This is a genomic window from Chryseobacterium sp. GP-SGM7 (assembly GCF_049166575.1).
In the GTDB taxonomy this organism is placed as follows: Bacteria; Bacteroidota; Bacteroidia; order Flavobacteriales; family Weeksellaceae; genus Chryseobacterium.
This window is the reverse complement of sequence record NZ_JBMHFF010000001.1, coordinates 1,614,799-1,730,141: the sequence shown is the minus strand read 5'-3', so window position 1 is coordinate 1,730,141 and position 115,343 is coordinate 1,614,799. Positions and strand designations below refer to the sequence as shown.

The window sequence follows — 115,343 nt, the reverse complement described above, 5'->3', positions numbered from 1 at the left end:
CCTGCTGTTTCTAAAAATGATAAACTTATCGGTGGAACTTTTTTAGATTTATTATTAGGATCAAAAACAAAATCCAATCGTGTAACCTGATCTCTTGTTGTTCTGTTGGGAAGAATTCCTTTTTTGATGTTTTCAAAAAAATCTGCAAGTAAAACGTGGGCTTCACGAGAATTCGGACTTCCTAATTTTGGTCTTAAAACACCTGCAAAAGAGTTTAAATAATATAAAATTGCGGATAAAATAACAGATTTCCCGGATGCTGAAGTTCCGTAGAAAAAAACAAAGTTGCTGTCTTTATTTTGAACTGTAGTTGTACTTCCGTTTGAAGTAGGAACAAAACCTTCGTCATCATCCATTTCCGGTGTAGAATATATCGCAGGATTTTCTACATATTGATGACTTAGATCCTGAAAATCATCATGTTTTTTAAAAATATTCTCATTATCATAATCGTCAAATGAGAAAGGTTTATCTTTATTTATCATTTTTTATTTATTTGGAATTAATGTTCTGCCTTTTTTTCTGCTTCCGCCTAAAACACTACCATTGCTGTTATTATCTGCACTTGTTACCAAGAGAATAATAATCACGATCACAAAATCAAGTAGAATACAACCTGCCAAAACAACAAACTGATACATCCCGAAGTTTTTAATGGCGTGCTCAAAAGCATAACCAATTTTTCCTACATCGTGAGTTTTAGAACTAAGAATTTCAAATTTGAATTTATCTTCGCCTAAAACATTTGCTGCTCTGCTTCCAATCTTATTGTAATCTGTTACTGCATTGTCAATAAGGGTTTGTGCTAAATCATCTTTGTCTTTTTTACTTAAAGCCAGAAATTCCTGAGTTTTTTTGTTCCATTTCAAGACAGAACTGTTGATGTCGGATTTTAGATTTCTTTCGTCCGGAGACAAATCCATCACCATATTATCGATCTGAGTTCCCATTCTTTGTGCTAAATCGTCGTAATCATTTCCTACAGGTGTCAGTAAATCAACCTTTTGACCCGTCATTTTTTCAATATCTCTGATTAAAGACTGAGCTCTGGAGCCAATTCCCTGATTTGCAGGATCAATAATTTGAGCCATCAACTGCTTTTTCTTTATTTCAATATTTCGGGCAGTTTCTTTTGGATATTTATAACTCAGTTTAGATTCTATGCTGGTTTCCAGATTATTGAAATCTTCATTCAATGTTCTCAATTCGTTGCTGTAAATATCTGTTCGCATAAATCTGGTGTACAAAGCATTAAAGTTGGCAATGAAACAAAACGACGCAATAAAAATGTAAATACCTACTAAACTTCCCGTTGACTTGCCTTCCAGTTTTGCAGCACGCAACATCCAGCAAAGAAAAAGCAAGAGGAGTGAAAGTACCAATGCAATTACAAAAGATGCATTTCCGAAAATTTGTTCCAGACCCAGCCAGGTTTGGTAAAAACTTACGCTGATTAATAAAATTGCGAGCACACCCAGAAAAAGGTCAGATGCTCCTAAAGAAGAATTTTTACTCATGATTGATATTTAAATGTTATTATTTTTCCCGTTAAAACAAACCCAGAAGCTTTGTTTTTGTATTGCAAACCTACACTGGTAAAACTTTTTTTCATTACGGTTTCCCGTAAAGCAATCTATATTTCAAAAAAAATTATATTTACATCAAAGAAAAAAACTCAATGGAAAATTATTTAGAGATCAATAAAAAATCCTGGAATGCGAAAGTAGAACCACATTTAAAATCAGATTTTTATTTTGTTGATGAATTTTTGGAAGGAAGAACTTCATTAAATTCGATCGAACTCGAACTTTTGGGAGATGTAAAAGGCAAATCAATTCTTCATTTGCAATGTCATTTTGGTCAGGATTCTATTTCACTTTCGAGAATGGGCGCAAAAGTTACAGGAATAGATTTGTCGGATAAAGCAATTGAAGCTGCAAAAGATTTGGCTGAAAAATGCAATACCGACACAGAATTTATTTGCTCTGATGTATATGATTTGCCCAGTAATTTAGACCAAAAATTTGATGTTATTTTTACAAGTTATGGAACGATCGGTTGGCTTCCGGATCTGGAAAAATGGGCGAATGTGATTGATCATTTCCTAAAACCCGACGGAAAATTTATTATGGCAGAATTTCATCCTGTTGTTTGGATGTTTGATGATGATTTTAAAGATATAGCTTACAATTATTTTAATGAAAAGCCAATTGCTGAAACGTATGAAGGTACTTACACTGATTTTTCGGCAGAAATCGTTCAGGAATATATAATGTGGAATCACTCTCTGTCGGAAGTCATGCAAAATTTAATTAATAAAAATTTGGTGATAGAACAATTTAAAGAATTTGACTGGTCTCCATATCCTTGTTTTAAACATATCGAAGAGTTTGAAAAAGGAAAATGGAGAACGGAAAGATTCGGAAATAAAATCCCAATGGTTTACTCCATTGCAGCACAAAAAAAGTCATCATTATGATGACTTTTCTGTATATAAATGTTAAAATGAATTTCTAGATGTTAGAAGCAGTATCTTCTACTTTAGCTTTAGCTTCGTCGAATTTACTTTGAGCTTGTGAAGCAACATCATTTGCTTTATCTTTCAAATCATTTCCCCATTTGTTCAAATTATTTTTTGCAGAATTGAATTTATCCTTTACTGCTTGTTGCTCTTCGGGGGTAGATTTTTTGTACTTCCAATAAGCTAAAGCACCAATTCCTAATAAAGCTAAAATTCCGTTTGTCTTATTTCCCATGATTTCTGATTTTAAATGTTTATAATATTAAATTTGTTATAAACAATTATGTAAAATCTATGCCAAAAAATATTTGAGAACACTAAAAATTTGTTAAAGTTAATTAAAGATTTCAAAATTATTTCCGTCAAAACTGGCAAAAACCATTGTAGGATAAGAATCCTGATGATAAATATTTCCGCTTTTATCAATAGCAATCGCCCCTGCAAAACCGTCGATTATTTTTAATTCTGCAAAAGTTTTTTCGAACGCTTCCTTCAAGTTCATTCCGTCTGTTACTCTGGTCACAATTTTGGCAGAAGTAGCATTGCTGACAATATCTTCACCGACTCCGGTGCAACTTACAGCACAAAATTCATTCGCATAATTTCCGGCAACGGTTGCAGAATCAGAAATTCTTCCCGGAATTTCGAAACCTTTTCCGCCGGTAGAAGTGGCAACGGCTAATTTTCCGTTTTTGTCCAGAGCAACGCAGCCAACGGTTCCTTTTCCACCATTTTCAAGCTTAGCTTCATATTCTTTTCTTCTTTGAGGAATTTCTGTTGAGAAATTTTCAAAACCATTTTTATCCGCATACATTTTAGCTCCGTTTCCACCTAAAACTCTGTCATCTTCTTTCATTAATTCTTTAGCCACAAAAATCGGGTTTTTTACATCCTGAATATTGATAACGCCACTCATTTTCTGAGTTTCGCCATCCATCAAAGCAGCACTCATTCTGATGATTCCGTCACTTTGAATTTGCGAACCGATTCCTGCATTAAACAATTCATCATCTTCCAGAAGAGAAACAGCATAAGCTACGGTGTCAACTGCGGAGTGTATTTCTAAATATTGATATGCTTTTTCAGCAATGTTTTTTAAGGAGTTTTGTTTGGCAACTTTCACTTCGTGACTTTGGTCGCTTTCAGAAAAAAAACCGCCGTGGATTATAATTTTCATAAAGATTATTTGATTTTAAATATATAAAAAAAGTGAAGAAATCTTCACTTTAATTTATTTTTATATTTGAGGAATCGGATTAAACTGAGAATTTTCTATCGTCAGTTTTCTTGTCGTTAAATCATAATGATCATTCATTGACATTACATGAACGGTAAGATTATCAATGGAAATAGGCTCTCCTAAATTGATATTCGTCAAATTGGTATCTTTAATAAATCTTCCGTCAACAATAATGACTAATCCAGATCCTACAGCAGTCATCACATCATTGTGAATGAAAAGTCCGGTATCTTCACCCAAACCAATTCCTAAAGTTCTCGGATTATTGACAACAGCCTGAAAAAGTCTTCCGATTCTACCTCTTTGTACGAAATGAGTATCTACAATTACGTTATCTATCAAACCTAAACCCTGAGTGGTTTTTATTTCACCTTTCAGCAAAGCTTCAGAACTGCTTCCCTGATAGATCATATTTTCAGAGGCAGCAGCAGCTCCTGCGGAAGTTCCGGAATAGATAAAATCCTGTTCCTGATATTTCAGTAAAATAGCATCGTGAAATCTTGTTCCACCCAAAATAGATGTTAGTCTCAATTGATCTCCTCCCGTAAACATTACGACATCTGCAGCATTTGCTCTCGCAACGATAGCATCAGAATTTGCTTCTTCACGATTATGAATATCTAAAATATTTACGTTTTTAGCTCCTAAAAATTCAAAAGCTTTTTTATATTCGGCACCTACAATCTGCGGGATTTGTGATGCAGTTGTGATAACTTCAATGATTGAATTTTCTTTGTTTTTAGATTCAGTAATGATTTTTCTTAAAATTCCTCTTTCGAAAAAATTAAGATTTTTTTCAACATTCTGATCGTAATCGGTCTCAGAAAAGCTGCCTTTATTTACAGCTCCGCCAATAATAATTAATTTTCCAACAGGTTTCATAGCCTGCAAATTTAAAAAATAATATATTGTTAAGGAAATTTAAACTCAGTTTTAACGTATTTAGTTTGATTTCTAATTGTTTACGAAAATTCCTTTTTTTTAATAAATCTTTAAAAGCACTATGGTTTTTTTTAAGGTTTTGCATTATCTTTGAATAAGAAAGATGTTTTTATTAAAATATCTAAACTACAAAATCTTAAAATTTCACAGTACAAAATTACAGGTGTTAAATTTATGATTTCACTCAACAAAAATGAAAAAAAATAAGTAGCTGCATATGAAAATTGAGAAGATACAGGCTTTACGCGGTCCGAATATTTGGAGCATAAGAAGAAAGAAGTTAATACAAATGCGTTTGGATCTCGAAGAATTAGAGAATTTTCCTACCAATAAAATTGAAGGTTTTCGGGAACGGATAGAGCTCTTGATTCCTTCGCTCATTTCGCACCGTTGCTCTGAAGGTACAAGAGGCGGTTTTTTTCATAGGATAGAAACAGGAACCTGGATGGGGCATGTGATTGAACATATTGCCCTTGAAATTCAAACTTTAGCAGGAATGGAAACAGGGTTTGGAAGAACTCGTGAGACCAAATCTCCGGGAGTTTATAATGTTGTATTTGATTATATCGAAGAAAATGCGGGAATTTATGCTGCTGAACAAGCTGTGGAAATTGCTATAGCACTAATTGATAACAAAGAATATGATATTGATGCCTGTATTCAGAAGTTGAAAGAAATCAGAGAGCGTGTAAGATTAGGGCCTTCTACAGGAAGTATTGTTGAAGAAGCGGTTTCAAGAAAAATTCCCTGGATCAGATTAGGAAGTAATTCTTTGGTACAGTTAGGCTATGGAGTAAATCAACAAAGATTTCAGGCTACAATTACCGGAAATACGAGTTCTATTGCTGTAGATATTGCCTGCAATAAAGAATTAACCAAAAGAATGCTTCATGATGCCGCAATTCCTGTCCCGCTGGGAGACTTAATTGTGGATGAGGAAGATCTGCAGCGAGTTATCAAGAAAATTGGTTATCCGATTGTAATTAAACCTTTAGATGGAAATCACGGTAAGGGTTCATCTATTAATGTTAATGATTGGGTATCTTCGGTAACAGGTTTAGAACATGCGCAAAAATATTCTAAAAAAGTAATTGTTGAAAAATATATTACAGGTTACGATTTCAGAGTTTTGGTCATCAATAATAAAATGGTTGCAGCAGCAAGAAGAGTTCCTGCTCATGTTGTAGGTGACGGAGAATTTAATCTTCAACAGTTAATTGAAAAAGAAAATCAGGATCCAAGAAGAGGTTATGGTCACGAAAATGTTTTGACAGAAATTAATGTTGATAAAGATACTTTGGAGCTTTTAGATAAACTTCAGTACACATTAGAAACTGTTCCTCAAAAAGGAGAAGTTGTTTATCTGAAATCAACTGCAAACCTTTCAACAGGAGGAACTTCGATAGATGTTACCGACATGGTGCATCCTGAAAACATTACAATGGCCGAAAGGATTTCCAAAATTATTGGTCTGGATGTCTGCGGAATCGATATTATGGCAGAAAACCTTACTCAGCCATTAAAAGAAAGCGGTGGAGCAATTATTGAAGTAAATGCAGCTCCTGGTTTCAGAATGCATCTGGCTCCAAGTGAAGGTCTTCCAAGAAATGTGGCAGCTCCCGTTGTAGATATGCTCTATCCTCAAGGAAAGCCTTTTACAATTCCGATTATTGCGGTTACAGGAACCAACGGTAAAACAACCACAACAAGATTAATTTCACATATTGTTAAAAGCAACGGCTACAGAGTAGGATTTACCACATCAGACGGAATTTACATTCAGAATACGATGTTGACGAAAGGAGATACAACCGGACCAATTTCTGCTGAATTTATATTGAAAGATCCAACCGTAGAATTTGCCGTTCTTGAAACCGCCCGAGGTGGAATTCTTCGTTCAGGTCTAGGTTTCGGGCAATGTGATATTGGGGTTTTAACCAATATTAAGGAAGATCATTTAGGTTTAAATGATATTCACAATCTGAAAGATTTGACCAAAGTGAAAAGGGTAGTTCTTGACAGTGTAAAGAAAAACGGATGGAGCGTTTTGAATGCTGAAGACGAATATTCAATGAGAATCATCAACGACTTACCAAGTAATGTTGCAATTTTCAGTTTAGACGAAAACAACGAATATATTAAGAAATTTGCTAAAGAAGGTCGTACAACCTGTGTTTATGAAGAAGGTTATGTGACGATAAAAAAAGGCGACTGGAAGATAAGAATCGGAAAAGCAAAAGATTTCCCGATAACCATGGATGGAAAGGCGAAATTTATGATCGATAACGTTTTAGCCGCAAGTTTGGCTTGTTATCTTTATGGTTTTGGGATTGAAGATATTTCCAATTCGCTGCGTACATTTATTCCAAGTGCACAGTTAACGCCGGGAAGACTGAATGTATTTAAATTTAAAAACTTTAAAGTTCTCATTGATTTTGCACACAATCCTGCAGGATATGAAGCGATTGAAGATTACCTTAAAAACGTAGAATCTACTAAAAAAATCGGTATTATTTCAGGAGTTGGAGACCGTCGTGATGAAGACATCAGATTATGCGGAAAGATTGCCGGAAGAATGTTTGATCACATCATCATTCGTAATGAAAAACATCTTCGCGGAAGAACTGAAGAAGAAATAAACGGTTTGATTATCGAAGGAATGCAGTCTTCGGGACGAGATGTAAGTTATGAGACAATTCCTAAAGAAATTGAAGCTCTGAAACACGCAATGGGAATGGCAGAAGAAGGTACTTTTATTACTGCTTTAAGTGATGTGATTTCTAATGCAATTGATCTGGTTCAGGAATATCAGGCGAGAGAATTACTAGAGGAAGACAGGATTTAGAAAATATTTTATAAAACAATAAACCTCAGAATTTCTGAGGTTTATTGTTTATTAGTTTGATTTTATTCTCCAAAAAAAGCATGCGAACTTCCGATCCAGATGGCATCTTTTTTATTAAAGTCTACATTTACCATTGCGGCTTTAGTCATTCTTGAAAGGTTGTGAAGTAAGACAGGTCTTGCTTCATTTTCTTTCCAGATGTAAAGTAAACGGATTTCTGCCCGTGAAAAATCTCCATTAATATCTTCAAAAATAGGCTCATAATTTACTTTTCTCTGTAAAATATAATTTTCTTTATCGGAAATTGCACCCGTAATTTCTTTAGTTGGATTTAAATTAACACCACTTCCTGCGAAAGAAAATAAAGGTTTTAAAACAAAATCTTCTAAATTTTCATTTTCAGGGAATTCATGAAGGAAATAACTTTTCGGAACAAATTCATGTTTCAGTAAAGGTAAAAGATATTTCGAAATTTTGAAAAACCAATTCGGATGGGTAACCCATTCTACATCGATTTCTTCACGGAAATTAAACTCAGTTTTTAAGTCCGGAATTTTATCCAGCTCATCAAAAATTACACGATTATAGATTCTTTTGATTTCGGTTAGATTACCATTATTTTCATAGAATAATTTCTTTCCTTCTTTCTTAACTTTTGTAAGACAAACCGTTTTTATTCCTAAAAGTTTCTCCGTTAAAGCAAAATCAATCGCTGTTTTTTGTTTTTCAGGATAAATTTCAAGCAGGATTACATTTTCAGGATTTTCACTTCCAACGATTAGTTCATGCAAATGTTTCTGATAATCCTCTTTAGAAATATTATTTTTAAGCTCTTCTAAAAATGGATAAACCTCACAGAAAGCTTCTTCATAAATATTCTGAAAAGCATACAGTGAAGGAAATGCCTGTAATTCGATAAGTTGCGGTTCTATTTTACCATTTTCACTTTTACAGATTCCAAAATCTATCGTGAAAAAATGGGGTTGTTTCGTATCATTGGGAACTTTACAGTTTTCAGGAATTGATTTTTCCAGAGTTCCTTCAGGTAAATTTTTAATCTGATCAATAATACTGTCACTTGCAGAAAGTAATTTCTTCTTGAATTCCTGAGTTAAAAAAATAGGACTTTCAGAAAGTCTGAATCCCGGTTCTAAACCACTTTTTTGAATCAACAAAGATTTCATCTGGTTATATTTTTCCGGAGAAAATTCTTCATTAAACTGTTTTCTGTATTTTTTAATCATATTTTTTTCTATTGTGATTTAAAAAATCGAACAATAATGTTCGATTTTAATTGTTGAAGTTTTTTCTAACTTAATTTTCTTTATGAATATCCGTTTTTAAATTTTAAAGCTAAAATTAGCATTCATTTTGTCATTTTGTAGAAATCTAAACTGCTTTATTTTCAGTGTGTTGAGGTTTCTGCAGAATGACAAACAAACCGTTAAAACTAAGTTATATTTTAAGAAATTCATATATTCATTTTGATTAAGAATTTTTCTTAAAATCTTAATTCGCTTAATTTTTAATTAAAAGAGTTACGCAGTAGCTTTATTTGCTTTCAAAATATTTTTCTTAGCATCACTTAAAAAGCGAGGTAAAATCTGAGATTGTGTAAGAATGATTTTATCTTCATCGTTAATTCTGTCGACGGTTTCCAGATATTTTTCCATTCCGTAATTTTCAATCATGGCTTCTTTATTTTTTTCTTCTTTCAGATTTTCAATCATTCCGTCAGGATTTGCTTCCGGATGGAATTGTGTTCCAAAAATTTCGTCAGAAAAACGAATGGCCATAATAGCTCTTTCCAAATTGATATTCGGACGGAATTTTTCAATCGCCACCATTTTCATTCCTAATTCTTCGAAACGCTCCAAATTTGGCTCAATAAACTGATACGCTCTGGAATCTACTGCATAAAAAGGATCGGGTAAGTTTTCAAATAAAAATTCAGATTCTCCTTCTTCTGTTTTGTGAATAGGCTGCACTCCAAAAGAATAGGATTTTCTTTTACAGATATTTCCCAAATCCCAATGAATACTCGCCAACTGAAAAGAATGACAAATTAAGAAAAGATATTTTTTAGCTTCATTTTGTTTGTTGTGGAGATAAACTGCATCCAAAAAATCGGCAAATTTCTGTTCCCATTCAAAACCTTCACGGTGAGGATTTCCCGGTCCTCCCGAAGAAATAAAGATGTCAAAATCTTCAATATTAGGAATTTCGTTTCTAAATCTTATATCAAAATCTGTAATCGTAATATTTTCTTCCGACTGCTTTTTGAACGTCTCAGAGATTTCTTTAATATTTTTAAAACCCTGATTCGCCTGATTATTATTCATATCCAATAAAGCAATTCTTACCTCTTTCATAACCTCATAATTTCTGCAAAGTTATGAAAATATTATATAGCAGCTTGGTTATGAGTGATACCAAATTCTGTCTCGGAGATCATGTAATCAACAACTTTCTTCAAATCGCCGGTTTCTTTATAGACTGCTAACTGTCGGTCTGCGCCGGTTCCGTTTTCTAAAATTTTCCAGGCATATTCTACTTCTTTTCTGCATCCCAATTCATCTACAACATCGTCGATAAACTCTAAAAGTTCTTTCAAGAGATCAGGATAAGGTACAGATTCTTCTTTACCAAAATCAATCAGTTTAGAATGAATTCCGTCTTTGGAAGCACGCCATTTATTTTCATTGAGTAATAGTCTTCGATAACTTCTGAAACTTAAATTCTGCTGATGAAGCTTATAAATTTTAGCTACCAAACTCTGCATAATTGCGGCCAGACAAACCGTTTCTTCGATTCTTAAAGGCATATCGCAAATTCTGAATTCAATGGTCGGATAAAAAGGGTGGACTCTTAAATCCCACCAGATTTTCTTGGCATTGTCAATTGTTCCGGTTTTCACCAAAAGATCAACATAGCTGTCAAATTCTGCAAGAGAATTAAAATAACTCGGAATACCGGTTCTTGGGAATTTTACGAAAATTTCCTGTCTGTAAGATTTAAAACCAGTGCTTCTGCCGATCCAAAAGGGTGAATTTACAGAAAGCGCATACACGTGAGGAAGAAAATATCGCATTACATTCTGAATTCTTACTCCTTCTTCACGATTGGGGATGCCAATATGAACGTGCAGACCGAAAATCAAATTTCCACGGGCAACATCACCCATATCATCTACGATTTTGTTATAACGTTCTCCGTTGGTAATGGTATTGTGTTCCCAATTTGAAAAAGGATGAGTTCCGCCGCCGGAAACCCGAAGCCCTTGTTCATGAGCGGTATTGATTAAATGTCTTCTCAGGTTGGTTAGTTCAGCCTGAGCTTCCTGGATATTCTGGCAAATTCCGGTTTCCATTTCGATCATAGATTCGTGCATTTCGTGCTTTAAATTTTCGCTTAAAACAGCTTTTCCACCTTCAATGATTTTTGAAACATGAGAAATCAAATCACGGCTTTCAACATCGATAATCTGATACTCTTCTTCGATTCCTATAGTAAATTGATGCATTTTTATCTGTGTTTTTGTATTTTTTTTATTTCACTGAATCTTTTACGAAAGTTCCCCAGGCAATATTTGGTTTCCCGGGAACATATTCTTTTGCTTTTTCGATCGCTAATTTTGCTGAATGTTCTACAATCCATGCGAAATTTTCTTCTCCTACAGAATTTCTGTCTGCATCTGGAGCAGGATTACAGAAGTCAATCGCATAAGGAATGCCGTCTCTTACAGCAAATTCTACCGTGTTGAAATCGTATCCTAAAGCCTGATTCATTTTAATCGTATAATCATGAATCGTTTTTAATAATTTTTTCAATTCTTTACCCTGCGTCTGATGAGTGGTTGCATATCTTAAATGATGTGCATTTCTCGGTTCGTAAGGCATAATGTGAACATATTTCTGACCCAAACAATATACTCTGTAATAATCCTGGAAAACAATTTCTTCCTGAACCATCATGACCAATTGTTCTGTTTCGCTCAATTTATCCCAAAGATCCTGTGGATTTTCAACTCTGTAGACGCTTTTCCAGCCACCGCCATCGTGAGGTTTCATGTAAGCAGGAAATCCTACATAATCAAAAATATATTCCCAGTCGTGAGGGAATTTTAAATTTCTGAATGACGTTTCAGATGTATCTGTAGGTCTTTCGTGTGAAGGAAGCAAAACCGTTTTAGGTAACGGAATACCCAATTTTGTCATTAAAGCATTGTTGAAGAATTTTTCATCTGCGCTCCACCAGAAAGGATTATTGATCACATAAGTTCCGTTTAGTGCTGCATTTTTCAGATAAGCTCTGTAAAAAGGAACATCTTGCGAAATTCTGTCGATAATTACTGCATAACCATAATCTGCACCTTGCTCTAATTTGTCTATATTTACCGGTTCAGCGATGATTTCTCCGCCACCGAGTTCGTTAACTTTATCAATAAATGCCCACGGAAAGGTATCTTCCATTCCGAATAAAATTCCTACTTTTTTTGCCATAATTTTGTTTTTAATGTTTAAATATTAAGGTTTGATTTGTCTTTAATTCTAAAAAAATGTTCCGATATAAGTTGGGAATGTCATTCTCCAAAGCGGCCAGTCGTGATTGATCCATTTTTTCTCATCATACCAGAAATCAATTCCTTTTGACGCTAAAATTTCTGCCATTTCTATATTTTTGTCTCTGCAAATGTCTTCATCGGAAGTACTTAAAACAATGTGCATATGTTTGTATTTCCACGCTTCATCATTTTTTACAAATTCTCTCGGGCAGTTAAAATAAACTAGTTCTCCGTCATAACCATCCATGAAATTTCTAATGCTGAAAGCTCCTGAAAGGCAGAATAAGTGAGAAATCACATCTGGAAATCTGAAGGCAAAATTTGCTGCGTGATAACCGCCGAAACTTGCTCCTGCAATCGCAATACGATGCGTCTGATGAATTTTTTGAATGTATGGAACAAATTCCTGAATCAGAAACTGTACGTATTTTTCATAATTTCTGATTCGTTGTTGTGGAGAAATTTTTTCATCATAAAAACTCCACGCATCAATCGTTTGAATGTTGTATAATTTCACTTTTCCCTGCTCAACAAAATAGTTGATGCTGCTGTTCAGATGAAAATCATGATTTTGAGTGTATAAACCCTGTGAAGTCGGAAACATGATGATTGGGTAACCAAAATGTCCTGTAACTTCTACTTTCAGGCTTGTTCCTAAGATATGTGAGTAATAATCTGTGTGTTCTATTTTTGGCATATTTTCTTATTTGGGTTTTTATTTGTGTTAATGTTTTATAAATTTAATGAATTCAATTTCACCTAATAACTGTTTTGTATTTTGGATGTTCTAAAATAATATTTTCTTTAAAATGCCATTCTGATCCTGGTTTATTGACATCTGTAGAGTCAATAAATTTGTAATATGCTTTACTTTCCCATTTTCCAAATGTGATGGTGCTTAAATTGGTTTTTAAATTAGATTCTTTTGGTAAATTAAATGTTATGAAATCTATAATTTACTGAATGTCAATATTTCTATTCAATACAATTAAGAACTAGGCTTATCTTTTGGAGGAATTACATTGAGCATTTCGGCATGAATTTTTTCTGCAGCAGAATCTAATCTTTCCTGAACTACAACAGAATCGCTTGATTTGTATACAATTCCTACGTGATAATCGATCGGGAGAAATTTTACAACTTCCTCACATTCAAAATCTTTGTAATCCGGAGCTAAATCTTTAATCAGCGCAACAATTAATCCTGAATAATATCCGGTAGGTTTTGAAATTTCATAATGATTGCCCCTTAAAAGAGCATCCTCGATTTTTGCCCATTCCCGCCAAATATTAATATTGCTGGAAGCTTCTACCAAATCAGGGATATGTGCACCACCAACTCTTGACGAAGTTTCCAGAAAATACCATTTCCCATCTTCTTTACCCCGTATAAATTCTGTATGAGTGGCTCCGTTCATCAACCCGAAATTCTGTAAAACTTTTGCATTGACTTCTTCCAAAGCTTTAAATTCTTCAGAATATCTGCCTAAAGTTTTGGTTCGGAAAACACCGCCTTCATGGGAAACCTGCATCGGCGGAGCAAGATATTTTGAAGCTGAAGTAAAAACAATTTCTTTATTAAAAGTTAAGCTGTCAACATGATAAACATCTCCTGGTTTAAAACTTTCCAAGAGAAATAAATGTCTTTCTTCTCCTAAATTTTCAAGTGATGCCCAAAGCTCTTCCTGAGTTTTTAATTTTTTAATTCCAGATGCGGAAGCTTCCGAACGTGGTTTTAAAACCCATGGCGGAGAAACCTTTTCGGTAAAATCTTTTACTTCCTGATCATTAAATACGGCTGTAAACTCAGGAACTTTAATTCCTGAATCTTTTGCCTTTTGGCGCATTGCGAGTTTGTCTCTGAAATAACGGTGCGTTGTTTGTCCCATTCCCTGAATACGGAATGTCTCGCGAATCAGCGCAGCTTTTTCGACATCATAATCATCCAAAGCGATCACAGCATCTACTTTTCGGGTTTTCATTAAGTGAGAAAATCCCTGAATAAGATGATCAAGATTCCATACCGAAGGTTTAATTTCCGGCATATAGAAAACTTCGTCGACAGCGTGCCATGGCCAGTTTTTTTCTTTTAAATTTTCCGATGTTATGAGGATGATTTTATTGCCGAGTTTTTTCATCTCGTCCATAAAATCGTAACCTTTATAGTAGCACGAAATACATACGATGATTTTCTCCTTCATATAATGATTTTTAATTTTTATTAAATTATTAAAAATAAAAGCTTATGATTATTGATTATTTAATATTAAAAATACATAATCCGTGTGCTTTTGAAAATTACTATTCAAGTATAGGAAGAAAATCTCTAAAAAACTAATTTTTAATGATAATTTTCGATTAAATCGGCTAATAATTGTACGCCAAATCCGGTTGCAGCTTTTTCTTTTGCATATCCCACATTTCCAAACGCAACTCCCGCAATATCAAGGTGTGCCCAGTTGGTATGGTTTTCAATAAATTGTTCTAAAAATTTTGCGGCAATAATGCAATCTCCCAAAGGTTTCATTGAGATATTTTTAAAATCGGCAACATCAGATGTAAAATCATCCAGCCAGACATCCCACAATGGCAGATTCCATAGTCTCTGATTGGTTTTATCGCCTGTTTTGATTAATAAATTTTTCAGCTCTTCATTGTTAGAAAACATTGCTCCGCAAGTATCTCCGAACATTCTTACAGAACTTCCTGTAAGTGTTGCAAGATCGATTAAAATATCAGTTTTATAGTTTTTTGAAAGATAAGAAAGTCCGTCTGCAAGAGTCATTCTGCCTTCTGCATCAGTATTGAGAACTTCAATTGTTTTTCCGTTGTAAGCAGTAATTACGTCGCTTGGTAAATAGGCATTTTCAGAAACTGCATTGTCGGTAATCGGTAAAATCGCTGTAATGTTAACGGGAAGTTTCATTTGCGATGCGTAGATTATTGCTCCAAGAACCGCAGTTGCACCTCCCATATCAGATTTCATGTAATGCATATTGTCTGCAGCTTTGATGGAAATTCCGCCTGTATCAAACAAAACACATTTCCCGACAAGACCAAATGTCTTTGCATTTTTTTCAGTTGTCTTATATTCTAAAATGGTGAAAGCGGCATCATAAGCGCTTCCCTGATTAACAGCCAGAAAAGCTCCCAAACCAAGCTCCTCACATCTTTTTCTGTTAAATGCAGTATATTTTAACTGATTTTTTTTGGCTAAATTTTTCAGGTAAGTATTAAGCGCTTCCGGTCTTTTTAAATTAGCCGGTTTATTGAGCCAATCCATGCAGGCGGTTTGCCCTTCACATATTGCATTAATTCTGTCTGAAATGGTATCTAATTTTTTCTGACTTAAATTTCCAAAGTGAAGTTCGAAAATTTCATTCCAGAAAGCATGTGTTTTGCTGAACGGATAACTGTACGTTCCTAAGAAAAGTCCTTTTACGAATTCTTCAAATTGTTTTTCATTAATAAAATCAGCAATACATAAAGTAGGAACCGTCTGAATGTTTTTTTTCTGTGCCTGAGAAAATTTCATCCCGATTTGCTGAAATTCAAAATTCTGCAGCGTTTCTTTTCCTAAACCTACATAATAAGTGATAGTTTCTTCTGCAGCTTCTATAAAAACTTCATGTTTTTTTCCTGCAAATAAATGGGTAATATTTTTATTGAAATTTTTAGCATGTAAAATCCAGGATTCTTCTGTGAAAAGTCTGAAAATCTGAGCGTATTTTTTATTTTTTTTGTTGAATAATTTCATTTTTAAGGTATTAATTTTTAATATTTTCCTGATGTGGCTTTACTTCAACGGGATTTTCTGTGTTATTATAAAAAAGCCATTCAATGGCTCTCGGGAATTCCTGAGACCAATAAAATTCGCTGTGTGCTCCGTCGGGATTGATGCTTGTTTTAAATTCAAAATCAAAAAGGTTTTTCTTTTCCCATCGTTTCAGATAATTTTCAAAAACCTGAATTCTTTTCACCATTTTAGAGCCTTCCTGCTCACCTCCATAAAGATAAATTTTAGTTTTATATGGAATTCTGAAATTCATCAACGGAAAATTATTATTCGGCTCAACCCAAAGTGACGGCGAGAAAATCAATAATTTGGAATAAACTTCAGGATAAAGAAACCCGCTGTAAATGCTAATTAACGCACCAAGAGAACTCCCGCCAATTCCTGTATTTTCTCTGTCTTTTTTCGTTCGATATTGTTCATCAACGAATGGTTTTAAGGTATCGGTAATAAATCGTATGTATTTTTTGCCTTCCGATCCGTTGGCAACATTATCATTATCGAAAATATATTCTTTAATTCGGTCTTCGCTTCCGTGTTCCACAGCAATTACAATCATGTCGCCACGACCATATTCTGCAAGAACAGACAGCTTTTTATCGATTTCCCAATTTCCGTACGGACTACCTTCATTAAATAAATTTTGAGCATCCTGAAGATAAAGAACAGGATATTTTTCTTCCGAAACGTAATAATCATGAGGCAAAAGTGCCCATATTTTTCTGTAACGGTCAAGCTGGGGAATATAAAATTCTTCTGAAATCACTTCCACAATCGGGAAAAATTCTTTTTTGAAGGGTCCCCAGTTAAATCTCCATTTTTCAACAAAATCAGAAGTTATAGCAGATAATTTTTTTACTTTTCTGTTGGGAGTGATGCTTCCGAATTTATCTAATTCTACGTTTTCCCAGCCTCCTTTTGTAAATTTATATTTTACAATATCTGGAAGTATATCATCATCTATATCAATAGTGTAAATATCCTCATCGTATTGCTGAAGCTGAAAATTATAATCTTTCGGATTCCATTTATTAAAATTTCCGGTGATAAAAATTGGTCTTGAGTCTTTTTCTGCCGTGTTGAGCGTAAATTTCATTGTGTTTCGAACAGTTTTAAAACTTTTAAATTTATAAAAAATATATTTAAAAAATGATATTAAAATTCATTAAAAAAAGCTGTTGCGAGAGGAAAAATGTATATATTTGGTAGTTATCGTTATTTTATGAATGCTATTACGATTGATTTAGAATAAAAACCTATATGATGAATTTTGTGAAGACCTACACTCTTTTTACAGAACATGATGTTTATCTCTTCAAAGAAGGTAAACATTACAGGCTCTACGAAAAGTTTGGCGCTCATTCGGTTGAGAAAGATGGGGTAAAAGGGGTTTATTTTTCGGTTTGGGCTCCGAATGCCAAAAAAGTTTCGGTCATCGGGAACTTTAATAACTGGAATCATCGAGAACATATTTTGTTCCCCAGATGGGATCAATCGGGGATTTGGGAGGGCTTTATTCCTGCGCTTTCCTGGGGAACACTTTATAAGTACGCAATTGAAACTGTTCAGGGAAAAATTTTAGAAAAAAGTGATCCTTATGCTTTGAGTTGGGAACAAAATCTGCAGGCGGCATCAATGGTTTCTACCAATTGGTATGAATGGGAAGATCATGAATGGCTTGAAAAACGCTGGCAAAAAAACAGTCTGGAATCTCCGATTTCCGTCTACGAAATACATTTAGGCTCGTGGATGCGGAACGAAGATCAGCCGGAAAAATTTCTTAATTACAGAGAGATTGCCTCAAGATTAGTTCCGTATGTAAAAAATATGGGTTTTACGCATGTAGAATTTATGCCCATTATGGAATTTCCGTATGACCCGAGTTGGGGTTATCAGATTACCGGATTTTTTGCGGCAACTTCACGTTTTGGTTCGCCGCAGGATTTAATGTTTTTAATAAATGAGCTTCATAAAAACGATATTGGCGTAATTTTAGACTGGGTTCCTTCACATTTTCCGGGTGATGCAAATGGGTTGCACTGTTTCGACGGGTCTTATTTATATGAACATGAGGATCCAAGGAAAGGTTTTCATCCTGACTGGAAATCCTATATTTTTAATTATGGAAGAAATGAAGTGAAATCTTTTTTGATTTCAAATGCTGTTTTCTGGCTCGACCGTTATCATGCAGACGGACTTCGTGTGGATGCGGTAACTTCCATGCTTCATTTGGATTATTCGAGAAATGAGGGAGAATGGGAACCGAATATTTACGGTGAAAACGTGAATCTTGAAGCCAAAACTTTCCTTCAGGAATTTAATACTGCCGTTTACAAAGAATTTGGTGATCATGTCATGACGATTGCTGAGGAAAGTTCAGATTTTCCGATGCTGACAAAACCTGTTCATGATGGCGGAGTTGGTTTCGGAATGAAATGGATGATGGGCTGGATGCACGATACTTTATTTTATTTTAAAGAAGATCCAATTGAGAGAAAGCATCATCACCATAAACTGACTTTTGCATCGATGTACATGTATAATGAAAATTATATGATGCCGCTCTCACATGATGAAGTGGTACACGGAAAGGCAAGTCTTATTTATAAAATGAAAGGCGATGAATGGCAGAAATTTGCTAATCTCAGAGCTTTATATGTGTATATGTTTACGCATCCCGGAGCAAAATTGTTGTTTATGGGAGACGAATTCGGACAAACCAATGAATGGAATTTTAAGAAAAGCTTAGATTGGCATTTGTTGGAATATCCGGTTCATCAGGGTTTGCAGAATTTAGTGAAAGATTTGAACCATCTTTATAAAAATGAAACTTCTTTTTACGAAAATCAGTTTAATTCAAAAGGTTTTGAATGGGTTGAAGCTAATGATACCGATAATTCTGTCTATATTTATTTAAGAAAAGGAAAAAAACGGGATGATGTTTTTATGGTTATTTTAAATCTTACTCCAAGGGTTTTAGATTATAAAGTAGGGGTAAATTCAGGAACTCATTGGGAAGTTGTTCTCAACTCTGATGACGAAAAATATAGCGGAAGTGGAGTAGAAGCCAATATTTTCAGAGAAGATCATGATGAATGGATGAACAGGCCAAGATCAATCAGCTTAAATCTTCCTGCACTTTCAGGAATTGTTTTAAAACAGAGAAAAGACAAAAAGTATAAATTATATAGAATCAAACAACACAAAAAATGACAATATTTCACCTCAGTACAGAATGTTATCCCGTAGCAAAAGTAGGCGGATTGGCAGATGTGGTCGGTGCGCTGCCGAAATATCAGAACAAAATAAAAGACGTTAACGCAAAAGTGGTGATGCCTTGGTACAACAAACATTTTGTGTATGATTACAATTTTGAAGTGGTTTTCGATGGCTTTATTCATCAAGGTTCGAATATGCTTCAGGTGCAGGTTTTGAAGGAGACAACTGACGTTTTGGGATTTGAATTATTTATGGTGAAAATTCCAGGATTGCTCGATCGTGAAAATCCTTACGGATATCAGGATGAAAGTTTTCAGTTTCTGGCTTTCCAGCATGGTGTTTTGCATTGGCTATCGGGGATGAAAATTCGTCCTGATGTTTTGCATTGTCATGATTATCACACAGGTTTGGTTCCTTTTATGGTGGAAAACTGTTATGAATTTGAATTTCTGAAAGGGGTAAAAACCATCGGAACCATTCATAACGGAGAATATCAGGGAATGATGAGTTGGGATATGGTGAGTTATATGCCTGCTTTTGATCATTACAAATGGGGGTTGCTCGATTGGAACGGATTTATCAATCCTTTAGCTTGTATGATTAAATGTGCAGATGCATTTACAACAGTTTCCGAAGGTTATCTGGAGGAATTATTTGTGAGTTTCAGAGGACTTGAAAGTCTGGTACGACAAGAGTTTTCAAAAGCATACGGAATTATCAACGGTATTGATACCGATGTTTGGAATCCTCAAACCGACCCGATGATTGATTTTAATTTTAATATTAAAAATGCGTTAAAAACTAAAAAGAAAAATAAAGTTAAGCTCTGCAAAGAATATGGCTTAAATCCCGAACTACCATTATTTGCATTCATCGGAAGATTTGCGACAGAAAAAGGGGCAGATTTGCTTCCGGATTTGATTTGGAGAAGCATTAAGCAAAGTTTTGGAGGTTTAAACATCATCGTTCTCGGTTCCGGAAACGCTTATATAGAGCAGCAATTGAAGGAAATGGATTCTGTTTATTCAAATTTTGCGACAGATATTGGATATAAAGAACATTTATCTCATAAAATCTACGCTTCGGCAGACTTCTTGTTAATGCCTTCTAGGGTTGAACCTTGCGGACTTAATCAAATGTATGCAATGCGATACGGAACTGTTCCGATTGTAAGTTATACAGGTGGATTGAGAGATACTGTAAAAGATATTACAACGGGAGGTTCAGGTTTAAATTTTACTTATCCGGGAGTTGATGATATTATTCATGCAATCAGCCGAGGTTTAAATGTTTATAAAGATAAAGCTCAAATGGATGAATTGGTCTTATCTAATATGAAATTTGATTTTGCATGGGAGAAATCCGCAGAAAAATACTTAGCTTTATATAATCAGTGATTTTCAAATCTGTCAGAAATAAATAAACTATAAATAATAAAAAAACGCAGATATTTATGAAACATAACGTCATTTCCATTGTTTTGGGAGGCGGAAGAGGAACCAGACTTTTCCCGTTAACGTATTCAAGATCAAAACCGGCGGTTCCTATCGCAGGGAAATACAGATTGGTAGATATTCCTATTTCTAATTGCTTAAATTCAGGTTTGAATAAAATCTTGGTTTTAACGCAGTTCAATTCAGCTTCCTTGAACTCACATATCAAAAATTCTTACCATTTTGATATCTTCAGTAAAGGTTTTGTAGATATCTTGGCTGCTGAGCAAAATGTTGACAGCGACAGTTGGTTTCAGGGAACTGCAGATGCTGTTCGTCAGTCGATGAAGCATTTAGAAAAATATGATTACGAATATATTTTGATTCTTTCCGGAGATCAATTGTATCAGATGGATTTTAATGAAATGCTGGATTTCCACATTGAGAAAGGTGGAGATGTAACCATCGCAACAATACCTGTAAATTCTAAAGATGCAACAGGTTTTGGAATTTTAAAATCTGATGATGAAGGTAACATTACTTCTTTCGTAGAAAAACCAGGTTTTAATGAACTTAACGGTTTGGAATCTGAAGTTTCTGAAGAAAATAAAATGAAAGGGAAGGAATATTTAGCTTCAATGGGAATTTATATTTTCTCTAAAAGTATCCTGAAAAAAATGTTTGACGATGGAGCAGGAGACGATTTCGGAAAAGATATTATCCCAAATTCTATCGGAAAATACACGACTTTAAGTTATCAGTATGAAGGATACTGGACAGACATTGGAACAATAGAATCTTTCTACGAAGCGAATTTGGATCTTTGTCATGATTTTCCACAGTTTAATTTATTTTCATCAGCACCGATTTTTACCCGTGCAAGAATGCTTCCGCCTTCAAAAGTGAACGGTTCTTACGTAAGTAAAGCTGTTTTTGGTGATGGATGCATCATTATGGCGGATAAAATCGAAAATTCAGTGATTGGAAACCGTACAAGAATTGACAAAGGAAGTACAATTGTAAATTCTTACATTATGGGAGCTGATTTCTATCAAAATACAGGAGAAATCGTGAATAACGACCGAAAAGGTTTGCCAAACATGGGAATCGGAAAATATTGCTACATCGAAAGAGCCATTCTGGATAAAAACTGTTACATCGGTGATAATGTAAGGATTATCGGTGGAAAACACCTTCAGGATGGCGATTACGGAACTCATTCTGTACAGGACGGAATTGTTGTTGTGAAAAAAGGTGCTGTTTTAAAACCCGGAACTCATATCGGGTAAAAGGCTGGAAGTTTGATGCTGAAAACTGGAAGTTTTGAGATTTAATAATTTTTAAGTTAAGTTTTTAATTCAAAATTTTTCAGTCGAATATCAGACATCTGACATCAGACATCCATCATTCAGCAAAATAAAAAAACAAGAGTGGTCAAGATATTGGTCACTTTTTTTATTTGTCTTACTTTTGTGCGATGCGTTTTTTTAAAATCATAACGGTTATTATAATACTTTTAGTGGGAGCTTATGCAGCTTCTATGTACTATTTTGTGGATGAAAGTAAAGAATTTACAATTGAAAAAGAAGTAGATTATCCTATCGAAAAAGTTTTTAATCAGTTTAATAATCTGCAGAATTTCACTCGCTGGAATAATTTTTTCTCAAGCTCAAAAACCATTACGATTGATTATTATTCGCCTTATAAAGGGCAGGGAAGCGCAATCAGCTATAATGATCCTAAAAGTGAAGATGGCGGAGAAATGTTTATCCGGTATGAAAATCCAAACAAAACTTTAAGATATCAGCTTTTCGAAGACGAAGATGAAAACCCGACTTTAATTGATGTGAAATTTACTGTTGTTTCTGCTGAAAAAACAAAAATAAAATGGTTTGTACATACTCCGAAATTATCGTTATTATCAAGGGCACAAAACTTTTGGACGGAAGATAAATTTGCTGAAAATATCGACAAAAGTATGTTGAATCTTAAAAATGTCCTGGGTAATAAAGTAGAAAAAGACAATCAATTGGCTGCGATAAAATACGACAGTTTAATGGTTGAAAAAGAAGAAGAAAAGATGATTCTGGGAGTAAATGTAAGTACTTCCAACAAAAAAGATGCTTTATACAAAAACATCGTGATGAATTACAACAAAGTAAATAATTTCGTGTCGATGGATTTAGGCAAAAAAAGTGATGAGGTAGGTTATCCTGTTTTGATTACAGATGCCGATAATTTTAAAGATAAGGAAGTTTCTTATTTCTTCGGAATTCCATTGTCTAAAAAAATCGGAATTACAGATAATAATTTCAGTTTTAGGTCGGTAAGTCCCACAGAAAATTACGTGATTTATTACAAAGGTTCTTATGAAGGAAGGGTAAAGGCAATTCAGCAGCTGATGCAAAAAGCAAAGAAAGATGAAATGCGCTATGGTGATGTTTATCAGACTTTTATAGAGCCGGCTGTAGAAGGTAAGGATGTGAATATGAAGCTTTCGCTTTCGGTATATAGATGATTTATTCCCAATTATTGATTTTATACTTTTTTTAAAGGTTTGAGATTATCCTACCCCATTTTTTTTTATTAAATTTGAAGAATAATTCGTTAAACTAAATTTAATAATAGATAAACTGTAATAATGGACAGATTTTCATTCCTAAACGCAGCTCATTCTCAGTTAATTGAGGATTTATACCAACAATACCTAAAATTCCCGGACTCTCTAGAACCATCATGGAAGGCCTTTTTTCAAGGCTTTGATTTTGCATTAGAAAACTATTCTGATGAAGAAGATATTCAGTATGTGAAGAATTTGGGGAATTCTGCACCTGCAGTTCAGCAAATTTCTCAGGCAGCTTCAAATGGTGAAGTTCCGGAGCACATCAAGAAGGAATTTAAGGTGGTAAATCTTATTGAGGCGTACAGAACGAGAGGTCATCTTTTCACAAAAACAAATCCTGTACGTGAGAGAAGACATTATACTCCAACTTTGGATATCGAAAATTTCGGTCTTGAAAAGTCAGATTTAAATACAAAATTCAACTGTGCCGTTGAAACAGGAATGAAAGGTCCTGCAACGCTGCAGGAAATTATTACTCACCTTGATAACATTTACTGTGATTCTATCGGAATTGAGTATATGCACATCAACAATGTTCAGGAAAAAGATTTCATTAAGCAGTGGATTCAGGTTAACGAAAACCATCCAAGTCTTAATGCAAATGAAAAAACTGAGATTTTACTTAAATTAAATCAGGCGGTTGCGTTTGAAAATTATCTTCACACAAAATTTGTTGGTCAGAAAAGATTCTCTCTGGAAGGTGGTGAAACTTTGATTCCTGCTTTGGATCAGTTGATTTCAAGATCTTCTCAATTAGGGGTTGATGAGGTTGTTTTAGGAATGGCTCACAGAGGAAGATTGAATGTGTTAACAAATATTTTTGGCAAATCTTACAAGCAGATTTTCTCAGAATTTGAAGGAAAAGAATTTGAGGAAGATGTATTTTCTGGTGACGTTAAATATCACTTAGGTTCATCAAAAATTGTAAAAACTGCTTCAGGAGAAGAAGTTGCCATCAATTTAACTCCAAACCCTTCTCACCTAGAGACGGTTGCCGCTTTAGTTGAAGGAATTTGTCGTGCTAAAGTTGACGATAAATACAAAGATTATTCTAAAGTTTTACCGATCATCATTCATGGTGATGGAGCTTTAGCCGGACAAGGTATTGCTTACGAAGTTGCTCAGATGATGACTTTGGAAGGTTATAAAACGGGTGGAACCGTTCATATTGTTGTTAACAATCAGGTTTCGTTTACAACAAATTATATGGATGCAAGATCTTCTACTTATTGTACAGATGTTGCTAAAGTGACAGAATCTCCTGTAATGCACGTGAATGCGGATGATGCAGAAGCTGTAGTTCATGCTATTCATTTTGCGGCTGATTTCAGAGCTAAATTTGGTAAAGATGTTTATATTGATTTATTAGGATACAGAAAATATGGTCATAACGAAGGTGATGAACCGAGATTTACTCAGCCTAATTTATATAAAACAATTTCTAAGCACCCGAATCCAAGAGAAATTTATAAAGATAAATTACTTAAAGATCACGTTACATCAAACGACGTTATCGCAAAAATGGAAACGGAATTCAAAGAACTTTTAGATAAAGACTTTGACGCTTCTAAAGAAATTGAGAAAAACGTGATGGACGTTTTTATGGCAGAAGACTGGACGAATTATCCGATTGGAAAAAGAGGGGCTGTTCAGGATGAAGTTGACACAAAATATGACTTAGAAAAGCTGAAAGAATTGGCCATTAAAATGTCTACACTTCCGGCTGATAAAAAGTTCTTAAATAAAATTACAAGACTTTTTGAAAACAGAATCAAAGCGATTGAAGGGAATAGTTTAGATTGGGCTCTTGGAGAATGGCTGGCTTATGCAACACTTTTAGTGGAAGGTCACAACGTAAGAATTTCCGGTGAAGATGTAGAAAGAGGTACATTCTCTCACAGACACGCTGTTGTAAAAACTGAAGATACGGAAGAAGAATATGTACCTTTAAAAGAAGTTTCAGAAAGCAGATTTGATGTTTTCAACTCTCACCTTTCTGAGTACGGAGTTCTTGGTTTTGATTATGGTTATGCAATGGCTTCTCCCAATACTTTAACGATTTGGGAAGCTCAGTTTGGAGATTTTGTGAACGGTGCTCAGATTATTGTAGACCAATATTTAGCAGCAGCTGAAGAAAAATGGAAAATTCAGGATGGTTTGGTGATGTTATTGCCACACGGTTCGGAAGGACAAGGTGCAGAACACTCTTCTGCAAGACTGGAAAGATTCTTAACGCTTTGTGCAAACGAAAATATGGTTGTTGCGAATATCACTTCTCCGGCAAACTATTTCCATTTATTAAGAAGACAGTTAAAATGGTCATTCAGAAAACCGTTAATCGTGATGAGTCCGAAATCATTGTTAAGACATCCAAAAGTGGTTTCTCCGCTTGAAGATTTCTCAAACAAAGGATTTCAGCCGATCTTAGATGATCCAACTGCAGATCCAGCAAAAATTGAAAAATTAGTACTTTGTTCAGGTAAATTATACTTCGAATTATTAGCTAAAAAAGAAGAACTGAATTGTGAAAATGTTGCATTGGTAAGATTTGAACAATTATATCCGCTTCAGAATGATGCTATCGAAGCAATCTTTGCTAAATATTCAAACAGAACATCAATTATTTGGGCTCAGGAAGAACCGGAAAATATGGGAGCTTGGTCTTATATCTTAAGAAACTTCAGAGATACAGGAATTCAGGTTGTTTCACCAGTTCAAAGTGGTGCTCCTGCTCCTGGAAGTCACAAAATGTTTGAGAAAAACCAAAATGCTGTAATCAACAGAGTTTTCGACAGAGACGATGCTCCTGTTAAAAGACCTGTAACGGCTTAATTAAATTAATATCAATTAAAAAAATAAAAAATACGATATGTCAATTTTAGAAATGAAAGTTCCTTCACCGGGAGAATCAATTACAGAAGTTGAAATTGCAACTTGGCTTGTAAAAGATGGTGATTATGTAGAAAAAGATCAACCTATCGCTGAAGTAGATTCAGATAAAGCAACTCTTGAATTGCCTGCAGAACAAAGTGGTGTTATTACTTTGAAAGCAGAAGAAGGTGAAGTTGTACAAGTAGGTCAGGTTGTCTGTTTAATTGATATGGATGCTGCAAAACCTGCAGGTGGCTCTGCTCCTGCTGCTGAAGCTCCAAAACATGAAGAAGCGCCAAAAGCTGCTGAGCCTGCAAAAGCGGAAGCTCCAAAACCAGCTCCGGTTGCTGCACAATCTTATGCTACTGGAACTCCATCTCCTGCTGCAAAGAAAATTCTTGATGAAAAAGGAATTGAAGCTTCACAGGTTTCAGGTTCTGGAAGAGACGGTAGAATCTCTAAAACTGACGCTGAGTTGGCTGCTAAACCTGCAATGGGTGGAAGCTCTCTTTCTGCTACAGGTGCAAGATCTACAACTACAACTAAACTTTCAGTGCTTAGAAGAAAAATCGCTCAGAGATTGGTTTCTGTAAAGAATGAAACGGCGATGTTGACGACTTTCAACGAAGTTGATATGTCTGAAATTTTCAGATTAAGAAAGCAATATAAAGACGAATTTGCTCAAAAACATGGGGTAGGACTTGGTTTCATGTCTTTCTTCACAAAAGCAGTGACAAGAGCATTACAAATGTATCCTGACGTAAATGCTTCAATCGACGGAGATTTTAAAATTAATTACGATTTCTGCGATATTTCAATTGCGGTTTCAGGTCCTAAAGGATTGATGGTTCCGGTTTTGAGAAATGCAGAAAATATGTCTTTCAGCAGTGTTGAAGCTAATATTAAAGATTTGGCAATCAAAGTGAGAGACGGAAAAATTACCGTTGACGAAATGACTGGAGGTACTTTCACCATTACAAACGGTGGTACTTTCGGATCAATGTTATCAACTCCGATTATTAACCCACCTCAATCTGCAATCTTAGGAATGCATAACATTATCCAAAGACCGGTTGCGGTTGACGGACAGGTTGTAATTCGTCCGATGATGTACGTTGCCATGTCTTATGATCACAGAATTATCGATGGTAAAGAGTCTGTAGGATTCTTGGTTGCGGTAAAAGAAGGTATCGACAATCCGGTAGAAATTCTATTGGGTGGAGATGAAAGAAAAGGTCTTGGATTATAATTAATTACTTTTATAATATCATATAGAATCTCGCCTCCTAAAAAAGGCGAGATTTTTGTATCTGTTAATTTAAATTGAATGAAAATGTTCTCTAAAATTACTTCAAATATCAAAGTTTCGGTAGTTCCTGAATATGATAGCAAGAACAGTTATCCTTCAGAAAACCGATACGTTTTTAAATATAATATCGTCATAGAAAACGATGGTGATTTCTCAATAAAAATTCTTAAAAGAAAATGGCTTATTTTTGATGTAGGATTCGGGTTTACAGAAGTTGTTGGTGATGGTGTTATAGGATTGACTCCGGATGTGGAATCTGGGGATAATTTTGCCTATTTTTCGAACGTAATGCTTCGTTCAGGAGTTGGAAATATGAGCGGAAAATATTTGGTTGAAAACTCAGATACGAAAGAACAATTCGAGATTGATATTCCAAAATTTAATTTATTGTCAGAAGTTTTAAGTAATTAAACTTATTCGTTAAAAGTTTCGCACAAAGAATATATTTCCAAAATCTGTGAAAATATGATTTATCTTTGATAAATTACAAGACTTTAATTTTCTTTTTCATGCAATCAGAAACTTCATCATTGTTTGTAATAAATAATTTTTCAAAAGCTAGAAGTGATATTTTTGCACAAACTTCTGCATCATCTCCCGCTCTGTGATGCTTAAATTTAATATCGTGATATTCTGCCAAATGTTTTAAGCCATATTTAGGAAGATAATTCCATGATTTTTTGGCTAACTGAATACTGCATAAATAATTCATTTTAGGGGTAAACATTCCATAATATTCCAGACATCCTCTCAAAACTCCGGCATCAAAACTTGCGTTGTGAGCAATCATCAAAGTTCCGTACATCATATCTTGTACTTCATACCAAATGTCTGCAAAAGTAGGAGCGTCTTTCACATCACTTGGTAAAATCCCATGTACATCAATGTTTCTAGGATGAAAATAAGGGAAGCTAGGCGGTTTTATCAACCAGGTTTTTGTCTCTACAATTTTAGAATCCTGAACAATACAAATTCCCAGTTCACACGCAGAATTTCTTTCGTGAGTAGCAGTTTCGAAATCTAATGCACAGAAATCCATTTTTTCAGTTATAAGTTTTGAATTATTAATTATTTTCCTCCTAAAAAATGCTTGAAGATAAGCCATTTTGTTTGGTAGTAGTCTGATTTCTGATATTGTTGACGGCGCTTTAAAGTTTCCGGAATTTGAGCATAAAATCCGAAATGCCCTCTTAAAACTGCCCAAAAATGAGATAAACCATTCTTATAGGCAAAATAAAATGAAGCAGCTCCGTCTAAACACAATCTGAGAAATATGATCCCAATTAATTTTGGGAAAGGTAAATTTTTCAATAACATAGAAAAATTATTTCTGATGTTTAGAAATGTTTTCTGAGCGCTTTGCTTATTCAAAGTTCCGCCGCCAACATGGTACACTCTAGATTTTCCGGTATAGAATACTTTCTTTCCCGAATTAATTAATCTCCAGCAAAGGTCGATTTCTTCCTGATGTGCAAAAAATCTTTCGTCGAAACCCTTCTGCTCCCAAAAATCTTTAGAGCGAATAAAAAAACAACAACCTGAAGCCCAGAAAATCTTCGTTTCATCGTTATATTGTCCTTTATCTTTTTCTAGATCATCAAAAACTCTTCCCCGGCAATAAGGATAACCTAAATTATCAATAAAACCACCTGCAGCACCTGCAAATTCAAAATAATCTCTATTATTAAAAGATAAAATTTTAGGCTGAATGGCTGCAATTGAAGAATCTTTTACAAATAAATTTAAAACAGGTTTAATCCAGTTTTCTGTAACTTCGACATCAGAATTTAAAAGGCAATAATATTCAGCATTTATCTTTTTTAAACCTTCATTATAACCTCCTGCAAAACCATAATTTTTATCATTGATAATGATTTTTACAGAAGGAAATTTTCTTTTCAGAACTTCAATAGAATCATCTGTTGAGCTATTGTCAATGACGTAAATTTCAGCTTCTTCAGAAAACTGTATAACGCCCGGTAGAAATTTTTGTAGCCAGCTTTTGCCGTTCCAGTTTAAGATAACAACCGCAAGGTTTTTAGAATTTTCTGTCATTTATTCGCCGTCATAAGTTTTTATAGAATCCTGATATTTCCATTTTCTGTGTGACCAAAGATAATTATCAGGATTTTTTCTAATGGTATTTTCAAGCATTTGATGGAATTTTCTTACCACCTCATTTTTCACAAACTTTTCACCTTCGGGATAAATTCTGTGATAATTCACCTGATAAAAACCTCTTTTTACTTTTTTCATTTCACAGTAAATGAAAATCAAATCCATCCTGGTTGCCAGTTTATCGTAACCGATAAAAGCAGGAGTTCTCTGATTTAAAAATTTCAAACCATAATTGACATGAGCAATATGCGGAGTTTGATCTGCGACAAACATATAAATAGATTCTCCATCATTCTGATTTCTGAAAATATTCAAAATTACTTCATTTGCCTCCAATGCCTCATTGCCAAATTTATTTCGGACTTTTTTCATCTGATCTTCCCAGAAATTACTGTTTACCTTGCGATAAACCGGATGAGAATTTTTTTGTGGAGTTAATGTTGCTAAAGCGTTCATCCATTCCCAATTGAAAACGTGACCCGCCATCAGAATAATGTTTTTTCCTTCAGCTTTTGCTTCATGAAACAAATGCTGATTAATGTGTTGCATTCTCACACGAGTTTCATTCTCTGAAATACTGAAAGATTTTACCGTTTCAGCCAAATAATCTGAAAAATTCAGATAGAATTTCTTTCTGATTTCTGCGATTTCTTCATCCGACTTTTCAGGAAAAGAATTCGTTAAATTCTGAGTAATGATTTTCTTTCTGTAGCCTACAAAATAGTAGTTCAGAAAAAAGATGATGTCCGAAAAAATATATAATATTTTTAGCGGAAGTTTAGAAACCAGGAAAAGTATTTTGATTAAAAAATTCATAAAGTATGCAAATTTAGTGATAAAAAAAATATGGTTTCATTTTTGCTGATCATAAAGATTATTTTTATTTTTAAAGTATGAAAAAAATGTCGTTAGTAGTTCTTTTTGCGTTTGGTACTTTTGCCTGGGCGCAGACTACAAATAAACCAATAAAGGTGAAAAATTCTGATGATAAAGCACTGTTGGTAAAAAGTGATGCTGCAGAACTGGAAGCAAAGAAAAAAGCTGCGGCAGAAGAAAAGGCAAAATTGCCAAAACCTTACGATCCGAAAGCCGATGCAGAGAAAGATATTCAAAACCTGGTTGCAAAAGCAAAAAAAGAAGGTAAAAATGTAATGATTCAGGCGGGTGGAAACTGGTGTATCTGGTGTTTAAGATTTAATCAATATGTGCAGACTACTCCGGAACTGAAGAAAATGGTTGATAAAAACTATATTTATTACCATCTAAATTATTCTCCCGACAATAAGAATGAAAAAGTTTTTTCTCAGTACGGAAATCCGGGTGATCGATTTGGTTACCCTGTTTTCATTGTTTTGGATGGTAATGGAAAAATGATTCATATACAGCAAAGTGATGTTTTGGAAGAAGGAAAAGGATATAGCTTAGACAAAACAAGAGCGTTTTTTAACAAATGGGCTCCATCAAAATCTTAAAAATGTAAACCGGGAAAATCTTCCCGGTTTTTTTATTTTACATAAAACTTTTAATCCAGCTAAATTTTTTCTCAGAGTACGGCGGATATTTTAGATTAGGTTCACCCCAGGTTGCTCTTTCTAAAACAGCTTTTTGGTGAGAAAAAGTCTCAAAACCAAATTTTCCATGGTAATTTCCTATTCCTGAATTTCCAACTCCTCCGAATGGAAGATTCTCATTTCCTAAATGCATCATTACATCATTGATACAACCTCCGCCAAATGATAATTTTTGAATGAAATTTTCTTTTTCTTCAGAATTATTAGTGAATAAATAAGCAGCTAACGGTTTTTCGTGTTCTAAAATTTCGTTTAAAGTAATATTAAAATTAGTAAAAGAAATAACAGGCAAAATCGGTCCGAAAATCTCTTCCTGCATTACTTCATCATTCCAATTGATATTTGTTAAAATAGTAGGCTCTATGAATAGATTTGCTGCTTTAAAATTTCCTCCGAAATAAATTTTATCTTTATTAATCAATTTTATGAGACGTTCAAAATTCTTTTGATTGATAATTCTCGTATAATGATCGGAATCTTGCTCATATTTAAACTCCTGAATGTATTTTCTGAGCATTTCCAGAAACTGTTCCTGAATTGATTCTTCTACCAATAAATAATCAGGTGCAACGCAGGTTTGTCCGGCATTGATGAATTTCCCCCAAACGATTCTTTTGGCGGCAACTTCAAGATTGGCATCTTTTGTAATGATGGAAGGGGATTTTCCACCTAATTCTAATGTAACGGGTGTTAGATTTTCAGCAGCAGCTTTGTAAACTATTTTTCCAATTGCCGTACTTCCGGTGAAAAATATCTTATCGAATTTCAGTTTTAAAAGTTCGGTGGTTTCATCAATTCCGCCCTCGTAAGCATACAAATATTCAGGAGGGAAATTTTCGTTGATAATTTTAGCCATTATTTTCATTGTGTTTCCGGCGATTTCGCTTGGTTTTAAAATGCAGCAGTTTCCGGCTGCTAAAGCTGCAATGATAGGAGAGAGTGATAATTGATAAGGATAATTCCATGCTCCGATGACCAAAATATTTCCTAAAGGTTCAGAATAGATTCTGCTTTTCCCAAATTGATTAACCAGGTTGGTGCTTACTTTTTTAGGTTTTACAAATGAATTTAAATTTTTAAGGTAATATTTAATATCATTTAAAATAAAGGAAATTTCTGTGGTAAAAGTGTCAAATTTAGACTTTCCAAAATCTTTATCAATTGCTTCATACAAAAGGTTTTCGTTTTTTAAAATCAAATCCCGAAGCTTTTCAAGATACATTTTTCTGAATCTGAGATTCTTAGTTTGCTGAGTCTTAAAAAACTCTTTTTGCTTTGCTACAATTTCCTGAATTTCCATATATAAAATTTGAAGAGTTATAGCAATTCTTTTGCCTAAATAAGGTTTAAAACAAAAAACCACCTCTTACGAAGTGGTTTATATTTTTGAGAAAAATCTCAGTAAGTCTTAAGCTTCTTCAGAAGGAGTTTCTTCTACAACTTTAGCTTTAGGAGCAGCTGGTTTTGGAGCTTCTACCGGTGCGTCAGATACGATGTCGAATTCAAAATTGTATTCTACATTTCTGTGTAATCTTACGTTTGCAGTTACTTTACCAGTTCTCTTAATCGTGTTTCCTGGGATTTTGATATATTTCTTGTCAACAGAAACTCCAGCTTTAGCAAGAGCAGCAGAAAGATCTGCATTGTTGATAGATCCGAATAATTTGTCACCAGAGCCTACTTTTGCAGGGATTGTAATAGAAGTTTTTTTCAATTGATCTACTACACCGTTTGCTGTAGCGATTAATTTAGCTTCTTCTTCTTTTCTGGCTTCCAAAGTAGCTTCAAGAGCTGCAACGTTTTTAGGAGTAGCTAAAAGAGCGTAACCTTGAGGTAACAAGAAGTTTCTTGCATAACCTGGTTTTACATTTACTGTGTCGAATTCAAGACCTAAGTTTTCTACGTCTTTTTTAAGAATAATGTTCATTGTTGTTGTCCTTTTTTAGGATCTAGATATTAGATATTAGATGCTAGACATTAGACATTAAGTCTGAAATCTAAAATCTGAAATCTATTAATCTAAATTAAGTTAGAATTAATATTTATTCAGCAACAAAAAGCCAAAAGCTATAAGCTAATGGCTAATTGCAAATTTTTACTTTAATAAGTCAGCTACGTAAGGCATCAAAGCTAAGTGTCTAGCTCTTTTGATCGCAGAAGAAACTTTTCTTTGGTATTTCAAAGAAGTTCCGGTATATCTTCTAGGTAAAATTTTACCTTGCTCGTTTACGAATTGTAATAAGAAGTCAGCATCTTTGTAATCAACGTGCTTAATTCCGAATTTTTTGAATCTACAGTACTTTTTATCAGTTTTTGTATTGATATCAAGTGGTGTAAGGAATTTTACTTCAGATTCTCCTCCAGCAGAGGCTTGTTTAGCCATATCATCTATTGCCATGTCTTTGTCTTTTTTTAATTTGGGTTAATAAATAATTAAGCTCTTGAAGCCTTGATTTTAGTTCTTCTAGTTACAGCGTATTCTACAGCGTGCTTGTCTAGTTTTGTAGTAAGGTAACGAATTACTCTTTCGTCACGTTTGAATGCTAATTCTAAATCAGCAACTACAGTACCTTCACCTTTAAATTCGATTAAAGTGTAAAATCCGTTCTTTTTAAGTTGAATAGGATAAGCTAATTTTTTTAATCCCCAATTTTCTCTAGTGACAATTTCACAGTTCTTTTCTTTCAAAAGATCTACATACTTGGTCACTGCTTCCTCCACCTGAGCCTCAGATAGAACGGGAGTTAAAATGAAAACAGTTTCGTAATTGTTCATAATGTTAAATGAATTTGTTAATTATTTCGAGGTGCAAAATTATGAATTATATTTATAATATGCAATATAGTTAAGGATTATTTTAAATGAATAAAGACCTGCCGAGACAGGTCTTTAAATAAATTCGATTTAAGAAAAATTATTTCTTAATTATTTTTGCAGACTGCAGACCATTTTCTGTCTGTGCAGTTACAATATATGTTCCTGATGATAATCCTGAAACATTAACGTTGGATTTTTCAGTTTCTAAAACATTTTTACCACTTAAATCATAGATTTTTACTGATTTAATTTTTGAATCCGAATTAATATTTAAAATATCAGAGACAGGATTTGGGTAAATTTTTAAAGATGAATTTTTCTTTATCGCTTCATTTACGGCTAATTGTGCATCTAAAACATTTACCGTGTAATCTTCAGCCTGTCCGTAATCATCACCTAAGCAAGGATTAAGTAAATTGGTGTCATCAAAAACTTTTTTCACTCTCATTCGGGTATTTCCGGGAAGTGCTGTTGCAGGCACTGCAATTGAATGTATAGCCTGTATCGCATCTAACCCTGTGGAATTTGTAATTGTTTGAGTTACTTCATAAACTTCTCCAGGATCATTAAGTACCCCGTTTTGATTCCAATCAATAAAAACAGAGAAATAGTTTGTGTAATTTCCGGCAGTATTCCCTTTTAATGTAATGTTATAAGATTGTCCCTGAGTGACTGTTGCTGTCTGATTCAAAAAGAATTCATGAGAATTACCTACATATTCTTCGTCATCAGTAGCATTATTAATCCCTGCAAAATTCACTAAAGTGATAGGTTCGTCACCATCATCTCCAAAAAAGCTGTCTCCAAAGAATAGCGGACCGCAGTAACTTGGTGGTGGTGCAGTATAGGTATAATCTACTTTAATATTATCTACCAACAGCAAAAATTTATCATTGCTGTTGTTTACGAAAGCAAATCGTACATTTTGTCCAATGTATGGAGTAAGACTTACAGCTCTGCTTGTCCATGTAGAATTTTCTCCTGTATTATTATACAGTTCTACAGTAAAATCTGCAATCGTATTGCCTCCGTTCGGTGAAAGCATTACTTTATAACCATCAAGATAAGTAGCATCCTGTGATTTTGCATCCCAATATAAAGTAGGCGAAGTTCCGGAGACAGCTACTGTTGGCGAAATTAACCAATCATTTGAAGTTCCGGCAGGACTGTACCATGAGGTGCTCATAGCTGCATAGTTTCCGGCAGGGCCGCCAAAGTTACCTTCAGTTCCTTGCCTGTTAATCCGATTCCAGCCATTGGTTATAAAATCTACGCTTGCTGCCGGAGTTAATCCGTCTGCATCAATAACAGTCCATGCTGAAATTCCCGGGCCGACACCATCAAAATTCTCCTGAAATATCTGACTGTAACCAAATACAGGAATTGCTAACAGTAATACGTTGAGTAATTGTCTTTTCATAATAGATTTTTTTTGTAATTCCCTACAAGATAACAAAAAATAACCGAAAATTCCAATTTAAGTGAATATTATAAGGTCTTTTTTAAGTAAATTTTAATCTTTTCTAATCTCTGTTAAGAAATTCATTTTCAAAACATCATATAAAGAATGTCTGCTTACTAATATTGAAAATAAGGAAGAAACCATTCCTGCCAACATTAAATGAAAAATTAAAGAATGTCTGTCGGTCATTTCTAAAACAATGATTGCAGAGGTAAACGGGGCTCTTGTAATTCCTGTAAGAAAAGCGACCATTCCTCCTAAAATAACTACATTAGTTTCATTTGGAGTGAGATGTATAATTCCTGAAATAACTGAACCTATACTTGCTCCGGCTGTTAAAGCAGGTGCAAAAATTCCTCCTGAACCACCCGAAGTAAAAGATAGGGCAGGACCCAACATTCTTAAGATCGGAATATACCAATCTTCATGTTTATCTCGGGTGAAAAGTACACGTTCGATGATTTCTTTTCCCGAACCTAAAATTTCACGGCTTATAAAAAATGAAATACAAGCGATAATTAATGCACAAACAATTAAAAATAAAACATTGGCTCTGTCTGTTTTTAAGTTTCTTTTCTTCCAGCTATTCATTTTAAGCATAATTACTGAAAGCTGACTGGCTAAAATTCCAGAAATTCCCGCTACTAAAACGATTGGAAACATCACCATTAAAGAAACATCATTGGTTTTGGGATAAGCTAAATATAAATAAGAACCAGCTAAAGTCTGCGCCGTTAAACCCGCAATAATTACCGCTGTGAAAAGAGCTGTTTTAAAATAATTAATATGCGTTTTAGAAAGTTCTTCAACTGCAAATACAATTCCTCCTAAAGGCGTATTAAAAGCAGCTGCCAAACCTGCTGCAGCTCCTGTCATAATCATATTTTTCTTGGAAATTTTTGGCCACCACTCGGGAAGATACTCATTTACTTTTCTGAAAATAGAGCCTGCAATCTGAATAGTCGGACCTTCCCGCCCAACCGCTCCACCGCCAATCACTAACACAACCGAAGACAAAATTTTAAAAACAATAATTTTTAAGCTTAAAAGACTTCTGATTTTTTTATGTTCTTTCGGATTTGCCAATTCTACAGCTGCCATTACCTGAGGAATTCCACTTCCTTTTGCGTTTGGGGCAAATTCTTTGACCAACCACCACGATAAAATGAAACCAATTGGAGCAATAATGAAAATCATCCAATCGTGCCACTCCAGAATGTAATGAAGCAGACTTTCACCCCACGAGAATATTTTTGCATACATCACCGCAAAAAAACCTGTAATCACGGAGCCAATCCAAAAAGGAACTGCCTGAAGCAAATTGTGTTTCAGCTGTTCGTTTCGGATGTTATCAAAGGATTTTTTTAAGCCTTTTCGAAGTGACGACAAAATTCTGCGCATGACTCAAAAATAGATTATTTTTTATTAAAATGAAAATTTCAGGGGTTAATGATGTTTGATAATTTCGATCTATATAATTATAGATGTTATTATTTAATTATAAAACATAATTTCAGGAGTAATTAGATCAGAAATTAAAACAAAGTTTATTTAGATTCCTCTGGAATGACAAATTTTACGTCAGAACAATAAAAAAAACCTCCGAAAAAAATTCGAAGGTTTCTATTTTAGAATCGGCAATATTACTCATTACCAATTATTCATTACTTATATTTCAGTGTTCATATCCCAATTCTGAAGGTAATCATGAACGTGTTTCAACATCATTCCACCCAAAGAACCGTCTACAACTCTGTGGTCGTAAGAGTGAGACATGAACATCAACTGACGGATTGCGATTACATCACCGTCTTTCGTTTCAAGAACAGCAGGCTTTTTAACAATCGCTCCAATCGCCATAATCGCAACCTGTGGTTGAGGAATAATAGGAGTTCCCATTAAATTTCCAAAACTTCCTACGTTAGAAATGGTATAAGTAGCACCTTGAGTATCTTCCGGTCTTAGTTTTTTGTTTCTTGCTCTGTAAGCTAAATCGTTGATTGCTTTTGCCAGACCTGATAATGATAACTGGTCTGCATTTTTGATTACAGGAACAATAAGATTTCCGTCTGGTAAAGCAGTTGCCATACCAATATTAATGTTTTTCTTCTTGATGATATTTTCACCGTTGATAGAAACATTAATCATTGGGAAATCCTGAATCGCTTTTACAATCGCTTTTACGAAAATCGGCATGAAAGTCAGTTTTTCACCTTCACGTTTTTCGAATAGATCCTTGTTTTTCGCTCTCCATTTTACAACGTTGGTAACGTCGGTTTCGATGAAAGAAGTTACGTGAGGAGCAATTTGTTTTGCTTTCACCATGTTTTCAGCGATAATTTTTCTCATTCTGTCCATCGGGATGATTTCATCACCTGCAGAAGTCGAAATAGTTGTTGCCGGAGTTGAAGCTGCAACCGGTTTTGGAATCGGAGTTGAAGCCACTTCTTGTACCGGTGCAGTTTGCTGAGCTGGCTGATTTCCTCTGTTTGCAACGTGAGCTAAAATATCTTCTTTGGTAATTCTTCCTTCTAAACCGTTTCCTTTAATGGTTTTTAGTTCAGATTCAGAAATATTTTCCTGTTGAGCGATAGATTTTACCAGTGGGGAAAGGTAAAGATCTCCTGAAAATTCTACGTGAGAGGTTGCAGTCGGGTTCAAGGGCTCTTCAATTGCCTTGATTGTTTCTGCATCGGGAACTGAAGTTTCAGTTTTTACTTCTTCTGAAGCTGTACTTCCGCCTTCTCCTTCAATTTCTAAAATAGCGATGGCTTCACCTACTTTTGCAACTTCGTCTTTCTGTTTAAGGATTTTAACAATTTTCCCTGAAACTGGTGTCGGAACATCTGAATCTACCTTATCCGTCGCAATTTCTACTACCGAATCATCTTCCTTTACCTGATCACCCTCATTGAATAACCAGGTGATAACTGTAGCTTCCATCACGCCTTCACCCATCGAAGGAAGCAATAATTTGTATTCTGCCATTTTTAAATTTTAGATTTTGACAAATATATAAAAAAAATCGGTTTTTTTATGAAATAGATAATTTTAGAAAAATTCAATGTAAATATTTTCTCCCACATTCAGTCCGAAAAGGGTTTTGGCACCGTTTTTTTTGCTGCCTTTATAGATGGTTAATTCCAATTGGTCGCTATCGTTGAAAATAGCTGCAGATTGCCCGTGATATTCGGTTTCTCTTTCCCAATCTGCTACAACTTCGGTGTGACTGGAATAGATTTTTGAAAGACTTAAATTCCTGAATTTGATGGTAAAATTTTCAAAACCTTTCACCAAAGTTTCAAAAGAATCTTTATTGATATTCGAGATTATGTTTCCGAAATTATCAATGTACATTACCTCCCCGATAATCATCTTTTCAGACTCATTATAAACGGGTTTTGGGAATAAAAGCTGTTTTGCGGATTCTATTTTCCTTCCGATCACTTCCGGAAGACCTCCATTTGCCAAATGAACAGCAACGGGAACAAAAACATCAGTGGAAGTGAAGCTTACGATGTCATCAAAACGGTTGTTTAATGTAATTTCGTAGATGGCTTCTGGTTTAATATCGAAAAAAATTAAACTTAAAAGTCCGTTGTCTGCTGCCAAAAAATAATGTCCGTCTGCTTTGTAAAGAATATTTTTTCTTGATTTATGAAAAAAACTGTCTACAGAAACAATATGTATCGTTCCTTTCGGAAAATATTTGTAGGCATTCCTCACTATATAAGACGTCTGAATCAGGTTATATGCCTGAATATCATGGGTAATATCAACACTGTTAACTTCAGGATTTAAAGACAGGATTTTTCCTTTCATAGCCGAAACTCTGTAGTCTAATCGTCCGAAATCTGAAGTGAGGGTAATAATTGACATGAATAAATCTGATAGAAGTGCAAATTTATCTAAAATAAAAGGAAAGAAACAGCTATTGTGGAAAAGAATTTGACTTAAAATTGAAAAAAAACTTTTAAATTTAAAATCTAAAATAAAAATATTTGCATGTTTGAACTAACGTATGAATTAGAAGGTATTGATGCAAAAAACTTCTATGGTGTTAATAACCAATATTTCAATTTAATAAAATCAAGCTTTCCGACGCTTAAAATTACAGGGCGAGACCATTTTGTCTTTGCAATGGGAAATAAGGAGGCTTTAGACATATTTAAACAAAAGCTGGATGATATTGTTTCATTCATTTCCAAGAATAATTCTATAGGATTAAAAGATATTGAAAACTTCCTCAACCTTAAAGATGAGAATGAAAAACATCTGGTTTTTGATCAGGACATCATCGTAAAAGGTGTAAACGGAAAAATAATTAAAGCTAAAACTACCAATCTTAAAAAACTCGTAAAAGAGAGTGAGAAAAAAGATATGGTTTTTGCCATAGGACCAGCCGGAACGGGAAAAACGTACACAAGTGTAGCTTTGGCGGCGCGTGCTTTGAGAGATAAAGAAGTTAAAAGAATTGTTTTGACAAGACCTGCCGTTGAAGCCGGAGAAAGTCTTGGCTTTTTACCCGGAGATCTGAAAGAAAAGCTTGATCCTTATCTGCAGCCTTTATATGATGCACTTCGAGATATGATTCCCCATGAGAAACTGGAAGGTTTTATGGAAAAGAAAGTGATTGAAGTAGCACCTTTAGCTTTTATGAGAGGGAGAACTCTGGATGATGCTTTTGTAATTTTGGATGAAGCTCAAAATACAACTCACGCTCAAATGAAAATGTTTTTAACGAGAATGGGGATGAATGCAAAGTTTATCATTACGGGAGATCCTACCCAGATCGATTTGCCACCAAAACAACATTCTGGTTTGAAGGAAGCGATGAGAATCCTGAAAGACGTAAAAGAAATTGGATTTGTATATTTAAACGAAGAAGATGTCGTAAGACATCCTGTTGTAAAGAAAATTATCCTGGCTTACAACGAAGAAGATAAGCGTAATAAGCAATAATTTAAGAAAAGTTTAAACAAATTTTAAAAATATTTTTTAATTCTGCAAAAAGTGATATATTTGGAATCTTAAAATTTGTTAAAAAACTTTTAATTATGAAAAAACTAATACTTATTGCATCTGTTGCAATTATGGGCGTTGCTGTAAAAGCACAGGAGACTAGATTTGGTGTAAAAGCTGGTTATTCTTTATCTACAATAAAAGTTGATGAAGCACAGGATGATTTGGAAGCAAGAAGCACAGATCCATCTCATACTTTTTACATTGGTGGTTTAGTTGAGCATAAATTTAGTGATACATTTGGTATTCAGGGTGAATTACTATATTCTCCACTTGGAGGAAAAGAAGATTACAATGTAAGTGATGGCCAGCTTTATTTTAGAGAAAAATCTAAACTTACTTTCGGAACTTTATTAATTCCGGTTTCTGCAAAATATTTTATTACCGAAAATCTATCTGTTGCTCTGGGAGCCAGTTTTGGCGTTATTTTATCAGCTAAACAAAAAACTGTTATCGATGCTGGTATTGGTATTCCTGGTCTTGAAATCAGTGGAGATGATGATGTAGATATTAAAAATGATGTAAATACTCTTAACATTGCTCCTTTTTTAGGTGCAGAATATATGTTGGAAAATGGCTTGTTCTTTGATGCAAGATACAATTATGGTGTTTCTGATTTATCTAAAAGTGATGGAAAGGTTTCTAACAGCTTTTTGCAAGTAGGTGTGGGTTTCAAATTCGGAGGAAACTAAGAAATTACAGATCAAACGATTATAAAGCAAGGCAGTTTTTGTCTTGCTTTTTTGTGTAATTGAGATTCCTGCGGCATTGTGTTTGCTGTACAAGAAAAATCTTTGAGTTAATAACATACTTTAAATTATTAAAAATGAAAAAATTACTATTACTAGGTGCATTTGCATTGTTTGGTGGAGTGGCACAAGCTCAGTCAGGATTTAAGTTGGGAGGTCACATTGGTGCTCCTGTAGGTGATGCTTCAAGTGTTTCATCTTTCACTTTGGGAGTTGATGCGGCTTATATGTGGACTGTAATGAAAGGTCTGGATGTGGGTATTGCTTCCGGATATTCGCATTTTTTCGGGAAAAACAGATGGGAAGACTTTGGTTTTGTTCCTTTGGCTGCATCAGGAAAATATAAATTTAATGGTCTTCCGCTTTTTGTAGGTCTGGATCTGGGAGGTGCTATTTCTACTAAAGATGGTATTGATAGCGGTCTTTACGTATATCCAAAAGTAGGTTTTCAGTTACCTAAAGCAGAATTATATTTAGGTTATCAAAATATTGGTAGCGAAAGAGGAGACTGGGAAAGAAGAGACCGAAGAATTGATTCTAATTTTGGTGCAATTAATTTAGGCGTAAATTTCTTTTTGAAATAAATACTTAAACAACAATAATGAACTCTGATTGAAAAATCAGAGTTTTTTTATGATAATTTTTGAAAAAATAACATTTATATCTCTTATGTGCGATTTCTACATGATAAAACATAATATTCATGGGTGATATTAATCACATTAAGAAATTTTAATATTGAAAATTACCCTTATAAATTTGCAGCCAAGAAAGTATAAAATTATTATAAAATGAAAAAATTATTAGTAGCTAGTGCTGTTGCACTTTTCGGTTTATCTAATGCACAAATTGCTAAAGGAACTGTATATTTATCAGGATCTGTAGGTTATTCCCAGGAAGAAACTAATAACGGAAACTCTAAAGTTGAAGACTTTAATGTACTTCCAACTGCTGGATTTTTCGTAGCACCAAACTTCGCAGTAGGTTTAGGAGCTGGTTTTCAGACTCAAAAAAGCACTGTTATTTCTACAGTTACAAATCCTGCATTTACTACAGTAAATACTACAGAAGTTAAAAATCCTGCATTCGTAATTGCTCCTTTTGCAAGAAAATACTGGACTTTGTCTGACAAATTATATTTCTTCGGTCAATTGGCAGTACCAATGCAGTTTGGAAAAGTTGAAGGTGAAGTTTCTTCTGTATCTACAAACGGAACAACTACAGTTACTACTTCTACTTCTTCAGAAGCTAAGTACACTTCAGTTGGAGTAACAGTAAAACCAGGTTTAGATTATTTCTTAAACAAAAACTGGACTATTGAAGCTACAATCGGAGAATTCGGTTACAACAACTTCAAACCAAAAAACGGTGATGCTACAAACAACTACAGCTTCGGTTTAAACCTTGCTAATGTAGGTATCGGTGTTAAATATGTTTTTGCTAAATAATTAGTAAACATAGATTGATATAATCCTGAGAAATTTTCTCAGGATTTTTTTACAATTAAAATTAAATATTTCAATATACAATGAAAAAAATACTACTAACCTTTACCGTTTTAATGGGAGCTCTCAGTTCTGCACAAATTTCTAAAGGAACAGTTTATTTGTCTGGGCAGGCCGCTTATTCCAAATCAGGCAATGAGAATAGTGCTTCTCAATATGAAAATTTTAAAATACTTCCTACTGCGGGTTTCTTTGTTGCACAAAATTTAGCTGTAGGTCTTGGAGTAGGTTACACACATCAAAAAACGTTTCAGCAGGAAATTTTGACTATTGGAAATATCTACTGGAATCACTTGAGAGATGATAAAAATTCTGCTTTTGTAGCAAGCCCTTTTGTAAGAAAATACTGGATTCTTTCAGACAAACTATACTTTTTTGGCCAGTTGGAAGTTCCTCTTGAGTTTGGTAAAAGAGAATCCTATGAGTCTTATAATCCTTTTGGAAGCCCGATCAATGGAACTTACATTATTGGAAATATATCTACCTACAGCGCAAATTATACTTCTATTGGAATTAATGTAAAGCCGGGACTAGATTATTTTATCACCAAAAACTGGACGATTGATGCAACTTTAGGTGAATTTGGGTATAAATCTTATAAACTTGATTTGGAAGAGTCCCAAAAAGTAAACAGAGTAGATGGAGGATTAAAATTATCATCTGTGACACTCGGCGTAAAATATGTTTTCTCTAAATAGTATATAAGACTTCTATCCATATCAATCCTGAGAACATTCTTGGGATTTTTTTGAATGTTTAAAAAATCTAAACATATAAAGTCATTTTTCATTCTTCCCGTAATAAACTGAATTTTATTTCTTATGATGTCTTATGGTAAAACAAAAAACTCTCAGATTTTCTCTGAGAGTTGTGTATATTTCAAAGCCATTAGCCAAAAGCAAATAGCTATTTACAATCGCTATTTTCCGAACATTCCGCCCATTCCGGGCATATTTGGCATTTTGCTCATCATCTGCATCATTTGCTTTCCTTGAGGACCCTGCATCATCTTCATCATTTTTCCCATTTGGTCAAACTGTTTCATTAATGCGTTTACGTCTTCAATTTTTCTTCCTGCACCTTTGGCGATTCTGTTTTTTCTCTGAGTATTGATAATAGAAGGTTTTCTTCTCTCATCCGGCGTCATAGAATGAATAATTGCTTCGATATGTTTAAATGCATCATCGCTTATTTCAACGTCTTTAATGGCTTTTCCAACTCCGGGAATCATTCCCATCAAGTCTTTCATGTTACCCATTTTTTTGATCTGATTGATCTGTTTTAAGAAATCATCAAAACCAAATTCATTTTTAGCGATCTTTTTGTGAAGTTTTTTCGCTTCCTCTTCGTCAAACTGCTCCTGAGCTCTTTCTACTAAGGAAACAACGTCTCCCATTCCTAAGATTCTGTCGGCCATCCTTTCCGGGTAGAAAAGATCCAAAGCTTCCATTTTTTCCCCTGTAGAAATAAATTTAATTGGCTTTTCAACCACCGAACGAATCGTTAAAGCAGCTCCACCACGGGTATCACCGTCTAATTTCGTTAAAACAACTCCGTCGAAATTCAAAGTATCATTGAAGGCTTTTGCAGTATTCACCGCATCCTGACCTGTCATTGAATCGACTACGAAAAGCGTTTCATTAGGTTGAATAGTCGTATGAACAACTTTAATCTCGTTCATCATCTGCTCATCAATCGCCAAACGACCTGCGGTATCTACAATTACAATATCATGACCGTTAGATTTAGCAAAAGCAATCGCATTTCTAGCAATACTTGCAGGATCTACAGAACCTTCTTCCGTGAAAACCGGAACTCCGATCTGTCCGCCAAGAACTTTCAACTGATCAATTGCCGCTGGACGATAGACGTCACACGCAACCAATAAAGGTTTTTTTGTTCTTTTAGTTTTTAAATAATTAGCTAATTTCCCTGAAAAAGTTGTTTTACCGGAACCCTGAAGTCCGGCGATCAAAATCACAGAAGGTTTTCCTGAAAGATTGATTCCTTCCTGAGAACCACCCATCAAATCTACCAATTCGTCGTGAACGATTTTCGTCATCAACTGTCCCGGAGTAAGTGAAGTAAGAACGTTTTGTCCCAAAGCTTTATCCTGAACTCTTTTGGTAAGATCTTTAGCTACTTTATAGTTAACATCGGCATCTACCAATGCTCTACGAATCTCTTTTACGGTTTCCGCAACGTTGATTTCGGTAATTTTTCCACGTCCGGAAATATTATGAAGGGCTTTGTCTAATTTATCCTGTAAACTATTAAACATATGATATCTATATTATGGATTGCAAAAATAACAATTTTATATCTAATAACCTTAGCGTGATTAATATTTTAAAAAGTTTGACTCTTTTAAAAGCTTTGCCTAATTTTTAATTTTGAAAATACGGTATCATTTTTAACTAAAAAATATCATCTCTTAGTGTTGATAAATTTTTATAGTTTTGCAGCCAATGGAAAAGTTGATTGTTGTTTTAAAAGGATTAGGGTTGTTTTTGTTGATGTCTGCTGTTTTATTTTTTGTACAGTGGCAATTGGTAGAAAAAAAATTAGTCGTACTTGATTATAAAATCCATTTTCTTATATTTTTTATTACACTCATCAGTTTATTAACAATTTTAATTGTTTTCGCCCTTGAAAAAAAGAATATCATAGGATTTGTTTTTCTTGGATTTGTGGTTTTTAAAATGTTTGCAATAGGATATATTGCTCTGTTTGAGGAAGATTTTAAACTCAATGTGGTATCATACTTTATTCTGTACTGGATTTACCTTTTGATAGAAGTTGTTTTTATTTTAAAATTAGTAAAAAAACAAGACTAATATCATGTAATATAAAATTGAAGAATCGCTAAAAATCGAATAAAAATTTATATTTTTGCAAAAATTTTAGAAATAAAAGTCTAGATCATGAGTTTTAAAAAACTGTTAATTGCCCTTTCTCTTTTTGTCTTCTGCTTCTCTTTTGCAGAAACACATGAAGGTACTGCGGAAGCTGCAAAGGATGAAGTTTACAATCCGGTTCCATTTATTATGCACCATATTGCTGATGCACACAATTGGCATCTTTGGGGTGAAGGTCACAATTCTGTAGGGATTTCTTTACCTGTAATTCTTTGGGATAACGGCTTGAAAGTTTTCAGTTCTGAAAAATTCGGACATGAAGAGGAAAAAGTAGCTGAAGTAGATGGTAATTTCTACAAAGTACACCACAATAAAATTTATTCTACGAATGCTGCAGGTGATTTAGAAATGCACGACGGTCATCCGACGAATAATGAGCCTTTAGATTTTTCAATTACTAAAGTTGTTGCTCAGATGCTGTTAGCTGCAGTGATTTTATTAATTATTGGTTTTGCTTCAGCGGCAAGTTATAAAAAATCTCAGGTTCCTACAGGAATCGCAAAATTTATGGAGCCTCTGATTGTTTTTGTAAGAGATGATATTGCTTTACAAAACATCGGTTCAGTAAGATACAGAAAATATGTGCCTTATCTGGTTACTTTATTCTTATTCATCTGGCTGTTGAATATTTTAGGATTGCTTCCTGGCTCTGCAAATACAACAGGTAACATTGCTTTTACAATGGTTCTTGCAGTATTTACATTATTGATTGTTAACTTAAGCGGTAGAAAAACTTACTGGATGCACATGTTGGATCCTTTGGGAAAAAATATGCCATTCGGTGGGAAAATTTTAATCTACATTATCCTTATTCCTGTAGAATTATTAGGAATTATCACTAAACCTTTTGCATTGATGATTCGTCTTTTTGCTAACATGACGGCAGGACACATCATTATTATGAGTTTGATTTCTTTGATCTTTATCATGAAAACTTACTTCATCACTCCGGTATCATTAGGTTTAGCATTATTTATCTATGTATTGGAAGTATTGGTAGCGGCTTTACAGGCTTATATTTTTACCATGTTAACAGCATTATTTATCGGGTCGGCTGTAGAAGAGCCTCACCACGATCATTAATTTAGAATTAAATAAAAAAATAACTTTTTAAATATAATATTATGACAGGTAGTATCGCAGCAATCGGAGCTGGTTTAGCAGTAATCGGAGTTGGATTAGGTATTGGTAAAATTGGTGGAAGCGCAATGGAAGGTATTGCAAGACAACCAGAGCAATCAGGAAAAATCCAAACTGCAATGATTATCGCAGCAGCTCTTATCGAAGGTGCTGGTCTATTCGGTATCGTAGTAGCATTACTAGGTAAATAAGAATAGTAAACAAACAGAATTCTACAAACGGTTGGTTTGTAGAATTCTTTTAAAAAAGTTAAAACAAACTAAAAAAATAATTGATATAAAATGGAATTATTAACTCCTTCAATTGGTAACATATTCTGGACAGCAATAGTATTTTTATTATTGGTAGTTCTTCTTAAAGCATTTGCCTGGAAGCCTATCCTTAGTGCTGTAAAAGAAAGAGAAGACAATATTCAGGATGCTCTTAATCAGGCTAAATTGGCTAAAAAAGAAATGGAAACTCTTAAAGCGGATAACGAAAGAATTATGCGTGAGGCTAAAATCGAAAGAGATGCTATCTTAAAAGATGCAAGAGAAATAAAAGAAAGAATCGTAGCTGAAGCTAAAGAAGCTGCGAAGTCTGAAGGAGATAAATTAATCGAAGCTGCAAAACAAACGATCAACGCTGAGAAAAATGCTGCAATGGCAGATATCAAATCTCAAATTGGTACTTTGTCTGTAAATATCGCAGAATCTATCCTGAAGCAAAAGCTTGAAAATACTGAAGCTCAGAACGAATTGGTTCAGAATTATTTAAACAAATCAAATCTTAACTAAGAATGCTTACATCTAAAGTAGCTAAAAGATACGCACAAGGTTTACTGGAATTCACAACTGAATCCGGGCAGACTGAAGCGGTTTTTTCTGAAATGAAAGATGTGGTAAAGATTATGTCTGAATCTGCGGATTTGAACAAGTTTTTCCTGACACCTTATGTTGATGCTAACAAAAAGACTGAGATTGCAAATGAAATTTTTAAAAACTTTTCGCCTGTTGCTCAGAATTTAATCAGATTAATCATCAAAAACGGAAGAGAAAGCCAGCTTAAAAATGTTGCCCAGCAATTCATCAATAAAGTGGAGGACATCAACGGTGTTCAAAGAATTACTTTAACGACTGCAACACAACTTTCGAATGAAAATATCGAGCAAATTCTAAGATCTACCAATCTTGTAAATTCAAGCGCAACTTTCGACCTTGAAGTTAATGTAAAACCTGAAATTTTAGGAGGTTATATTTTAAGAGTAGGTGATCAGCAAGTTGACGCTTCTGTAAAAGCAAAATTGGATAAGATTAAAAAAGATTTTCAATTAAATTAAGAAAAAAACAACCATACAATGGCAGAAATAAATCCAGCAGAAGTATCTGCGATCTTAAAACAGCAATTGGCCAACTTTGATACTCAATCTAATGTTGAGGAAGTGGGTACAGTTCTTACCATCGGTGATGGTATTGCTCGTGTTTACGGGTTAGAAAATGTACAATACGGAGAGTTGGTAAAATTTGCTAGCGATGTAGAAGGTATTGTACTAAATTTAGAAGAAGACAACGTAGGTGTTGCGCTTTTAGGTGAAAGTAAATTGGTAAAAGAAGGTGATACTGTAAAAAGAACCAACAGAATTTCTTCTATCAAAGTAGGAGAAGGAATGCTAGGTAGAGTAGTTGATACTTTGGGTAACCCAATCGATGGTAAAGGTCCTATCACAGGAGATTTATACGAAATGCCATTGGAAAGAAAAGCTCCGGGAGTTATCTACAGACAGCCGGTAACTGAGCCTTTACAGACAGGTATCGTTGCGATTGACTCTATGATTCCTGTAGGAAGAGGTCAGAGAGAGTTGATCATTGGTGACAGACAGACAGGTAAAACTACTGTTGCGATTGATACAATTATCAACCAAAAAGAATTTTTTGATGCTGGTCAGCCAGTTTATTGTATATATGTTGCAATCGGGCAGAAAGCTTCTACAGTAGCTCAGATTGTAAAAACTTTATCAGATAAAGGTGCTTTAGCTTATACAGTAATTGTTGCAGCTAATGCTTCAGATCCGGTTCCTATGCAGGTTTATTCTGCAATGGCAGGTGCTTCTATCGGAGAATTCTTCAGAGATTCTGGTAGACCGGCTTTGATCGTTTATGATGATTTATCTAAACAAGCGGTTGCTTACCGTGAGCTTTCTCTGCTTTTGAGAAGACCACCGGGACGTGAGGCTTACCCGGGAGACGTTTTTTATCTTCACTCAAGATTATTGGAAAGAGCTGCAAAAGTTATCGCTGATGACAACATCGCAAGCCAAATGAACGATCTACCTGAGTCTTTAAGACCAATCGTAAAAGGTGGTGGTTCTTTAACTGCACTTCCGATTATCGAAACTCAGGCAGGTGACGTTTCTGCATATATTCCAACGAATGTAATCTCTATTACAGACGGACAGATTTTCTTAGAATCAGATCTATTTAACTCGGGAGTTCGTCCTGCAATCAACGTAGGTATTTCTGTATCTCGTGTTGGAGGTAATGCTCAGATCAAATCAATGAAAAAAGTTTCTGGTACATTGAAGCTTGACCAGGCTCAGTATAAAGAACTGGAAGCTTTTGCTAAATTCGGTTCTGATCTTGATGCTTCTACTTTAGCGGTTATTTCTAAAGGAGAAAGAAACGTAGAATTGTTGAAGCAGCCGGTAAATTCTCCACTTCCTGTTGATAGCCAGGTTGCTATGATTTATGCAGGTACAGAGAACTTAATGAGAAATGTTCCTATCAAAAAAGTAAAAGAATTCCAAAAAGAATATATCGACTTCCTTAGATCTAAGCATCCTGAAACTATGGCTGCTCTTAAAGCTGGAAAAATCGATAACGATATTACAGGTGTTCTTAAGCAGGTTGCTACAGATTTAGCTTCAAAATATAACTAAAAATTAGTTGATGATTGTTGGTTGATAGTTGACAGAATTTTCTAAAACTAGCAACCAACAACCGACAACCAACAACTAACCAAATATGGCAAACTTAAAAGAAATACGAGGAAGAATCAGTTCAATTTCATCTACGATGCAGATTACACGTGCTATGAAAATGGTTTCGGCAGCGAAACTGAAAAAAGCACAGGATGCCATCGTAATGTTGAGACCTTATTCTGAAAAACTTCAGGAAATCATCCAGAATGTAAATTCTAGTTCAGATCCTGATCAGGTTTCTGTTTATGCTCAGGCAAGAGAGGTGAAAAGAGTACTTTTTATTGCTGTAACTTCAAACAGAGGTTTAGCAGGTGCTTTCAATTCTTCTGTAGTAAAAGAATTAAACCACCGGTTTCAGGAAAATGCTCAGTACGACGTTGAAGTTCTTACCATTGGTAAAAAAGTTTATGATGCTGTAAGAAAAAGCCGTACAGTGTATTCAAACGAAAGCGTAGTTTTTGACAGTCTCAGGTTTGATAAAGTTTCAAACATTGCGGAAAGCGTAATGGCAAGCTTTGTAGAAGGTAAATTTGATGAAGTTTATTTAATTTATAATAAATTCATCAATGCTGCAACTCAAGAAGTAATTACTGAGCAGCTTCTTCCAATCTCAATGGTTGAAACTGATAAAGAAGAAACTCAAACAGAAACTGATTATATCTTTGAACCCAATAGAAATGAAATTTTAGGTAATTTAATTCCAAAATCTATTAAAACTCAAATGTTCAAAGCAGTTTTAGATTCTGTAGCTTCAGAACATGGTGCGAGAATGACGGCAATGCACAAAGCAACCGACAATGCTCAGGCTTTGAAAAATGACTTGGTTATTTTCTACAACAAAGCAAGACAAGCTGCCATCACAAACGAAATCTTAGAGATTGTTTCAGGAGCAGAAGCTTTGAAAAACTCGTAATAAAATATTCAAAAAATATGAAAGCACCGATAGAGTCGGTGCTTTTTTTGTTAGTTTTATTTTATATATCTTTGCATAAATAATTATAATTTCTAAATGGATTCGGACATAGTCAGGCTTTTGCTAGCCTTGTTTCTTGTATTGTTAAATGGCTTTTTCGTAGCCGCAGAATTTTCAATTGTTAAAGTTCGTTATTCACAAATTCAAATCAAAGCTGCCGAAGGCGATTCGATGGCAAAACAGGCAGAGCATATTATCAAGCATCTTGATGAATATCTTTCTGCTACTCAGCTTGGTATCACTTTAGCTTCGCTTGCATTAGGTTGGGTAGGTGAAAGTGCAATGCACCATGTGATTGATAACTTATTCCATTCTTTAAATATTAGCTTTAGCGAATCCACAATTACAACCATTTCTCTGGTTTGTAGTTTTTTGATTATTACGGTAATGCATATTGTTTTTGGGGAATTAATTCCAAAATCGATTGCGATTAGAAAATCTGAAGCGACAACGATGGCAACCGCAGTTCCCTTGAGAGTTTTTTACACGATTTTCAAACCATTTATCTGGTTGATGAATTTAATGTCTAACGGATTTTTAAGATTAATTAAAATTCATCCGGCTTCTGAACAGGAAATTCACTCTACGGAAGAACTTCAGCTTTTGGTAAAACAATCTGCAGACAGCGGAGAAATTGAAGAAGAAAATTACGAAATCATAAAAAATGCATTTGATTTTACCGATCATTCGGCGAAACAAATCATGGTTCCGAGACAAAATATTACATCGATTGATTTTGCAGATGATTTGAATGAAATTATCAACAAAATCATGGAAAGCGGATATTCTCGTATTCCGGTTTACGAAAACTCGATTGATAATGTGATTGGCGTTTTTTATACCAAAGAAATTATCAGAGAATTTGTTAAAAGAAAAGGCGTTTTAAGTCATGAAGATTTAAGAGAATTGATGCGTGATTCGTTTTTTGTGGTCGGAAGTAAGAAAATTTCAGATTTATTGAAGATTTTCCAACAGAAAAAACAGCATTTGGCTATTGTTATAGATGAATTTGGCGGAACTGAAGGAATAATTACTTTGGAAGATATTTTGGAAGAACTTGTAGGTGAAATTCAGGATGAAGAAGATGATGAAGAAAAACTCGTTGATAAAGTTGGCGAAAATACATATTGGGTAAAAGCAACACAGCCTTTAGACGAAATCAATGAATCTTTACCTAAAAAACTGACTGTTTCTGAGGAAAGTGAGTATAATACTTTAGCAGGATTTATTTTGCACGCTTTAGAGGATATTCCGGAAGAAAACCAGGAATTTGACCTTGAAAATTATCATTTCAAGATTTTAAAAATGAATAATAAAAGCGTTGAAATGGTAGAATTGGTTTATAAGGAACCAAGCAATATTGTAGACGATATTTTAGACAAATTAGGAGAAGATTAAAATTTTTAAAAATGATTTTTTATAATAACATAAAAGATTACGAAAATCCGAAACGTAAGTACGATGAAGACGTTCTCGTTTTGGATGAAACTGATGAAGTTTACAAATTAATTTTACATAACGATGATATTCACACTTTTGATGATGTAATCGAAGCATTAATTCAGATTTGCAAACATGATCCTATTCAGGCAGAACAATGTACAATGTTGGTACATTATAAAGGAAAATGTACGGTAAAAACAGGTTCTATGGACTTATTAAAACCAATGCACGAAAAATTAATTTCACGAAGCTTAACCAGCGAAATCGTATAATGCAAACTCCGGCAATCGTCGGGGTTTTTGTTTGGGAAAAAATCATTGAAATTTCATAATGAAAAAACTTCCATCTTCCCACTTCCCACTTCCGTCATAAATACTATCTTTGTAAAAACTCTAAAGAAATAAACAGAATGCTTGTAATAGGAATTGCCGGAGGAACGGGTTCGGGCAAAACTACGGTTGTTGATAAGATTATTCAGCAACTTGATATTGATGGAATGAATATGCTTTCTCAGGATAATTATTACCATGACAATCATAATCTTACACTTTCGGAACGGGAAGCTTTAAACTACGATCACCCAAAATCCATCGATTTTGATTTGTTGATTCAGCATGTAAAAGCTTTAAAGAATAACGAATCTATTGAGCAGCCTATTTACAGTTTTGTAACACATGGAAGAACCGGAGATCATGTCACAGTAGAGCCAAAAAATGTTTTGGTCGTTGAAGGAATTCTGGTTTTAACCAATAAAGAATTACTGAAAGAATTTGATCTGAAAGTATTCGTTCATGCTGATTCTGACGAAAGGTTAATCAGGAGGATTAAAAGAGATACGCAGGAAAGAGGAAGAGATCTGAACGAGGTTTTACACCGTTATCAGACTACTTTAAAGCCAATGCATCAGGAATTTATAGAACCTTCAAAAAATGAAGCCGATTTGATTATTCCAAACATGAGACAAAACTCTGTTGCGATTGATTTTTTAACGACTGTTATTAAAAATTCACTTAGAAAACATTAAAAAATGGCTGAGAAAGAACTCATTAAAGACATTAAACCAAAATCGGAAATTTTAAAATTTATTCAGGATTATGTTCTGAATAAATACGTGATTGCAATCTGTCTTTTTTTGGTCTGGATGATTTTCTTTGATAAAACTTCATTCCTGGTAATCAATGAGTTGAATGGTGAAATCAATAAGTATGAAGAACAGCTCGATTATTATAAATCGGAATATGAAAAGAATGACAAATTCTACAAAAAACTGATGAATAACAAGTCTGAGAAAGAAAAATATGCCAGAGAAAATTACTTCATGAAAAAACCGAATGAAGAAATTTTCATTCTGGTAGTCGATAGTGCAAAAATTGCTAAAAAATAATTCTAAAGTAAATTGTCAATAGTCAATTATCTTCGCTGTCTATTTTTTTTTAATTTATCTGCGAATCAAATTGCTCATTACCCATTACCAATTACTCATCATTTATGTCAAACTCTGAAACCTTCTCAAACTGGGAAAATCTTGTTAAAAAACAGCTTAAAACAGAAGATATTTACACCATTCTGAAAAAAGAAAATTTAGAAGGAATTGAGGTAAAACCTTTCTACAATTCTGTGGAAAAACCGATGCCAAATCTTCCAAAAATAGAAGAAAGTACCCATTTGGTGGCAACTTACCACGAAAGTCTTGAAGATGATGTTTTTGCATTTTTACTCAATGAAAATGTTGAAAATCTGGTAGGAAAAACTGTTTTTGTTAATAATAAAGATTTGGCAGAACACATCAGTCCGCAAGACGAAGATCAATATTTTTCTTTGATTGATGTTTTTGATGAAAAAAATGCTGAAATTAATGACCAGTTGGTAAAAGAACTTTTAACAAAGGATTTTAAAAGAAATATTTGTGTAGATATTTCGTTTCATCAAAATGCAGGAGCTGCAATTTTTCAACAATTGGGAATTGCATTGGCAAAAACTAAGGAATTAATTGAAGTTTACGGAACTGAAATCATCAATAAATTACTTTTCAGAATGGCTGTTGGAGGAAATTATTTCTTTGAAATGGCAAAAATCCGTGCTTTTAAACTGGTTTTTAATCAATTGTCAAAAGAATACAGCTTAGATGAAATCCCTTATATTTTTGCTGAAACTTCTTTGAGAAATAAGTCGGTTTCAGACAGTGAAAATAATTTAATTCGTTCCACATTAGAATTAGCTTCGGCAATGATTGGTGGAGCAGATGCAGTTTACAGCAATAATTATTTAGTTGAAAAAAGTACAGACAATTCAGAAGAAATTTCGTTCAAACAACAAATTGTTTTAGCCTATGAAAGTATCATCAATGTATTTGAAGATGCTTCAAACGGAAGTTATTACATAGAAGATATTACCAATCAGATCGCCGGAAAATCCTGGAATTTATTTACTGAAATTGAAGAAAACGGTGGTTATCTTAAACTTTTGAAACAAGGAACTATTCAAAAAAAGATTTACGATCAGGCTGTTGAAGAGCAAAAATGGGTAGAAGAGGGTAAAATAAAACTGATTGGCGTAAATTTATATCCAAAATTGGAAGTAAAAAAATCGATTGAGGAATTATATAATCAAAGCGAAATAAAAGCGGTTCGTTGGGCTGAAATGTTTGAGTGATTTTCCCACGGATTACACAGATTTTCACAGATGACTAATGTTTATTATCATTCTGTAAAATTTTATAAACATAAAACACATTTACCGATGAAAGAAAATGAGATAAGTTTCTATGTCAGAAAAGCAATATTTTCTGTGTATAACGAGCTTGGACCAGGGCTTTTTGAGAAAGTTTATGAAAAGGTTTTAATGTATGAGTTGAAAAGTTATTGTCTAAAAGTGAAAAGTCAGGTTCCTATATCTGTTCAATTTAAAGATATGTTTATTGATTCCAGTTTTTTAAAGCTTACGGGTTTAAAATTGGGAATATTAGTGAATTTTAATACTGATTATATTGATAAAAGCATATTCAGAAAATTAAATGGAAATTTAGATTAAAATTAATTATGAATGTCTTTCGTTGGTAATAATTTAGTTTTAGGAGTTTGTTTGTCATTCCGCAGGAATCTCAACAGAGCCAGAATATAGCAGCTTAGATTCCTCCGGAATGACAAAATTACTGTTGATTTAGAGTTATGATTAAAAACTAGATTCATAAAATTTTTCAAGATTATAAAAATTAATTAGTTGAGTTTAACATCAAATTGTCTACATTGATTTTTAGCGTAATATCTGTGAAAATCCGTGAAATCTGTGGGAATAAAATAATAGTGATTAATTTAAATAGAAATATTCGTGCATTCGTGGCATTCCAATAAAGAAATTCAAGAGTATATCAATAAAAATCTTCAGGCAGATTTACATTCTTTGTTATTAAAAAAATCTCCCTTCCCTGAAATTTCCATGCAGGAAATTGTTCAGCAAATCAAAGGAAAACAGGTTGCCCAAAAGAAATTCCCCTTTTTATTGCAAGACGGAATTATTTTTCCACCACAATTGAATTTGGAACAATCTTCTTCAGAAAAGACAGCAGTTTACAAATCAGAAATTTTAAAAGGAAAGAAATTCATCGATCTAACGAGCGGTTTTGGGATTGATGCTTATCATTTGTCGAAAAATTTTGAAGAAATAACTTTGGTGGAACAAAATGCTGAACTTTTAGAAATTGTAAAGCATAATTGGACTATTTTAGGCAAAAAAGCGAAGTTCATTAATCAAAAATTAGAAGATTTTCTGAACGGTAATAAAGAGGAATTTGATGTCATTTATCTTGATCCGGCGCGAAGAGATCAGAATAAAAATAAAGTTTTCCTTTTGGAAGATCTCTCTCCCAATATTTTGGAAATCCAGGATAATTTGCTTTCTATTTCAAGAGAAGTCGTTATAAAATTATCTCCTTTAATTGATCTTAAATATCTGGTTTCTGTTTTAAAAAATGTTTCAAAAATAGAAATTATTGCTGTTCGGAATGATGTGAAAGAGATGGTTGTCTTCCTTTCTGAAAATTATTCAGGAGAAATTATCTGCAATTGTATTAATCTTGAAAGTGAAGAAACAGAATTCAGTTTTAAAATTGATGCTGAAAAAACCGCTCAAACAGAGTATTCTGAACCGAAAAGATTTATTTATATTCCAAATAATACGATTTTAAAAGCCGGAATTTTTAATTTAGTTTCAGAAAAATTTGAGCTTAAAAAACTGCATCCAAATACACATTTATATACTTCTGAAAGTAGAATTGATGATTTTCCGGGAAGAATTTTAGAAATGGAAGTAATTGATTCAAAACAGATTAAAAAGAAAGATCAGTTTAATTTGATTTCGAAAAATTATCCGTTAAAACCTGAAGAAATCAAGAAAAAGTATCAATTAAAAGATGGAGGAGAGCGGTATCTTATTTTTACACAATCCAAAAAAGGTAAAATAATATTAAAATCAGTCTAAAAATGTTGCCGAAAAATGCAATATTTCTTATTTTTGGGCAATTAAAAATTCAGGAATTGAACATTTAACACAATTCCATAAGATTATATAAAAATAAAAATCTGCATATGAAAAAATTAGTTCTATGTTTAGCTCTTGCAACGATAGCGGTAAGCTGTAAAAAAATTCAGGCCGGAGGAAATAAAAATGTTATCAAATTGGAAGAAGGTGCAGAAAGATATTCTGATGATCACCAAGGTGGTACAGAATCTCACGGTACACACGAAACTGCAACTCCTGCTCATGCAGAACCAGCTCACGGTACTCACGAAACTGTAGCTCCAAAAACAGATTCTGCAGCAGCTGTAAAGCATGAAGAAACTGCAAAAGCAGAGCACTAATTTTTCTGAAAATAGAATAAAAATCCTGCAGTTTTGCAGGATTTTTTATTTATAAGATAAATGTCACTTGTATAAAAAATAAAAGCTTTTTGTTTGTGGTGACAAGACAATTTTTTTACTTTTAACAAAATTAAATTTACAATGCAAGAAACATTAAATTACATCAACGAAAACAAACAGCGTTTCGTGGATGAATTGTTTGAGTTACTTAGAATTCCTTCTATTTCTGCTGATCCGGCTTACAGCAAAGACGTATTGAAATGTGCGGAAGTTTGTGCAGAACACCTAAAAAATGCAGGTGCGGATAATGTAGAAGTTTGTTCTACCAAAGGTTATCCTATTGTTTTTGGTGAAAAATTAATCGACGAAAAACTTCCTACGGTTTTGGTTTACGGTCATTACGATGTACAACCTGCAGATCCTTTAGAATTGTGGAAAAAACCACCTTTTGAGCCTTACATTGAGAAAACTGATCTTCATCCTGAAGGTGCAATCTTTGCAAGAGGTTCTGCGGATGACAAAGGACAGTTTTTTATGCAGATTAAAGCATTTGAAGCAATGATGAAAACCAATTCTCTGCCTTGTAATGTGAAATTTATTCTGGAAGGTGAGGAAGAAGTGGGTTCTGTAAGTTTAGGAAGTTGGGTGAATGAAAACAAAGAAAAACTTTCTTGTGACTGTATTTTGATTTCCGATACACATATCTACAGCAACGAACAACCAACTGTTACGACAGGTTTGAGAGGTTTAAGTTATGTGGAAGTTGAAGTAGAAGGTCCAAACAGAGATTTGCATTCAGGTCTTTACGGTGGTGCAGTTCCGAATCCTATTCATGTTTTGTCAAGAATGATTGCCAAATTAATAGATGATGACGGACGTATCTTAATTGATGGTTTTTATGATAATGTAGAAGCTGTTTCTGACGAAGAAAGAGCAGAAATGAATAAGTTGAAAGATAATCCTGCAGAATTTAAAAAATCAATAGGCTTAAATGATGTTGAAGGCGAAAAAGGGTATACTACTTTGGAAAGAACTTCAATTCGTCCAACGTTAGACTGCAACGGAATTTGGGGCGGTTATACCGGTGAAGGTGCAAAAACAGTGATTCCTTCTAAAGCTTCAGCTAAAATTTCGATGCGTTTGGTTCCTTATCAGACTCCGGAAGAGATTACAGAAAAGTTTACAAAATATTTTGATAAAATTGCTCCGGCTAATGTAAGAGTAAAAGTCACCCCGCATCACGGTGGAATGCCTTATGTTTTACCAACAGACACAAAAGAATATTTAGCGGCTAAAAATGCAATGCAGACTGCTTTTGGAAAAGAAGTTTTACCTTATAGAGGTGGTGGAAGTATTCCGATTACATCCATGTTTGAGCAGGTTTTGGGAGCTAAATCAGTTTTAATGGGATTTGGTTTAGATTCCGACGCGATTCATTCACCAAACGAACATTATGGATTATTCAATTTCTATAAAGGAATTGAAAGTATTCCTATGTTTTTTGATAATTATTCGAAATAATTTAAATAAATTATTGAGCAATCTCAGTATGACAAAACGCTCCAAATTGGAGCGTTTTTGTTATTTTAGGGTTTTAAAATTAAAATTATGATTCAAAATAAAGTTGCGTACATTACAGGAGGAACAAAAGGTATAGGATATGGAATTGCAAAAATCTTGCTCGAAAATGGTGTTTCAGTTGCATTTTCAGGGAGGAAGAAAGATGATGTTGAAAAAGTGGAGAATGAATTAAAGCAATATTCTCAGAATATTTTAGGATTAGTTTCTGATGTAAAAAGGCTGGAAAATGAATCTGACGCTGTCAAAAATATCATTAAAAAATTCGGAAGATTAGATTTTGTTATTGCTAATGCAGGTTTAGGGATATTTAAGCCAGTTGATGAACTAAGCTCAGAAGAATGGAATGATATGATTGAAACTAATCTTACCGGGGTTTTTCATACTTTAAAAGCTTCCATTGAAGAAGTAAAGAAAACGGAAGGGTATTATATTACCATTTCAAGCTTGGCAGGAGCTAATTTCTTTGAAAACGGAACGGGCTACAATGCTTCAAAATTCGGAGTTGTAGGTTTTACCCAAGCTGCAATGATAGATTTAAGAAAATATAACATCAAGTCTACTGTAATTATGCCGGGTTCTGTAGCTACAAATTTTAATGGAAATATTCCTTCAGAAAAAGATTCATGGAAAATTCAGCCGGATGATATGGGGAATTTGGTATTGGATATTTTAAAAATGAATCCTAGAGTTTTACCAAGCAAGATTGAGTTTAGAGCAACAAAACCAAATGCTTAGAAACATATAATGCGTTGAATAATAATTAAATAAGTATTATGCATGCATAATATATTTTTTATTTATATTTACAAAACTTAACAAACAAAAATAGCTTCTCAAAATCTGATCATTTTACGAAGCAAAACAGAAAAATGTATAGTAATGAAATCGCTATTAACAGTACGTGGAGATAAGTACCTGTGAAGATTGGCGATTCCATATGATCATAAAAAAATAAAATCTACATATGAAAATATTAGTTTGTATCAGTAGTGTTCCGGATACTACTTCAAAAATCAACTTTACAGCAGACAAATCTGCATTCGACAAAAACGGAATTCAGTGGGTTATTAATCCTTTGGATGAATTTGCTTTAACAAAAGCGATTAAATTACAGGAATCTCAGGGAGCAACGGTAACTGTAATCAATGTAGGTGATGCTGTAACTGAACCTGTTATCAGAAAAGCTTTAGCAATCGGTGCAAATGATGCGGTAAGAGTAAATCTTGATCCGAAAGACAGCTATTCTACAGCGAAAGAAATTGCTTCTGTAGCTCAGAATGGTGGTTATGATTTAGTTCTTTGTGGCAAAGAATCTATCGATTACAACGGTGGTTCTGTTCCAGGAATGGTTGCTCAGTTGTTGAATCAGCCTTTCGTAAATGCGTCAGTTGGCTTAGATGTAAACGGAGGCGAAGCTACTGCTGTAAGAGAAATTGAAGGTGGTAAAGAAACTATTTCTGTAAAATTACCTGCTGTAATCGCTGGTCAGAAAGGTTTGGTGGATGAAAAAGATTTAATTATTCCAAACATGAGAGGGATTATGTCTGCAAGAACAAAACCTTTGCAGGTTGTAGAGCCTACTTCTTCTGAAGTGAAAGTTCAGGGAGTTTCTTATGATTCAGTTCCGCCAAGAGCAGCTGTAAAAATCGTTTCTCCGGATAATTTAGATGAGTTGGTAAGACTTCTTCACGAGGAAGCTAAAGTAATCTAATACTAAGATGAAGGCTGAGCTTAAGTTTAACCTTAGCCTGAACCTAAACCTTTAATTTAAAAATTTAAAAATCATGGCAGTATTCGTATACGCAGAAAATATAAACGGAATTTATAAAAAAGCGGCTTTTGAAGCAGTTTCTTATGCTAAAGCAGTGGCTGATCAAGCGGGAGAAACCGTTACGGCAATTTCTGTTAACCCAACAGATTCTTCAGATTTATTGTATAAATATGGAGCAACAAACGTAATCAACATCAAAGATGAAGGTCTTAAAAATTTCTCGGCAAAAGCTTATGCACAGGCTGTAAGCGAAGTTGCAGACGGAAATATTTTAGTTTTCCCTCATACAACGGATGCTTCTTCGGTAGCGCCAATGTTGGCAGTAATGAAGAATTTTTCTTTAATTACCAATGTTTTGGAAGCTCCGGAAAGCCAGTCTCCCTTTCAGGTGAAAAGAAAAGCTTTCTCTGGAAAAGGATTTATGCACGCAAAAGCTGAAGGAAATGGTGTAATTCTTACTGTTTCCCAAAACGCTTTCGGGGTTAAAGAAAACGCTGTTTCAGGTTCTGAAGAAGTGAAAAATCTATCTGTTTCTAATGAAGACACAAAAGTAATTTCTCATGAGCAAAGTTCCGGTAAATTAGACCTTAAGGAAGCTGAAGTTGTAGTTTCTGCAGGTAGAGGGATGAAAGGTCCTGAAAACTGGGGAATGGTAGAAGAATTAGCAAACGTTTTAGGTGCTGCTACAGCTTGTTCAAAACCGGTTTCAGATATCGGATGGAGACCTCATACGGAACACGTTGGACAAACTGGTAAAGCGATCGCTCCAAATCTTTACATTGCGATCGGTATTTCTGGTGCAATTCAACATTTGGCGGGTGTTAACTCTTCTAAAACAATCGTTGTAATCAACAGTGATGCTGAAGCTCCGTTCTTCAAATCGGCAGATTACGGTGTAGTAGGAGATGCTTTCCAGATTATTCCGGCATTAACAGAGAAAATTAAAGCTATCAAAGGATAAGAAAGTGAATGGTGAATAGTCAATTCGCTCTGCTTGTCAATTTTTAAATTTAAATAATTCACTTGCGAAGCAAAATTCACTATTGATTTTTGACAATCAACAATTAAACAATAAAAGCTCGGCTTCCGGGCTTTTATTTTTGTCTAAAAAGTAAAATAAACTTTGAAAAATTAATTTATATTTGTAGCCATGGATTATAAACAGCTAATCATACGCGGAATATCGTACAGCCAGACACAATCTGGAGCTTACGCATTGCTATTGGAACATGAAGAAACAAACGTTAAATTACCCGTTGTTATAGGGAATTTTGAAGCACAATCCATTTCTTTAGGTCTTGAAAAAGATATTCATCCGCCACGTCCCCTTACCCACGATTTATTTACAAAATTTATCGTTTCTGCCAATTATCAGTTGGTTTCTGTGATTATTTATCAGATTGTTGACGGTGTTTTCTTTTCAAATATCAATTTTAAAAATTCAGAAACTAAGGAAGAAATGATTCTCGATGCAAGAACATCTGATGCAGTTGCAATGGCAGTAAGATTTGATGCCCCCATTTATACAACGCAGCAGGTTTTAAGCGAGGCGGGAATTTTATTGGAATTAGAAGAAGTTTCAAAAGAAGAAGAGCATTTTTCTGAAACCGTACAATCGGAAGACAGTTTGAAATCTATTTCAATGGATGAATTACAAAAACTGCTTGATGAAGCTGTAAAAGAAGAGGATTTTGATACGGCTCTTGAAATTCAGGAGGAAATCAAAAGACGCAAAAAGAATATTGACTAAAGATAGTATAATTATAAGATGAATTTAAAATTACGATTGACCGTTCTGAGCTTTTTGCAGTTCTTCGTTTGGGGAGCCTGGCTTATCACCTTTGCAAATTATTGGTTCGGTACGCGGCAGTGGGGAGGCGAGCAATTTGGTATTGTCTTTACCACCCTAGGTATTTCCTCAATCATAATGCCTGCAATTACAGGGATAATCGCAGATCGTTGGATGAATGCTGAAAAATTGTACGGAATTCTGCATTTGGGATATGCAATTACCTTACTTTATTTACCGCAAGTAGACAATCCTACCACTTTTTTCTGGGTGATGTTAATTGCAATGGCTTTTTATATGCCCACAATTTCTCTTTCTAATTCCATTGCTTATTATATTTTAAAAAATAATAATTTTGATGTGGTAAAAGTTTTTCCTCCCATCAGGGTTTGGGGAACTTTAGGATTTATTGCCGCAATGTGGATTACCAATCTTACCGATAATAAAGCTTCTGCAAACCAGTTTTATATTGCAGCGGCATTTGCCGTAATTTTGGCAATTTATGCATTCACATTACCTCCTTGTAAGCCACAAAGTCTTATTCCCAAAGACGCATCAGCATCTGAAAAACTAGGATTGAATGCCTTTAAGCTCTTTGGAAATTATAAGCTGGCTTTATTCTTCACTTTTTCAATGTTCTTGGGAGCTGCATTGCAATTAACAAACATGTACGGAGATGTATTTTTATCAGATTTTGGAAAAAATCCGGCATTTGCAGACAGTTTTGTAGTGAAACGTTCTACATTAATCATGTCTATATCACAGTTCTCAGAAACCGCATTTATTTTGGCTATTCCATTTTTCTTAAAAAGATTTGGGATTAAAAATGTAATGTTAATTTCAATGTTTGCCTGGGTTTTACGTTTTGCATTCTTTGCTTATGGTGATCCTTATGGCTTGGGATTAGGTCTCATTATTCTTTCCTGTATAGTCTACGGAATGGCATTTGATTTTTTCAATGTTTCGGGTTCTCTTTTTGTGGAAACAACTACAGATTATAAAATTCGTTCTTCTGCACAAGGTCTTTTTATGATGATGACCAATGGTTTTGGTGCGATTGCGGGGAGTTTTGGAAGTGGATGGATTATTTCTAATTTCTTTACTTTAGCGAATGGCGATAAGATGTGGCACGAAATCTGGCTTCTGTTTGCTGGCTATGCATTATTGATTACTGTTCTGTTTGCTGTTTTCTTCAAACACAAACATCATCCGGAACAAATAAAAGATATTACACATTAATTTTATAATCTCATAATCATAAAAAATTGCATTCTCTTAAGGATGCAATTTTTTATTTGTACTCAATCTAAATTTAATTCACACTCAAATTCATAAAGATATAATTATTAATTTCATACCAGTTATTCAATTCTGCTATTGAATAATTTATTTTTTTTAACCAAATCTATTATTTTTTACTATGAAAAAGAGTTTTTTTATGCTATGTATAGCAAGTTTATTTTTTGCGGGCTGTGAGTCTGATGAAAAAATTGAAGCCGGAAATGAAGCTGCAGAAATTACATCTGTAGCAAACAAAAGACAATGCGCATCAGATGATGTCTTAAAAGATCAGATGGCTAAAGATCCTGGTCTTTCTGCAAGAATCTCTGAAATAGAAAATTTCACGAGACAAAAAATTCAGGAAAATTTTCAGTCGAGATTGGTAAATGGAGTTATTGAAATTCCCATCGTTGTAAATGTTTTGTACAAAACGACTGCTGAAAATATCTCTCAGGCGCAGATTCAGTCTCAAATTGATGTTCTCAATAAAGATTTTAATGCTACAAACAGTGATTTTAATAATGTTCCTGCTTTATTTTCAGGAGTGAAAGCAAACGTAGGAATTCGTTTCGTTTTGGATCAGGTAGTAAGAAAATCTACCACCAAAACTTCGTGGGGAACACAAGACGCAATGAAAAAATCTAGTCAGGGTGGTTTAGCTCCTTTATCTCCTACAACTAAGCTTAATCTTTGGGTATGTACCATTGGTGGTGGCATTTTGGGTTATGCTCAGTTTCCGGGTGGCTCTTCTGCTACAGACGGCGTTGTGATAGACTCAAAATATTTAGGAACAACTGGAACCGCCAGTTATCCCTTCAATCTTGGTAGAACAGCAACGCATGAAGTGGGGCACTGGATGAATCTTAGACATATTTGGGGAGATGCAACTTGTGGCAATGATTTTTGTAATGATACCCCTTCGCATAATACAGCCAACTATGGTGCACCTGCATATCCTCATTACAGCACTTGTTCAGGAAACCCTGTAGAAATGACCATGAATTATATGGATTATGTAGACGACAGAGCAATGTTTATGTTTTCAAATAATCAAAAAAGCAGAATGCTGGCAATATTTCAGTCGGGAGGTCCAAGATATTCTTTCGCTCAATAGTCCTGAAACATATCAAATAGAATTGCACTTTTGAAAAAAAGTGCAATTTTTTTTATTTTTAGGCAACCATTTTCAAAATTTGCCGTCTTATCAGTAGAAACTAACCAATGAAGCATTTAGAAGAGAATTTTAAACTTGCCAAAAAACAGGACCGGAGAGCTCAGAAAGCACTTTACGACTTGTTTTCAGCTAAAATGTTGGCGGTTGCAAATTCTTACACCAATAATATTCATGATGCGGAAGATATTTTACTCAATGCTTTTCTGAAATGTTTCAATAAAATCAACGACTGCAACGACTGGAAAAGTTTTCCGTTTTGGCTGAGGAAAATTGTCGTCAATGATTCGATCACTTTTGTCAGGAAAAACAAGAATATTCTCTATGCAGATATTGAGATTGCAGATGATCATTTCGAAGAAGAGTTAAATGAGAATCTCATTGAAATTAATATTGAAGAAATTTTCTCTCAAATGCCGACCGGGTATCGATTGATATTCAATCTTTATGTATTTGAAGACAAAAAGCATCAGGAAATTGCAGGAATTCTCAATATTTCGGAAGGCACAAGTAAAAGCCAGTTCAGCAAAGCCAAAAAATGGATTGCAGATTATTTAAAAGCAAAAGAAAATGGAAAAAAACATACTGAAACAATTAAAAACTGATTACGAAGACCTCGAATTAAAGCCCTCTGTCAATCTTTGGGATAAGATTGAAAATGAATTAGAAGGAGATAAAGAAACTGTTCAGAAACCCGCATTTCAATGGTGGAAATATGCCGCTGTGATTATTCTGTTGATTTCTTTAGGAGGAGGATTGTTTTATTTTAATTCAGATGAAAATTCAAGATCTAAAGAAACAATTGCTGTTAAAAAACCTTTGGAGAATAATTTTAAACAAAATGAAGTTGCTGAAAATCATATCTCTAATGAAAGTATTGTGCAAAATCCGATTTCTATTGAAACCGAAATTTATGTAGATAAGAATGAATTAACCTCAGTTTCAGAAACATTAACTAAAAAAACAGATATTCCTAAAAATTTAGCAATAACTGAAAAAGAAACTAAAAGCCCCGAAGTTTTTCAGCCTGCCATTGAGAAATTAGAAATTCCTGTTGTGAAATCTTTGGTTGCCGAAAAGAAAAAAGCATCTTACATCAGTGCAGACGATTTGCTTATTGGAAGAGAGCTTGATAAAACCAGAGAGGAAAATAATAAAGATCAAAGGAAATTCGGAGTATTTGATATGAGTAAAATTAAAGTTCCGAATTCATTGAAAATTTTTGGATTTTCGGTGATTTCAGATTCCTTGTATTCCGAATAATTACTAATAAATAATTCAAAACTTTAAATAAAAATAAACGTTCAGATCGCTGAACGGAAGAGTTATATGTCTAAAAATAAATAATATATGAAAACGAAAATTATTTTATTCTCTGCTTTGATGTCTTTTGCTTACGCTCATTCACAGGAGAAAACACACACAGATCTGCAGATTAAGGATTATTCTAAAAAAATTGACAGCATCATCGTTTCGGAGAAAGCAAAGATGAATAATGAATTGGATGCCCTTGATAAATCTTTTAAAGAAAATAAGGTTTCATCGGATGAAAAACAAAGACAAAGAACAGAAGTTGCACAAAAATATGAGCAAATTATTAATGAAAAAGTAGATGACCAAAAAAGTAATTTGGAAGAAGCAACTAAAGAACTGGTAAAAAATTCTGTCATGGGTAAGGGTAAAATGTCTGAGAGGGTAGGATTTGCTCAAAATAACGCTCTTTTAAGTATAAAAGATCCCAAACGTACCAAAAAAGACCTTTTAAGTGCAGTTGATCTTAATTTTTCTTTAGCATTACTCAATCTTACCAACTCTGCAGGTTCTTTAAATATCGCAAACGATTCAGAAGTTAAATTCGGAAACTCTACATCCTGGTTACTTGAATATCGTTATACAGGTCAGTTAGGCAGTATTACGTCGCCCATGTTTTACCGAATAGGCTTAGGATATCGTTCTGATATGTTTAGACTTGCCGATTCTAAAGTTTTTGTGAAGAATGACAATCAGATTTTTCTATCAGATTTCACAAGAGGAGATCTGCAGAAATCAAGGTTTATTAATTATTATCTTACAATACCAATTGATTTTGTGATGGTATTAAATCCCAAATACACGACAGAAAATAATGAGAAAATGTTAGATAATTCGAAAGGAAATTTTAGAGTAACGGCAGGAATCTACGGAGGTTACAGAGTCTTGAGTCAAAATCAAATTGTATACAAAAATGTGGATGGTAATAGGGTGAATGATACCGAAAATATAAAAGGGGTAGTCAATAATTTTCTGTTTGGAAGCAAAATTTCCATAGGATATAGAGCATTGAATTTATATGTAAAAAAAGATTTTACTCCTATTTTTAATGAAAATGCTAAAATAAATAACAAATATGGGATTCAGATTGGTATAGAATTACTTTATATAAATTTTTAAATTGATAACATAATTAATTAAGTATTAATTTTTAAATAAATTTTCATCAATAATTTTATCTAAACTATGGTTTAAATTTTAATTGTTTGATTTTAAAACATACTTATAAAAAGTATGTTTTTTTTTGTATTTTGGCATTGTGAGATTCAGTTAAAATTGTAAAATCAAGAATGAAAAATTTACAGCTTTTAGGATTAATTTTAGTGGTCGTTGGAAGTTTTCTTCCCTTAGTTCATGTTCCAATCATTGGAAACTGGAATTACTGGAAAGTAGATTACTATTTGGCAGAAGCCTGCTGGGTTTTCTCAGCTTGTGCCTTATTTGGAATCATCAATAACAGCCAGAAAGTCGTAAGATTTTTTGGAATTTTATTAATTCTGTTATTCGCATTTACCATTTTCGCCACGAAATATCAGGCGTTCAGTTACTTCAGCTTTTTACCTTTTAAATCATGGACAGAAGCTCTTGCAGCAACAGTAAAGTTAAAATGGGGTTGGATTGTAGAGTTTCTGGGAGCATTTATTTTGGTATTTGTGAAGAGTAAAAAAGCCGTTTAAAGAGATTAAAAAAAATTAATTATAAATTAAAAATAAATAAAAAAGATATGAAAGAAGTATTCATTGTATCCGCAGTAAGAACTCCAATGGGAAGTTTCATGGGAAGTTTATCAACAGTCCCTGCTACAAAACTGGGAGCTGCTGCGGTAAAAGGAGCTTTAGATAAAATTAATTTAGACCCTGAAAACGTTCAGGAAATCTATATGGGGAACGTTCTTCAGGCTGGTGAAGGTCAGGCTCCGGCAAGACAGGTTGCTCTTGGCGCAGGATTATCAGACGAAACTCCGTCTACAACGATCAATAAAGTTTGTGCTTCAGGAATGAAAGCTGTGACAATGGCTGCACAGGCGATTAAAGCAGGCGATGCAGACGTAATCGTTGCAGGAGGTATGGAAAACATGTCGATGGTTCCTCATTACTACAATGCTAGAAATGCGACAAAATTAGGAGATGTAAAGATGCAGGACGGAATGGTGCTTGACGGTCTTACAGATGTTTACAATAAAGTTCACATGGGAGTTTGCGCAGAAAAATGTGCAACAGATTACAGTATCACAAGAGAAGATCAGGATAATTTTGCCATTGAATCTTACAAAAGATCTGCAAAAGCATGGAACGAAGGAAGATTTGCTGAAGAAGTTGTTCCGGTATCCATTCCACAAAGAAAAGGAGATCTTGTAATTTTCACTGAAGATGAAGAATACAAAGCGGTAAATTTCGACAGACTTCCCACACTTCCCACAGTTTTCAAAAAAGATGATGGAACAGTGACTGCAGCCAATGCATCTACGTTAAATGACGGTGCTTCTGCATTAATCTTGGTTTCAAAAGAAAAAATGGAAGAATTGGGTTTGAAACCCTTAGCTAAAATCATTTCTTACGCAGATGCGGCTCAGGCACCTGAAGATTTTACAACAGCACCTTCAAAAGCTTTACCAATCGCTCTTAAAAAAGCTGGTCTAGAGCTTACTGATATTGATTTCTTTGAGTTCAACGAAGCATTTTCAGTAGTTGGTTTGGCAAATAATAAAATTTTAGGATTAGATGCTGCTAAAGTAAACGTAAACGGTGGTGCAGTAGCTTTAGGACATCCACTTGGAAGTTCTGGCTCCAGAATCATTGTTACTTTGATTAATGTTTTAAAGCAGAATAACGGCAAATATGGTGCTGCAGCGATATGTAATGGAGGTGGTGGTGCTTCTGCAATCGTTATTGAAAATATGTAAGATTTATGAAATTTAAATTTGCTGTAGTTATTTTTTTAATTGGATTTTTAATCACCTTATTAGGCGCCTGGTTGAAAATTACTCACATTACTTTTGGACCGTTTAACGGAAATATAGCATTGACGATTGGTACTTTCATTCAGGGTTTAGGTGTTTTACTGATTATAATTAAGATCCTAATCAGCAAAAAATTTAAAGATCTGTAAATAAAATTTTATAATAATTCTAAAACCAAAAGCATTCGTGTTTTTGGTTTTTTATGTTTAAATTTTATGAAGCTTTTGTCGGAGTAAATAAATCAGGATATTAAATGCTCGATGGGAGCAAAACCTTTGTAACAAATAGCACGACAGTAAACGCGAAGCTCCGTAGGAGCGACACCTTTGTGAAAAAATCCTATTCCTAATCCCACTCAACTTTAACAAATCAATAAAATTTCACCGAAAAAAAATAAAAACCACTGAATGTTCAATGGTTTTTTTATTTTTGTGCAACTAATTAGTTTGAAAATGTCTGAAACTGAAATTCAACCGACTCAAAATATAAAAAATAACCCAAAAATAATGAAGGCCTGGGCAGTTTACGACTGGGCAAACTCTGTTTATTCTTTGGTTATTACCTCTGCAATTTTTCCGATTTATTACACCATTTTAACGACTGCTTACAACAAAAAAGAATTTGTTCCTGAAGCAGGAGAAGTTCAGGAAATTCCTGTTCGTCATATGATTAAAATCTTCGGAGAAGGATATGAGCCAGAGGCGGTTTTAAGTTTTTCTTATGCAATATCATTCTTTTTGGTAGTACTTCTATCTCCATTTTTGTCCTCTTTAGCCGATACAATTGGAAATAAAAAATCATTCCTTCAGTTTTTCTGTTATCTTGGAGCAACTTCTTGTATGGGATTGGCGATGTTTACAGGAATGGAAAATGTATTTTTAGGATTACTGTTCAGCATCACGGCAAGTGTTGGTTTTTGGGGAAGTTTAGTTTTCTACAATTCATTTTTACCAGATATTGCGACTCCTGATAAGCAGGATTCTCTTTCTGCAAAAGGATATATTTATGGATATATCGGTTCTGTAGTTCTTTTAATTATCTGTTTGGTTTTAATACAAATGGTAGCAAAAGGTCCTGAACAGTCTAAAATTTACATCAGAATGAGCTTCTTATTAACAGGAGCTTGGTGGTTTGGTTTTTCACAATATACTTTTAAGCATTTGCCTCAGTTTGGTGATGTGAAAGAGAAACTTCCAAAAGATTTGGTATTATTAAACTATAAAAATATCTTCAAAAAACATGAGGAACAAGGCGGATTTTTTGAAGTGTTAAAAGATAACATCAGTTTCTATAAAGATATTGCTAAAGAAAGCTTCAGAGAGTTATTTAAGGTAGGAAACAAGCTTTTTTCAGATAAAGCTTTGAAGTTTTTCCTATCAAGTTTCTTCTTTTACAGCGTAGGGATGCAGACTATTTTCTTAATGGCAGTTCCGTTCGGAAGTACGGTAATTTTCCCTAAAGAAGCAGATAAATATAAATTAATCATCACCATTTTAGTTATACAGATCATTGCGATTTTTGGAGCATTCTTATTTTCAAGGTTATCGAAAAAAATTGGTAATAAAAATGTAATCACAATTGCCGTTATTATTTGGATCGGATGTTGTCTTTCCGCATATTCTTTAAATAAGGAAAATCCTAATGTACAGCTTCAGTTCTACGGTTTGGCTGGTTTAATTGGTTTGGTTATGGGCGGGCTACAGGCAATGTCCAGGTCAACGTATTCAAAATTGTTACCTGAAAATTCAATGGAAAATACAACTTATTTCAGTTTTTATGATGTTCTTGAAAAGCTTGCAATCATCTGTGGAATGCTTATTTTCAGTGTATTTATTCAGAAGTTTCACAATATGCAGTATGCATTCATTTCAATGTCGGCATTTTTTGCAGCAGGTGCAATTTTGATAAGATTCTTAAAAACGAAGATATAAGCTTATATTGGCTTAAAATTTGTTAATATTCAGCAGAATTATACTAACTTTGCATAAAGATTTTAACACATAATGACGAACCCTTTATTTTACGCTAAAATTATCCTTTTCGGAGAATACGGAATGATTGAAGACTCTCAAGGTCTTGTAGTTCCTTACAGCTTTTATAAGGGTACATTGAAGTTTTCAGATTCAGCGTCAGATTCAGCATTTGAAAAAAAATCAAATTATCATTTAAATAAATACGCTTCTTTTTTAGAAAATTTAATTCTTCCTGAGCAATTCAGATTAGATGTAAACCGTTTTAAAGAAGATATTTCAAACGGACTTTTCTTTGATTCTAATATTCCTCAAGGGTATGGAGTGGGAAGTTCAGGAGCTCTGGTTGCAGCTATTTTTGAAAAATATTGTTTTACCAAACATAATCCTGACAGCATTTCTAAAGACGATTTAAAAAATATCAAAGCAATTTTTGGCGAAATGGAAAGTTATTTCCACGGAAAAAGTTCAGGAATGGATCCTTTGATTTGCTATATGAACCTGCCAATTCTTATCGAAAACAAAGAAAATTTAGACAAAGTTGCCATTCCAAAAGGTGAAGAAGGAAAAGGAGCAATTTTCCTTATTGATTCAGGAATTACAGGTGAAACCGGACCAATGATTCAGATTTTTTTCGAAAAAATGAAGACAGAAGGTTTCCGTAAAACGCTTAAAGAAGAATTTATACGTTACAACAACGCTTGTATTGACTCTTTCCTTAAAAAAGATATGAATCCGTTTTTTAGAAGCCTTAAAAAGCTTTCGCATTGGGCTTATGAACATTTCCGTCCGATGATTCCTGAAAATATTTTTAATATTTGGAAGAAAGGTTTAGATTCAAATGCTTATTACCTGAAGCTTTGCGGAAGCGGAGGTGGCGGTTACATTTTAGGATTTACCAAAGATTACGAAAAAGCAGAAAAAATGCTTGACGGATTTCAAAAAGAAGTGATTTACAGATTCTAAAAAATTGTGGATGGGTTCTGAAGAAGAAAGTTTCCAACATAAAAATTATATCCAAAAATTTTTATATTATAGATTATCACAATTCGTGGGCTTTCTTATAGGCGCGCGTTTTTTTGTGGCTGTATTGCTTACTTTTGCATTATATGTATCTACTTTTTTCCTTTTTAATCAGGAAGAATCTTTCAGAAAATTTGTCTTTGATTTTAAAGTTCACGGGATTATTTTCTGTACCGTTTTAAGCATTTTGGCAGGCGGAATCATAAATCAGTTCTACGATTTTGAAAAAGACCATGTTGTAAAACCCTTTCGTACAAGAATTCAAAGCTTTATCAAACAGAAATATTTTCTGTACGCATATTTAGTTCTAACAATAATTTCTCTCGGAGTTGCAACCTTTATTTCTTATCGGGTTTTAATTTTTTTTATTGTTTATCAGTTCTTTATGTGGTTTTATAGTCACAAATTGAGCAGAATTTTAATTTTAAATAATCTCACTTTTGTCAGTTTAACATTGTATCCTTTTTTTGGAATGATGGTTTATTATGAAACGTTCTCCATGAAAGTTTTTTTAATGGCAATATTTCTGTTTTTAATTCTGTTATGCATTGATATTGTGAAAGATACATTAACGAAAAGTGTGGATAAAGCTTTCGGATATACTACAATTCCAAATTACTTTAAAAGTAAAAATACTAAGATAATTCTTGTTTCTTTATTAATAATTACAATGACAGTTTCGATGAAACTGATTACCAAAACCGGAATTACTGGTTTTATGTCTTATTATTTTACCGGAGGTTTATTTATAATGATTATTTGTATTTATTTACTTTTAAATTCTTCAAGAAGAACTAAGTTTTTTACACTCAATATTTTACGGTTTTGGGTTTTCATAGGAATTCTTGCTATGTTGCTCAACGGAATTGAAGGAAAATTGTAGAAAAAAAAGTTTTAAAAAAGCACAGGTTATTCTTACATTTGCCAAAATTAAATTAACAAAAAAGAATGCCCATTTTTAACGATACTAAAGTTGCATTTGCCGATAAAACAGATGCTCAGTTGAGAAAAGCATATTGGATGTTCAAAATGATTGAGCAACCGGCTTTAACAAGTCTTGGAACTTCTGTCCTGAATTTTACTGTTCATAATAATTTCCCATTCGTTAATACTATTGTAAAAAATACCTTGTTTGAGCAGTTTTGCGGTGGTGAAACCCGTGAAGAAAGTATGAAAGCGGTGAAACAACTCTTTAAAAGAGGTGTAGGAAGTATTTTCGATTACTCTATTGAAGGGAAAGAAGATGAAGAAACTTTTGATGCTGTTTGCCAGGAAATTAAAGATATCATTAAATTTTCGGTAGGAAATCCTGCCATTCCTTTTATCGTTTTTAAACCTACAGCTTTCGGAAGAATAGATTTGTATGAGGCAGTTGGTAATGGCTCCGAACTGACTTCAAGTCAAAAAGAAGAATGGGCAAGAGTGGTAAAAAGGTTTGATGAAGTTTGTGAATTATGTCATGAACACGACAAAAAAGTAATGATTGATGCAGAGGAAACCTGGATGCAGGACGCAGCAGATCAGCTTTGTGAAGAAATGATGGAAAAATATAATCGGGAAAAACCGATTGTCTGGAACACTATCCAAATGTACAGAACCGGTCGTCTTGAATATATGGAACAGAACCTACAAAGAGCAAAAGAAAAAAACTACTTTATTGGTTACAAAATTGTTCGTGGCGCTTACATGGAAAAAGAACGTGCAAGAGCTGCCGAAAAAGGCTATGCAGATCCGATTCAACCGACAAAAGATGCATCCGATAGAAACTACAATTCAGGAATTGATTTTGTAATGCACCATCTGGATAAAGTTTCTGCATTTTTTGGTACGCACAACGAGATTTCTTCTGAATTGGTAATGGATAAAATGAAAGCCGCAGGTTTACCAAACAACCATCCAAATCTTTATTTCGGACAACTTTACGGGATGAGTGATAATATTACATTCTATTTGTCTGATAAAGGATATAATGCTGCAAAATATCTTCCTTATGGTCCTGTAAAAGACGTTGTTCCTTATCTTACAAGAAGAGCAAGAGAAAACACTTCAGTTGCCGGGCAAACCGGAAGAGAACTAGGATTGATAAAAAAAGAACTTGATAGAAGAAAGAAATAATTTTTCGTCATATTATAAATAGTGAAAGCTCAGTTTTATTAGACTGGGCTTTTTTGTTTCTTATATTTTTGAATTAAAAATTGGTTTTATGGCTCAAAACTCTCAAATTTTCCGTTTTCGTAGAAAATAACAATGCGTTTAATTTTATTTTGTTGATTATCAGTTACTTGATTAATTATTTCCTCTTTAGGTTTTTCTAATCGCTGAGAATCGATTATTTTTTCGTTGGCTCTACTTTGATACGTTTTAAGCGATTCTGGCGGACTCGTGAAAATTGGTTTTTCCTCTTCAGTAATTTCTTCTTCGCTTCCAAAATCTTCGTCTTCATTCATCATCGTAAATAAATCGGGCAGAGAAGTTGGTTTTAATTTTTCTTCCAAAGTTTTTTCTTCGGTATCGGGAAGGTCAGACTTCAGCATTTCCCCGTCACCATTCACCAACCAATCCCACAAAATTTCTGGGAAGCGGGATTTTATTTTAATGATAAATTCTAACGACGGTTTGTTTCTTCCGGAAGTTACATGAGAAATGGAGGAACGCTGCACATCAACTTCATCTGCAAATTCAGACGGTGTAAAACCGGAATATTCTATAACCTTTGAAATTCTTTCATTTAAACTCATACAATAAGCTGTAAAATTACTTTTACAAATGTAAATATTAAATTTACAAAACACAAATACAAGTGTAAACAACTAAAACTTATTAAGTATACAAAAGTAAATAGATGTAAGTGTATTATTTTCAATAAATTACAGTATTAGTAAAATTTATTCAGATAAATTATTAAACAAAATTTCCACATTTAAAATTTAATAAATTTTGACTTAAAGTAAAAGATGAAGTAAAAAAGATAATGAAAATTACTGTTGTTACATTTCATATAAAAAACCAGTAATTCTCTTCTTTAAGCGATAAACAGGACTTTTATATACAATTAAAATACTAATGGAGTAGGAGATGGTCTAAACACACTTAAAACTGATATTTCATCTTACCCCCTCTCGAAAAATGAAAAATAATCATTGCAAAATTCCATTAGTAAACAGTTTTAACAATCTTTAAGAAATAGAAATGTTGTTAAATGCCTATGATTTAAAGAAGCGGTTAGACTATTTATTTAAACTTAAACATAACTCAATTTTTAGGTGCTAAATTCAGTTTTATCCACAATTAACATTTGTATATTATTTTTCAGTATTCGTATTTTCCACGATTAAAATGTTTAAGTTAATTACACTCATTTTCGTTAAAATGCAGTTACTAACACTTAAAGTATATTTAATTATAATCTTTAAATAAAATTTTTAAATAACTGAAAATTAATGCTATAAAATAGTATAATTAAATTATTATCAATCCACAATTTTACCAACAGACAATCTGACAATTTACATTGTTTAATTAAATTACAATTGTTAATTTTAGTTTTACAAAGAAATTAATTAAATTTGAACAATGTAAATTATTATTGAATGAATTTTGAACATTTCTACACTGTAAATTCTGATTTTCCTTATCGCTATATTTCCCCTGAAAAATTATTTTCTTACTTACAGACGAATCTCGCCGATTATATTCAGGAGATTGGAAAGTCACATTTAGATAAACCTATTTATAAACTGAGTATCGGAAAAGGAAAAATTAATATTTTGGCTTGGTCACAAATGCATGGGAATGAATCAAACGCGACACATGCAATGCTTGATTTATTGAAAAGCCTGGAGATTGCCCCAGACATAAAGGAAGATTTATTCAGTAAAATAAGTCTGGATTTTATTTTTATGTTAAATCCTGATGGATCGGAGAAATGGACAAGATTAAATGCATCAGAAATAGACCTCAACCGTGATTTCCATAATGAGGCGAGTAAAGAGATAAAATTCCTGAAGAATTTAGCTGCTTCAAAGAAGTACGATTATGCATTAAATCTTCATGAGCAACGTACCATTTTTACAACAGACAGAATTCATCCTGCAACACTCTCCTTTTTGGCTCCTTCAGAAAATGTGGAGCGAACAGTTACAGAAAACAGAAAAAAATGTATGGCAGTTATTGCTGCTGTTTACACTCATCTGAAAGAATTGATTCCGAATCAAATCGGCAGATATTCTGATGAATTTTATCCCACTTCTACAGGTGATAATTTTATAAAAGCCGGAATGCCAACCATTCTTTTTGAAGGCGGACATTTCGTAGATGATTATTTGAGAAAAGAAACAAGGAAATATTATACAATTGCTTTATACTACGCTCTAAATGCAATTAGTGAGTTAAATTCAGATACAAAAGGTTGGGAAACTTATCAGGAAATTCCGGAAAATCAGGAAACGCATTACGATATTATTTATCGAAATGTAAGATTAAATACAGATCATGAATGTATTTTAGATATTGCAGTTCAGTACAGAGAAATTTATGAAAACGGAAAAGATGATATTTCTTTTATTCCTTTTGTGATGGAAGCGGGAGAAGTGAGTAGGAAAGGTTGGATAGAGATAGACTGTACAGGAAAAAGATTTGTTTCTGATACAAAATATCCAAAACTTGAAGCCGAAGTAAGTTTCACAATAGAAGACTAAAAAGCGGAACAATTTGTTCCGCTTTTCTATTATATATGGCTGTAAAATTAATTCACAACTTTAATTCCGTTTGCTACGAATCTTATTTCTTCTTTTGGTTTTGTAATTGCATCAATTTCAGATTGTGGTTTTTTTGCATCTTCTGCATAGTGTTTTTGTTCGTCTACAGAAGTTACTTTTCTCTCTGCTGTTCCGTCTAAAACAACAGTCTTACCTTTCAAAGCAGTGGGAACAAAGAATGCATAATCTTTCATTTTTACGAAAAATTGAGAGTTGTCTTCAGTTTCGATAGTCAGCCAACAGCCTTTTTTATCACAAACGTCCGTAACTTTACCTTTTACAGCTACGTTTTCTACTTTTTTATTATCCTTTTTAAGTTTCTTGCTTAATTTATCAACAGAAATTGCCTTAGATTCTGTTTTAGCTTCAACTGTAGAACCATAAGTATCACCTACGATTGCATTTCCTTCAGGTGGTCCCATTTTTTTCTGTTCCTGAGCAAATGCTAATGTAGACATGCTGACTGCAGCTATAAGTAATATGGATTTAAATTTCATTATGATATTTTTCCCAAAATTAATAATAAAAAATGAATTTAAAATGATTTTTGTTAATCAGTAATTGTCGTTTCTATTTCTTAAATAAAACTAAAAATTATTGCATAATTAATTATATTTGATGATTATAATTAAAATATGCAGAAAAAACTGAAGCTTTGGGATGCCGTAATGCTTGTAATGGGCTCTATGATTGGCAGCGGAATCTTTATCGTAAGTGCCGATATGATGCGAAATCTCGGTTCAGGATATTGGATGATAGTGGTTTGGGTTATCACCGGAATCATGACGGTTGCAGCTGCAATTAGTTACGGTGAATTATCATCACTCTTCCCAAAAGCTGGCGGACAATATACCTACATGACAGAAATCTTCGGAAAGAAAATGGGTTTTTTGTATGGATGGGGTTTGTTTACCGTGATTCAAACCGGAACAATTGCGGCGGTTGCAATGGCATTCGGGAAATTTACCGCTTATCTTGTTCCAAGTCTTAATGATGCTGCTCCTATTTTTCAAAGCGGCGAATTTCAAATTACATGGATTCAGGTTTTGGCAATTGCAGTGATTATTTTATTGACTTACATTAATACAAGAGGTGTAGAAAGCGGGAAAATATTGCAGAATTTATTCACAGGTTCTAAAATTTTGGCTTTGCTGGGTTTAATTGCACTGGGTTTTATCCTCGTAGACTTCTCCCATTTAGCGGAAAATTTCAGCTTCGGAACAGATTCTTTCAGTAATTTAGACAAAGATGCGAAAGGCAGTTTCCTACATTCAGGTTGGAAACCCATTTCCGGAATGACTTTGATGGGCGGAATTGCAGCAGCAATGGTAGGCTCGGTTTTCAGTTCAGTTGCCTGGGAAAGTGTAACCTTCGTTTCAGGAGAAATTGAAAATCCTAAAAAGAATGTGGTAAAAGCTATGATTTTGGGGACTTCAGCAGTGATGTTGCTTTATATTGCCGTGAATTTCGTTTATATCAACGCTTTAGACAGAGATTCAATTGCTTTTGCTACTAATGATAGAGTAGCTGTTGCCGCTTCACAGAATATTTTCGGAAGCGCAGGAACGGTAATTATCGCCGTTTTGGTAATGGTTTCTACGTTCGGTTGCAATAACGGATTGATTTTAGCAGGAGCGAGAGTTTTCCAGACGATGGCAAAAGATGGACTGTTCTTCAAATCTGCCGTTGAAAACAATAAAAATCAGGTTCCATCAAACGCTTTATGGATGCAGGGAATTTGGGCATCAATTCTTTGTTTAAGCGGACAGTACGGAAATCTTTTGGATATGATTTCGTTTGTTATTGTATTATTTTACATGATCACGGTCTTCGGAGTCATTTATTTAAGAATCAAACAACCGAATCTCGAAAGACCCTACAAAACATGGTTATATCCCATCACTCCTATTATTTACCTTGTAATCGGAACTGCTTTTTGTATTTTATTATTGATTTATAAACAGCAATATACCTGGCCGGGATTTCTGATCGTACTTCTAGGACTTCCTGTTTACTATTTAATCAACAGAAACAAAAAAGGAGATTCTTAATTTTTTTTAGGAGCTTAATCCAGCTTTTCACTATATCTTTTTCTCCAACGTTTTTTTCAAGCCATTTCAGAAAAAGGATGCCGTTTCAACCAGGGCTAAAAACATAGTATTTAAAACTATTGTTAATGGAAGTTCCAAACCGTGACATGGTATTTTTATATTCTAACATTGCAGTGAAAAACTATTACAAATAAGTATTTCGTTTAGAGATCAAAAACAATAAGCCTTATTATCTTCAAATACCCACAAATAAACAAAATATTTAATTTTTTTTAAGAATAAATTTAAGTTTCTATGAGGTATTATTTCTCAAAAATGATTAATTTGGTATTTCGTTTTACACGACACCAACGAAAAATAACGAAATATCACCTATGGACACACCAAATTACAGAATGCCTTTTGTACCGTCTACCCTTATGTCTGAAGGTGGAAGTATCGATACCTGCGATATGGGAGAAAGCATTGCTCACAATATTATGCTTTTAATCACAACTAAAAAAGGAGAAAACAGATATGATGACAATTACGGAAACGATGTCTGGAATCTTGAATTCGATAACGGCGTAACAACAGCAGTCTGGGAAAATGTATTTATAAAAAGTCTTAAAAGACAGATTTTAGAATACGAAACCCGAATCATACAACCACAGATTGACGCTCACATACAGTTTGTAGAGCATAACTATGACACCAAAGAACATACGGAAATCAAGAAAAAAGTAAAAATAGGGATCAACGCAAAAATGGAAGCTACAGGTGAGCGTTTCAGTTTTTCTACCGAACTTTTCCTGAGCCCGATGTCCATCGACTAAATATTTATTTGTAAAAAGATTGTATGAATTTAGACCAGAATATTTATTCCAAAGAATCAGTAAAAGCGAGAATGCTTCAGAATGCTACAAAAGTTTGGGGATTGAAAAGTCCGCAGTCATTGGATCCTTTTGTCAAATTACTGATTGATGCATTCAGCACAGAGGTTTTTAAAGCGAATAATGAAATTCAGACCGTTAATGCAAGAATTTTAGAGAAACTTGCGAAATTATTAACTCCGTCAATTTATACCCACCCGATTCCGGCCCATGCTTTGGCATATACAATGCCATATGAATCTTCAGAAATTTTGTTGGATCACACTGAGTTCTTTTTTAAAAAACACATGAATTCCACCATAAAATCAGAATCAGACAAACAGCTGAACATTCCTTTCACACCTGTTGGAAGTATAAGAACCAACAAAGTACAGACTGCGATTATGTTTGTAGGGAATACCTGTTACAGTTTGGATGAAAGATTAAATAAAATTCCGATTTCAAGATTTCAGGGAAGACCGCAGGATTACAGAAAAGTCACCATCGGAATTGACGTATCGAAATTTACCAATGAAAAATTTCCTAAAACATTAAGTATTTATTGCTCAAATCCGGCATTCGAACATTTAGATTTTGTTTATAAATTATTGCCTTACAGTACCGTTTCCAGCAACGGAAATCCTATGTTTATTAAAGAAGGAATTTCGTATATGAAAAATCATGAAGCTGAAGGCTACGAACAAATTTTTCATGAGCAATCTATAAGGACCAAAGTTATTGATGATATTAAAAGTATTTATCATCATAAATTTATTGAAGTTACGGGGCTTTCACGAGACTTGTTTACTAAAAGTCTTCCACAGGATCTGGATTTCTTAAATGAAAGAGAAGAGCTTGAAAAATATCTGAACGGTAAAGAATATTTGTGGCTGACCTTTGAGTTTCCTCCGCAGTTTTCGGCTGAGATTTTAGATAATTTTACCTTTGTTCTCAATGCTTTTCCTGTTTACAACCGTGGCTGGAAGAAAACAGAATACAGTTTAGATATTATGGGAAATAATATTCCTTTAATTACCGAAGAAACAGAGCATTTCCTTTATGTGGATGAAGTTCAGGACGGAGACGGAAGAAAATATACCGAAATTCCTTTCACGCCTTCAGATCATCTTAAAAAAGGCTTATATACAGTAAGAAAAGGCGGAATGGAACGCTTCAACAACCGAAACGCAGTCGATATGATTTCTAATGTTCTGGAACTGACGAGAGATGAAATCGCAGCTTTCTCATTGTTAAACCGAGACAACGTAAAAGGAATCTTGGGTGAAATGTCGGATAAGATGAAATCGATGGTTCAGAAAGTGAACAATGCGAAAAGAAGCATCAGACAGGAACTCAATTATGTAATTATGGAACCTGTTGAAAAAACAGATCATACATATGCCTCATTTTGGATTACGCATTGCACTTTTGCCAATCATATGCGTCCCGGAACGGAACTTACCAATCAGCTTAAATCGCAATCGATGATTTTACTGACGGAAACTATTGGTGGTGCAGAAGAACAAAAAGGTTCAGACAGTATTCAGGCGTATAAATATGCATTAACTACGAGAGATAAGATTATTTCTCTGGAAGACGTTAAAAATTACTGCCGAATGGTTTTAAAAGACGAAATGAAAGACGTTCGTGTAAAACGTGGAACTATGATCAGCAACAAACCAAAAGAAGGCTTTATAAGAACGGTGGAAGTAGAAATTATTCCGAATAATTATTCTTTTTACGGAAGAGTTTACTGGGAAAATATGGCAAATATTCTGCGAAATCAAATTGTCTCCAAAGCCATCGACGGGATTGAATATCTCGTAAAAGTAAGCAATGAAGACACCGATTTTTTTGAAAATTAAAGAATAAAAAGTTTCGGGCAAAACAAAGGGTTTTCCGAAACTTTTTAAAATACATTATCTAGAATAGCAGGTTCATCAGAATAACCTCTCTGTTTTCCAATAACGGAACGACCTTCTCCAACACGATATTTTTGAAATGCTCAGAATTGCGGTGGGCTTCCACAGCATTTTCATCTGTATAACCTTCATATAAAATAATCATATTTTGGTCTTCCCGACTTTGGTGTAGTTTATAAAACAGATTCCCTTCCTCCTGAGTGCTTTTTTCTGTAGCTTCTTTCATCAGATATAGAACTGCATCCAGTTTCCCTTCTTTTACCTGCCATTTGGCATGAACAAATACATTATTTTGATCCATTTTTTTAATTTTAAAATTAAATTAAGCTTTTTTTGCTTCTAAAAGAGCCACTATTTTTTCTCCTACACCTTTTGCTGAGGCTGGGTTTTGTCCGGTTACCAAATTTCCGTCAGCAATACTGTTCGCAGACCAAGGTTTCGCAGCATGAAAGATTGCACCTTGCTCAGTCAATGCAGTTTGCAAATCAAAAGGAACATCAGGTCTTGCATAATTGTCTTCTTCTTCAGTAGTGAAGGAAGCAATATTTTTACCATCTACAAGATAAGTTCCATCATTCAATTTTACATTTAATAAAGAAACAGGACCGTGACAAACTGCTCCTATAACACCATTTCTTTCATAAACTTCAGCGATTACTTTTTTAAGTTCAGCATTTTCAGGCATATCGACCATTGGTGCTAAACCACCGGGAACGAAAACAGCATCGTAATTATTGACATTCACTTCTGAAAGTTTTGCAGCGTTGTGCATATCTTCCCAGCCTTTTCCCGTAAGAAATTTTAAATTATCAGGATCATCAGCTAAGTTTAAAGCATCTAAAAAAGGAGATTCACCTGTTAAACTTGCAAAATCAATTTGATAATCTGCTTTCTCAAATTCTGCGTAAGGATGGGCTACTTCAGATAAGAAAGTTCCTGTTCTTCTTTTGTTTGGTCCGATTGAGTTTGCATTGGAAACAATAATTAGAACTTTTGGTTTCATGACTTTGAATTTTTTAGTTAAATGAATATTTTGTTTGGATTTTTTAAATCGTTTAAATTTCTATAGCAAATGTAGGCCGGTTTAAAACCTCAATCGAAGGAGCAAAGTCACAAAAAAAGTGTGACCGAAATCACACTTAATAATTAGAATACTTAAATCAATTAAGATTTATAAATATTGGTTGTGCATTTTGAAGACGTAATTAAGGAATTAAAAAATTAGTATGGTATTTCTTTGCTAAATGAAATGCCATTGTTTATCTTAAAAAAAAGAATTTATTCTACAACCCTTGTCTTTCTTTGCAATTAAAAAACGCAAGGAAAGACAAAGAATTATAAAATAACACTTAGATAAAGTTAAACCAAGGCGTTTCACTTATTTTTGAAAAACAAAGATTAAAATGCAAAGAGTTGTAAAAACTATTTTGTATTTGAATAAAGTCGGCTTAGAGTCTCTCTGCTTACTCCCAAATATTCCGCAACATATTTTTTAGGAATCTGTGAAATCAAATCAGGATATAATTTTGAAAACTCTTCGTAGCGTTGCTGAGGTGTGCTTGAAAGGAGAAGAATAATCCTCTGTTGTAAGGCAATATAACCATTGGTAAGCTTTGTTCTGAAGAAATTTTCCATCTTATGAAATTCTGAAGCTAACTTTTCTCTGCCTTCTAAAGTGAGGCATGCCACAGTTCCGTCCTGCAGACATTCTACAAACATCGTGGCATTTTTTTGTTTAAAGAATCCTATGTAATCAGTCATCCACCAATTCTTTTTTGCAAACTGCAGAATATGTTCTTTTCCGTTTTCGTCAATGTAAAAGACTTTATAAATTCCATCGAGCGTAAGAAACTCAAACTTTACTTCATCACCTTCATGCACCAAAAACTGATTTTTACGAACATTTTTTATGGTGAAAAATGTTTTTATATGATCGAATTCTTCATCTGATAAAGAAATTATTTCTTCGATATGTTCACGCAGTCTGTTCATGGTTATATTTAAATCAGTGTAAATTTAAGTAAAAACGAGAATAAGTTTTTAAATCATTTATATCTGAATAGAAATAAAATTAAACTCTTTTTTGATTGTTTAAATCTAAAATTTCCAACATTTTTTAACATTAATAAGTCCATAAAATTCCGTAATTTTGCACATCGTGATTTTCATGTTAAGTCACCCCAGATTATGAGTGAATCAAAAGAATATATAGAAGTTTACGGAGCCAGAGAACACAATCTTAAAAACATTGATGTCAAGATTCCGCGTAACGAATTGGTTGTAATTACCGGACTTTCGGGAAGCGGAAAATCATCATTGGCTTTTGATACGATTTTTGCGGAAGGACAGCGTCGTTACATCGAAACATTTTCTGCTTATGCAAGACAGTTTTTAGGTGGTTTGGAACGTCCCGATGTTGATAAAATCGAAGGATTGTCTCCGGTAATTGCCATCGAACAGAAAACGACCAACAAAAACCCCCGTTCGACCGTTGGAACTGTTACTGAACTGTACGATTACCTGCGTCTTTTGTATGCAAGAGTTTCTGATGCGTATTCTCAGACAACAGGAAAGAAATTGGTAAGTTATACCGAAGAGCAGATTCTTGAAACCATCAAAGAAAATTATACAGGCGAAAAAATCATGTTGATGGCGCCGGTTGTGCGTTCCAGAAAAGGACATTACCACGAACTTTTCGTGCAGATGGCAAAAAAAGGATACGGACAAGCCAGAATTGATGGTGAATTGCAGGATATTGAATATGATTTAAAACTTGACCGTTACAAAACCCACGACATTGATATCGTTATCGACCGTTGGATTATCGGAGAATCTGCTTCCGAAGCCAGAATGGAAAAATCTTTACATACCGCAATGGAAATGGGAGAAGGGTTAATCGGAATTCAAAAATTGGGAAGTAACGAAATTGAATATTTCTCAAAGAATTTAATGGATGCCGAAACCGGTCATTCATTGGCATTACCGGAACCAAACACGTTTTCGTTCAATTCTCCGAAAGGAAGCTGCCCAAGCTGCAAAGGTTTAGGAACGATAAAAAAAATCAACACCGATTATTTTGTAGAAAACCCGAAATTATCAATTAATCAGGGAGGTCTATTGCCTTTGGAAGATTTAAAATCCAATAAATGGATTCTATCTCAGATTAAAAATATTCTTGAAATTTTCGGTTTAGGCTTGGCGACGCCGTTTCAGGATATTCCGGCAGAGGCATTGGATTATATTTACAACGGTTGTCACAAAGAATTTAATAAAGATTTAAAATACGCAGGAATTACCAAGAAAATCAAAATCAGTTTTGACGGTTTGATTCCTTTCATGGAAGAAATGATTGAGGAAAGAGAATCTTACGAAGCAATTTTGCTCGAAAGACATTTCACGACTGAAGAAACTTGTCCGGAATGTAAAGGAGCACGTCTTCAACCCTCAAGTTTGAGTTTTAAAATTGACGGAAAAAATATTGCTGAGGTTAACGGATTAAGTTTATCCGACTTGAAAGAATGGCTTCACGATGTAAAAGATACATTTTCTGAAAAAAAATCAATTATAGCTCACGAAATTTTAAAGGAAATCGAGACGAGACTTCAGTTTTTATTGGATGTTGGTTTGGATTATTTAAGTTTAAGCAGAAGCTCCAAAACACTTTCGGGAGGAGAGTCTCAAAGAATTCGTCTGGCAACGCAAATCGGTTCTCAGTTGGTGAATGTTCTGTATATTCTGGATGAACCAAGTATCGGACTGCACCAGAGAGACAACGAAAGATTAATAAATTCTTTAAAAAATCTACGTGACATCGGAAATTCAGTCTTGGTTGTGGAACACGACAAAGATATGATTATGGAAGCCGATGAGGTTTTGGATATTGGTCCGAGAGCTGGAAAATTCGGAGGTGAAATTCTTTGGCAGGGAAAACCAAAAGATTTATTAAAAGCCGATACAATTACTGCCCAATATATCAACGGGAAAAGAAAAATTGCCATTCCTGAAGTAAGAAGACCAGGAAACGGAAAAAATATTGTTCTAAAAGGAGCAACAGGAAACAACCTTAAAAATGTAACCTTAGATATTCCTTTAGGGAAACTGGTTGTGGTTACGGGAATTTCAGGAAGCGGAAAGTCTTCGTTGATCAATGGAACACTCTATCCGATTCTCAATAAGCATTTTTACAGAGCCGTTCAGGAACCTTTGCCTTTCAAAAAAATCGAAGGTCTTGAGCATATCGATAAGATTGTAGATGTAGATCAAACGCCGATCGGAAGAACGCCTCGTTCAAATCCTGCAACGTATACGGCGATGTTTACCGACATCAGAAACTTATTTTCTGAACTCCCGGAATCTAAAATCCGTGGTTACAAACCCGGAAGATTCTCTTTCAACGTAAAAGGCGGAAGATGCGAAACTTGTCAGGGAGGCGGCTTGAAAGTGATTGAAATGAATTTCTTACCCGATGTGTATGTTCATTGTGAAACGTGCAACGGAAAACGTTTCAACAGAGAAACACTGGAAGTTCGTTACAAAGGAAAATCTATTTCTGATATTCTGGATATGACGATTGATGAAGCGGTAGAATTTTTCCAGCCGATTCCTAAGATTTTTGCGAAAGTGAAAACTTTGCAGGATGTAGGTTTAGGATATATCACTTTAGGACAGCAATCAACAACTTTAAGTGGAGGTGAAGCGCAACGTATCAAGTTGGCAACCGAATTATCGAAAAGACAAACCGGAAATACATTATACATTCTTGACGAACCCACAACCGGACTTCATTTCGAAGACGTGAAAATCCTGATGGATGCCATCAATCAATTGGTGGAATTAGGAAACTCTTTCATCATCATTGAACACAATATGGATGTTATAAAATTAGCCGATCATATTATCGATGTTGGTCCCGAAGGTGGAAAACACGGTGGAGAAATTATCGCAAAGGGAACTCCGGAAGAAGTAATTAAGTCTAAAAAATCTTTGACGGGGAAGTACTTGAAGAAGGAAATGTAATTTTTTTTTTAATGAATATTTTAAAGCAAAAAAACGGGAGGAATTCTAAATATTTTGAAATTCTGGATGACGGAATTTTAGTAAAAGATAGTTTTGCTAAAGAAGTACAGGAGTATAAAGTTAATTTTACAGATATTCAGGATGATAAAACAGTGTTTTGAAAATCTAAAGATATTGTGCTTTTAGGAACAACAGTATCTGTTGTTTTTAACGGCATACTTCTAAATATTATCATTCATAATTCTTTTGTGTTTTCAGAATCAATGAGTATTTTCGTTTTTGCTTTAATAATGATTCCTGTACTAATTATTGTAGGATTATGTAATCAAGAATTTAGAAAAGAAAGCTCAAAAAGTCTGACAGCATCAAAACCCATTGTTTTTTTCTACACAAAGAAAGACATAGAAGAAGTTGATGTATTCATTTCTAAAATTAAAGAAAGTAAGAAAGATTATTACCTGAAAAATTATTATAAAGTAGATAATCTGATTCCTGTTCATGTACAAATTGGCAGAATACAATGGCTTTATGAAAATAGGTACATTAATGAAAGTGATGCTCAATTTATCATTAATGAACTAGAAAGTAAGAGAATCATTGAGGGTTTGTAATCTTCGAAAATTTGGCTAAACAAATTAAGTTTAGCTTTTTTTTTGACCAAAATTTTAATTCCAATGTTAACAATTCAATTATTTTTAATTTTATTTAACTGATAATCAGTTTTTTAAATTCCAATGTTAACTCAATGTTAACTCAATGTGAAATTTGTATGAATTATTTTTTATATCTTTGATTTAGAATTCAAAACAAGTTTAATATTTAATTTAAAATCAAATGGTTATGAAAAATAAGATCCAAATATTCGTTGCTTCTCTTTTCGCATTAGGATTAACTGCAATTGCAGGAAATGTAAAAGCTCAAACTACTTCTGATAATACAATTCAGGAAGTTCAGTTAAATAAAAATGATGCTTTTAATGAGATCAGAAATCTTTTAATGGATAATTTTGATTTTACCAAGCAGGATTACAAACAGGGAGTTGTAAACTCTGAAGTGAAATTTGATATTGCTGAAAATGGTAAGATCGTAAACGTTCGTTCAAAAGGGGATTGCAAAAATGTAAGTAAAGAAATCGAAAGTGTATTATCTCATCTTCAATATAAAATTGATGCAAACAAACTTAACGAGAATATGTTGGCTTCATCATTTGTAATGCCTGTGAGAGTAGATATTAACAACAGATAATTCAGTAGAAACAAACTATATAATTTCCTTTAAACTGCTTGAAAGAGCAGTTTTTTTATTTGTGCTAATTGGTTACATTTGATCTAAATATTACAAACCGTGAATCCTATTTTAGATGTTGTTCTCCGCTCTGTTTCCGTTTATCTTTTTATGATGATTGCCATCCGTTTGTTTGGGAAAAATCAGCTTTCCCAGCTTAATGCGGGAGATGTTGTTTTGTTGCTTTTAATTTCTAATGCGGTACAAAACGCAATGGTGGGACAAAACACTTCCTTGGAAGGTGGAATTATCGCGGCTTTGGTTCTTTTCGTAGCTAACTTTATTGTGAAAAGATTGATGTTTTCCAGCAAGAGTTTTGCAAGCTTAATGGAAGCCGATCCTGTGATTTTAGTGAAAGACGGGAAGGAAGATCCTGTCGCGTTGAGAAAAGTAAAAATTAGTTTTGATGAGTTGAATGAAGCTATCCGGGAACATGGTATAGAAACAATGGATAATGTAAAACTTGCTATTTTGGAAGTCGATGGAAATATAAGCGTGATTTCTCAGGATAAAACAGATAAGCAAACTCATTATTCAAGAATCAAAAGAAAAAATAAAAGAAAATACCATTAAAATGAATTACGAGATACGAGAAATGCTTCCGCAGGATGAAACAAGAGTTTTGGAAATTCTTAAACAGGGAATCGACAGCGGAATGGCAACCCTTGAAACAGAATTGCCAAGCGCAGAAGCTTGGGATACCAGTTATTATAATGATTGCAGATGGGTTTTGGAAAATGAAGCCAATGAAGTGGTCGGTTGGTGTGCTTTAAAAACAGTAAGTAAAAAAGATTTTTTTAAAGGTGTTGCTGAAGTAAGTATTTATTTGGATAATAATTACATTGGGAAAGGTTTGGGTACAATGCTCTTGAAAAAACTTATTGTTGACAGTGAAAACCACGGATTCTGGACTCTGCAATCCAATATTTTTTCTGAAAATGAAGCATCAATAAGATTTCATCAGAAAAATGGCTTCAAAATTATTGGAAAGAGAGAAAAGGTAGCACAACTTCACGGGCAATGGAAGGATCTGATTTTTATGGAGCGAAGAAGTAAAAATGTATTTTAAATGTAATTGGCATTTTGATTGTATCATTTATTCTATCACTTTAAAATTTAGTATTATGAAATTGATTAAAAATACAGTCGTCATCGTAATTTTAGCCGGAATGTTTTCATCATGTTTGCCGCATCCAGGTAGAAGACCAATGCCGCCCGGCCACGATAAGAAAGTTGAAAAATTAAAAGAAGCTCATCCTCGAAACAGATAGAATTGATTTTGTTATTTTTAAATTATTAATCTGGATTATTCAGAAAAGTAATTAAATTGTCTTAAATAGTATTAAAAAATCAATGATAAAGAATTATTGGCACTGGTATTGATAATTTTTATTTGATAATTTGAAATTGATTTATATGAAAGTACTCACAAAAGTAATCGGATTGTTCCTTATTGTTTTTGCAATCACATTTTTCCAGGCGGAATCATTACAGAAACGCCATCACGGTCCGCACAAAAAACATTATCGTGGTCATTATAAGCCAAAATACAGAAAAGTAGCTCACTATCATAGGGGACCGAAACATTATCACAAAAGGCACTATTACAGACCAGCAAGGCCTTACAAACACTATTCTCACAAAAGACAACCACGTGTTTATCGAAGCAGACCTGTAGTTGTCGTAAACTTATAAAAAAAATCTGTCTAAAAAATTTTAGACAGATTTTTTTATTTTATAAAGAGTTTTAATTAGAATTACATTCTTCTTTTCTTCGGATTTAAAGATGTATTGAAAATCATCACGTTTTGTCCGAATTTACTTTCAATTCTATCAGTGATATTTAATAATTCACTTTCCATAAAATCCGTACGTTTTTCTTCATCATCAAACATCAGCAGAAGATTGTAATTTTTACCTTCATCTATGAAATCGCTGTGAACTTCAGACAAGATGTATTTGTCAACATCAAGAAGGTTTTCGGTCATTAAAACCAACGTTTCATCGACATATTTTTCCCATTCTTCCAGACTGTTGTTTACACAGTGAAAAGTTATACTTAATACACTCATATTTTAATATTTTTTAAGATATTTAGCTTCAAATCTCAGGCAAAAATCGGCAAAAATTTTGTAACTTAGCCCGTTATTAATAATTGAAAATAAATAGTTTTCAGACTGATTTTTAAAGGTCTGATTATCATTACAATAAAACTTATATATGCAAAAAGAAGGAGAAAGATTAATTCCTATCAACATTGTTGATGAAATGAAATCATCTTACATCGATTATTCGATGTCGGTAATTGTTTCAAGAGCATTACCGGACGTGAGAGACGGTCTTAAACCTGTACACCGAAGAGTGCTGTATGGTATGTATGGTTTAGGAGTTTTTTCAAACAGAAAATATTTAAAGTCTGCAAGAATTGTTGGGGATGTTTTAGGTAAATATCACCCACACGGAGATTCTTCAGTGTACGATGCCATGGTAAGAATGGCGCAACCTTGGAGTCTGCGTTATCCACAGGTTGACGGACAGGGTAACTTTGGTTCTATGGATGGTGATCCGCCTGCAGCAATGCGTTATACTGAGGCAAGACTTAAAAAAGTTTCAGATGAAATTTTATCAGATCTTGATAAAGATACTGTTGATTTCCAGAATAACTTTGATGACAGTTTGACGGAACCAACCGTAATGCCTACAAAGATCCCGAATCTTTTGGTAAACGGTACTTCAGGTATCGCTGTAGGTATGGCGACAAACATGGCGCCACACAATCTTTCTGAAGCGGTTGACGCAATTACTGCATATATTGATAACAGAGAAATTACCATCGATGAATTGATGCAGCACATTGTTGCTCCCGATTTCCCTACAGGTGGTATTATATATGGTTACGACGGGGTAAGAGATGCTTTCCATACAGGGAGAGGTAGAGTAGTTCTTAGAGCTAAAGTAGGTTTTGAAGAAATCCACAACAGGAATGCTATTATTGTAACTGAAATTCCTTACCAGGTTAACAAAGCTGAGATGATTGCCAGAACGGCTGAATTGGTAAAAGATGAAAAAATCCTCGGAATCTACGAAATCAGAGATGAATCTGACAGAAACGGAATGCGTATCGTTTATGAATTGAAAAATGATGCGATTCCGAATGTTGTTCTGAATATGCTGTATAAATATACTTCACTACAAACTTCTTTCAGTGTAAACAATATCGCTTTGGTACATGGCAGACCGGAACAGCTGAACTTAAAGGATATTATTCATCATTTTGTTGAGCACAGACATGAAATTATCGTAAGAAGAACTCAGTATGAGCTTAAAAAAGCGAAAGAAAGAGCTCATATTCTTGAAGGTTTTATGAAAGTGATCGGAACTCAGGATTCTTTAGATAAAGCGATTTCTATTATTCGTCACAGTTCAAATCCACAGGCAGCGAAGGAAGGTTTAATTGAAGCGTTTGAATTATCAGAAATTCAGGCTCAGGCAATTTTAGATCTGCGTCTTGCTCGTTTGACAGGAATGGAGCTTGATAAGATCCGTGATGAATATGATGCTATCATGAAAGAAATTAAAGATTTAGAAGATATTTTGGCAAATGAACCAAGGAGATTCCAGATCATTAAGGATGAATTAATTGAAGTAAAAGAAAAATACGGCGACGAAAGAAGAACGGAAATCGATTATTCCGGAGGTGAAATGTCTATCGAAGATATTATCCCGAACGAATCTGTGGTTCTTACAATTTCTCACGCAGGTTATGTGAAGAGAACATTACTTTCAGAATACAAAATTCAAAGCAGAGGTGGTGTAGGAAATAAGGCGGCTACAACAAGAGATTCAGATTTCCTGGAGTACATTGTTTCTGCAACGAACCACCAATACATGTTGTTCTTTACCGAAAAAGGTAAATGTTACTGGTTAAGAGTATTTGAAATTCCTGAAGGTTCTAAAACGGCAAAAGGAAGAGCTGTACAAAACTTAATCAACATCGAACCGGACGATAAAATCAAAGCATACATAAGAACCAACGATTTGAAAGATGTAGATTACATTAATCAAATGAGCGTTGTGATGATTACTAAAAACGGTACCATCAAGAAAACTTCATTGGAAGCTTACTCAAGACCGAGAGTAAATGGTATTAATGCAATTGAAATCAGAGAAAATGACCAGTTGTTAAGTGCTTATCTTACAAATGGTGAATCTCAGATTATGATTGCAACGAAGAATGGAAAATGTATCCGTTTCCCTGAAGAAAAGGTAAGAGAAGTTGGTAGAGGTTCTATTGGTGTGCGTGGAATAACGATGGAAGATAATGATGAGGTTATTGGTATGATTGTTGTGAATGATGTTGAGCGAGAAACCGTTCTAGTGGTATCTGAAAAAGGTTATGGTAAGAGAACAGCAGTTGAAGATTACAGAATTACCAACAGAGGTGGAAAAGGTGTAATCACTTTAAATATCACTGAAAAAACAGGTAATCTGATTGCAATTCAAAACGTAACAGACGAAGATGGATTGATGATCATCAATAAATCTGGTGTTGCCATCAGAATGAATATGGACGAGATGCGAGTGATGGGTAGAAATACTCAGGGTGTAAGAATGATCAATCTTAAGAAGAATGATGAGATTGCGGCCATTGCAAAAGTTGAAATGGATAAAGATGTAGAAGAGGAAATTCTGGAGGGAGAAGAATCTGAAGAAAACACATCAACAGAAGGAACCACTTCACCACAAACAGAAGATAAATTAGATGAAAACCCAGTTGATGAAACTGAAAACTCTGATTCAGAAGAATAATATAAATTTAAAATAAATTTCACCTATGAAAAAGCTAATTTTAGGTACAGCAATTATAGCTTCAACTTTTGCTTTAGCACAAAAGAAGGAGAAAAAAGACCCAGCTGCTCTTAATACTGAAATCCAGGCTGTTAATAAAACTGCAATGGATGCATATAATGCAAAAAATTATACAGTGGCAGCACCAAAGTTTTTAGAACTTTATAATTTGTTGAAAGATAATGCACAAGAAGATAAAACCTACCTGTATTATTCTGGTTTGAGTTATGCTTTGGCAAATAATCTGGATGAATCTATAAAAATTTACACAGAGCTTATCAATTCTGGATATACAGGTGTTCAAACCAGTTATACCGCTAAAGATAACAAGAGCGGGCAAGTATCAAGTTATGATAAAGCGACTTGGGATCTTCTGAAAAAGACCTCTTCAAAAGATTATTCAGATTTTAAAACTGAACAGTCTAAAAGTGTAGAACCAGATTTGTATGAAACTTTATCTACTTTGCTTTTAAATGCTAAGAAAAATGATGAAGCTTTGGCAATTATTGAAAAAGGTTTAGCTAAATACCCAAACAATGCTAAACTGAAAGAATTTCAGGGTACTGCATTATACTCATCTGGAAAAACAGATCAGTTTATGACTAATCTTAAAGATCAGCTGGCTAAAAATCCTAATGATGCAACAAACTGGTATAATCTGGGTGTTTTACAATCAAAAAATCCTGCCACAGTAAATGATGCAATTGCTTCATTTAATAAAGCTTTAGAGATAAATCCTAAAATGTCTAATGCTCACCAAAATTTAGTTTATGCTGCAATTGGTGATGATGCTAAAGCAGTAGAAGAAATTAACGGGCTTAGAAAATCAAACCCTGATAAAGCTACGGAGCTAATTGAAGCTCGCAAAGAAAGATTCAACAAAGCTTTACCCTATGCAGAAAAATGGTATCAGGTTGAACCAAATAACCTTGATGCAGTGCAAATTTTAAAGGATATTTATGCAATGCTTAGAAATCAGCCTAAAGTTGCTGAAATGAAAGCCAAAGAAGCTGCTCTTCAGGCTGCTGCACCAGCAAAATAATTGAAGTAATTTTTTTTATATAAAAACCGTTTCTATATTTTAGAAGCGGTTTTTTCTTAGATATTTCGATCATTAGATTTTTCAGCAAAACAGAAAATATTTCCCAATTTTATGCTGGAATATCCATTGCTTTTAATTTTTGACGAATTGATCATAGCTTTTGCTAAAATATCTGTTGGTAAAGGTTTTTGGCTCTCAAATAGTCCTAGCTTATTTGCAAACTTTATAATTCTGCTTCCCAAAACTTCTCCTGATCTTTCAGAATCTTTTCTTTCCAGCATTCCCGGCTTAAAGATGGTAATTTTATTGAAATGGAGTTTTTTTACGGCTTCTTCCAGTTCGCCTTTCATTTTAGAATAAAATATTTTAGATTTTGGGTTTGCTCCGTAAGCAGAAACCAAAATATAATCATCTACATTATTTTCTTTGGCAGCTTTTGCAAATTCATATTGGTAATCAAAATCAACTTTTCGCTGGGCTTCTTTACTTCCGGCATCTTTTAAAGTTGTTCCGAGGCATGAAAATGCAACATCTCCACGCACCAGATTTTTCCATTTTTCCGGTTGATCAAAATCCACAATGTGTATTTTCAACTTATCGTTATATATTGTGAGAGGTTTTCTCACAAAAACATTGACTTCATTAAAGTTATTATCCAATAAAAGTTGTTGAACCAAATCTTTTCCGGTAGCACCTGTAGCACCGATTACGAGAGCTTTCATAATTACGTGTTTTGTATGATGTTTTTTTCTTTCTTAAATTTACTAAATTTGAATAATTATTTAAGATAAAAAATAAGAGATTTGTAAGGAAACTAACTCATCAATTATCATTTATAAAAATTACTCATTACCAATTACTTATTACTCATACTAAATGGATGCCAACGAAATTTTAGATTATTGCCTGTCAAAAAAAGGAGTTACAGAAACATTTCCTTTTGATCAGGAAACATTAGTAATGAAAGTAGGAACAAAAATGTTTTTATTGATGTCTCTAAAAAGGCAGCCACTAACAATTGCAGTAAAGAATGATCCAGAATGGAGCTTAGAACTTCGTGAACAATATCCTCAAATCACAGGAGCCTTTCACATGAACAAAACCCACTGGAATTCGGTTTCTTTAGACGGTTTAAGAAAAGATTTAATTTTAAAAATGATTGACCAATCGTATGATCTGGTTTTTAAATCTTTAACGAAGAAAGCGAAAGAGGAGATATTGAATGATTAAAATTCGAAAGCTTCCGTCAGTCTTTTATCTTCATCCAGTCTTTCAATTAATTTTTCAAGACCTTCAAATTTAATTTCTTCATGAAGGAAATCTCTGAATTTTACGATGATTTTTTCGTCATAAATATCTCCTTCAAAATCAAGAATATAAACTTCAACGGTTAATTTTTCACCATTTACAGTTGGGTTGGTTCCAACGCTCAACATTCCTTTATATTGATGATCTTTTATGAAAACTTCAACAATGTAAGCTCCTTTTTTAGGAAGTAATTTCAAATTTTCAGTTTCGATATTGGCAGTTGGATAGCCAATCGTTCTACCCAATTTTTTACCATGAACAATAGTTCCGGAAACAGAGTAGGAGTAACCCAACATTTCATTCGCTTGTAAAATATTTCCATTCAACAAAGCATTTCTGATCTTTGTTGAACTGATATTATTTTCGTGAATGTTAATCGCTTCCATTTGTTCGACTTCAAAATCCAATTCTTTAGAAAGTTTTTGAAGCAATTCAAAATTTCCGCTTTTATTTTTTCCGAAAGAATGATCGTAACCGATAATTAAATACTTTACGTTTAATTTTCCTACTAAAATTTGTCTCACAAATTCCTCTCCGGTAAGATTTCGAAATTCTTCATCAAATTCTTTTAGAAATAAATTGTTGATGCCATATTTTTCCATCAGTAAAGTTTTTTCATCCAGCGTATTCAGAAGCTTTAAATCTTCATTAGGATTAAAAACAAATCTTGGGTGTGGCCAGAAAGTTAGAACTGCAGTTTCCAGATTGTTACTGATGCCTACTTTTTTAAGCTCATCAATAATATATTTATGACCAAGATGAACTCCGTCAAACATTCCTAAAGATAAGGCTAAAGGCTTTTGAGAGGCATAATCGCTGAAATTTCTGAAAACTTTCAAATGAAAAAATTTTGACTGCAAATATAAACATAATGTAGCAATGTAACAATTTAGCAGTCTAACAATGTAGCAAAGTAATATTGCGGTAATTTAAGAGGTAATAATCTGGAAAGATTACAGGTATAATGTAAAGATGTATCGTTATTTAGACAGTTATTGGTAAACTGTTACACGGTTATAATATTACATTTTAACAATTTATAAATTGGTAAAAAAGCATGATAAAAATCTTTTTTTTAGCAATTGCAGGTTTGTGAAGAATCATTATATTTGCACCAAGAAAAAATTTAGCAATGGCAAACCAAATTAAAGGAAAAATTTCTCAAATTATTGGTCCTGTAATCGATGTAGTTTTCAATAATGTAGAGGCTATTCCAAGTATCTATGATGCTTTGGAGATTACAAAAGAAAACGGTGAAAAAGTAGTATTAGAAGTAGAGCAGCATATCGGTCAGGATACAGTAAGATGTATCGCAATGGATGCAACTGATGGTCTTAAAAGAGGTCAGGATGTAATCGGATACGGAAATCCTATTATTATGCCAATCGGTGATGCAGTAAACGGAAGACTTTTCAACGTTGTTGGTGATGCTATCGATGGGCTTCAAAATATTTCTAAGGAAGGTGGTCTTCCCATTCACAGACCAGCGCCAAAATTTGATCAGCTTTCAACTTCTGCAGAAGTTTTATTCACAGGTATTAAAGTAATCGACTTGGTTGAACCTTACTCAAAAGGAGGTAAAATCGGATTGTTCGGTGGTGCAGGTGTAGGTAAAACAGTATTGATTCAGGAGTTGATTAACAATATTGCAAAAGGACATGGTGGTCTTTCTGTTTTTGCCGGTGTAGGTGAAAGAACGAGAGAAGGAAATGACCTTTTGAGAGAGATGCTTGAATCAGGAATTATCAAATATGGTGATGATTTCATGCACTCTATGGAAAACGGAGGTTGGGATCTTTCTAAAGTAGATTTGGAAGCTATGAAAGATTCTAAAGCTGCATTCGTTTTCGGACAAATGAATGAGCCGCCTGGAGCAAGAGCAAGAGTAGCACTTTCTGGTCTTACTTTAGCTGAATATTACAGAGACGGTGGAGAAACAGGACAAGGTAGAGACGTACTTTTCTTTGTTGATAACATTTTCCGTTTTACACAGGCTGGTTCTGAGGTATCTGCACTTTTAGGTCGTATGCCTTCTGCGGTAGGTTACCAACCAACTTTGGCATCTGAAATGGGTGCGATGCAGGAAAGAATTACTTCAACTAAAAATGGTTCAATTACTTCAGTACAGGCGGTTTACGTACCTGCGGATGATTTAACTGACCCGGCTCCTGCTACAACGTTTGCTCACTTAGATGCAACAACAGTATTAGACAGAAAAATTGCTTCATTAGGTATTTATCCGGCTGTTGATCCATTGGCTTCTACGTCAAGAATCCTGGCTCCGGAAATTATCGGTGAAGAGCATTATAACTGTGCTCAGAGAGTAAAAGAAATTCTTCAGAGATACAAAGCATTGCAGGATATTATTGCAATCCTTGGTATGGAAGAACTTTCTGAAGAAGATAAATTAGTAGTTTACAGAGCTAGAAAAGTTCAGAGATTCTTATCTCAGCCTTTCCACGTAGCTGAACAGTTTACAGGTATTCCAGGATCTTTGGTTGATATTAAAGATACCATCAAAGGATTTACAATGATTATGGATGGTGAGTTGGATCACTTACCGGAAGCTGCTTTCAACTTGAAAGGAACTATCGAAGAAGCGATCGAAGCTGGACAAAAAATGTTAGCTGATAACGCATAATAATGCTAATTGCTGATAGCAAATAGCTATTAGCCAAAAGCCAAAAGCAATTTAAAATGAATATAAAAATTTTAACACCAGAATACGTAGTTTTTGAAGGAGAAGTAGACTCAGTATTGTTGCCTGGAAAAAATGGTGAATTCCATTTAATGAAAAACCACGCAGGAATTGTTTCTTCATTATCAGGTGGTAAAGTGAAGCTATTTGCAAAGTCTATCGACGAAGCTTATGCTAAAAATTTTACTAAAGAAAATGAAAATCAGACTGAAGTTTTTTCTTACGCAATCAAAAGCGGTGTTGTGGAATTTAATAATGATAAAGGAATTATCCTTTGCGAATAATTAAATTGAGAAGCTAAATATATTTTCAAGAAAGTGTAACTTTGTTACACTTTTTTTATGCTCGTAAAAATTTGATTTTATGAAAAGAAATTTAATCATGTTCTTTACAGTTTTGAGCTTTATTCTGAATGCTCAATTGATTAAAACTAAAAGAGGCATTGTAAGTTTAGACGGAATTCATGTTGCAAAAATATCAAGCAAATCCGGAGAATATACTTTTATGGATTTGAAAGAAACTCCGATTTTCACGATGGAATTTGTCGATAAAAGTATTGTAGACTCTGTACGTGACAGTTATGTAAAGTTAAATCGTGTCTATAATCGTGAAAAAACGTTGGATATGGATTATATTTCACCTTCAGCATTTTCGGGGGACGAAAAATCAGCAGTTTATACTTGTATTAAAGCTCTCAAAATTATTGATGAAAGAGGAATAAATATTAAAAATCTGGATGAAGTTTTCAAAAATATGCCAAAAAGAAAACTTGATGCAAAAACGAAAGAAGCTTATGCCATCCGAACAAAAATTGATAAACTCAATATTACCGTGAATAATGTTGGAGAAATTTTAAGCAATGGTGTTCCCGTAGGATATTTCACCAATTTGCCGGTAAGTTTTGGTTCTGAAGATACAATTTCTGACAAAACTTTTGTTGATATTGAAATGTATGATGCTAAAAGTAAGTTAGTCGGCAGATACAGTACGACAACGAAAAGAATTACTACAGCCGGAGGAAAAGTTTTTACTTTATACAGAGAAATGTCGGGAAGAGCTTCAATTTTAAAATTCCCGACTTACAAAGCACTTGCCGAAAGAATGGCAATTTTGGATCCTAATTTTATAAAAATTAAAGAAAAAGTAGAAGTTGGTGAAGTTGTGAAAGATGGTGTTGAAAAAGATAAAAAGTAACTTTAATATGTTTAGCAAAAATAAATTCTAAAATTATTTTAGGAGTTTTTATTTTCTCACTTTGTCATTCCGGAGGAATCTCAAAAGCAGTTTTTTAACCTCAAGTTTAGATTCCTACGGAATGACAAAGTGAATGTATATTTAAAAATAGTATCTTCTACAAACTTAAAATAATTCCGTTCTCTTTTAATTGCTGAATTGGTTTTGAAAACCAAAATAATTCAAAATCTTCAAAATTTTCTTCAAAATTATTTTTAAGTTGCTGAAGTGTAATGCGTTTCGGATTTTCAAAAGTATTTTCTGAAATTACTTTTTTCAGCCAACCTGCTTTTTCCTGCTCCAATTCGATTTTTACAATGTTAGTTCTTAAATGGAACATAATTTTCGTATACGCCCATGAACTTTGCTTTTTTGTTTTTATGTAATTCTCAGCGATTACATTTTTGGCTAAAAATATGATTTTTGAATTTCCTTTAAAATTAAATTGGTCTTCATCCAATAAACTGTCATGAATATAATCGGGATGAATGGTTGTTTTTGGAATTTTAAAATCAAACCAATCCTGAAGAGGGATTTCGAAATTGATTCCGTGCATAAAGTTGAAAAGCGATTTTTTTAAACCAAAACTAAATTTACTATGATCGATTCCGGTTTTATCTTCAAAATCAATATCGTTGTTAGCAAACTTAATTTCCTGTTTTATCGGAGTTACTCCAAACTCTTCAGGATTTTGTCCGACCGGAGAATGTGCCGTCATTGCGAACTGATGCCAAAAACCACTTTGTAAAATTCCCATTTCAAAAAGCTGACGAACCATTTCTAAAGAATCCACCGTTTCCTGGATAGTCTGAGTTGGATAACCATACATTAGATAGGCATGAACCATAATTCCGGCTTCGGTAAAATTTCTTGTCACTCTTGCAACTTGGTCTACAGAAACTCCTTTATCAATTAATTTTAACAATCGGTCACTCGCAACTTCCAATCCACCCGAAACGGCAACACAGCCCGAAAGTTTTAGTAAAAAACATAAATCCTGGGTGAAGCTTTTTTCAAAACGAATATTTGTCCACCATGTAACTACCAGATTTCTTCGCAAAATTTCAAGTGCAACTTCTCTCATCAGAGCGGGTGGTGCTGCTTCATCAACAAAATGAAATCCTGTTTCACCAGTTGTTTTGATTAATTCTTCCATTCGGTTAACCAAAATTTTGGCAGAAATGGGCTCATAAATTTTTATGTAATCTAAAGAAATATCGCAAAACGTACATTTTCCCCAATAACAACCGTGAGCCATCGTGAGTTTATTCCATCTTCCGTCGCTCCATAAACTATGCATTGGATTGGCAATTTCAATAACGGAAATATATTTATCTAATTGTAAATCTGTATAATCGGGAGTTCCTATTTCTGATTGTTTATAATCGTGTTTGGTAGAATTATTTTTATAGGTAACTATTTCGTTTTCAATTAAAAAAGTTCTTTTGAATTGAGATTCTTCATTTAATTCTGCCTTGAAAATATTTTCATAAAGCAGTTCGAGAGGAACTTCTCCGTCGTCAAGAGTAATAAAATCAAAAAATTCAAAAACTCTTTGGTCATTAATTTCTCTCAATTCAGTATTTGGAAAACCACCACCCATCGCAATTTTAAGATGCGGATAATTTTCTTTTATAAATTTTGCTGAACGAAAAGCCGAGTATAAATTTCCGGGAAAAGGAATAGAAAAACAAACCAGTTTCGGTTGAACCAATTCTAATTTTTCCTTTAATATTTTTAAAGTGAAATCATCAATAAATGTTTGTTCGCTCTGTAATTTATTATACAGTTCATCAAAAGAATTGGCAGATTTTCCTAATCTTTCAGCATACCGACTGAATCCAAAATCAGAATCTATGTTTTCAACTATATAATCAGATAAATCTTCTAAGTATAAAGTAGACAGATGTTTAGCTTTATCCTGCAAACCCATATTTCCGAAAGCAAAATCCATATCATCAAGCTGATTGAAACGGGAAGCTTCCGGTAAAAAATTCATCGAACAGATCTGTCTCGCCAAAGTGGAATTTTTATTCTGAAGAAATAAAATAACCTGATCGATTGTTTTTAAATATTCTTCTCTCAAGGCAAAAATTCGCTGTGAATTTTCTGAAATATTTTGTACATCGATCTCTGTATCAAAAATCTTCTGAATTCCTTCTCTTGAAAATAGCTCTAAAATCACTTCAATTCCCAAATCCATTTGATAGCTTGAAATATTTTTGGTGTTGAGAAAACCTTTAATATAAGCGGTCGCCGGATAAGGAGTGTTGAGTTGCGTGAAAGGAGGAGTGATGAGAAGAAGGTCTTTCAAAAGTAATTTTTTGCAAATTTATTGTAAATGTTTTATTTTTTGTCACGAATGCAGTAATATTTTTTGTGTATAAAATAAATTGGCTCTTTGCAATTCTGTGTGGAAATTTTTTTTTGCCAAATTGATATCTTATTCTATTCTGGAAAAATATTTTTGTATTTCTTCTGTAAACGAAGTGCCTTTGTTTAACTTTACATATTACGAGTGTATTTCAAAAATACCTTGTTTATGTTTGTGATATTTATTTATTTATTTATTGCAACGGTAAACAAAGGTAGTATCCATAAATTTTGAAAATAATTTTAGGATAAACAAAGGCGTAAACTTATCAAAGAAATACCAAAATAAAATAGCCGAAAAACGAAATCCATAGTTTTTGGCAAAAAACCAATAAATTTGTGCATTCGTGTCAGAAATAAAAAACCGCTAGAAATTCTAACGGTTCTAAATTTATAATGTTGTTTAGGAGATTAGCAACGAGCCGAAAACCATCAGCAATTTACATTTGTTTGTATTCGATGTTCATTTGTTTTTCCATTTCTGCATATTGTCCGGATTCCAATTTTTCTTTAATTCCTTCAAAAGCAGCTAAAGTTTCGTTGATTTCTGAGTCTGTATGTGAAGCTGTAGGAATTAATCTTAACAAAATCATTCCTTTTGGAATTACAGGATAGACTACAACTGAGGTAAATACTCCGTAATTTTCTCTTAAATCTTTCGCTAAAAGTGTCGCTTCGATTGTTGTTCCCTGAATGAAAACCGGTGTAACACAAGTATTTGTGTTTCCAAGGTTGAAACCTCTTTCTTTTAATCCGTTTTGTAACTTATAAACGTTTTCCCACAATTTATCTTTAATTTCCGGGCGCGTTCTTAATAATTCTAATCTTTTTAAACCTCCGATTACCATTGGCATTGTTAAAGATTTGGCAAAAATCTGAGAACGAAGATTATATTTTAAAAATCTGATGATATTTTCATCTCCGGAAAGAAATGCTCCAAAACCAGCCATTGATTTAGCAAAAGTTGAGAAATACACATCAATCTGATCCTGACAACCTTGCTCTTCACCTGCTCCGGCTCCGGTTTTACCCAAAGTTCCAAAACCGTGTGCATCATCAACTAAAAGTCTGAAATTGAATTTAGATTTTAAATCACAAATTTCTTTTAGTTTACCCTGCATTCCTCTCATTCCGAAAACACCTTCTGTAATCACTAAGATTCCTCCACCGTTTTCTTCAGCAACTTTTGTCGCTCTTGCTAAATTCTTTTCTAAACTCGCAATATCATTATGTTTGAAAGTGAAACTTTTTCCCATGTGAAGACGAACTCCGTCAACGATACAAGCATGAGAATCTGCATCATAAACGATTACATCATGTCTTGTTACCAAAGCATCAATTGCCGAAACCATTCCCTGGTAACCGAAATTTAAAAGATAAGCAGCTTCTTTTTGAGTAAATTCTGCCAATTCTTTTTCTAATTGTTGGTGCTGTTGTGTTTCTCCGGACATTGCTCTTGCTCCCATCGGATAAAACATTCCGAATTCTGCTGCAGCTTTCGCATCAGCTTCCAAAACTTCAGGATGGTTACAAAGACCTAAATAGTCATTTGCGCTCCAGAAAATTACGTCTTTACCTTGAAATTTCATTCTCGGACCAATAGGACCTTCCAATTTTGGGAATACAAAATATCCTTCTGCGTAATCTGCAAACTGACCCAAAGGTCCTGGATTTTGTTTAATTCTTTCAAAAATATCTACCATTGTAATTAGTAAGTTTTATGTAAAAAAGCCTTTTATGATTTACAAAAAGGCTTGATTTGTATCTTTATTAAAAATTTTATTTGATGATTTCTGTCTTAAAGACTTCTTCATAATTGTGGAAACAATTATTGACGAAACCTTGCTCAGCCATCCATTTATCGCTGTACACTTTAGTAATATATCTTGATCCGTGATCCGGGAAGATTAAAACTACCAAATCTTTTTCTGAAAACTGATGAGAATTGGCATACTGCATTAATCCCTGTGTAACAGCTCCTGTTGTGTAACCTCCCATAATGGCTTCTTTCAAAGCAATTTCACGGGTTCTGTACGCAGACATTTCATCATTTACTCTTACAAATTCATCCACTTTATCAAACAAAAGAGCAGAAGGAATTAAATTTTTCCCCATCCCTTCAATTTGGTAAGGATGTACATCTTCTTTATGAATTTTTCCTGTTTCATGAAAACTTTTCAAAATAGATCCGTCTGCATCAACACCGATAATTTTAATATCAGGATTTTTTTCTTTCAAGAATTTTGCTGAACCCGACAAAGTGCCACCCGTTCCTGTGCAGGCAAAAAGATGGGTGATCTTGCCTTGAGTCTGCTCCCAAAGTTCCGGACCGGTAGTCTGATAATGTGCATCAATATTCAACTCATTAAAGTATTGATTGATGTACACAGAATTAGGAGTTTCAGCAGCAATTCTCTTTGCTACTTCATAATATGATCTCGGGTCATTCGCAGGTACATTCGCAGGACATACATAAACGGTAGCACCAAGTGCTTTCAGATAAGCTATTTTTTCAGGTTTTGTTTTGTCGCTCACCGCCAGAATACATTTATATCCTTTAATGATACAAACCATAGCAAGTGAAAAACCTGTATTTCCGGAAGTGGTTTCTACAACTACAGAATCTTCCTTTAATAAACCTTTTTTCTCAGCGTTTTCAATAATATGAAGTGCGATTCTATCTTTGGTGGAATGTCCAGGATTATATGATTCTAACTTGGCATAAATGGTTGCAGGTATTTCTTTTGTGACGGTATTTAGTCTTACCAAAGGAGTACTCCCAATTAAGCCAAGAATATTATCGTAAACATTACTCATTATTTGTTATTTTTCAATAAAAATCTGTCCGCAAAAATACAAAAAAATAAATAATTTTTGAACTTTTCGTAAATTATAAGTTCGCTATTTATATAAATTCTTGATTTATTTTTAATTATAGACAACCGAAGCAGACAAAAACTACGCCATTTTTTTTAAATTTTGTTAAAATTAATTCAAACTAATCTAAAAACCTTATTTTCGCATAATTGATTTTATACTATGAAAAACTGGACTTTTAGGCAATGGAACACCATTCTCGGATGGGTGACTTTCGTCATTGCATTTTTCACGTACTTATCGACCATAGAACCCAATTTTAGTTTTTGGGATTGCGGTGAATACATTTCTTCAGCAGTAAAATTAGAAGTAACGCACGCTCCGGGAGCTGCATTATTTCAGATTGTGGGAGCAGTAGCTGCCATTTTTGCTTTAGGTAAGGGTGAAAATTACTCAATCGTTATCAATGCAATGTCTGCATTATTCAGTGCATTTACAATTTTGTTTTTGTTCTGGACGATTACTCACTTTGTAAGAAGACTTCTCAATAAAGATTTTGAAGAAATTACAAGACATCAGGAAATATCCATTCTTTTTGCCGGAGTAATTGGTGCTTTGTGTTTCACTTTTTCAGATACTTTTTGGTTTTCTGCAGTGGAAGGCGAAGTTTACTCAATGGCGTCGATGTTTATTGCACTCTTGGTTTGGCTGATTACCAAATGGGAAAACGAATATCTGGAGAAAGACAACGAAAGATGGATTATTTTAATATTCTTTATTTTAGGGCTTTCTGTAGGAGTTCACATGATGGGAATGCTTGCAATTCCTGCGGTATGTCTGGTATATTATGCAAGAAATTACAAATTTACCTGGTTGAATTTCCTTTGGGCAAACCTTATCACTTTAGGAATTTTAATTATTGTTTTTAAAATTATTTTCCCTGTAATCATGTCATTATTCGGAAAATTAGAAATATTCTTCGTGAATGGTTTAGGACTTCCTTTCCACTCAGGAACCATTGCAGGTTTTATTATCCTGGTTGCGCTTTGCTATTTTATGATAAAATATGCGAGACAGGCGAAAAAAAATATTTTCCAGACTATAGCTCTGTCAATGGTTTATATGATTATCGGTTTCTCTTGCTGGATGGTAATTCCGATCAGAGCCAATGCAAATCCTCCGATGAATCTTAATGATCCTGATACTGCAATCGGTATGCTTGATTATTACAACAGAGAGCAATATGGAGACTGGCCCACAATTTACGGTCAAAATTACACGGCTTTCCTTGATGCAAACGGAATTCAGAAAAACGAGGACGGAAGTTTTAAAACTACCAAAACAGGGGAAGTTTACGAAAAAGACGAAAAAACCGGAACATACAGAAAAACAAGTGATCGTTTCAACTATGTTTTCGATAAATCTCATGTAAGTTTAATGCCGAGAATGTTCAACGATGATAAAGATGTAATGGCAAATTACATCTCAATGTACGGAGCACCGGATTTTAAATTTAATTATGCTAATGAAGATGTTGCAGACAGTCCTGAAGCAGAAGAAATCTTTAAAGAGCTTAGAGCTAAATACGAAGACGGATCTATTACGGCAGCAGATTATTTAAAAGTACGACCTTACAATTTAATCACTGTTCAGAAGCCTTCTTTGGCTCAGAATATGGAATATTTTATCTCTTTTCAAAACGGATATTATTTCCTGAGATATTTAATGTGGAACTATGTTGGAAGACAAAATGATCTTGAAGGAAACAGTGAAAACACAAAAGGAAACTGGATTTCGGGGATTGCTCCAATCGACAATGCACTTTGGGGAAATCAGGATGCAATGCCTGCAAAATTCAAAAATGAAAGTACAGTTGCATTCTTCTTTTTACCTTTACTTTTAGGGATTTTAGGATGTTATTTCCAGTTTAGCAGAGACTTCGGAAGATTCTATGCTATTTTATCTTTATTTATTTTAACAAGTGTCGGAATTATTTTTTACACCGGAGTAAAACCTTTTGAACCTCGAGAAAGAGATTACGCAATGGTAGGTTCATTCTACGCATTTGCCATCTGGATTGGTTTGGGAGCAGGAGCAATTCTTTGGTACTTACAATCTAAAGTAAAATCAAACGCTGCAAATATCGGTTTCGGAGTTATTTTATTGGGAGTTCCGTTTATGATGGGTTTCCAGAATTACAATGTACACGACAGAAGCAACAGATACACAGCTTACGATTATTCTTATTCAGTTTTAAAATCATTACCAAAAGAAGATATCTTATTTGTTTACGGAGATAACGACACGTATCCGGTTTGGGCAATGCAGGAAACAGAAAGATTCCGTGATGATGTGAAAGTGGTAAACTTTACCTTGCTTTCAACTCCTTGGAATATCGATCAGGTAAAAAGAAAAACATACAACGCAAATGCAATCCCAAGTCAGTTAACCCACGAAGATTACAGAGATGGTGTAAACGATCAAATCTATCTGATGAAAAACAACGACTGGAAAAATATTATTGCTAATCTTCAACAGGCCGGAGCTCCTGAAAGTGCGATTGCGCCATTCCAGAAATATTTGGTGAAAGATTCGATGACTTTAAAAGAGGCGATGGATTTTATTAAAATTAAATCTCCGGAAAAAGATGAAGTTTTAAAAATGATTTTTGGAGAAGAGCGTTACGACAAATATAATTTCCTTCCTGTAAATAAATTTGTAATTCCTGTAAACAAAGCAAATGCTCTAAAAGCAGGGATTATCAATGCTTCAGACCTTCCAAACACAGTCGATTACATTACCGTTGATTACAAATCAGGAACTCTATATAAGAACAACTTAATGATGTTTGATATTTTGGCAAATTTTGACTGGAAAAGACCAATCAATTTTTCTTCGGGAGGTGTTTATGATAAAGAAAATATCTTTTATCTGGATGAATATCTTCAGTTTGACGGTTTCAGTTACAGATTAGTTCCGATCCGTACGCCAAGAAGCGCAGACGGAGAAATGGGAAGAGTAGATGCCAACTCATTATACAATGTTGTGAAAAACTACAGATGGGGTAATTTCAAAGATTTGAAGGTTCATTTTGACGAAACCGCAACTTCAAATATTATGAGCTACAGAAGTTCAGCAAGCAGAGCAGCTGCTGCTTTAGCATTATCCGGTCAAAAAGTAAAAGCTTTAGAAGTACTAGATATTGCTGCAAGAGAAATTCCTGCTGAGAAATACAATGATCCTCGTTCTTTAAGTTCAATGGTTTATGGATATATTGTTGCCGGACAGGAAGAAAAAGGATTGAAATTGGCTGAAGTTCTTAAAAAAGGAATTTTCGAAGAATATGATTACTATCTTTCATTGAGCAAGTCTGAGCAAAGATTTGCAGGAAGCCAAATGAGATCAAAACCAATGGAATATTCATTGGTGGTGACTTCAGTTACAGATGCTTATAAGAAATTGGGGCAAAACGAAAAAGCGTATGCATATCTTGTGAAATCTATTGAACCAATTGATAAGAAATTTAATGTTTTCATCAAAGATCTTCAGCAGCTGGGCAAAGAAAAAGCAATGAAAGAATCTGAAAAAGTGCAGCAGATTACACCTTTTTATCAATATTTATTTGATGTGATGGAACCATTTGACTCTACTTATGCTAAAGAGAAGGAAGATCAGATTACCAATGCAATTATCAAAGCAACTCAATAATACAAATATCTAAAACGGAACTTCGGTTCCGTTTTTTTATGTTGATATTCCTGAAATTTAGAATTATATTTGTGCAACTAAAAAAACGCAATGGCTGAATCTCAAAACAAGAATCTCCCAATCTACGCTGTATTTTTTGCAATCATTGCAAAACTTTATTTTTTGCTGACGCACCATATTCAGGAGGATGCTTTCATCACTTGGCGGGTTGCTCAAAATCTGATGGATTATGGGGTGATCGGTTTCAACGGAGACACAAAAATATCGGCATCAACAACGCATTTTTATGTTTTTGTTTCTTATATTTTCAATGTTATTTTCGGGAAAGAAAATTTCATAGAACCACTTCTTATTTTTAATACAACACTTTTTACAATTGGAAGTTTATTTCTTTCAAATGTTTTGTTTAAAAACAATTGGCACAAAGCTATTTTTATATTTCTATTTGGAATTTTACCGCCTTCCATAAAAGTTTCAATCCTCGGAATGGAATATGGAATCCTGTTTTTCCTTGAAATGGCTTTGTTGTATTATGGCTTTAAAAAGGAGAAAAAATGGGTATTTCTTTTTCTTCCGACTTTAATCTTATTTACAAGAATTGATACCGTAATTTTCCTTGGAATTGTATTTTTAGTTGATGTTTTCTGGAACAAAAAAATCAGATGGAGCTATGTTTTTGGCGGAATTTTAGGTATTTTGGTTTGTGTTTCGTTCAATTGGTTTTATTTTGGTGAACTGGTAAATAATACGATTGTTGCTAAAAAATTAGCTTATGACAAGGTTTATACTCTGCATCAGAATTTCGAATATTTCAGATTAAATTATGGAAATTTTTGGGGAATGCTGAAATTACCGGGAAGCTTTAATCCATTCACAATTGTTATCATCCTTTTTGAACTTCTTTGTTTTATTTATTTAATCAGACAAAGAGATAAAAGAAATTATTTTTTATGGATAATTTTTCTTTTTGCTTGGTCTAAACAGATTATTTTTCTATCCCAAAAAAGTCTTTTCGATTGGTATTATTGGATTCCGCAGATATTGCTTTTTGTTCCTGTTCTGATCTTTGTTTTAGAGCAGAAAGTGAAAAGAAATATTTGGCTTAGTTTGTTGATTTTAGTTTATATTTTGCCAATGTTGGCTTTTCAAACAATTCATTCTATCGCAACAGGAAATGGCGAATGGAATTACAGAAGATCGATAGGTCTATTTTTAAACACTTACGAAAAAGACAAAAAACAATGGATTTTACTGGAACCGGCTGGATATGTTCCCTATTTTTCAGGTTTAAAAACAATTGATGAAGTAGGTTTGGTTGACAAACAGATTCAGACAGAAATTAAAAAAGATAAGCCAAATTATTGGCTCAATACGGTTAAAAACAGAAAACCAAAATATCTGCTTTCCTACAATAATCTTTTTGAAGGAAAAGATGCAGAATATTATAAAGAAAATTACCGTCTGCTGAATGAATTCAGAATAAAAGATTATCTGAAAAGCGATTACCCGATTTTAGAAAAAATTTATAAACTGAAACCTTCAGGATCAGACTATAATTTGTACGAAAAAATAAAGAAGTAATTTGGCTGGAAGCTATAAGTTAGATGCTGGAAGTTTATCACTTGATGTATATTTTCATCAATTCTAAAAACTCCAAAAGCTCCAAAATCAATCTCACCCTTAATCTCAAACTAAATTTAATGAAATACTGTGCATTTCTCCGCGGCATTAATGTGAAAGGAACTAACATGAAAATGGCAGAAGTTTGTCAGGTTTTCAAAGATGTCGGAATGGAAAATGCGAGTTCAGTTTTGGCATCAGGAAATATTATTTTCAGTTCAGATAAAAATGCCGAAGAGTTGAAGGTAATTCTTGAAAAAGCAATGTCTGAACATTTTAATTATGAGGCTTTTCTTTTCATTAAAAATTCAGAAGAAACAGAATTATTTTGGACTAAAAATCCGTTTGAAAAAAATGAAGCTTATCACACTTATGCATTTGTAGGAAACGAAAAAGTAGGAGATATTTTAATGAAGGAATTTGAAAACGCTTCAAAAACTGAAAACGAGAAAGGAGAAATTATCAACAATATGTTTTATTGGCAAGTTCTGAAAGGAAATACTTTAGATTCAAGTTTTGGAAAAATTCTAGGCAAAAAAAGTCTGAAAGATCAGTTTACCAGTAGAAACATCAATACTTTTGAAAAGATTCTCAAGAAATTTTAGTTTAAAATTCTCTCGCAAGTTTAGCAGATTATGCAGATTTTTGTTGTTAAAAATTAATTACAAAAGTTTAAAAATCTAGATGATCTGATACATCTGCGAGAAAAAAGTATTAAATTCAAAAGCTTAAAACTATTGCCACTATAGTCTGTTAAAGATTTCGGATTTCCGAACTTTCTCAGTATTTTTACTGAACTTTTAATTTAAATAAAATAATGATTCAACATTTAGATAACATACACCATAAAGATTCAAAAAACTTTTTCTTAATCGCAGGACCTTGCATTATTGAAGGCGAAGATATGGCGTTAAGAATTGCCGAAAAAGTAATTGAACTGACCGATAAATACAATATTCCTTATATTTTTAAAGGAAGTTTTAAAAAAGCAAACCGAAGCAGAGTAGATTCTTTTACAACAATAGGGGAAGAAAAATCTCTGGAAATCCTTAAAAAAGTAGGAGAAACTTTCAATATTCCGACAACCACAGATATTCACGAAAATGAACACGCAGCTTTGGCTGCAAAATATGTTGATGTTTTGCAGATTCCTGCATTTTTGGTTCGTCAGACCGATCTTTTGGTTGCTGCTGCGGAAACAGGAAAATGTGTGACGCTGAAAAAAGGACAGTTCCTTTCTCCGGAATCAATGAAATTTGCAGTTCAGAAAATTACAGATTCAAACAACGAAAAAGTGGCGATTATAGAAAGGGGAAATTCTTTCGGATATTCAGATTTAATTGTTGATTACAGAGGAATTCCCACAATGAGAAATTATGCGCCCGTAATTTTGGATGTAACGCATTCTTTACAGCAGCCTAACCAAAGCTCAGGAGTTACAGGAGGAAGACCGGATTTAATAGAAACCATTGCAAAAGCAGGAATTGTAGTAGGTTCAGACGGACTTTTCATAGAAACGCATCCGACTCCGGAAACCGCACTTTCAGACGGTGCAAATATGTTAAGATTAGATTTACTGGAAGATTTGTTACAAAAACTGACAAGAGTAAGAGAATCTATACTATAATTGTTAAAAAATACTTAATTTTAGAAATTATAAATAATTCCTTTTGAAAAAACTAGTTTTACCACTAATTCTCACCATGCCGGTTTTGGTGTTCTCACAAAATAGAAAAAGAGATACTACGGCAAGAGTTACCAATATTGAGGAAGTTGTTTTCCAGAAAAAAGTGACCGGGAGAACCAACGATGTGACCGCAGTAAGAATTTCTGCCAAAGATGCCAAAAATGTCGCAAGTATTTCCGGCGGTGTTGAAGGAATTCTGAAAACGCTTCCGTCGGTGAATTCAAATACCGAGCTTTCTTCACAATATATGGTTCGTGGTGGAAACTATGACGAAAATCTTATCTACATTAATGATATTGAAATTTACAGACCTTTTTTAATTAGAAATTCTCAGCAGGAAGGTTTAAGTATCATCAATCCGGATATGGTTTCCACAGTAAATTTTTCAGCAGGAGGTTTTGAGCCGAGATATGGCGATAAAATGTCATCGGCTTTGAATATTTATTACCGTGAACCTAAAAAATTTGAACTTTCGGGAGAAGCAAGCTTAATTGGAGGTAGATTAACAACTGGTTTTGCTTCCGGAAAAGAAGATGAAAACGGAAATAAAAAATTTACGGCTTTATTTTCCGGAAGATACAGAAATACCAATCTGGTTCTGAATACTTTAAATGAAGATACAGATTTTAACCCGGTTTACTACGATTTTCAGTCTTATCTGAATTATCACGTCAACAGCAAACTTTCATTTTCCTTCATAGGATATTATTCTAAGAATGATTATGATATGGTTCCGAAGGAAAGAAGCGTAGATTTTGGTTCTGTTAATCAACCCATCAATCTTTCTGTTTTTTATAATGGTAAAGAAAATGACCAGTATAAAAATATGATGGGAACGGTTTCTGCGAATTATAAAGCTTCAGATAAATGGAGATTTACTCTGGATAGTTTTGCGTATCAAAACCGTGAAAGAGAATATTATTCGATTGCTTCGAGCTATATTTTGCAGACTTTTGACCCGATTACAGGAGCTCCAATTACTTCTTACGATGTTGGTGGACAAATTGAGCATGCAAGAAACGATTTATTTGTGAAAACGTACGGAACACAATTCAGAACCCGTTTTTCGCCTAATGTAAATACGGATATTGAATTAGGATTTAAATATGAAAAAGAAAATCTGCAGGATTTAACCAACGAATGGAAATTGGTAGATTCCTCAGGTTACAGTATTCCGCACGCAATTGATGATCCTAGAATTCCGGATGCTTCAGACTTAGATTTATTTTACAGTATATCGGGAGCCAATCATGTTCAGCCCACGAGATTGTCGGCTTATGCGCAATATTCTCAGAAATTTTTCTGGGGATCCAGTAAAGTTTTGGTGAATGGTGGAGCAAGAGTGGCGCACTGGAGTTTTAATGATGAAACTATTTTCTCACCAAGAGCACAGTTTGCCATAAAACCTGAATGGAATACCGATATGTGGTTTCGACTTTCGGGAGGAATTTATTATCAGGCGCCGTACTATAAGGAAATTAAAGACCTGAATGGAAATTTTAATCCAAATATTAAATCTCAAAGATCAATTCAGGCGATTTTAGCCAATGAACTGGAATTTGAATACGATAACAGACCTTTCAAATTAACAACGGAATTGTATTACAAGAAAATGGATAATGTGATTCCGTATTACATGGATAATGTGAGAATCCGTTATTCAGGTAAAAATAATGCTTCTGGTTATGCTTACGGAGTTGATACAAGATTGTTCGGTGAATTTGTTCCGGGTGTAGATTCTTGGCTTTCTGCAAGTTATGCAAGAGTTTTTGAAAATATTGATGGAAGAGGAAATATTCCGAGACCGACAGATCAACGTTTCAGATTTGCAATGTTTTATCAGGATTATATGCCGAAATTCCCGCAAATGCGTGTAAATCTTACACTGACTTATGCGATGGGATTACCAAATGGAGCACCGGTTTTCACAGATCCTTACCAATATCAAAAAACTTTACCTTCTTATAAAAGAGTAGATTTAGGGCTTTCATATGCTTTTGTAGATGCTAAAGAGAAAAAGCAAACGTATGGTTTTCTGAGTAATTTTGATGAACTGACTTTAGGAGTTCAGGTTTTTAATGCTTTTAATATCAATAATACAATTGCAAACCAATGGATTACAGATGCGAATACAAGTTTAATGTATCCGGTTCCTGTTCGTTTGACAGGAAGATTCTTTAATGTAAAACTTGAGTTTAAAATAAAATAAAATAAGATTAAATGCCACGAATGCACGAATATTAAATTATTATATAAAATCATTCTTGCATTCGTGGCATTCAAAAAATAATTTTGTGAATTTACATGAAAAAATATATCATCACCTTTTTGTTTTCAATTTTTGCCGTTTTATCAATAACAGCGCAAATAAAAACCAATCCTCAACTTTCGAAATTATACCAAAATTATATTGCGGTAAAATCTGCTTTAGCTTCTGATGATTTTAAGAAAACTTCTGTTGCAGCCGGAGAACTTCTGAAAACGGCATCTTCAATGAATTCAAAATCTTTAGAAGAGAAAAAGTTGAATGCTTTAAAATCTGAGGCAAAAATAATTTCTTTGGCGAAAAATATTGAAGGTCAAAGAAAACCGTTTTACAAATTATCGGAAGTGATGATCGGAGTTGCCAATGAAAATAAAATTTCCGATAAAACCATTTATGTGCAGTATTGTCCGATGGCAGAAGGAAGTTGGCTGAGCAATGAAAAACAGATTGTTAATCCTTATTACGGAAGCTCGATGCTGAAATGCGGTTCTGTAAAATCTGAAATAAAATAAATTAGAAAAAATTCAACTTGAATTTCTTTTTTATATCTCTAATTTCAAAATCTGTTCAATCATTTTCTGATTTGTACTTTCGGGCATCGAACGCATCAAAAAATTCCTTAGTTGATTTCCTTTTTCCCACTGCGAGATTTTTCCAATAGTCCAACTGTTTTTAACAATATAATCCACTTTTTTTCTTCTGATTTTCTGAAACTCTTCAAAAACAAAATTGAAATCTTTATTTTTTTCTAAAAGTTTTCCAATCACATAAGCATCTTCAATCGACTGACAAGCACCTTGTCCCATATTTGGAGTTGTTGCGTGAGCTGCATCACCAATAAGACAAAGATTTTCTGCAAACCATTTTGGAATAGGAGTGAGGTCGATAATATCATTCAGAATAATATTTTCTTTTTGGGTTGATTGTAAAATTTCTAAAACCAACCCATTAAAATCTCTGAAAGCATCGATTAAATCAAGGTTTTCTTTAAATTTATTTTTATTCACTAAAGCATACCAGTAAACTTTATTTTCAGATAATTTTACAAAACCAAAACGTTTTCCTCTGCCCCAGATTTCCAAAGCATGATGACTGTATTTCTCAGGAAGATTAAAATAGGTTAAACCTCGCCAACATTTTTGTCCGGCATTTCTTATTTGTCCAGCTTTTAAAATCTGATTTCTGACTTTAGAATGAATTCCATCCGCTCCAAAAACAATTTGACTTTCAGTTTTAAAACCATTTTCAAATTCTAAAAGATAATTTTCTTTTTTCTGAATTTGCTGCAAAGAATGATTTAATTTAATATTTTCAAAACCCAAATTTTCAGCTAAAACATTCTGAAGTTCAGCTCTGTGAATCGCAACATTACAGGAATTAAACTTCTGTTCCAAAGCCAAAACATTGGTCGTCGAAATGGTTTTCAGCTTTTCATCGGTAATAAATATTCCATGAATTTTATTTCCTCTGCTTTCGATTTTTTCTTTTAAACCTAAAGTATCGAAAATCTGCATCGCATTTACTGCCATCATAATTCCGGCTCCGGCAGGTTTTATTTCTGGCGCAGATTCGTAGATCTTAAAATCTAAATGATGTTGCTTTAGAACATTTCCTAACGTTAAGCCGCCAATTCCGGCTCCGATGATTGAGATTTGATTCATTTTAATTCAAAATATGATGTCACGAATTCACTAATATTTTCCAGTTGCTTGTTAAAAATATTTGTGTTTTTGTGTCAAAGATTTAATTTAAGTTCTTCAATTTATTTAGTAATTGATTTTGCTTACTGATGAAATTTTCTAAACTATCTGTTTTCAGAGGATTTATATTCTGATATTGTTCAATTTCAGGAAGTGTTTTTCTGATTTTAAGAGCTTGGTAAAAACAGTAAATTTTAATGTCCGTTTTTAATCATAATACCGAAATCTACAGTCTTTTTGTCTTTCCTAAGGAATCTAAATCATTTTATTTCAGCGTGATGAGATTCTTTCAGAATGACAAAAATGGAGCTAAAAATTAAATTATTACAAAATTACGGATATACATACTTATATTTTTAAGTACTTTATTAAATTTAAATATTTTCTCGCAGATTTCGCTGATGAAGCAGATTATAA

The 115,343-nt window shown here is 33.8% G+C and carries 108 protein-coding genes (1 of these 108 running past the window's edge); 71 read left to right on the top strand and 37 right to left on the bottom strand.

Annotation, left to right across the window (positions count from 1 at the left end; all coding sequences use genetic code 11):
* Nucleotides 1–485 carry the beginning of a hypothetical protein gene (locus ACOOWA_RS07720; protein WP_421374341.1) on the bottom strand. Its footprint begins 493 nt before the window's first position, so the window shows 485 of its 978 coding nt (coding positions 1–485); its start codon is at nucleotides 483–485; the stop codon falls past the left edge of the window.
* A 3-nt stretch (nucleotides 486–488) separates the two neighbouring features.
* Complete coding sequence (locus ACOOWA_RS07715; protein WP_421374339.1) at nucleotides 489–1,517, bottom strand: hypothetical protein; 1,029 nt, start codon at nucleotides 1,515–1,517, stop codon at nucleotides 489–491.
* Nucleotides 1,518–1,678: 161 nt separating this feature from the next.
* Here ACOOWA_RS07715 and ACOOWA_RS07710 point away from each other — a divergent pair, with 161 nt between their 5' ends.
* A complete protein-coding gene (locus ACOOWA_RS07710; protein WP_421374338.1) occupies nucleotides 1,679–2,479 on the top strand; it encodes a class I SAM-dependent methyltransferase in 801 nt (266 codons plus the stop codon).
* A 34-nt stretch (nucleotides 2,480–2,513) separates the two neighbouring features.
* Here ACOOWA_RS07710 and ACOOWA_RS07705 read toward each other — a convergent pair whose 3' ends face one another.
* The 3 genes from ACOOWA_RS07705 to ACOOWA_RS07695 form a co-directional block, all read right to left on the bottom strand.
* On the bottom strand, nucleotides 2,514–2,756 hold the full coding sequence (locus ACOOWA_RS07705; protein WP_421374336.1) for a YtxH domain-containing protein: 243 nt from the start codon (nucleotides 2,754–2,756) through the stop codon (nucleotides 2,514–2,516).
* 99 nt (nucleotides 2,757–2,855) lie between these two features.
* Nucleotides 2,856–3,698, bottom strand: a complete 843-nt coding sequence (locus ACOOWA_RS07700; RefSeq protein WP_421374334.1) for an isoaspartyl peptidase/L-asparaginase — start codon at nucleotides 3,696–3,698, stop codon at nucleotides 2,856–2,858.
* 60 nt (nucleotides 3,699–3,758) lie between these two features.
* Complete coding sequence (locus tag ACOOWA_RS07695) at nucleotides 3,759–4,643, bottom strand: cyanophycinase (protein WP_421374333.1); 885 nt, start codon at nucleotides 4,641–4,643, stop codon at nucleotides 3,759–3,761.
* 277 nt (nucleotides 4,644–4,920) lie between these two features.
* Here ACOOWA_RS07695 and cphA point away from each other — a divergent pair, with 277 nt between their 5' ends.
* Complete coding sequence (gene cphA / locus ACOOWA_RS07690; protein WP_421374332.1) at nucleotides 4,921–7,548, top strand: cyanophycin synthetase; 2,628 nt, start codon at nucleotides 4,921–4,923, stop codon at nucleotides 7,546–7,548.
* A gap of 62 nt (nucleotides 7,549–7,610) precedes the next feature.
* On the opposite strand, the gene ACOOWA_RS07685 is transcribed toward cphA, so the two are convergent.
* The 8 genes from ACOOWA_RS07685 to ACOOWA_RS07650 form a co-directional block, all read right to left on the bottom strand.
* Entirely contained in the window at nucleotides 7,611–8,792 is a 1,182-nt protein-coding gene (locus ACOOWA_RS07685) for a hypothetical protein (RefSeq protein WP_421374331.1), read from the bottom strand.
* A gap of 294 nt (nucleotides 8,793–9,086) precedes the next feature.
* Entirely contained in the window at nucleotides 9,087–9,920 is an 834-nt protein-coding gene (locus ACOOWA_RS07680; protein WP_421374329.1) for a type 1 glutamine amidotransferase, read from the bottom strand.
* A gap of 32 nt (nucleotides 9,921–9,952) precedes the next feature.
* On the bottom strand, nucleotides 9,953–11,071 hold the full coding sequence (locus tag ACOOWA_RS07675) for a carboxylate-amine ligase (RefSeq protein ID WP_421374327.1): 1,119 nt from the start codon (nucleotides 11,069–11,071) through the stop codon (nucleotides 9,953–9,955).
* A 25-nt stretch (nucleotides 11,072–11,096) separates the two neighbouring features.
* On the bottom strand, nucleotides 11,097–12,050 hold the full coding sequence (locus ACOOWA_RS07670; protein ID WP_421374326.1) for an ATP-grasp domain-containing protein: 954 nt from the start codon (nucleotides 12,048–12,050) through the stop codon (nucleotides 11,097–11,099).
* A 48-nt stretch (nucleotides 12,051–12,098) separates the two neighbouring features.
* A complete protein-coding gene (locus tag ACOOWA_RS07665; protein WP_421374324.1) occupies nucleotides 12,099–12,809 on the bottom strand; it encodes an alpha/beta hydrolase-fold protein in 711 nt (236 codons plus the stop codon).
* Between the two features lie 291 nt (nucleotides 12,810–13,100).
* Complete coding sequence (locus ACOOWA_RS07660) at nucleotides 13,101–14,312, bottom strand: ATP-grasp domain-containing protein (RefSeq protein WP_421374323.1); 1,212 nt, start codon at nucleotides 14,310–14,312, stop codon at nucleotides 13,101–13,103.
* A gap of 140 nt (nucleotides 14,313–14,452) precedes the next feature.
* On the bottom strand, nucleotides 14,453–15,868 hold the full coding sequence (locus ACOOWA_RS07655) for a M17 family metallopeptidase (protein ID WP_421374322.1): 1,416 nt from the start codon (nucleotides 15,866–15,868) through the stop codon (nucleotides 14,453–14,455).
* A 10-nt stretch (nucleotides 15,869–15,878) separates the two neighbouring features.
* Nucleotides 15,879–17,000, bottom strand: a complete 1,122-nt coding sequence (locus tag ACOOWA_RS07650; protein ID WP_421374321.1) for an alpha/beta hydrolase — start codon at nucleotides 16,998–17,000, stop codon at nucleotides 15,879–15,881.
* A 167-nt stretch (nucleotides 17,001–17,167) separates the two neighbouring features.
* Here ACOOWA_RS07650 and glgB point away from each other — a divergent pair, with 167 nt between their 5' ends.
* The 7 genes from glgB (at nucleotide 17,168) to apaG (ending at nucleotide 27,770) form a co-directional block, all read left to right on the top strand.
* Entirely contained in the window at nucleotides 17,168–19,117 is a 1,950-nt protein-coding gene (gene glgB / locus ACOOWA_RS07645) for a 1,4-alpha-glucan branching protein GlgB (protein ID WP_421374666.1), read from the top strand.
* Nucleotides 19,114–20,520: a glycogen synthase gene (locus ACOOWA_RS07640; protein ID WP_421374319.1), complete on the top strand. Its 1,407-nt coding sequence runs from the start codon at nucleotides 19,114–19,116 to the stop codon at nucleotides 20,518–20,520. Before glgB ends, ACOOWA_RS07640 begins: the two co-directional genes overlap by 4 nt.
* Nucleotides 20,521–20,576: 56 nt before the next feature.
* Nucleotides 20,577–21,845, top strand: coding sequence for a glucose-1-phosphate adenylyltransferase (locus ACOOWA_RS07635; protein WP_421374318.1), 1,269 nt, complete (start codon nucleotides 20,577–20,579; stop codon nucleotides 21,843–21,845).
* Nucleotides 21,846–22,033: 188 nt separating this feature from the next.
* A complete protein-coding gene (locus ACOOWA_RS07630) occupies nucleotides 22,034–23,074 on the top strand; it encodes a polyketide cyclase (RefSeq protein WP_421374317.1) in 1,041 nt (346 codons plus the stop codon).
* A gap of 123 nt (nucleotides 23,075–23,197) precedes the next feature.
* Nucleotides 23,198–26,011 (top strand): 2-oxoglutarate dehydrogenase E1 component, encoded by a 2,814-nt coding sequence (locus tag ACOOWA_RS07625; RefSeq protein WP_421374316.1) that lies wholly within the window; start codon nucleotides 23,198–23,200, stop codon nucleotides 26,009–26,011.
* A gap of 37 nt (nucleotides 26,012–26,048) precedes the next feature.
* Complete coding sequence (odhB, locus tag ACOOWA_RS07620) at nucleotides 26,049–27,299, top strand: 2-oxoglutarate dehydrogenase complex dihydrolipoyllysine-residue succinyltransferase (protein ID WP_421374315.1); 1,251 nt, start codon at nucleotides 26,049–26,051, stop codon at nucleotides 27,297–27,299.
* A gap of 84 nt (nucleotides 27,300–27,383) precedes the next feature.
* On the top strand, nucleotides 27,384–27,770 hold the full coding sequence (apaG, locus tag ACOOWA_RS07615; protein WP_421374314.1) for a Co2+/Mg2+ efflux protein ApaG: 387 nt from the start codon (nucleotides 27,384–27,386) through the stop codon (nucleotides 27,768–27,770).
* Nucleotides 27,771–27,843: 73 nt separating this feature from the next.
* On the opposite strand, the gene ACOOWA_RS07610 is transcribed toward apaG, so the two are convergent.
* The 3 genes from ACOOWA_RS07610 to ACOOWA_RS07600 are packed head-to-tail and all read right to left on the bottom strand — an operon-like array spanning nucleotide 27,844 to nucleotide 30,293.
* Nucleotides 27,844–28,398, bottom strand: coding sequence for a 3'-5' exonuclease (locus ACOOWA_RS07610; protein WP_421374313.1), 555 nt, complete (start codon nucleotides 28,396–28,398; stop codon nucleotides 27,844–27,846).
* A 29-nt stretch (nucleotides 28,399–28,427) separates the two neighbouring features.
* A complete protein-coding gene (locus tag ACOOWA_RS07605; protein WP_421374312.1) occupies nucleotides 28,428–29,414 on the bottom strand; it encodes a glycosyltransferase family 2 protein in 987 nt (328 codons plus the stop codon).
* Complete coding sequence (locus tag ACOOWA_RS07600) at nucleotides 29,415–30,293, bottom strand: lysophospholipid acyltransferase family protein (RefSeq protein ID WP_421374311.1); 879 nt, start codon at nucleotides 30,291–30,293, stop codon at nucleotides 29,415–29,417.
* 86 nt (nucleotides 30,294–30,379) lie between these two features.
* Between ACOOWA_RS07600 and ACOOWA_RS07595 the strand changes: the two genes are divergently transcribed.
* The gene (locus tag ACOOWA_RS07595) at nucleotides 30,380–30,949 is read left to right on the top strand and encodes a thioredoxin family protein (RefSeq protein ID WP_421374309.1); all 570 of its coding nucleotides are present in this window, start codon (nucleotides 30,380–30,382) and stop codon (nucleotides 30,947–30,949) included.
* Between the two features lie 37 nt (nucleotides 30,950–30,986).
* Here the strand turns inward: ACOOWA_RS07595 and ACOOWA_RS07590 are convergent, their stop codons facing one another.
* The 8 genes from ACOOWA_RS07590 to ACOOWA_RS07555 all read right to left on the bottom strand — a co-directional run bounded on the left by ACOOWA_RS07590 (nucleotide 30,987) and on the right by ACOOWA_RS07555 (nucleotide 39,206).
* The gene (locus ACOOWA_RS07590; protein ID WP_421374307.1) at nucleotides 30,987–32,411 is read right to left on the bottom strand and encodes an aldehyde dehydrogenase; all 1,425 of its coding nucleotides are present in this window, start codon (nucleotides 32,409–32,411) and stop codon (nucleotides 30,987–30,989) included.
* A gap of 45 nt (nucleotides 32,412–32,456) precedes the next feature.
* Entirely contained in the window at nucleotides 32,457–32,975 is a 519-nt protein-coding gene (gene rplI, locus ACOOWA_RS07585) for a 50S ribosomal protein L9 (RefSeq protein ID WP_421374305.1), read from the bottom strand.
* A gap of 168 nt (nucleotides 32,976–33,143) precedes the next feature.
* Complete coding sequence (gene rpsR / locus ACOOWA_RS07580; RefSeq protein WP_074229140.1) at nucleotides 33,144–33,446, bottom strand: 30S ribosomal protein S18; 303 nt, start codon at nucleotides 33,444–33,446, stop codon at nucleotides 33,144–33,146.
* Between the two features lie 35 nt (nucleotides 33,447–33,481).
* Complete coding sequence (rpsF, locus tag ACOOWA_RS07575) at nucleotides 33,482–33,823, bottom strand: 30S ribosomal protein S6 (RefSeq protein WP_267264699.1); 342 nt, start codon at nucleotides 33,821–33,823, stop codon at nucleotides 33,482–33,484.
* Between the two features lie 139 nt (nucleotides 33,824–33,962).
* Nucleotides 33,963–35,285 carry a choice-of-anchor J domain-containing protein gene (locus ACOOWA_RS07570; protein ID WP_421374303.1) on the bottom strand — a complete coding sequence of 441 codons (1,323 nt, stop codon included), beginning with the start codon at nucleotides 35,283–35,285 and terminating at the stop codon, nucleotides 33,963–33,965.
* A gap of 93 nt (nucleotides 35,286–35,378) precedes the next feature.
* Complete coding sequence (locus ACOOWA_RS07565) at nucleotides 35,379–36,728, bottom strand: chloride channel protein (protein ID WP_421374302.1); 1,350 nt, start codon at nucleotides 36,726–36,728, stop codon at nucleotides 35,379–35,381.
* A gap of 267 nt (nucleotides 36,729–36,995) precedes the next feature.
* On the bottom strand, nucleotides 36,996–38,315 hold the full coding sequence (locus ACOOWA_RS07560; protein WP_421374300.1) for a dihydrolipoamide acetyltransferase family protein: 1,320 nt from the start codon (nucleotides 38,313–38,315) through the stop codon (nucleotides 36,996–36,998).
* A gap of 63 nt (nucleotides 38,316–38,378) precedes the next feature.
* Nucleotides 38,379–39,206 carry an SAM hydrolase/SAM-dependent halogenase family protein gene (locus ACOOWA_RS07555; RefSeq protein ID WP_421374299.1) on the bottom strand — a complete coding sequence of 276 codons (828 nt, stop codon included), beginning with the start codon at nucleotides 39,204–39,206 and terminating at the stop codon, nucleotides 38,379–38,381.
* 126 nt (nucleotides 39,207–39,332) lie between these two features.
* Between ACOOWA_RS07555 and ACOOWA_RS07550 the strand changes: the two genes are divergently transcribed.
* The 5 genes from ACOOWA_RS07550 (at nucleotide 39,333) to ACOOWA_RS07530 (ending at nucleotide 43,301) form a co-directional block, all read left to right on the top strand.
* On the top strand, nucleotides 39,333–40,289 hold the full coding sequence (locus ACOOWA_RS07550; RefSeq protein ID WP_421374298.1) for a PhoH family protein: 957 nt from the start codon (nucleotides 39,333–39,335) through the stop codon (nucleotides 40,287–40,289).
* Nucleotides 40,290–40,384: 95 nt separating this feature from the next.
* Entirely contained in the window at nucleotides 40,385–41,041 is a 657-nt protein-coding gene (locus ACOOWA_RS07545; protein ID WP_421374297.1) for a porin family protein, read from the top strand.
* Between the two features lie 134 nt (nucleotides 41,042–41,175).
* A complete protein-coding gene (locus ACOOWA_RS07540) occupies nucleotides 41,176–41,682 on the top strand; it encodes a hypothetical protein (protein WP_421374295.1) in 507 nt (168 codons plus the stop codon).
* Between the two features lie 207 nt (nucleotides 41,683–41,889).
* Nucleotides 41,890–42,546: an outer membrane beta-barrel protein gene (locus ACOOWA_RS07535; RefSeq protein ID WP_421374293.1), complete on the top strand. Its 657-nt coding sequence runs from the start codon at nucleotides 41,890–41,892 to the stop codon at nucleotides 42,544–42,546.
* Nucleotides 42,547–42,626: 80 nt separating this feature from the next.
* Nucleotides 42,627–43,301, top strand: a complete 675-nt coding sequence (locus ACOOWA_RS07530; RefSeq protein ID WP_421374292.1) for an outer membrane protein — start codon at nucleotides 42,627–42,629, stop codon at nucleotides 43,299–43,301.
* A 221-nt stretch (nucleotides 43,302–43,522) separates the two neighbouring features.
* Here the strand turns inward: ACOOWA_RS07530 and ffh are convergent, their stop codons facing one another.
* Nucleotides 43,523–44,884, bottom strand: a complete 1,362-nt coding sequence (gene ffh, locus ACOOWA_RS07525; RefSeq protein ID WP_421374290.1) for a signal recognition particle protein — start codon at nucleotides 44,882–44,884, stop codon at nucleotides 43,523–43,525.
* Nucleotides 44,885–45,062: 178 nt separating this feature from the next.
* Between ffh and ACOOWA_RS07520 the strand changes: the two genes are divergently transcribed.
* The 32 genes from ACOOWA_RS07520 (at nucleotide 45,063) to ACOOWA_RS07365 (ending at nucleotide 73,860) form a co-directional block, all read left to right on the top strand.
* Nucleotides 45,063–45,440 carry a hypothetical protein gene (locus ACOOWA_RS07520; RefSeq protein WP_421374288.1) on the top strand — a complete coding sequence of 126 codons (378 nt, stop codon included), beginning with the start codon at nucleotides 45,063–45,065 and terminating at the stop codon, nucleotides 45,438–45,440.
* An 87-nt stretch (nucleotides 45,441–45,527) separates the two neighbouring features.
* Nucleotides 45,528–46,604 (top strand): F0F1 ATP synthase subunit A, encoded by a 1,077-nt coding sequence (atpB, locus tag ACOOWA_RS07515; RefSeq protein WP_421374287.1) that lies wholly within the window; start codon nucleotides 45,528–45,530, stop codon nucleotides 46,602–46,604.
* A 41-nt stretch (nucleotides 46,605–46,645) separates the two neighbouring features.
* On the top strand, nucleotides 46,646–46,852 hold the full coding sequence (atpE, locus tag ACOOWA_RS07510; protein WP_066676872.1) for an ATP synthase F0 subunit C: 207 nt from the start codon (nucleotides 46,646–46,648) through the stop codon (nucleotides 46,850–46,852).
* A gap of 90 nt (nucleotides 46,853–46,942) precedes the next feature.
* Nucleotides 46,943–47,437 carry a F0F1 ATP synthase subunit B gene (locus ACOOWA_RS07505; protein ID WP_421374286.1) on the top strand — a complete coding sequence of 165 codons (495 nt, stop codon included), beginning with the start codon at nucleotides 46,943–46,945 and terminating at the stop codon, nucleotides 47,435–47,437.
* Between the two features lie 2 nt (nucleotides 47,438–47,439).
* The gene (gene atpH, locus ACOOWA_RS07500) at nucleotides 47,440–47,979 is read left to right on the top strand and encodes an ATP synthase F1 subunit delta (RefSeq protein WP_267264718.1); all 540 of its coding nucleotides are present in this window, start codon (nucleotides 47,440–47,442) and stop codon (nucleotides 47,977–47,979) included.
* A gap of 18 nt (nucleotides 47,980–47,997) precedes the next feature.
* The gene (gene atpA / locus ACOOWA_RS07495; RefSeq protein ID WP_421374285.1) at nucleotides 47,998–49,575 is read left to right on the top strand and encodes a F0F1 ATP synthase subunit alpha; all 1,578 of its coding nucleotides are present in this window, start codon (nucleotides 47,998–48,000) and stop codon (nucleotides 49,573–49,575) included.
* A gap of 85 nt (nucleotides 49,576–49,660) precedes the next feature.
* A complete protein-coding gene (gene atpG, locus ACOOWA_RS07490; RefSeq protein ID WP_421374283.1) occupies nucleotides 49,661–50,530 on the top strand; it encodes an ATP synthase F1 subunit gamma in 870 nt (289 codons plus the stop codon).
* 96 nt (nucleotides 50,531–50,626) lie between these two features.
* Nucleotides 50,627–51,988 (top strand): hemolysin family protein, encoded by a 1,362-nt coding sequence (locus ACOOWA_RS07485; RefSeq protein ID WP_421374281.1) that lies wholly within the window; start codon nucleotides 50,627–50,629, stop codon nucleotides 51,986–51,988.
* 11 nt (nucleotides 51,989–51,999) lie between these two features.
* A complete protein-coding gene (locus ACOOWA_RS07480; RefSeq protein WP_421374280.1) occupies nucleotides 52,000–52,305 on the top strand; it encodes an ATP-dependent Clp protease adaptor ClpS in 306 nt (101 codons plus the stop codon).
* A gap of 137 nt (nucleotides 52,306–52,442) precedes the next feature.
* On the top strand, nucleotides 52,443–53,057 hold the full coding sequence (gene udk / locus ACOOWA_RS07475) for a uridine kinase (protein WP_421374278.1): 615 nt from the start codon (nucleotides 52,443–52,445) through the stop codon (nucleotides 53,055–53,057).
* A 3-nt stretch (nucleotides 53,058–53,060) separates the two neighbouring features.
* Entirely contained in the window at nucleotides 53,061–53,417 is a 357-nt protein-coding gene (locus tag ACOOWA_RS07470; RefSeq protein ID WP_421374277.1) for an FtsB family cell division protein, read from the top strand.
* A gap of 104 nt (nucleotides 53,418–53,521) precedes the next feature.
* Complete coding sequence (locus ACOOWA_RS07465) at nucleotides 53,522–54,685, top strand: methylmalonyl-CoA mutase family protein (protein ID WP_421374275.1); 1,164 nt, start codon at nucleotides 53,522–53,524, stop codon at nucleotides 54,683–54,685.
* A gap of 87 nt (nucleotides 54,686–54,772) precedes the next feature.
* Entirely contained in the window at nucleotides 54,773–55,063 is a 291-nt protein-coding gene (locus ACOOWA_RS07460) for a GxxExxY protein (protein WP_421374274.1), read from the top strand.
* 297 nt (nucleotides 55,064–55,360) lie between these two features.
* On the top strand, nucleotides 55,361–56,509 hold the full coding sequence (locus ACOOWA_RS07455) for a class I SAM-dependent methyltransferase (protein ID WP_421374272.1): 1,149 nt from the start codon (nucleotides 55,361–55,363) through the stop codon (nucleotides 56,507–56,509).
* Nucleotides 56,510–56,616: 107 nt separating this feature from the next.
* Nucleotides 56,617–56,889 carry a hypothetical protein gene (locus ACOOWA_RS07450; protein ID WP_421374271.1) on the top strand — a complete coding sequence of 91 codons (273 nt, stop codon included), beginning with the start codon at nucleotides 56,617–56,619 and terminating at the stop codon, nucleotides 56,887–56,889.
* Nucleotides 56,890–57,030: 141 nt separating this feature from the next.
* Nucleotides 57,031–58,410: a dipeptidase gene (locus ACOOWA_RS07445; protein ID WP_421374269.1), complete on the top strand. Its 1,380-nt coding sequence runs from the start codon at nucleotides 57,031–57,033 to the stop codon at nucleotides 58,408–58,410.
* 87 nt (nucleotides 58,411–58,497) lie between these two features.
* Entirely contained in the window at nucleotides 58,498–59,205 is a 708-nt protein-coding gene (locus ACOOWA_RS07440; protein ID WP_421374268.1) for an SDR family oxidoreductase, read from the top strand.
* Between the two features lie 229 nt (nucleotides 59,206–59,434).
* Nucleotides 59,435–60,181: an electron transfer flavoprotein subunit beta/FixA family protein gene (locus ACOOWA_RS07435; protein WP_421374267.1), complete on the top strand. Its 747-nt coding sequence runs from the start codon at nucleotides 59,435–59,437 to the stop codon at nucleotides 60,179–60,181.
* A 73-nt stretch (nucleotides 60,182–60,254) separates the two neighbouring features.
* Nucleotides 60,255–61,202 (top strand): electron transfer flavoprotein subunit alpha/FixB family protein, encoded by a 948-nt coding sequence (locus ACOOWA_RS07430; protein ID WP_421374265.1) that lies wholly within the window; start codon nucleotides 60,255–60,257, stop codon nucleotides 61,200–61,202.
* A gap of 189 nt (nucleotides 61,203–61,391) precedes the next feature.
* A complete protein-coding gene (locus ACOOWA_RS07425) occupies nucleotides 61,392–61,991 on the top strand; it encodes a bifunctional nuclease family protein (RefSeq protein WP_421374263.1) in 600 nt (199 codons plus the stop codon).
* Nucleotides 61,992–62,009: 18 nt separating this feature from the next.
* Complete coding sequence (locus tag ACOOWA_RS07420; RefSeq protein WP_421374262.1) at nucleotides 62,010–63,269, top strand: nucleoside permease; 1,260 nt, start codon at nucleotides 62,010–62,012, stop codon at nucleotides 63,267–63,269.
* Nucleotides 63,270–63,450: 181 nt separating this feature from the next.
* Nucleotides 63,451–64,425: a zinc metalloprotease gene (locus ACOOWA_RS07415; protein WP_421374261.1), complete on the top strand. Its 975-nt coding sequence runs from the start codon at nucleotides 63,451–63,453 to the stop codon at nucleotides 64,423–64,425.
* Between the two features lie 107 nt (nucleotides 64,426–64,532).
* Nucleotides 64,533–65,087 (top strand): RNA polymerase sigma factor, encoded by a 555-nt coding sequence (locus ACOOWA_RS07410; RefSeq protein WP_421374260.1) that lies wholly within the window; start codon nucleotides 64,533–64,535, stop codon nucleotides 65,085–65,087.
* Nucleotides 65,053–65,745 (top strand): hypothetical protein, encoded by a 693-nt coding sequence (locus tag ACOOWA_RS07405; RefSeq protein ID WP_421374258.1) that lies wholly within the window; start codon nucleotides 65,053–65,055, stop codon nucleotides 65,743–65,745. Before ACOOWA_RS07410 ends, ACOOWA_RS07405 begins: the two co-directional genes overlap by 35 nt.
* Nucleotides 65,746–65,832: 87 nt before the next feature.
* The gene (locus ACOOWA_RS07400; RefSeq protein WP_421374256.1) at nucleotides 65,833–66,912 is read left to right on the top strand and encodes a hypothetical protein; all 1,080 of its coding nucleotides are present in this window, start codon (nucleotides 65,833–65,835) and stop codon (nucleotides 66,910–66,912) included.
* 170 nt (nucleotides 66,913–67,082) lie between these two features.
* Nucleotides 67,083–67,469, top strand: a complete 387-nt coding sequence (locus ACOOWA_RS07395; protein WP_421374254.1) for a hypothetical protein — start codon at nucleotides 67,083–67,085, stop codon at nucleotides 67,467–67,469.
* Between the two features lie 47 nt (nucleotides 67,470–67,516).
* Nucleotides 67,517–68,695: an acetyl-CoA C-acyltransferase gene (locus ACOOWA_RS07390; RefSeq protein ID WP_421374252.1), complete on the top strand. Its 1,179-nt coding sequence runs from the start codon at nucleotides 67,517–67,519 to the stop codon at nucleotides 68,693–68,695.
* Nucleotides 68,696–68,700: 5 nt separating this feature from the next.
* The gene (locus ACOOWA_RS07385; protein ID WP_421374251.1) at nucleotides 68,701–68,901 is read left to right on the top strand and encodes a gliding motility protein GldL; all 201 of its coding nucleotides are present in this window, start codon (nucleotides 68,701–68,703) and stop codon (nucleotides 68,899–68,901) included.
* A 303-nt stretch (nucleotides 68,902–69,204) separates the two neighbouring features.
* Nucleotides 69,205–70,683, top strand: coding sequence for an MFS transporter (locus ACOOWA_RS07380; protein ID WP_421374249.1), 1,479 nt, complete (start codon nucleotides 69,205–69,207; stop codon nucleotides 70,681–70,683).
* 72 nt (nucleotides 70,684–70,755) lie between these two features.
* Nucleotides 70,756–71,688 (top strand): mevalonate kinase, encoded by a 933-nt coding sequence (locus ACOOWA_RS07375; RefSeq protein WP_421374247.1) that lies wholly within the window; start codon nucleotides 70,756–70,758, stop codon nucleotides 71,686–71,688.
* 10 nt (nucleotides 71,689–71,698) lie between these two features.
* Nucleotides 71,699–72,628: a UbiA family prenyltransferase gene (locus ACOOWA_RS07370; protein ID WP_421374246.1), complete on the top strand. Its 930-nt coding sequence runs from the start codon at nucleotides 71,699–71,701 to the stop codon at nucleotides 72,626–72,628.
* A gap of 65 nt (nucleotides 72,629–72,693) precedes the next feature.
* On the top strand, nucleotides 72,694–73,860 hold the full coding sequence (locus ACOOWA_RS07365) for a proline dehydrogenase family protein (protein WP_421374245.1): 1,167 nt from the start codon (nucleotides 72,694–72,696) through the stop codon (nucleotides 73,858–73,860).
* Nucleotides 73,861–73,946: 86 nt separating this feature from the next.
* On the opposite strand, the gene ACOOWA_RS07360 is transcribed toward ACOOWA_RS07365, so the two are convergent.
* Nucleotides 73,947–74,483, bottom strand: coding sequence for a helix-turn-helix domain-containing protein (locus ACOOWA_RS07360; RefSeq protein WP_421374243.1), 537 nt, complete (start codon nucleotides 74,481–74,483; stop codon nucleotides 73,947–73,949).
* A gap of 852 nt (nucleotides 74,484–75,335) precedes the next feature.
* On the opposite strand from ACOOWA_RS07360, the gene ACOOWA_RS07355 reads away from it, so the two are divergent.
* Nucleotides 75,336–76,442, top strand: coding sequence for a M14 family zinc carboxypeptidase (locus tag ACOOWA_RS07355; protein WP_421374242.1), 1,107 nt, complete (start codon nucleotides 75,336–75,338; stop codon nucleotides 76,440–76,442).
* A 47-nt stretch (nucleotides 76,443–76,489) separates the two neighbouring features.
* Here the strand turns inward: ACOOWA_RS07355 and ACOOWA_RS07350 are convergent, their stop codons facing one another.
* Nucleotides 76,490–76,999 carry a DUF4920 domain-containing protein gene (locus ACOOWA_RS07350; protein WP_421374241.1) on the bottom strand — a complete coding sequence of 170 codons (510 nt, stop codon included), beginning with the start codon at nucleotides 76,997–76,999 and terminating at the stop codon, nucleotides 76,490–76,492.
* A 138-nt stretch (nucleotides 77,000–77,137) separates the two neighbouring features.
* On the opposite strand from ACOOWA_RS07350, the gene ACOOWA_RS07345 reads away from it, so the two are divergent.
* The 3 genes from ACOOWA_RS07345 to ACOOWA_RS07335 all read left to right on the top strand — a co-directional run bounded on the left by ACOOWA_RS07345 (nucleotide 77,138) and on the right by ACOOWA_RS07335 (nucleotide 81,269).
* A complete protein-coding gene (locus tag ACOOWA_RS07345; RefSeq protein ID WP_421374240.1) occupies nucleotides 77,138–78,553 on the top strand; it encodes an APC family permease in 1,416 nt (471 codons plus the stop codon).
* A 374-nt stretch (nucleotides 78,554–78,927) separates the two neighbouring features.
* Nucleotides 78,928–79,368 (top strand): GPW/gp25 family protein, encoded by a 441-nt coding sequence (locus ACOOWA_RS07340; protein WP_421374238.1) that lies wholly within the window; start codon nucleotides 78,928–78,930, stop codon nucleotides 79,366–79,368.
* 23 nt (nucleotides 79,369–79,391) lie between these two features.
* Nucleotides 79,392–81,269, top strand: coding sequence for a type VI secretion system baseplate subunit TssF (locus tag ACOOWA_RS07335; RefSeq protein WP_421374237.1), 1,878 nt, complete (start codon nucleotides 79,392–79,394; stop codon nucleotides 81,267–81,269).
* A 58-nt stretch (nucleotides 81,270–81,327) separates the two neighbouring features.
* Here the strand turns inward: ACOOWA_RS07335 and ACOOWA_RS07330 are convergent, their stop codons facing one another.
* From ACOOWA_RS07330 to ACOOWA_RS07320, 3 genes are all read right to left on the bottom strand, one after another.
* Nucleotides 81,328–81,627 (bottom strand): putative quinol monooxygenase, encoded by a 300-nt coding sequence (locus ACOOWA_RS07330; RefSeq protein WP_421374236.1) that lies wholly within the window; start codon nucleotides 81,625–81,627, stop codon nucleotides 81,328–81,330.
* 21 nt (nucleotides 81,628–81,648) lie between these two features.
* On the bottom strand, nucleotides 81,649–82,329 hold the full coding sequence (locus ACOOWA_RS07325; RefSeq protein ID WP_421374234.1) for a type 1 glutamine amidotransferase domain-containing protein: 681 nt from the start codon (nucleotides 82,327–82,329) through the stop codon (nucleotides 81,649–81,651).
* A gap of 419 nt (nucleotides 82,330–82,748) precedes the next feature.
* The gene (locus ACOOWA_RS07320) at nucleotides 82,749–83,318 is read right to left on the bottom strand and encodes a Crp/Fnr family transcriptional regulator (protein ID WP_421374233.1); all 570 of its coding nucleotides are present in this window, start codon (nucleotides 83,316–83,318) and stop codon (nucleotides 82,749–82,751) included.
* A gap of 195 nt (nucleotides 83,319–83,513) precedes the next feature.
* On the opposite strand from ACOOWA_RS07320, the gene uvrA reads away from it, so the two are divergent.
* The 8 genes from uvrA to ACOOWA_RS07280 all read left to right on the top strand — a co-directional run bounded on the left by uvrA (nucleotide 83,514) and on the right by ACOOWA_RS07280 (nucleotide 89,321).
* Nucleotides 83,514–86,342, top strand: coding sequence for an excinuclease ABC subunit UvrA (gene uvrA, locus ACOOWA_RS07315; RefSeq protein WP_421374232.1), 2,829 nt, complete (start codon nucleotides 83,514–83,516; stop codon nucleotides 86,340–86,342).
* Between the two features lie 11 nt (nucleotides 86,343–86,353).
* Nucleotides 86,354–86,503 carry a hypothetical protein gene (locus ACOOWA_RS07310; protein ID WP_421374231.1) on the top strand — a complete coding sequence of 50 codons (150 nt, stop codon included), beginning with the start codon at nucleotides 86,354–86,356 and terminating at the stop codon, nucleotides 86,501–86,503.
* 129 nt (nucleotides 86,504–86,632) lie between these two features.
* Nucleotides 86,633–86,953 carry a hypothetical protein gene (locus ACOOWA_RS07305; RefSeq protein WP_421374230.1) on the top strand — a complete coding sequence of 107 codons (321 nt, stop codon included), beginning with the start codon at nucleotides 86,633–86,635 and terminating at the stop codon, nucleotides 86,951–86,953.
* A gap of 229 nt (nucleotides 86,954–87,182) precedes the next feature.
* Nucleotides 87,183–87,587: a hypothetical protein gene (locus tag ACOOWA_RS07300; RefSeq protein WP_421374228.1), complete on the top strand. Its 405-nt coding sequence runs from the start codon at nucleotides 87,183–87,185 to the stop codon at nucleotides 87,585–87,587.
* A gap of 99 nt (nucleotides 87,588–87,686) precedes the next feature.
* On the top strand, nucleotides 87,687–88,199 hold the full coding sequence (locus tag ACOOWA_RS07295) for a DUF421 domain-containing protein (protein WP_421374227.1): 513 nt from the start codon (nucleotides 87,687–87,689) through the stop codon (nucleotides 88,197–88,199).
* 1 nt (nucleotide 88,200) lies between these two features.
* Nucleotides 88,201–88,695: a GNAT family N-acetyltransferase gene (locus ACOOWA_RS07290; RefSeq protein ID WP_421374226.1), complete on the top strand. Its 495-nt coding sequence runs from the start codon at nucleotides 88,201–88,203 to the stop codon at nucleotides 88,693–88,695.
* Between the two features lie 55 nt (nucleotides 88,696–88,750).
* Entirely contained in the window at nucleotides 88,751–88,897 is a 147-nt protein-coding gene (locus ACOOWA_RS07285; RefSeq protein ID WP_421374225.1) for a hypothetical protein, read from the top strand.
* Between the two features lie 145 nt (nucleotides 88,898–89,042).
* Nucleotides 89,043–89,321 (top strand): hypothetical protein, encoded by a 279-nt coding sequence (locus tag ACOOWA_RS07280; RefSeq protein ID WP_421374224.1) that lies wholly within the window; start codon nucleotides 89,043–89,045, stop codon nucleotides 89,319–89,321.
* Between the two features lie 62 nt (nucleotides 89,322–89,383).
* Here ACOOWA_RS07280 and ACOOWA_RS07275 read toward each other — a convergent pair whose 3' ends face one another.
* On the bottom strand, nucleotides 89,384–89,698 hold the full coding sequence (locus ACOOWA_RS07275) for a DUF4286 family protein (protein ID WP_421374223.1): 315 nt from the start codon (nucleotides 89,696–89,698) through the stop codon (nucleotides 89,384–89,386).
* 148 nt (nucleotides 89,699–89,846) lie between these two features.
* Here ACOOWA_RS07275 and gyrA point away from each other — a divergent pair, with 148 nt between their 5' ends.
* Together gyrA and ACOOWA_RS07265 are read left to right on the top strand one after the other, a co-directional pair.
* Complete coding sequence (gene gyrA / locus ACOOWA_RS07270) at nucleotides 89,847–92,435, top strand: DNA gyrase subunit A (RefSeq protein WP_421374221.1); 2,589 nt, start codon at nucleotides 89,847–89,849, stop codon at nucleotides 92,433–92,435.
* A 25-nt stretch (nucleotides 92,436–92,460) separates the two neighbouring features.
* Nucleotides 92,461–93,516 carry a tetratricopeptide repeat protein gene (locus ACOOWA_RS07265; protein WP_421374220.1) on the top strand — a complete coding sequence of 352 codons (1,056 nt, stop codon included), beginning with the start codon at nucleotides 92,461–92,463 and terminating at the stop codon, nucleotides 93,514–93,516.
* A gap of 56 nt (nucleotides 93,517–93,572) precedes the next feature.
* Here the strand turns inward: ACOOWA_RS07265 and ACOOWA_RS07260 are convergent, their stop codons facing one another.
* Nucleotides 93,573–94,238 carry an NAD(P)H-binding protein gene (locus ACOOWA_RS07260; RefSeq protein WP_421374219.1) on the bottom strand — a complete coding sequence of 222 codons (666 nt, stop codon included), beginning with the start codon at nucleotides 94,236–94,238 and terminating at the stop codon, nucleotides 93,573–93,575.
* Between the two features lie 154 nt (nucleotides 94,239–94,392).
* Between ACOOWA_RS07260 and ACOOWA_RS07255 the strand changes: the two genes are divergently transcribed.
* Complete coding sequence (locus ACOOWA_RS07255; protein WP_421374218.1) at nucleotides 94,393–94,746, top strand: MmcQ/YjbR family DNA-binding protein; 354 nt, start codon at nucleotides 94,393–94,395, stop codon at nucleotides 94,744–94,746.
* Here ACOOWA_RS07255 and ACOOWA_RS07250 read toward each other — a convergent pair.
* The gene (locus tag ACOOWA_RS07250) at nucleotides 94,743–95,663 is read right to left on the bottom strand and encodes a bifunctional riboflavin kinase/FAD synthetase (protein ID WP_421374216.1); all 921 of its coding nucleotides are present in this window, start codon (nucleotides 95,661–95,663) and stop codon (nucleotides 94,743–94,745) included. The genes ACOOWA_RS07255 and ACOOWA_RS07250 overlap by 4 nt on opposite strands.
* 293 nt (nucleotides 95,664–95,956) lie before the next feature.
* Here ACOOWA_RS07250 and atpD point away from each other — a divergent pair, with 293 nt between their 5' ends.
* From atpD to ACOOWA_RS07235, 3 genes are all read left to right on the top strand, one after another.
* Nucleotides 95,957–97,465, top strand: coding sequence for a F0F1 ATP synthase subunit beta (gene atpD / locus ACOOWA_RS07245; protein ID WP_421374215.1), 1,509 nt, complete (start codon nucleotides 95,957–95,959; stop codon nucleotides 97,463–97,465).
* A gap of 56 nt (nucleotides 97,466–97,521) precedes the next feature.
* Nucleotides 97,522–97,806 (top strand): FoF1 ATP synthase subunit delta/epsilon, encoded by a 285-nt coding sequence (locus tag ACOOWA_RS07240; protein WP_421374213.1) that lies wholly within the window; start codon nucleotides 97,522–97,524, stop codon nucleotides 97,804–97,806.
* A 79-nt stretch (nucleotides 97,807–97,885) separates the two neighbouring features.
* Nucleotides 97,886–98,716, top strand: a complete 831-nt coding sequence (locus ACOOWA_RS07235) for a hypothetical protein (RefSeq protein ID WP_421374211.1) — start codon at nucleotides 97,886–97,888, stop codon at nucleotides 98,714–98,716.
* A gap of 157 nt (nucleotides 98,717–98,873) precedes the next feature.
* Here ACOOWA_RS07235 and ACOOWA_RS07230 read toward each other — a convergent pair whose 3' ends face one another.
* The 3 genes from ACOOWA_RS07230 to ACOOWA_RS07220 form a co-directional block, all read right to left on the bottom strand.
* The gene (locus ACOOWA_RS07230) at nucleotides 98,874–101,069 is read right to left on the bottom strand and encodes a B12-binding domain-containing radical SAM protein (protein ID WP_421374209.1); all 2,196 of its coding nucleotides are present in this window, start codon (nucleotides 101,067–101,069) and stop codon (nucleotides 98,874–98,876) included.
* 499 nt (nucleotides 101,070–101,568) lie between these two features.
* Nucleotides 101,569–102,831: an aminotransferase class I/II-fold pyridoxal phosphate-dependent enzyme gene (locus tag ACOOWA_RS07225; RefSeq protein ID WP_421374208.1), complete on the bottom strand. Its 1,263-nt coding sequence runs from the start codon at nucleotides 102,829–102,831 to the stop codon at nucleotides 101,569–101,571.
* A gap of 76 nt (nucleotides 102,832–102,907) precedes the next feature.
* On the bottom strand, nucleotides 102,908–103,945 hold the full coding sequence (locus ACOOWA_RS07220; protein ID WP_421374207.1) for a PLP-dependent cysteine synthase family protein: 1,038 nt from the start codon (nucleotides 103,943–103,945) through the stop codon (nucleotides 102,908–102,910).
* 222 nt (nucleotides 103,946–104,167) lie between these two features.
* On the opposite strand from ACOOWA_RS07220, the gene ACOOWA_RS07215 reads away from it, so the two are divergent.
* From ACOOWA_RS07215 to ACOOWA_RS07190, 6 genes are all read left to right on the top strand, one after another.
* Nucleotides 104,168–107,653 carry a DUF2723 domain-containing protein gene (locus ACOOWA_RS07215; RefSeq protein ID WP_421374205.1) on the top strand — a complete coding sequence of 1,162 codons (3,486 nt, stop codon included), beginning with the start codon at nucleotides 104,168–104,170 and terminating at the stop codon, nucleotides 107,651–107,653.
* Between the two features lie 90 nt (nucleotides 107,654–107,743).
* Complete coding sequence (locus tag ACOOWA_RS07210; RefSeq protein WP_421374204.1) at nucleotides 107,744–109,234, top strand: hypothetical protein; 1,491 nt, start codon at nucleotides 107,744–107,746, stop codon at nucleotides 109,232–109,234.
* Between the two features lie 119 nt (nucleotides 109,235–109,353).
* Entirely contained in the window at nucleotides 109,354–109,878 is a 525-nt protein-coding gene (locus ACOOWA_RS07205; RefSeq protein ID WP_421374203.1) for a DUF1697 domain-containing protein, read from the top strand.
* A gap of 212 nt (nucleotides 109,879–110,090) precedes the next feature.
* Nucleotides 110,091–110,900: a 3-deoxy-8-phosphooctulonate synthase gene (gene kdsA, locus ACOOWA_RS07200; protein WP_421374201.1), complete on the top strand. Its 810-nt coding sequence runs from the start codon at nucleotides 110,091–110,093 to the stop codon at nucleotides 110,898–110,900.
* A gap of 43 nt (nucleotides 110,901–110,943) precedes the next feature.
* The gene (locus tag ACOOWA_RS07195; RefSeq protein ID WP_421374199.1) at nucleotides 110,944–113,169 is read left to right on the top strand and encodes a TonB-dependent receptor plug domain-containing protein; all 2,226 of its coding nucleotides are present in this window, start codon (nucleotides 110,944–110,946) and stop codon (nucleotides 113,167–113,169) included.
* A gap of 95 nt (nucleotides 113,170–113,264) precedes the next feature.
* On the top strand, nucleotides 113,265–113,738 hold the full coding sequence (locus ACOOWA_RS07190; RefSeq protein ID WP_421374198.1) for a DUF3347 domain-containing protein: 474 nt from the start codon (nucleotides 113,265–113,267) through the stop codon (nucleotides 113,736–113,738).
* Nucleotides 113,739–113,768: 30 nt separating this feature from the next.
* Here ACOOWA_RS07190 and ACOOWA_RS07185 read toward each other — a convergent pair whose 3' ends face one another.
* On the bottom strand, nucleotides 113,769–114,887 hold the full coding sequence (locus tag ACOOWA_RS07185; RefSeq protein ID WP_421374197.1) for an FAD-dependent monooxygenase: 1,119 nt from the start codon (nucleotides 114,885–114,887) through the stop codon (nucleotides 113,769–113,771).
* Between the last annotated feature and the right edge of the window lie 456 nt (nucleotides 114,888–115,343).

Coding starts and splice junctions, on each gene's coding strand:
- apaG (WP_421374314.1), top strand. CDS start 27,384: ATGTTCTCTAAAATTACTTCAAATATCAAAGTTTCGGTAGTTCCTGAA.
- ACOOWA_RS07240 (WP_421374213.1), top strand. CDS start 97,522: ATGAATATAAAAATTTTAACACCAGAATACGTAGTTTTTGAAGGAGAA.
- ACOOWA_RS07185 (WP_421374197.1), bottom strand. CDS start 114,887: ATGAATCAAATCTCAATCATCGGAGCCGGAATTGGCGGCTTAACGTTA.
- ACOOWA_RS07565 (WP_421374302.1), bottom strand. CDS start 36,728: ATGCGCAGAATTTTGTCGTCACTTCGAAAAGGCTTAAAAAAATCCTTT.
- ACOOWA_RS07570 (WP_421374303.1), bottom strand. CDS start 35,285: ATGAAAAGACAATTACTCAACGTATTACTGTTAGCAATTCCTGTATTT.
- atpG (WP_421374283.1), top strand. CDS start 49,661: ATGGCAAACTTAAAAGAAATACGAGGAAGAATCAGTTCAATTTCATCT.
- ACOOWA_RS07220 (WP_421374207.1), bottom strand. CDS start 103,945: ATGAGTAATGTTTACGATAATATTCTTGGCTTAATTGGGAGTACTCCT.
- ACOOWA_RS07695 (WP_421374333.1), bottom strand. CDS start 4,643: ATGAAACCTGTTGGAAAATTAATTATTATTGGCGGAGCTGTAAATAAA.
- ACOOWA_RS07705 (WP_421374336.1), bottom strand. CDS start 2,756: ATGGGAAATAAGACAAACGGAATTTTAGCTTTATTAGGAATTGGTGCT.
- ACOOWA_RS07445 (WP_421374269.1), top strand. CDS start 57,031: ATGCAAGAAACATTAAATTACATCAACGAAAACAAACAGCGTTTCGTG.
- uvrA (WP_421374232.1), top strand. CDS start 83,514: ATGAGTGAATCAAAAGAATATATAGAAGTTTACGGAGCCAGAGAACAC.
- ACOOWA_RS07625 (WP_421374316.1), top strand. CDS start 23,198: ATGGACAGATTTTCATTCCTAAACGCAGCTCATTCTCAGTTAATTGAG.
- ACOOWA_RS07380 (WP_421374249.1), top strand. CDS start 69,205: ATGTCTGAAACTGAAATTCAACCGACTCAAAATATAAAAAATAACCCA.
- ACOOWA_RS07680 (WP_421374329.1), bottom strand. CDS start 9,920: ATGAAAGAGGTAAGAATTGCTTTATTGGATATGAATAATAATCAGGCG.
- ACOOWA_RS07550 (WP_421374298.1), top strand. CDS start 39,333: ATGTTTGAACTAACGTATGAATTAGAAGGTATTGATGCAAAAAACTTC.
- ACOOWA_RS07410 (WP_421374260.1), top strand. CDS start 64,533: ATGAAGCATTTAGAAGAGAATTTTAAACTTGCCAAAAAACAGGACCGG.
- ACOOWA_RS07355 (WP_421374242.1), top strand. CDS start 75,336: ATGAATTTTGAACATTTCTACACTGTAAATTCTGATTTTCCTTATCGC.
- ACOOWA_RS07600 (WP_421374311.1), bottom strand. CDS start 30,293: ATGAATTTTTTAATCAAAATACTTTTCCTGGTTTCTAAACTTCCGCTA.
- ACOOWA_RS07235 (WP_421374211.1), top strand. CDS start 97,886: ATGAAAAGAAATTTAATCATGTTCTTTACAGTTTTGAGCTTTATTCTG.
- ACOOWA_RS07285 (WP_421374225.1), top strand. CDS start 88,751: ATGAAATTGATTAAAAATACAGTCGTCATCGTAATTTTAGCCGGAATG.
- gyrA (WP_421374221.1), top strand. CDS start 89,847: ATGCAAAAAGAAGGAGAAAGATTAATTCCTATCAACATTGTTGATGAA.
- ACOOWA_RS07370 (WP_421374246.1), top strand. CDS start 71,699: ATGGGTTCTGAAGAAGAAAGTTTCCAACATAAAAATTATATCCAAAAA.
- ACOOWA_RS07555 (WP_421374299.1), bottom strand. CDS start 39,206: ATGTCAATTATTACCCTCACTTCAGATTTCGGACGATTAGACTACAGA.
- ACOOWA_RS07400 (WP_421374256.1), top strand. CDS start 65,833: ATGAAAACGAAAATTATTTTATTCTCTGCTTTGATGTCTTTTGCTTAC.
- ACOOWA_RS07260 (WP_421374219.1), bottom strand. CDS start 94,238: ATGAAAGCTCTCGTAATCGGTGCTACAGGTGCTACCGGAAAAGATTTG.
- ACOOWA_RS07330 (WP_421374236.1), bottom strand. CDS start 81,627: ATGGATCAAAATAATGTATTTGTTCATGCCAAATGGCAGGTAAAAGAA.
- ACOOWA_RS07215 (WP_421374205.1), top strand. CDS start 104,168: ATGAAAAACTGGACTTTTAGGCAATGGAACACCATTCTCGGATGGGTG.
- ACOOWA_RS07425 (WP_421374263.1), top strand. CDS start 61,392: ATGGATTATAAACAGCTAATCATACGCGGAATATCGTACAGCCAGACA.
- ACOOWA_RS07660 (WP_421374323.1), bottom strand. CDS start 14,312: ATGAAGGAGAAAATCATCGTATGTATTTCGTGCTACTATAAAGGTTAC.
- ACOOWA_RS07405 (WP_421374258.1), top strand. CDS start 65,053: ATGGAAAAAAACATACTGAAACAATTAAAAACTGATTACGAAGACCTC.
- ACOOWA_RS07530 (WP_421374292.1), top strand. CDS start 42,627: ATGAAAAAAATACTACTAACCTTTACCGTTTTAATGGGAGCTCTCAGT.
- ACOOWA_RS07225 (WP_421374208.1), bottom strand. CDS start 102,831: ATGGTAGATATTTTTGAAAGAATTAAACAAAATCCAGGACCTTTGGGT.
- ACOOWA_RS07345 (WP_421374240.1), top strand. CDS start 77,138: ATGCAGAAAAAACTGAAGCTTTGGGATGCCGTAATGCTTGTAATGGGC.
- ACOOWA_RS07610 (WP_421374313.1), bottom strand. CDS start 28,398: ATGGATTTCTGTGCATTAGATTTCGAAACTGCTACTCACGAAAGAAAT.
- ACOOWA_RS07290 (WP_421374226.1), top strand. CDS start 88,201: ATGAATTACGAGATACGAGAAATGCTTCCGCAGGATGAAACAAGAGTT.
- ACOOWA_RS07395 (WP_421374254.1), top strand. CDS start 67,083: ATGAAAAATTTACAGCTTTTAGGATTAATTTTAGTGGTCGTTGGAAGT.
- glgB (WP_421374666.1), top strand. CDS start 17,168: ATGAATTTTGTGAAGACCTACACTCTTTTTACAGAACATGATGTTTAT.
- atpD (WP_421374215.1), top strand. CDS start 95,957: ATGGCAAACCAAATTAAAGGAAAAATTTCTCAAATTATTGGTCCTGTA.
- ACOOWA_RS07595 (WP_421374309.1), top strand. CDS start 30,380: ATGTCGTTAGTAGTTCTTTTTGCGTTTGGTACTTTTGCCTGGGCGCAG.
- ACOOWA_RS07605 (WP_421374312.1), bottom strand. CDS start 29,414: ATGACAGAAAATTCTAAAAACCTTGCGGTTGTTATCTTAAACTGGAAC.
- ACOOWA_RS07320 (WP_421374233.1), bottom strand. CDS start 83,318: ATGAACAGACTGCGTGAACATATCGAAGAAATAATTTCTTTATCAGAT.
- ACOOWA_RS07385 (WP_421374251.1), top strand. CDS start 68,701: ATGAAATTTAAATTTGCTGTAGTTATTTTTTTAATTGGATTTTTAATC.
- ACOOWA_RS07450 (WP_421374271.1), top strand. CDS start 56,617: ATGAAAAAATTAGTTCTATGTTTAGCTCTTGCAACGATAGCGGTAAGC.
- rpsF (WP_267264699.1), bottom strand. CDS start 33,823: ATGAACAATTACGAAACTGTTTTCATTTTAACTCCCGTTCTATCTGAG.
- ACOOWA_RS07460 (WP_421374274.1), top strand. CDS start 54,773: ATGAAAGAAAATGAGATAAGTTTCTATGTCAGAAAAGCAATATTTTCT.
- ACOOWA_RS07670 (WP_421374326.1), bottom strand. CDS start 12,050: ATGGCAAAAAAAGTAGGAATTTTATTCGGAATGGAAGATACCTTTCCG.
- ACOOWA_RS07255 (WP_421374218.1), top strand. CDS start 94,393: ATGGATGCCAACGAAATTTTAGATTATTGCCTGTCAAAAAAAGGAGTT.
- atpA (WP_421374285.1), top strand. CDS start 47,998: ATGGCAGAAATAAATCCAGCAGAAGTATCTGCGATCTTAAAACAGCAA.
- ACOOWA_RS07710 (WP_421374338.1), top strand. CDS start 1,679: ATGGAAAATTATTTAGAGATCAATAAAAAATCCTGGAATGCGAAAGTA.
- ACOOWA_RS07275 (WP_421374223.1), bottom strand. CDS start 89,698: ATGAGTGTATTAAGTATAACTTTTCACTGTGTAAACAACAGTCTGGAA.
- odhB (WP_421374315.1), top strand. CDS start 26,049: ATGTCAATTTTAGAAATGAAAGTTCCTTCACCGGGAGAATCAATTACA.
- ACOOWA_RS07655 (WP_421374322.1), bottom strand. CDS start 15,868: ATGAAATTATTCAACAAAAAAAATAAAAAATACGCTCAGATTTTCAGA.
- ACOOWA_RS07430 (WP_421374265.1), top strand. CDS start 60,255: ATGGCAGTATTCGTATACGCAGAAAATATAAACGGAATTTATAAAAAA.
- ACOOWA_RS07545 (WP_421374297.1), top strand. CDS start 40,385: ATGAAAAAACTAATACTTATTGCATCTGTTGCAATTATGGGCGTTGCT.
- ACOOWA_RS07505 (WP_421374286.1), top strand. CDS start 46,943: ATGGAATTATTAACTCCTTCAATTGGTAACATATTCTGGACAGCAATA.
- ACOOWA_RS07300 (WP_421374228.1), top strand. CDS start 87,183: ATGAAAAATAAGATCCAAATATTCGTTGCTTCTCTTTTCGCATTAGGA.
- ACOOWA_RS07365 (WP_421374245.1), top strand. CDS start 72,694: ATGCCCATTTTTAACGATACTAAAGTTGCATTTGCCGATAAAACAGAT.
- ACOOWA_RS07190 (WP_421374198.1), top strand. CDS start 113,265: ATGAAAAAATATATCATCACCTTTTTGTTTTCAATTTTTGCCGTTTTA.
- ACOOWA_RS07305 (WP_421374230.1), top strand. CDS start 86,633: ATGATTCCTGTACTAATTATTGTAGGATTATGTAATCAAGAATTTAGA.
- ACOOWA_RS07420 (WP_421374262.1), top strand. CDS start 62,010: ATGAATTTAAAATTACGATTGACCGTTCTGAGCTTTTTGCAGTTCTTC.
- ACOOWA_RS07335 (WP_421374237.1), top strand. CDS start 79,392: ATGAATTTAGACCAGAATATTTATTCCAAAGAATCAGTAAAAGCGAGA.
- ACOOWA_RS07360 (WP_421374243.1), bottom strand. CDS start 74,483: ATGAGTTTAAATGAAAGAATTTCAAAGGTTATAGAATATTCCGGTTTT.
- ACOOWA_RS07650 (WP_421374321.1), bottom strand. CDS start 17,000: ATGAAATTTACGCTCAACACGGCAGAAAAAGACTCAAGACCAATTTTT.
- ACOOWA_RS07700 (WP_421374334.1), bottom strand. CDS start 3,698: ATGAAAATTATAATCCACGGCGGTTTTTTTTCTGAAAGCGACCAAAGT.
- ACOOWA_RS07340 (WP_421374238.1), top strand. CDS start 78,928: ATGGACACACCAAATTACAGAATGCCTTTTGTACCGTCTACCCTTATG.
- ACOOWA_RS07350 (WP_421374241.1), bottom strand. CDS start 76,999: ATGAAATTTAAATCCATATTACTTATAGCTGCAGTCAGCATGTCTACA.
- ACOOWA_RS07210 (WP_421374204.1), top strand. CDS start 107,744: ATGGCTGAATCTCAAAACAAGAATCTCCCAATCTACGCTGTATTTTTT.
- ACOOWA_RS07390 (WP_421374252.1), top strand. CDS start 67,517: ATGAAAGAAGTATTCATTGTATCCGCAGTAAGAACTCCAATGGGAAGT.
- ACOOWA_RS07535 (WP_421374293.1), top strand. CDS start 41,890: ATGAAAAAATTATTAGTAGCTAGTGCTGTTGCACTTTTCGGTTTATCT.
- ACOOWA_RS07540 (WP_421374295.1), top strand. CDS start 41,176: ATGAAAAAATTACTATTACTAGGTGCATTTGCATTGTTTGGTGGAGTG.
- ACOOWA_RS07640 (WP_421374319.1), top strand. CDS start 19,114: ATGACAATATTTCACCTCAGTACAGAATGTTATCCCGTAGCAAAAGTA.
- ACOOWA_RS07325 (WP_421374234.1), bottom strand. CDS start 82,329: ATGAAACCAAAAGTTCTAATTATTGTTTCCAATGCAAACTCAATCGGA.
- ACOOWA_RS07675 (WP_421374327.1), bottom strand. CDS start 11,071: ATGCATCAATTTACTATAGGAATCGAAGAAGAGTATCAGATTATCGAT.
- ACOOWA_RS07685 (WP_421374331.1), bottom strand. CDS start 8,792: ATGATTAAAAAATACAGAAAACAGTTTAATGAAGAATTTTCTCCGGAA.
- ACOOWA_RS07265 (WP_421374220.1), top strand. CDS start 92,461: ATGAAAAAGCTAATTTTAGGTACAGCAATTATAGCTTCAACTTTTGCT.
- ACOOWA_RS07415 (WP_421374261.1), top strand. CDS start 63,451: ATGAAAAAGAGTTTTTTTATGCTATGTATAGCAAGTTTATTTTTTGCG.
- ACOOWA_RS07205 (WP_421374203.1), top strand. CDS start 109,354: ATGAAATACTGTGCATTTCTCCGCGGCATTAATGTGAAAGGAACTAAC.
- rpsR (WP_074229140.1), bottom strand. CDS start 33,446: ATGGCAATAGATGATATGGCTAAACAAGCCTCTGCTGGAGGAGAATCT.
- ACOOWA_RS07480 (WP_421374280.1), top strand. CDS start 52,000: ATGATTTTTTATAATAACATAAAAGATTACGAAAATCCGAAACGTAAG.
- ACOOWA_RS07465 (WP_421374275.1), top strand. CDS start 53,522: ATGTCAAACTCTGAAACCTTCTCAAACTGGGAAAATCTTGTTAAAAAA.
- ffh (WP_421374290.1), bottom strand. CDS start 44,884: ATGTTTAATAGTTTACAGGATAAATTAGACAAAGCCCTTCATAATATT.
- ACOOWA_RS07485 (WP_421374281.1), top strand. CDS start 50,627: ATGGATTCGGACATAGTCAGGCTTTTGCTAGCCTTGTTTCTTGTATTG.
- ACOOWA_RS07440 (WP_421374268.1), top strand. CDS start 58,498: ATGATTCAAAATAAAGTTGCGTACATTACAGGAGGAACAAAAGGTATA.
- ACOOWA_RS07470 (WP_421374277.1), top strand. CDS start 53,061: ATGGCTGAGAAAGAACTCATTAAAGACATTAAACCAAAATCGGAAATT.
- kdsA (WP_421374201.1), top strand. CDS start 110,091: ATGATTCAACATTTAGATAACATACACCATAAAGATTCAAAAAACTTT.
- ACOOWA_RS07630 (WP_421374317.1), top strand. CDS start 22,034: ATGCGTTTTTTTAAAATCATAACGGTTATTATAATACTTTTAGTGGGA.
- ACOOWA_RS07280 (WP_421374224.1), top strand. CDS start 89,043: ATGAAAGTACTCACAAAAGTAATCGGATTGTTCCTTATTGTTTTTGCA.
- ACOOWA_RS07665 (WP_421374324.1), bottom strand. CDS start 12,809: ATGCCAAAAATAGAACACACAGATTATTACTCACATATCTTAGGAACA.
- ACOOWA_RS07310 (WP_421374231.1), top strand. CDS start 86,354: ATGAATATTTTAAAGCAAAAAAACGGGAGGAATTCTAAATATTTTGAA.
- rplI (WP_421374305.1), bottom strand. CDS start 32,975: ATGAACATTATTCTTAAAAAAGACGTAGAAAACTTAGGTCTTGAATTC.
- cphA (WP_421374332.1), top strand. CDS start 4,921: ATGAAAATTGAGAAGATACAGGCTTTACGCGGTCCGAATATTTGGAGC.
- ACOOWA_RS07375 (WP_421374247.1), top strand. CDS start 70,756: ATGACGAACCCTTTATTTTACGCTAAAATTATCCTTTTCGGAGAATAC.
- udk (WP_421374278.1), top strand. CDS start 52,443: ATGCTTGTAATAGGAATTGCCGGAGGAACGGGTTCGGGCAAAACTACG.
- atpE (WP_066676872.1), top strand. CDS start 46,646: ATGACAGGTAGTATCGCAGCAATCGGAGCTGGTTTAGCAGTAATCGGA.
- ACOOWA_RS07715 (WP_421374339.1), bottom strand. CDS start 1,517: ATGAGTAAAAATTCTTCTTTAGGAGCATCTGACCTTTTTCTGGGTGTG.
- atpB (WP_421374287.1), top strand. CDS start 45,528: ATGAGTTTTAAAAAACTGTTAATTGCCCTTTCTCTTTTTGTCTTCTGC.
- atpH (WP_267264718.1), top strand. CDS start 47,440: ATGCTTACATCTAAAGTAGCTAAAAGATACGCACAAGGTTTACTGGAA.
- ACOOWA_RS07435 (WP_421374267.1), top strand. CDS start 59,435: ATGAAAATATTAGTTTGTATCAGTAGTGTTCCGGATACTACTTCAAAA.
- ACOOWA_RS07560 (WP_421374300.1), bottom strand. CDS start 38,315: ATGGCAGAATACAAATTATTGCTTCCTTCGATGGGTGAAGGCGTGATG.
- ACOOWA_RS07635 (WP_421374318.1), top strand. CDS start 20,577: ATGAAACATAACGTCATTTCCATTGTTTTGGGAGGCGGAAGAGGAACC.